The organism is Neisseria animaloris (genome assembly GCF_900637855.1).
Lineage (GTDB): Bacteria > Pseudomonadota > Gammaproteobacteria > Burkholderiales > Neisseriaceae > Neisseria > Neisseria animaloris.
The window spans coordinates 458,154-573,496 of sequence record NZ_LR134440.1 but is presented as its reverse complement, the minus strand read 5'-3'; the positions used below and the strand labels follow the sequence as shown (position 1 = coordinate 573,496).

Genomic DNA, 115,343 nt, shown 5'->3' with positions numbered 1-115,343 from the left:
ATGGCCGATATCCACCGGCGCAAGCAGCTGGGCTTGCCCGCTTTCAGCCTGCCTTATTATATGGGTACGGCATTGTCGCTGTATGTGGTATGGGTGTTGGCAACGGGAACGGGAGCGGTTGTGGGACCCGCTTTCGGGGATGTCGCGTTATTGGGTTTCGGTATGGCTTTTCCCGCCGTGTTTTTGGTGTTGCTGCGCGGTTTGTGGAAAGGATGGAAAGCGGCTGTGCCGTGGTTGGTGAGTTTGGTGGTGGCCGTATCGGTTTATCTCGGCATCGACGGTGCTTGGTATGTGCCTGCCGGAGCTTTGGCGGGTTTGCTGGCTGCTTACTGGGGAGGGCGCGGCAAATGATTTCGTGGGTGTCGTTTACTGTGGTGATGGGGATGTTGGCGGCAACTTATTCGACCCGTTTAATCGGTTTTTTTATGCTGCGTAACCGCACGCTAAGCCCGCGTGCTGCAGCAGTAATGGACGCTGCGCCGGGCTGTGTGCTGGTTGCGGTGATCGCTCCGTACTTTGCATCCAGTAAACCCCACGAACTGGTGGCTTTGGCTGTTACGATATTAGTGGCGAGCCGTTGGGGAATGCTGCCAACGGTGTTGATTGCAGTGGTATCGGCGGCTGTATTGGGACGTTGGATGAGTTAAGCACATTTTGTCTGTTGTGCAGCAATCTCAGGAATCTGATGTAGAAAGGGTGGTATGCCTTGGTTTTTCTTATCGTTGGCTATTTTGAGCGAAGTATTCGGCTCTTCCATGCTTAAGCTTAGTGAGGGCTTCAGCAAACCGTGGCCTACTGCAGCGATGGCGGTGGCTTTTCTATGTTCGTTTTATTTTTTGTCGTTGTCTTTGAAAAGCATTCCGCTCGGTACGGCATACGCGGTATGGGCGGGGGTAGGGCTGGTGCTGACGTGCATAATAAGCATAGTGTTTTTCGGACAAAAGGCAGATGTTGCGGGTATAGTAGGCATCGGGTTCATTTTAACGGGTGTGTTGATTTTGAATACTTTGTCCGGTATGGTTCGGCATTAGATACATGGGAAGCAAATGATGAGGCCGTCTGAAAATGTTTTTTCAGACGGCCTCAAGTATGATGAATCCGTTTATTCGTCGGTGGGGTTGTGTACTTCGTCGGCCAAAAAGTTTTCGCGTCCTTTATAAAGCTCAAAAACATATCTCCACATTTGGCCGGAAATCTTTTCAAAAATGGCAGATATTTTATAATTCGCAAGAACGAGAATACGAGGGGAGAGGCTGCAGTAGTTGTGATGAGTAGTCAATCAAAAATACCTTTTTAAATCAATTTATTGATTAAAAAGCCACATTGCAGATCATAGCAATGATAATGATGTTAAGAGGATGGCGCTCCACACTACCCAATCTTTATATCCTTGATATTTTTTATTTTCATTCTTCACTATTCCTGCACACCTCTACCGCTTCCTGCAAACTGCTCACGCCGAAAATCTGTAAGCCGAGAAATTCTTTCGGGTTGCGCGGCAGATTGGCTTTAGGCACGACGGCGCGTTTGAAGCCGAGTTTTTCCGCTTCCTTCAAACGCTCCTGCCCGCGTGCTACGGGGCGGACTTCGCCGCTTAAGCCGATTTCGCCGAAGGCCACCATTTTTTCGGGCAGCGGGCGGTTGCGGAAGCTGGAGAGCATGGCAAGAATGATGGCAAGGTCGGCGGCGGGTTCGTTGATTTTTACGCCGCCTACGGCGTTCAGGAATACGTCTTGGTCGAAGCAGGCGATGCCGGCATGGCGGTTCAACACGGCCAACAGCATGGCAAGGCGGTTTTGTTCGAGGCCGACGGTAAGGCGTTTGGGCGTAAAGCCGTGTGCGTCGTCAACCAATGCCTGAATTTCTACTAACAGCGGGCGGCTGCCTTCTTGCGTGACCAGCACGCACGAGCCGGGCACGTCGTCGCGGTAGCTGGCGAGAAAAATCGCCGAAGGGTTGGACACGCCTTTCAAGCCGTGTTCGGTCATGGCGAAAACGCCCAGCTCGTTGGCTGCGCCGAAACGGTTTTTGATGGCGCGTATCATGCGGTAGTTGGAATGCTGGTCGCCCTCGAAATAGAGTACGGTATCGACCATATGCTCGAGCACGCGCGGGCCGGCGATGGCACCGTCTTTAGTAACGTGGCCGACCAAAATCATGGCAATGCCCATCTGCTTGGCTATGCGGGTGAGCTGCGCGGCACACTCGCGCACTTGCGATACCGAGCCGGGTGCGGAAGTGATTTGGTCGGAATACATGGTTTGAATCGAATCAATCACCACCACGGCGGGTTCGTGTTGTTTTAAGGCCGTCTGAATGGCTTCCATGCGGATTTCCGCCAGCAGGTTCACGCCTTCGCTTTGTAAGCCCAAGCGTTGCGCCCGCAGGGCGACTTGTTGGGCGGATTCCTCGCCGGATACATACAGCACTTTGCGGTTTTTCGCCATCATCGCTATGGTTTGCAGGAGCAGCGTCGATTTGCCGATACCGGGGTCGCCGCCGAGCAGAATCACCGCGCCGCTCACCAAACCGCCGCCCAATACGCGGTCGAGTTCGCCCATGCCGGTCGGTTCGCGCGGCACTTCGGTGGCCGTTACTTTGGAAAGATCCTGCACCTGCGCGGTATCTGCCGCCCACGATTGGAAGCGCACGTTTTTCGGTTCGGGCGCGGCAAGGCTTTCCTGCAAGGTATTCCACTCGCCGCAATGCGGGCATTTGCCCTGCCATTTCGGGGTGGTACCGCCGCATTCGCTGCATTGGTAAACGGTTTTCGGTGCTTTTGCCATGAGGGTTCCTGTGTTTTAAGCGAGGGCGAAATGCCGCTTGGCCAAATCTGAGGCCGTCTGAATGTAGCGGCTGTTTGCATACGAATCCAAGCTGTGTGCCAGTGGGAGTTTCCGCAGCCATGTAAGCTGGCGCTTGGCAAGCTGACGGGTGGAGGCGATGCCTTTTTCGACAAAAGTATCGTAATCGTATGCGCCTGTCAGATAGTCCCATGCTTGCCGGTAGCCGACGCAACGCATGGAAGTCATGTCGGCGGTGAGTTCGGGATAGGCCGTCTGAAGCCGTTTTACTTCGTCGATAAAGCCGTGTTCCAGCATGGTGAGAAAGCGTTTGGCGATTTGTGCGTGCAGTTCGGCGCGGTCGGCGGGAAGCAGGGCGACGGTGCATAAGTCCAGCGGCGGAGTATAGGTTTGCCGTTCGGCAAAGTGCCGGCTTAACGGTTTGCCGGTGAGTATGAATACTTCCAATGCACGCTCGATACGCTGGCTGTCGGCAGATTCCAAGCGTGCGGCGGTTTGCGGGTCGACGGTTTGCAGACGTCGGTACAGATGCGGCAAGCCATATTCGGTTTTTTCTGCCTGTAATGCGGCGCGGATTCCGGCATCGGCTTCGGGCAGGGCATTCAGCCCTTCGGTCAGGGCATGGAAATACATCATGGTGCCGCCGACGATTAAAGGCAGCCTGCCGCGTGCGTGGATTTCATTAGTCAGGCGCACGCAATCGTTGACGAAATCTGCTGCGCTGTATGTTTCCAACGGAGAGATAATGTCTATCAGATGGTGCGGCACGGCGGCGCGTTCGGCGGCAGTGGGCTTGGCGGTGCCGATATCCATATCGCGGTAAACGAGGGCGGAATCGAGGCTGATGATTTCGACCGGCAGGGTTTCAGCGATTTTCAGAGCCAAACCGGTTTTGCCGCTGGCAGTGGGGCCGAGCAGGGCAAAGGCTTTGGGGGTGTTCATGGGTTTTCAGACGGCCTCTAAAGGATAAGGATGGAATTATAGCAAAAGGCCGTCTGAAAAAGGTTTCGGACGGCCTTTGAAGCTGCCATAATGCTCAGGTTTTGAATGTAAACGGAACCGTATCGATAAAAGCCGTCAGGCCGTCTGAAAGGAAAATAGATGAAACCCGCGAAATTTTTGAAACTGGCCGCTTCGGTGTTGCGTCGTTTGGATGCGCTGTTGCCGCCGGAGGCGGCGGAGCCGGACTGGAAAGCGTTGGCTTACCGTTGGCAGAGCATCGGTCGCCGCGGTGTGTTGGAAAGCCTGCCGCAGCCGCACACTTTCCCGTTGAACAGGCTGGCGGCGGTGGATATGCAGACGGCGCGGCTGGTGCGGAATACCGAGCAGTTTTTGGAAGGCCGTCCGGCCAATAACGTGTTGATGACCGGTGCGCGCGGTACGGGAAAATCTTCGTTGGTAAAGGCTTTGCTGCACGAATATGCGGATCGCGGCTTGCGCCTGATCGAGGTGGACAAAACCGATTTGACCAGTTTGCCTGCATTGCTGACGTTGCTGGAAAAGCGCAAAGAGAAATACATCGTTTTTTGCGACGATTTGTCGTTTGAGAGCGGCGACGATACTTACAAAGCCTTGAAAACCGCACTTGACGGCGGACTTTCGCAACGGTGCGGCAACGTGCTGGTGTACGCCACGTCCAATCGCCGCCATCTGATGCCCGAATATTCGGATGAAAATTTGGCGGTTACGGGCGGGCGCGGCGAAGTGCATCCACAAGAGGCGGTGGAAGAAAAAGTGTCGTTGTCCGACCGTTTCGGCTTGTGGTTGAGCTTTTATCCGTTCGACCAAAACGATTATCTGCAAGCGGTGGCAAACTGGTTGGACGATTACGGCCTGTCTTTTGACGAAACCGCCCGCCAAGCCGCATTGAACTGGTCGCTTTCGCGCGGCAGCCGTTCGGGGCGTGTGGCATGGCAGTTTGCCTGCGACTGGGCGGGCAGGTTGCCGGAGCAGAGGATTGTGGATTGAATGTGCCGTCAATGGTAAAAAGGCCGTCTGAAACCATATTTTCAGACGGCCTTTTTACCATTGGGGCAGGTGTAATTCAGTTTTCTTGCTGTTTCGGCCGGAATGCGGGTTTCAGCCTCACATACAGTACCCGGGTAACAATCGCTACGGTGTCTCCGTGTTTGTCGAAGATGTGCACTTTCATTTCGGGCAGATATTTATCGCCGGTTTGGGTGTGTTTGTAAATGTCTTGCAGCATTTCGTCGGTGAGCGTGCATTCGATATAAACCGCGCTACGGCCGGGTTTGATGAAATCGATGTGCGCAGATTTATCCCACACAAAATAACGCTTTCCCATCAAGCCGTTGAGCATCACCGAATAAGTAACATCGGTCATGGCGAACAGGCTGCCGCCGAATTGCGTACCGTGGGCGTTGCGCGTGCCCGGCCAGTTTTTCAGTGTGGCTTTCATATGGCGGAAGTCGGGTGAAAGCTCGGTGATGCGGATGCCGCTGAAGAGGAGCGGTGGCCACAGGTTCAATAAAAAACGGGCTTGGGCGGCATTATGGAAGCGGGAGCGGAGTCGGAGCATGGTTTTGTTCAAGGTGGTTTTCAGACAGCCTGAGGCCGTCTGAAACGGTTGGGCCGTTATTTTTGGGGTTCGGTGTTGAAAAACAGTTTTTTCTGCCGGAGCGGGTTGCCGTCGGCATCGGTTAGGACGGCTTCGGCGGCGGAAAATTTAATCACGGCCAAGCTGATGCTGCCGTTTTCGGTTAACGCGCTGTTGATAATGATGCCGGCTTCCTCGCCTTCGCTGTGAACGGCAACGCCGGCGGTTTCGAGCGAAGTGCCGGTTAAGACGGCCAAGCCGCGTTTTACTTGGCCGCGGTATTGGGCGCGGGCGATGATTTCCTGCCCGGGATAGCAACCTTTTTTGAAATGCACGCCGCCGATAGTGTGTTGGTTGAGCATTTGGGCAACGGCAGTTTCGGTAGTGGCGGCGGAAATCCACGGATAGCCGCTTTCGATTTCATGCACATTCCAATTATTTTCGGCGGAGGCATCGTATTCGGGTAGATAGCCTGCCAAACCGATATTCAGACGGCCTTGATGGGGCAATGCGAGGCTCCAGATGCCGTTACGGTTTTCGGCGGCAAAAGCCAGCGCGGGGGATTCGGCAGCTTGCGGTACGGCGGTTTCGCCCAGTTCGCAGGCTGCGGCAAAGTCAGGCAATGGTTCGAACACGACTTTGGCCCGTAAAACATACATGCGCAGGCGTTTGATAACGGGTTCGACCAAATCGGCGGCCATCGCAAGCAGCAAATCGCCGCCGCGGTTCAGCACGAGCATATTGGCGATTACGCGGCCTTTGGGGGTGTTGTAGGTGGCATAGCAGGCTTGGTTTTCTTGTAAGTTTTTGATGTCGTTGGAAAGTTGTCCGTGCAAGAAAGCGGCGCGGTCGTCGCCGCTCACGCGCACGATGCCGAAAAAGGGCAGACGGGTTTGCATGGGAATCCTTTTTTGTGCGTTAGGTGTACGGTTTATATTTTAACGCTTGGTCGGCATGGCTTAAAGGGATTTCTGGAGGCCGTCTGAAAACGGTGTCGGGGCATAAAGTGCCCGTCGATATAACGGCTTTCTGTTAGAATCCGACTTTATTATTCTGAAGCAGACGGATAACGCAAAGGCCGTTGTGTTGCGCGGATTGCTTTTTCAGACGGCCTGTTCAGGTGCATTATGTTCTCCATCCTTACCATCACTGCTCCCGTATTTATCATTATGGGCATGGGCTATTTCGCCATGCGCTTCAATTTTTTTACCCCCGTGCAGATTAACGGCATGGGTAAATTCATTATCCATATCGGTATGCCGATGCTGGTGTTTTCGGCGATTGCCACGCGTCCGATTGCCGAAGTGCTGAACCCCGTTTATATGTATGGCTATGCGCTCGCTTCGTTGTTGGCTTTTACGGCAGGTTGGCTGCTGAGTTTGAAACGTGGGCAGAATAAAGTGCTGGCAGTGCTTAACGGGGTGGGTACCGGTATGTCGAACACGGGCTTTATCGGCTACCCGTTATTGCTGATGGCTATAGGTGCGCCTGCCGGGGTATTTTTTGCCATGAATGCGTTGATTGAAAACGTGCTTGTGGTGCCTTTGATGTTTATTTTGATTGATTTTGCTAAAAGCGATAACGCACATATCGGCAGAACATTATGGCAGATATTCAAAAACTTGATGAAGAATCCGATTTTTATCGGCTTGCTGGTTGCTTTGGTGTTTGCCGTCGGCGGCATTCCCGTGCCTGCGGTGCTGGAGAAAGTCAGCTCCATGTTGGCTTCTGCGGCTTCTCCGCTGGCTCTGTTTGTGATCGGTGCGGGCTTGTACGGGTTGGAAATTCGCGGCAGTTTGAAAGATATTGTGGTGGTAACGGCGGGCAAGTTGTTGATGTTTCCGCTGCTGGTAGTGCTTTGCTTGTGGCTTTTCGGAGCGGATAGGGACACGGTTTTCACGGGAGCGTTATTGGCCAGTGCACCGATGGCAAGCATGTACGCTTTGTTTGGACATAAATACGGTTTTGAACGGCAAACCGCGGCGGCGGCATTGTTTACAACCATTGTGTCGTTCTTTTCGGTATCGTTGGTTTTGCTGCTGTGGCGTTAGCTCGAGCGGTAATATTGAGGGTCGAGAGTTTTTTGTCGTGCGTTGTCCGCTGGCTCTTCGGTTGGGTGCCGGATGATGTGTCTGCATTTTTTCTGCCGCCGAATTTTGAGTCGGATTAATATCTCAAAAAAAAAGCAACAGGCCGTCTGAAAACGATATTTCAGACGGCCTGTCGATTTTTGAGGAGTGTTCCTGAAAATAGCGGGATTTATTGTTTAATCAATTCCAATTCTATTGGAATGAATTTTTCCACGGTTTCTCCGACGATGATTTTCTTCGCCTTCGGGCTACGGGTCTCCGTGAGGGCGGCTAACGTGATTTTTTCCAAATAAACTTCTTCCGACGCCGCATGTCCGAGAGTGGCAATCAGTTTGGACAATTCTGCGTGAGGCACACTGGTTTTTTTTATGGTTTTCCTTTACATAAACTCAAAAGTGCATTGTTATGATCCATATAAATTGTTTGATAACAACATACTTGCAACATCAGGTGGTAACGTTGGTTATTTTCAGCAAGTTAGAGGAAAATATAATGGCTAATTTATTTCATTAGCTATTAATTTATAGAAATTCAATTAGTTAATTAAAATTGAATATTTTGTTATCGGTACGTTGATGTATACATGAAAAAAGGTGTTTAGCGGTTTTTTAAATTATTGATGCACTGTTTATCGCGTGTTTCAAATGCTTGCGCACCTCCGAGTAACTCGAGTTGTTCTTGTGCGCTGATTTTACTGAGTGATTGGATTTGCTTTTCGGAAAGTTTTTCCAACGGTTCGTTCCACATACAAACACAATAATCGGCGATGATTTGTTCCGATTTGTTTTCCAAACCGTTGGCTTTTAAATCGGCCTGCCATTTTTCGGAAAACGGTACGTTTTTAATGCAGGAATCGATAATCACTTGCTTGGCTTTCGGCTTGGAAAGGGCGCATTGCGACAGAAAGTAAAAACCGGCCAGCAAAGCCATTACCACCCAAAACCAGATACGGACGGTGCGGATTTTGGCTTTGGCTTTGCGGCGCTGTTCTTCGGGGGATAATTCCGGTTTATCCGTTGCTTGCATGCAGGCTCTCCATGCGGATCATCACGACCGGTTCGTAAACACAATCTAAGCATTCGATGGCTGCGATGGCTTTTTTGATGTTTTTCTCAACCGTGCTGTGCGTGAGGATAACAATTTCGGCGATTGTTTGTTTGATTACGCCTTTTTGAATTAGTGCCTCAATCGAAACATTTTCTTCCGCCAGAAGGTTGGCTATTTGGCCGAGCACGCCCGGTTCGTCTTTGGCTTGTACGCGCAGATAATAACTGCTGGTAATTTCATCCATAGACAGCATGTTTTGCGCTTTGACTTGGCTGGGTTGGAAGGCTAAATGCGGCACACGGTTGCCTGTGTCGGCGGTAATCAGGCGGCTGATGTCGACAATATCCGCCACTACCGCGCTGGCTGTCGGCAATGCGCCTGCCCCTGCCCCGTAATATAAGGTTTCTCCAACCATATCGGCATCAACACGCACGGCATTCATTACGCCGTTTACATTGGCCAGCAGGCGGCATTCGGGAATCAGGGTGGGGTGCACGCGCAATTCGATGCCTTTGTCGGTTTTGCGGGTAATGCCCAAAAGTTTTACGCGGTAGCCGAGTTCTTCGGCGTATTTGATATCGCGGCTGTCGAGTTTGCTGATGCCTTCGAGATAACAGGCTTTGAAATTCACGGGTGTGCCGAAAGCCAATGCGCTCATGATGGTAATTTTATGGCCGGCATCATGGCCTTCTATATCGAAAGTGGGGTCGGCTTCGGCATAGCCCAGCTCTTGAGCCTGTTTCAGCACATCGACAAATGCGCTGCCTTTTTCGCGCATTTCGGTTAGGATGAAGTTGCTGGTACCGTTGATGATTCCGGCGATGGATTTGATATTGTTTGCAGTTAAGCCTTCGCGCAGGGCTTTGATGATGGGGATGCCGCCGGCAACCGCCGCTTCAAATTGCACCATAACGTTTTTCTGCTCGGCCAGCGAGAAAATTTCATTGCCGTATTCCGCCAGCAGTTTTTTATTGGCGGTAACAATATGCTTGCCGTTGTTGATGGCTTCGAGCACCAGTTCTCGAGCGATTTCGGTGCCGCCGAACAGCTCCACGACAATATCGACTTCGGGATGTTTGACCACGCTGAAAGGGTCGTTGGTAACCAATGTGTGTGTGTCGCAAACCGCGCGGGCTTTTTCAGCGTCGCGGGTGGATACGATGAATACATTGACATCACGCCCTAAACGGCGGCTGATTTCTGCTGCGTTTTTACGTAAAACGCCGACAGCGCCGCTACCGACTGTTCCTAAACCTAAAATCCCGATATTGACTGGCTTCATCGTATCTCCTTAAGCCGTTGTATGTTAGTATGAAGACGTAAAATTGTTTTATAAAAAAGGATTTAATCCTAACCGAAAATGCCTGTTTCTGCATCTGAATTTTTACGGAATCCTGATTATGTTGATTGAAGAAAAAGCCACGTCCGAACAGTTCGATATTACCGGTTGTGTACCGGGAACCATAGAAATCAACGGCGAACCTTATAATGAGGCGGTTGTTTTACAAGGCAAGTTTATCGGAAAACCGTTAAAGGAAAGAGCGGTGGAGCTTAGTGCGGAAGATTTTTTTCAGACGGCCTCATCAGATGAAATGCTGCCCGAAGTGATATTAGTGGGAACAGGGGAGAAACAGGTATTTCTACATCCCAAAATAGCGGCTGCTTTGGCGGCAAAAGGTATCGGTTTGGAAAGTATGACTACTGCGTCTGCGTGCAGTACTTTTAAGATTTTACAGAGCGAAGGCCGCCGCGTCTGGGCATGGTTATGGCCCTGACCGGGGGATGGTAAGGTAAGAGGCCGCCTGAAATAAAACAAACTCAAAATGTATAAACCGAACCGATTTAAGAGGTGGGATTGAAAGCCGCTCCTGCCGGAGATAAATTGATGTGAAGGCTGCTACCAAAATTGAACTTTGCAGCAGCTTTCAACTTTCAATGATTACACCTTCATTTCCAAACGGGTTTGGGGCGGTAGCAGCAGTTGGTAAGCCGGCAAATCTAAAGCTACTGCCATTTTTTCGATATTGGAAAGAGCGATATTCCAGCGTTTGCGTTCGATGGCGGAAACATAAGTGCGATCCAAACCGCATTGACGGGCGAGCTCTTCCTGCGACCAACCTTTGTTGACACGGAAAAGGCGCATATTATAGGCCAGCACGGCACGTAAATCGTTTTCGTCCGGTAATTCGGCGGGAGCCGTCAGTTTATTGCTCATTTATATATTGCCTTGTGAATTTGCTTTAACGGATTTTACTCCACGTTTGGTTGGAGTTCAAAGGCCGTCTGAAAACAGGTTTTGTTTCAGACGGCCTTTCATACAGATACCTATGCGAAACATTTTGTTTTAAATCAGTTCAATTTCAGTTTTGCAAAAGGAAGCATTAGTTATATTTCTATAAACTTTGATAAAATGCCGAACTCAAAGTCGATTAACCCGCATTGGCTGACAGGCCGTCTGAAAATTTAGGAGTTTACATGTCTGACAAACTGATTTTGGTATTAAACTGCGGCAGCTCTTCGTTGAAAGGTGCCGTGCTGGATAACGACAGCGGCGAAGTTTTGCTGAGCTGCCTCGCTGAAAAACTGAATCTTCCCGATGCTTTTATCACGTTTAAATTCAACGGCGAAAAGCACACTACGTCTTTAGCTGCCAATCCCAATCACACCGGTGCGGTAGAAGCTTTAATGGAAGAATTGCGTGCCCATAGTCTTGACGGCCGTATCGGTGCTATCGGCCACCGCGTTGTGAGCGGTGGTGAATTGTACAGCGAATCCATTCTTATTACCGACGAAGTGGTGGAAGGCATTGAAAAATGTATTCCTTTGGCTCCGTTGCACAATCCCGCCCACTTGCTCGGTATTCGTGCCGCACAAAGCATTTTCAAAGGCTTGCCGAATGTAGCCGTATTCGATACCGCGTTCCACCAAACCATGCCGGAACATGCCTACACTTATGCCGTGCCGCGCGAGCTTTACCGCAAATACGGTTTGCGCCGTTATGGTGCACATGGTACCAGCTACCGTTTCGTTGCCGATGAAACCGCCCGCTTCCTCGGTAAAGATAAAAACAAACTGCGTATGGTTATCGCGCATTTGGGTAACGGCGCATCTATTGCCGCAGTTGCCGACGGCAAATGCCAAGACACCAGCATGGGCTTGACTCCGCTGGAAGGCTTGGTAATGGGCACACGCAGCGGCGATATCGACCCGAGCGTATTTTCTTTCTTAGCTCAAAATGCCAATATGAACATTACCCAAATCACTGATATGTTGAACAAAAAATCAGGTTTGTTGGGTGTGTCCGAGCTTTCTAACGACTGTCGTACCATTGAAGAAGAAGCAGGTAAAGGTCATGAAGGTGCGAAACTGGCGCTGGAAGTGTTCTCTTACCGTTTGGCCAAGTATATCGGCAGCATGAGCGTGGCGGCCGGCGGTTTGGATGCTTTGGTGTTTACCGGCGGTATCGGTGAAAATTCCAACTTAATCCGCAGCAAAGTATTGGCCTATTTGGGCTTTTTAGGTCTGACCGAAGATGCGGGTGCTAACGAAAAAGCACGTTTCGGTAACGCAGGTGTGATTACTACCGCCGACAGTAAAGCTGTGGCTGTGGTTATTCCGACTAATGAAGAGTTGATGATTGCACACGATACTGCACGCTTGAGCGGTTTGTAATTTAAATATCAAAAAGGCCGTCTGAAATATTTCAGACGGCCTTTTTGATATTTTGTAGATAATGGCGTTTGTTATTGAGTGGTGCGAAAGCAGAACGGCAAATATTGCGGAGTAGATTATTGCTTGCTGCTGCCGTAATGGAGCCGCTCCGGCTGTGTGCTGATCGCCGTTATTACGTTGTATTTTGTTTTCGATAGGCCGCATGGATTTCTGTATTTGCAGCCGGCCGTTGGTTTATGTTGCCGGCTGTGTTGTGTGTGGTGGTTTTATCGGTATCGCCGAGGCATCGGATAAGATAGTTTTTCTGCTGTTGTTTTTAAATATTATGCCCGTATTTACCCGCAGGCCGTCTGAAAACTAATTTTCAGACGGCCTTTTCCTTTTCTTCCTATGATTTTATACCTTAAATCCGTTTAAAACGTCCGCATATCCGATTTTGCCATCATCATGAAATTCATTTGTTATTATTGATATTAAATAAGGCAATATCACATAAGTAAGGGATAGCTTATGTTTTGAAAGCAAAAAGTGAAAAGGGACTTGTATGTTGTTTGAACTGAACCTGCCGCCATGTCCGGAGGCGAATGCGCGTGCCTCTCATTCGGTGTGGGCTGCTGCTGTGGAAAGACATAAAGGTGCATTTGGCAAATTGAAGCTGAACCAACGCATATTTTTGATGACTGCTTCGGTTTTGTTTGCTTGCATAGTTTATTGGATAAGTGCCATTTTATATAAGCATCAAGTAGATTTTCTTGTTCCTTATATCGGTTTCAGTTATGCAGCGCTTTTATTGATTTGCAACGGCTATTGGGGGTTTCACAGCATGAAGCGTCAAATATTGATGCAGCGCCATTACCGCAATAGCTGTCTGGCTCCGGCAAGCGTTTTTTTCGCCAATAACCGGGGCTTTCACCAGATGTATCAGAACGACGGCTATGAAGTCCGTTGTACTTGGAAATCCGTGTTGGAGATACGTCATCATCCGCGCACGGGGGATATTATATTGGATATGGGTACCAGTTTTATCGTGCTGCCGCCCGAAGTATTTGCAGATGAAAATGAACAACAGAAGTTTTTGAAAGCAATACGCAAATGGCAGTACATCGCACATAGAGAAAGCCGTCTGAAATAGGATATATACATGAAAACATTTAAAACTCACTTAACCATGGCTGTTTTAACGCTGGGATTGGCGTTCGGAGCAGCCGCAAACACACCTGAAGAAATCGAACAATGGCAGAAAGCCGCAAAATCAGGTGATAAAACTGCTCAGTATGAGTTGGGCTTGGCTTATGAAACAGGGGCGGGAGTGGAAAAAAATGAAGAAATTGCCGCCCAATTTTACCGCCGTGCGGCACGCAAAGGCCATGCCGATGCCCAAACCAGCTTGGGGATAATGTATAGCGAGGGCCGGGGAGTGAAAAAAAATGCGGCCCGGGCTGTAAAGCTTTATCAGAAAGCTGCCGACCAAGGTAACCGACACGCGCAAAACAATTTGGGAATGATGTATTTTTATGGTTATGGCGTGAACCAGGATTATCAAAAAGCATTTGACTTGTTCAGACAGTCTGCCGAACAAGGGGAAGACACTGCTCAAAAAAACTTGGCTTATATGTATGCCGAAGGTTCAGGTATTCAAAAAAACCTAGCTCAAGCCGCACATTGGTATGAGCAGGCAGCAAAACAAGGTTTACTGGAGGCACAAGTGGAAATCGGCACACTTTATGATGCAGGGCAAGGTGTACCGAAAAATGAAGAAAAAGCTGCGCTGTGGTATACACAAGCTGCGGAGCAGGGCAGTGCAATTGCCCAATATAATTTAGGCAATATGTATTTGTCCGGCCGGGGCGTGGTAAAAAACCTTGCTAAAGCCAAAGACTTGTTTCAACAAGCCTGTCGGAATGGTGATAAAGACGGTTGCAAATACGCTGAAATCTTGCAGTAACCGAATTCATTGAAAGTAAGGCTAAAGGCCGTCTGAAAAGTTTTTTCAGGCGGCCTTTTAAATATTTATTTAAAAAGAATCTTTTACATTTGTTGTGTAAGTTAATTTGATTTATCTCAATAAATTTATTTCTATAATCCATAAAATACCATATCTAGTAGTTATATTGTATTTTAAATACTAAATATGGTATTAAACATGCGGCCGCTCAGATTTATCACAGAAGACGTGGTGTGGCAGGAAGTGCCGGGTGAAGTGTCGCTGGCGTTTTTGTTTTCCGGTTGTCCGTTGCGCTGTAAAGGCTGCCATAGTGCCGATGCTTGGAAAACAGGCTCGGGCGCTGTATTAACCGAAGATTATCTGAAAGGCCGTCTGAAACAATATCAGGGGTTGATTACCTGCGTGCTGTTTTTGGGCGGCGAATGGCAGCCGGACGCATTGAAAACCATGTTGCAGATTGTGAATGAAGCCGGTTTGAAAACCTGCCTTTATACTGGTTTGGAACGGGAAGAGCTTTCAGACGGCCTTCTGCCTTATCTCACTTATTTGAAAACCGGCCGCTGGATTGCCGAACTTGGCGGGCTGAACAGCCCGATAACCAACCAGCGGTTTACCGATCTTCGTTCAGGTGCCGACCTGAACCACTTATTCATCAGAGGAGAAACACCATGATCAGGCTGAGTCCCGAACAGTTGGCAGGTAAGCTGAAATTTATGGACGATTATATCTCGGCACATAATGCGGCCGACGGCTCCAAAATGGATGCGAATGCCAATGTAACCCACAAAAACATCGCTACGATGGAAAGCGAGTTGATGAAAGATTTTCTGGTGCAGGTTAACCGTGCGCAGATTTGCCGGAAAATCATGGAATTGTTCGGCCGAGAATGGGCGGACGAATATATCCACCAGATTGAGGCACACGAGATTTATGTGCACGATGAAACCAGTTTGAAGCCTTATTGCGTGTCGGTAACACTGTATCCGTTTTTGCGCGACGGCCTGACCAAATTGGGCGGCGAATCGAAAGCGCCGCAACATCTGGCTTCGTTTTGCGGGTCGTTCATCAATCTGGTGTTTGCCATCAGTGCGCAATTTGCCGGTGCCGTAGCCACCGTTGAATTTCTCACCTATTTTGATTATTTTGCCCGTCGCGATTTCGGCGACGATTATTTGGAAACGCATACCGAAGACATCAGCAATCATTTGCAGCATGTGGTGTACAGCATCAACCAACCTGCGGCCGCACGCGGTTATCAGAGTGTGTTTTGGAATATTTCCGTGTATGACCGCCATTATTTCGAGGCGATGTTCGGCGATTTTGTGTTCCCTGATTTCAGCAAACCTGAATGGAAAAGCGTAGCCCGCCTGCAAAACTATTTCTTAAAATGGTTCAATCGTGAGCGCACCAAAGCCATTCTCACTTTTCCGGTTGTTACGGCCGCGATGCTTACCGAAAACGGCCGGTGCAAAGACGATGAATTTGCCCAACAAATGGCACAAGAATTGGCGGAAGGCAATTCGTTTTTCGTTTATCTTTCCGACAATCCCGATTCGCTGGCTTCCTGCTGCCGTTTGCGCAACAAAATTGAAGACCGCACCTTTTCTTACACACTCGGTGCGGGCGGGGTGGCCACCGGCTCGATTAATGTGATTACCCTCAATATGAACCGTTTGGAGCAAGACGGGCGCGATCTTGCGGAAGAAGTGGGCAAACTGCACCGCTACCAATATGCCTACCGCAAACTGATGGAAGACTATCAGGCCGCCGGCATGTTGCCCGTGTATGATGCAGGCTTTATCACGCTGGACAAACAGTTTCTTACCATCGGCATCAACGGTATGGCGGAAGCGGCGGAATCGCAAGGCATCAAGGTGGGATACAATCCGGAGTATGTTTCATTCGTACAAGGCCGTCTGAAAACCATATTCGAGGCCAATCAAGCTGCAGCCAAACAATACGGCGTGAAGTTCAATACCGAGTTTGTTCCCGCTGAAAATCTCGGTGTGAAAAACGCCATGTGGGACAAAATCGACGGCTACAAAGTACCGCGCGATTGCTACAACTCTTATTTCTATGTGGTGGAAGACCAAAGCATCAACACGCTTGATAAATTTTTGCTGCACGGCAAAGAGTTGATCGACTGGCTGGACGGCGGTTCGGCACTGCATCTGAATTTGGATGAAGCCTTAACTGCCGGGGGTTACCGCTCGTTGCTGGATATCGCGGCCAAAACCGGTTGCAATTATTTCTGCGTGAACGTGCGTATTACCATTTGCAACGATTGCGGCCATATCGACAAACGCACCCTGCATTCATGCAGTGCTTGCGGCTCGCACGATATCGATTACGGCACCCGCATCATCGGCTACCTGAAACGGGTGTCCGCTTTCAGCAGCGGGCGGCGTAAAGAGCATGCTTTGCGTTATTACCATCGGCGGGCGGCCTGAGATATCGCGTAAAACAATAATTTGATTGTGGCCGTCTGAAAAATGTTTTCAGACGGCCTTTGTTTATTTATGTTTCGGCTGATGTTTTAATCGGCAGCAGCTAAGGCTTGCTCCAAATTCGTTGCCCTGAAGATATTTTGTTATTATTGAGAGAATATGGTTATTTATATCGTGTTATCGATTATCTGGCCGAAGGATATTAGGCCGTCTGAAAAAGCTATTGAATCAAATAAAGGCAATATTTTAAAAAGGTACCTTTCATTTTGGAATTTATATTTGGATGAAGCTATAAAAAGAATTGAATGATAATCTGATGTTAAATTATTCGGCATTCAAATATCTAAGGTATATTTTATTTCTTCCGTTTCTTTTCCTTTTCCTCTTCTTTGTCATCTCCATCAGGAATGACCGCCCGCACTACTGCTCCCGTGCCTTTTACGGCCACCTTACCGACAGTCAACACCGTTGTAGCGGCCAAATCTGCGGCGGCGGCAACTACGCAGCCATTGAGTAGGGCGCATGAAATAGTAATAGATATTAATCGGATAAATAGCTTCATTTTAATAATTGCCTTTAGTGTTCATGGTTTTCATTGCAGGCAGCAAGCCAAGCATCGTCGTCGCCGTCGAACTCTTCCACTTGGTCAAACTCGCCGTTTTCCGCCAGTGCCGCCAATTCTTCCAAATCGTGCGCACCTTCCACCCAAAAACAGGGAATATCGAGCGGCGTATTCGGCGCGAGTACGGCGGCCAAGCCTTCATGCCAAGCCAACCAATAACCGTTGGCCGTCTGAACAAATTGTGCGTCGGGGTGGATGCTTTCGCCTTCGGTGTTGACCAACATGCGTTCGGCGATTTCTGCTTGAAAAGGTAGGATGTTCATTGGGTTTTCCATAAAATCAAAATCGAAATATCAGCCGCATTATAACAAAGGCCGTCTGAAAACAAGGCGCAGCGTTTCAGACGGCCTTTGTTATAATGTTATGTTTCTGTTTTCAATAGCATCAGGCCGCATCATGCAAGTCATCCAATACGAACATTCCCCCTTCAAACTCCACCAGCCTTTCCCGCCCGCCGGCGACCAGCCCACCGCCATTGCCGGCCTGCTCGAAGGGCTTTCAGACGGCCTCGCTTACCAAACCCTGCTCGGCGTAACCGGCTCGGGCAAAACCTATACCATGGCCAACGTGATTGCCCAAAGCGGCCGCCCCGCCATCATCATGGCGCACAACAAAACGCTGGCGGCGCAGCTTTATGCCGAGATGCGCGAGTTTTTCCCCGAAAACGCGGTGGAATACTTCGTTTCCTACTACGACTATTATCAGCCCGAAGCCTATGTGCCGTCGCGAGATTTATTTATCGAAAAAGATTCCGCGATTAACGAACACATCGAGCAGATGCGCCTTTCCGCCACCAAAAACCTGATGACCCGCAACGACGTGATTATCGTCGCCACCGTGTCCGCCATTTACGGTATCGGCGACCCCACCGAGTATCAGCAAATGGTGCTTTCCGTAAAAGAAGGCGACACCATCGAACAGCGCGACATCATCTCCACCCTCGTTTCCATGCAATACGAGCGCGGCGAAATGGATTTCAAACGCGGCTCCTTCCGCGTGCGCGGCGACGTAATCGACGTATATCCCGCCGAAAGCTCCGACAACGCCTTGCGCATCAGCCTGTTTGACGACGAAATCGACCGCCTCGACATCTTCGACCCGCTCACCGGCAGCAACATCCAGCGCGTCGGCCGCTACACCGTGTTCCCCTCCAGCCACTACGTTACCCCGCGCGACACCGTGCTGCGCGCCTGTGAAAGCATCAAAGAAGAATTGCGCGAACGCATTGATTTCTTTACTAAAGAAAATCGCCCCGTCGAAACCCAACGCATCGAACAGCGCACCCGCTTCGACCTCGAAATGCTCTACGAAATGGGCTTCTGCAAAGGCATCGAAAACTACTCGCGCCACTTTTCCGGCAAAAAAGAAGGCGAACCGCCGCCCACGCTGATGGATTATCTGCCCGATAACGCCATCATGTTTATCGACGAAAGCCACGTTACCGTTACCCAAATCGGCGGCATGTACAAAGGTGATGCCAGCCGCAAACAAAACCTCGTCGACTACGGCTTCCGCCTGCCTTCCGCCTGCGACAACCGCCCGCTCAAATTCCACGAATTTGAAAAAATCATGCCGCAAACCATCTTCGTTTCCGCCACCCCCGCCAAATACGAAGAAGAACACGCCGGCCAAGTGGTCGAACAAGTCGTGCGCCCCACCGGCCTGGTTGACCCGCAAATCGAAATCCGCCCCGTCGCCACCCAAGTGGACGACTTGCTCAGCGAAATCAACGACCGCATCGCAAAAGGCGAGCGCGTACTCGTTACCACCCTCACCAAACGCATGGCCGAACAGCTCACCGACTATTACAGCGAACTCGGCATCAAAGTGCGCTACCTGCACAGCGATATCGATACCGTCGAGCGCGTTGAAATCATTAGAGATTTACGCCTTGGGCTGTTTGACGTGCTTGTCGGCATCAACCTTTTGCGCGAAGGCTTGGACATCCCCGAAGTTTCACTCGTCGCCATCCTCGATGCCGACAAAGAAGGCTTCCTGCGCAGCCACCGCAGCCTGATCCAAACCATAGGCCGCGCCGCCCGCAACGTAAACGGCGTAGCGATTCTGTATGCCGACAAAATCACCGATTCCATGAAAGCCGCTATCGACGAAACCGAACGCCGCCGCGAAAAACAGATTAAATTCAACCAAGAACACGGCATCGTGCCGAAACAGATTACCAAACAAGTAAAAGACATTATCGACGGCGTGTACCACGATGATTCAGGCAGCTCCAAAGGCAAAGGCCGTCTGAAAACCAAAGTGAAAGTGGGCGAAATCCACACCGAAGAAGATGCCATTAAAGAAATCGCCAAACTCGAAAAAGCCATGCAGCAGGCGGCAAGGGATTTGCAGTTTGAAGAGGCTGCGGTGTTGAGGGATAAGATACGGGGGATTAAGGAAGGGTTGTTGTTTGGGGCGGAGTGATTTGTTCTTTACGGTTATATCAATTCCAAGTAGAATGAGTGCTGTTAAATCCAAAATTTGGAAAAAATATGATTATCACGAAATTAAAAATTAATAATCTTTACAGTTTTAATGATGTAGAGATAGATTTTACATATCCTAAAAAAAATCCAAAGTCTAATATTGAGTCGGAGTATTTGGAAGAGCGCCCGAAGTTTAATTTCAAAAGGGTGTGTATCTTAATGGGAACTAATGCAAGTGGTAAAACATCACTAGGAAAGGTGATATGTGGAATTGAAAATTTTATTCATAAAAAAACAATAGTATCTTACTTATCTCAAGGAATTTGTGATAAAGATGATGTTGCTAAGATTGAAGTAGAATTTATAACCCCTTCTAACTATCAAATTCATAGAATATTTTTAGAATTCGAGGATAGTGCTTTTCCACTTAAAGATATTGTTTATCAGTCATTGCCGTTGCTAAAAACAGATAGTAATTTGAGTATTAGAAAGAAATTAGATAAACATTTGGAAGGTGTAAAGATCCCAAGAAGTTGTTTGATAAGTGGTGAAAAGGAGTTAGTTCAGGATAAATTCAATAGATTCAAAGAAATTGATTTCCTAGATATGAGCTGGAATTTCGTTTTTTCTGAAAATCATTCAAATGATTTTAAATTAGCAAGAAATTCTTCGATATCAGAGAGCTTAATTCTAAAAATTCTTCAAACCTTTGACTCTTCAATAAAAGATGTTAAAGCATTATTTACAGAAGAAAAAGAAGGTAAGAGAACTAGAAAAAAAATAGAAGGGTATTCTGTCTATTTTAATAACGGCAATTCTATAAAAGTAAGTGATAATGGACAAGTTTTCTCAGATACTGATAAAAATAGGTTATCAAAAGGTACTTATGATGTATTGAGTATTACCGATTTTATTGCATCTATAATTGATGAAAATAAGTTTGGAGAGAATTTAATTAGTTCGACACACTTCTTAGATGAAAAGTTATCGTCTAGTCACTCGGAGCTTGAAAGATCATTATTAAACTTAATGATTCATAAGTTGCCGAAAAGGTCTCAGATGTTTTATACAACCCATAATTATGATATTTTAGAAATGAATTTGCCAACGCATAGCTATTTATTTATGTATAAAAAGTATGGTGAAACATATGTTGTGCAACCTGAAAATGAATTTTCAAAAAATGATCGAAGTTTGTTGGGTTATGTAAAAAATAACTATTTTTGTACTATCCCACAAACTAGTTTGATCGATGAATTGGTGTGGGAGTAACGATGGCTGGGTCTAAAAATTTTATGATACTAGTCGAAGGAGAGACAGAGGAGTATTTTGTAAAGGAAATATACGTTGGAAATGTGAAGAAAATTAATCTTTGGCAATCTACAGAAAAGCAAATTTCTGCCCTATTAAGACTTGTTAATGTAGATAACTCCATCGTTGTCGTTATTTTAGATATTGATGTTCAGGATAAGATTGTAAATTTAGTTAGTAATCTGAAAAGAATACGGGCACATTTAAAAAGCAATAGTAAGCTAGTTTTGTTAATACAGCAGCAAAATTTTGAAGATGAGCTCTCATATGCCTGTTCATGTAAAAAACAAATATTATTTAGGTGTTTTTCTGCGGTAGGAGAAAAAGAGTTTAAAAATAAATTCTTGAAAGAGAGAAATATTGTGAGGAAATTAAATCAGCTAAACTGTAATTTTGATATTTTTTGGACAAGAGGAAATATTTCCTTACCTGAGCAATTATCTGTTTTTTTAAATTTAATTGGTACCGCTGCTGATTTGGAAAAAAGAACTCTAAGAGCATAATCTGTATGTGTGTTCTAGATTGGGGTATAAATCCAACAGTAGCAAGCGTAGCCTGCATGTGTAGGGTGTGTGCCATCGGCACGCACGCTGTTGTTGGAATCTTTGAAACCGCCTGCGTGGCTTGCGCTATAGATCCCACCTGCAAGAAGACACCGAGGCCGTCTGAAAAGTATTTCAGACGGCCTCAAGCAATAGGTAACTTGAGTGGGTTGGATCTTCGGATCCAATCTTGCAAACTTTATAGAAATGAACCGATTTTTTCACACGGTCTGATGATAGCCGTTGGTAAAGTGCGGATGATTTTATGGTTAATAATATTATAAACCCATGAATCACTCGCCAAAATTCATTACCAAAGTTTCAGATGTTCCGCCCCAATCCGGCGGCAATAAACCATCGCGGACAAAGCGGTGGAAAGAAGAAAACGGCCAGTCTTTAACACTCGCCGTAAAACCGTGTTTTACCGGATTGAAATGCACATAATCCACGCAATACTGCAAATCCGCATTATCGCGCACGGTATGTTCATAAAAACGGCGCTGCCAAATCCCTTTTTCATGCCGCCGCTGTTTGCTGGCGGATAAAGTATTTGATGCAGAAAAATGATTGGAAAAACCGGTTTTGATTAAGCGCCAACGCAGCGAATAATCACTATCGCCGTCAGGCAAAGTCCAAATCGCATGAAGATGGTTGGGCATAACGCAAATCGCTATGGTTTCAAACGGATAGCGTTTTTGAACCGAGGCATAGGCTTCGCGAAGCAGATTGATATGTTCGACCAATAAACGCGATTTCGGGTCGGCAAGTTTCACGGTAAAGAAAAACGTGCCGCCCGCAAGATGGTTGCGGCGATAGCGAGACATTTGTTTCCCTTGTTATTATTTCGAATTTTTGAATCATAACAAAGCTGCTTGTAAAGCAGAAGGCTGTCTGAAAAATTGCTTTCAGACGGCCTTGAGTGTGAATTGCCATACCCCAAACAACGCGTGCGTGCTGATAGTATATGCCCGACCATTTAAACAATAAACGTTAAACCATCGGTAGAGTGTGTGGCGCAGCCACGCACGCGGTTTTGAATGGAACAGCGCATATCGGCTGCAAAGATTTTAAAATCACGCTACATTATTTATGCACAAAACAAAGCCGTCTGAAAAGAAAGTTTCAGACGGCATTGGAGCGGAAAACCAAACAACGCGTGCGTGCGTACCGCACACACCCTACAAATGGGATTTAGGTTTTATGCAGGCTACGGTTTGCTTGTATCCGGCGAAATCGGGATATGCTGTGATGCCAGATATATCAGAGGGATAAGTCGGATTCGAGAATCCGACCTACGGATCTAGGTTTGAAACAGCCAACGTTAAACCATCGGTAGGGTGTGTGGCGCAGCCACGCACGCGGTTTTGAATGGAACAGCGCATATCGGCTGCAAAGATTTTAAAATCACGCCACATTATTTATGTACAAAACAATGCCGTCTGAAAAGAACGTTTCAGACGGCATTGGAACAGAAGCCCGAACAACGCGTGCGTGCGTACCGCACACACCCTACGCATGGGTTTAGGTTTTATGCAGGCTACGGCTTGCTACGGCTTGCTACGGCTTGCTAGACAATGATTGGTTATGTGTATTATTCATTTCATTGATTATAGGTTCGATCGATTCTTTAAGATTAATGAAAATTTCTTTTAGTTTTTCATTATCCAGAGAGCAAATTTTTTCAGCCAATCTCTTTTTATCAAGTGTATTAATTTTGTTTGTGATTCCGTAATCATCACGAGTTTCTTTTTGTCTAGTAAAATCTATTATATCCAAGTCGTTAGGTAAAATAAGGGTGTTTTCGATACCAATTTTTATATTGCTATTATATTGTTTGTGTTTTCTTACTAATAATTTTCCAGGTATTTCTAAATTTTTTCGACAATTTTTCGAATCACAATCAAATAAAAAACACAATTTTCTATTTTTAAGTTCGTGTCTATTATTATAAAAATAATTTAATGCGGAACTTAAATTTAGATCTCCTGAGCCCTTGTTTTCCTGAGGATTGCCTATACATTTAATTTCGCAGTTACCTATTTTTAAATTAAAAACTTGGATAACTTTATTTAAATATAATTCATCGGTAACTCCCTCTACATAAATAATATTACTATAGGAGCTTTCTGAAAAAAAATTATCAGGTAATGTGAAAGCTTCATGAATTAATTTTGGCTGACTAAAACCATAAAATTCAGGATTTTCTTTAATATATAAACTCCCTTGATCACTTCTAGCTAAAATAATTACTTTATCGTCATATCTATTGAGCCCATGGAGAATAAACGGAGAATGAGTTGCTATAAATAATTGAGCAGACAAACTACCATTCTGATCCATAAATATATTTTTATAAAAATCTAAAATTTTTAATTGCCATTCAGGATGTAGGGTAAGTTCAGGTTCATCAATGCATACAATAGGATTTTCAATAATTTTCTGATTTTGTAATAGAAAAGCTCCTCTGAATATAATTTGTTTTTCTCCAGAGCTTAAATTATCTAAAGATATTTCTGAATCATTTCTAATATCTTTAAAGATAATACATTGTTCTCCATTTATAGGCTGGGCTTTAGCCATTTTTTTGAATGGGATGATTGCTTCAAAAGCATGCTGAAAACGCTTTATTTTCAAATCTAAATTACTCTCTATTTCTGAAGAAGAAAACCCTTTATAAATTGTATCTACTTGTGATAGCGCTTCTGCTTTAATTGCATTGTCATGATTGAAAATATCAATAAATAATTGTTTTATATCTGTTGAAATATTGTTAGTAGATATAAAACTATATCCATTTAAGGTATCAATATCTTTACTGGTAACAGATCGAATTATGTCGGGGGTGAAATTAATTTCAACTGTAGAAAAAATTCGCTTTAATTTTGATAAGTTAAACCTAGATGTGATGTTGTAAAAATTGTTAAAAAACATATTCCTAAAGGAAGAAGTGTACTGGTTTTTAATAAAGCTTGGGTTCGAGAGTAAGTTAATATTAAATCCTGAGTGGGAATTATCTCCTTCGTAGAAAATTTTAAATATAAAATTTATATCTTGATTCAATGAATCTTTGTCTATGTACTCTTTAAGGTATGGATTATTCTTTACTACTTCCGATATGATATTGCTTACTTCGTTTGTTGATAATTCAAATTCAAATTCTCCTTTATTAATCAGCTTACCTAGATCGCTTGTCAAAGGTAGATCGGATAATTTAAAAATCGTATCTAGTAATAATGTTTTGCCCGATCCATTTTCTCCTGCAATTAAGATAGTTTGCTTAGGATTTCCATTAGCATCAATAAATGATAATTCTAAATTTTTAAAAATATGATGTTCTTTAAATTTTATATTTCTAATCTTCATAATTTATAACCCTTATGTTTTAAATATTCTGTGCAACTATTTTATACAATCCCTTTCAAATATTTCCCTGTATAACTCCCTTCAACCTTAACCACCTCCTCTGGCGAACCCTTAGCAATAATCCTTCCTCCGCCATCGCCGCCTTCCGGCCCCAAATCCACAATATAATCAGCGGTTTTTATAACGTCAAGATTATGCTCAATAATCACAATCGAGTTGCCTTTGCCTTTCAGACGGCCTATCACTTCCAGCAGCAGGGCGATGTCGGCGAAGTGTAGGCCGGTGGTGGGTTCGTCTAGGATGTAGAGGGTGCGGCCGGTGTCGCGTTTGGAGAGTTCGAGGGCGAGTTTGACGCGTTGGGCTTCGCCGCCGGAGAGGGTGGTGGCGGATTGGCCGAGGCGGATGTAGCCTAGGCCGACATCCATCAGGGTTTGCAGTTTGCGGGATACGGTGGGCACGGCGTCGAAGAATTCGCGGGCTTCTTCTACGGTCATGTCGAGCACTTGGCTGATGTTTTTGCCTTTGTATTGCACTTCGAGGGTTTCGCGGTTGTAGCGTTTGCCGTGGCACACTTCGCAGGGTACGTATACGTCAGGCAGGAAGTGCATTTCTACTTTGATCACGCCGTCGCCTTGGCAGGCTTCGCAGCGGCCGCCTTTGACGTTGAACGAGAAGCGGCCGACGTTGTAGCCGCGTTCGCGGGCGAGGGGTACGCCGGCGAAGAGTTCGCGGATGGGGGTGAAGAGGCCGGTGTAGGTGGCGGGGTTGGAGCGGGGCGTGCGGCCGATGGGGGATTGGTCGACGTTGATGACTTTGTCGAGGTGTTCGAGGCCGGTGATTTCATCGTAGGGCGCGGGTTCTTCGTGGGCGCGGTTCAGCTCACGGGCGGTAATTTTGGCCAGCGTGTCGTTAATCAGGGTGGATTTGCCGCTGCCGGATACGCCGGTGATGCAGGTAATCAAACCCAAAGGCAGCTCGAGGGTAACGTTTTTGAGGTTGTTGCCGCGTGCGCCTTTGAGGACGAGCATTTTTTCGGGGTTGACGGGTGTTCTTTCAGACGGCACGGCGATGGCTTTTTTACCGCTGAGGTATTGGCCGGTAACGGAGTTTGTGCAGGCAGCGACTTTGTCGGGGGTGTCGGCGATGATAACGTTGCCGCCGTGTTCGCCCGCGCCGGGCCCCATGTCGATAACGAAATCGGCTTCGCGGATGGCATCTTCGTCGTGTTCGACCACGATGACGCTGTTGCCGAGGTCGCGCAGGCGTTTGAGGGTGGCGAGCAGGCGGTCGTTGTCGCGCTGGTGCAGGCCGATGGAGGGTTCGTCCAAAACGTACATCACGCCGGTTAAGCCGCTGCCGATTTGGCTGGCAAGGCGGATGCGCTGGGCTTCGCCGCCGGAAAGGGTTTCGGCGCTGCGGCTGAGGTTCAGATAGTCGAGGCCGACGTTAATCAGAAAGCCCAAGCGCTCGGTGATTTCTTTGAGGATTTTTTCGGCAATCTGTTTTTTGTTGCCTTCCAAATCAAGGGTTTCAAAGAATTGGTGCGTTTGGGTGAGCGGCCATGCAGAAATTTCGTGCAGCGGTTGTTTGCCCACATAAACATAACGCGCTTCTTTGCGCAAACGTGCGCCGCCGCAGCTCGGGCAGGCTTTATGGCTTTGATATTGCAACAATTCTTCGCGCACAGTATTGGAATCGGTTTCGCGGAAACGGCGTTCGAGATTGGGGATGATGCCTTCAAAAGCGTGGCTGCGGTTGAAGGTGGTGCCTTTTTCGGAAAGGTAGCGGAAGTCGATAACGTCTTTGCCCGAGCCGTGCAAAATCACTTTTTTTACTTTTTCAGGCAGCCCTTCAAAGGGGGTGTCGACATCGAAGCCGTAATGTGCGGCCAGCGATTGAATCATTTGAAAGTAAAACTGGTTGCGTTTGTCCCACCCTTTAATCGCACCGGCGGCCAAGGAAAGCTCGGGGTGCATCACCACGCGCTCGGGGTCGAAGAAATTCATATTGCCCAAGCCGTCGCAAGTGGGGCAGGCACCGACGGGGTTGTTGAAGGAAAACAGGCGCGGTTCGAGTTCGGGCAGGCTGTATGAACACACGGGGCAGGCGAATTGGGCGGAAAACCAATGTTCTTCGCCGCTGTCCATTTCCAGCGCCAGCGCACGTTCGCCGCCGTGGCGCAGGGCGGTTTCAAAACTTTCGGCCAGCCGCTGTTTGATGTCGGCTTTCACTTTCACGCGGTCGATGACTACGTCGATATTGTGCTTGATGTTTTTTTCTAGCTTGGGCACTTCGTCGAGCTGATAGACTTCGCCGTCCACGCGCACGCGGGCGAAGCCTTGCGCCTGCAAGTCGGCAAAGAAATCGACAAACTCGCCTTTGCGTTCGCGCACGGCGGGGGCGAGGATCATCACGCGGGTGTCTTCAGGCAGTTTTAAGACGGCATCCACCATTTGCGAAACGGTTTGGCTGCTCAAAGGCAAATCGTGTTCGGGGCAATGCGGCGTGCCGACGCGGGCATACAGAAGGCGAAGATAATCGTGGATTTCGGTTACGGTGCCGACGGTGGAGCGCGGGTTGTGGCTGGTGGACTTTTGTTCGATTGAAATCGCGGGCGACAAGCCTTCGATCAAATCGACATCGGGCTTATCCATCATCTGCAAAAACTGGCGCGCATAGGCCGAAAGACTTTCCACATAACGGCGCTGGCCTTCGGCATAAAGCGTGTCGAACGCGAGCGAGGATTTGCCGCTGCCCGACAAACCCGTTACCACCACGAGCTTGTGGCGGGGGATGTCGAGATCGACGTTTTTCAGATTATGGGTGCGTGCGCCGCGGATGCGGATGGTGTCGTTGTCGTGCTTGCTCATGATGGTGGGGCCGTCTGAAAAATAACTGTTAATTGTAACATTTTCAGGCGGGAGAAGGCAGATGTGTATATGGATTAAGGAGTTGGGGAAATCGGTTTTTCAGACGGCCTGCGGGGACAGCCGAGGTGGTTGCGGAAAAGATGATGCGTTTGTTTACATCGGGCTTGAAGAGTATAGGCTCGAAGCGAGTGTAACCAAATTCAAGAGGCCGTCTGAAAATTTCTTTTCAGACGGCCTCTTGAAGAAAATAACCCGCCGAACGAATCAGCGGGTTTTGAATTTTGGCGGAGGCGGTGAGATTCGAACTCACGGAGGGCTATCAACCCTCGACGGTTTTCAAGACCGTTGCATTAAACCGCTCTGCCACACCTCCGGTTTTTATTGGATTTCAAGATTGGCGGAAGCGGTGAGATTCGAACTCACGGAGGGCTATCAACCCTCGACGGTTTTCAAGACCGTTGCATTAAACCGCTCTGCCACGCTTCCGTTTCTTGAAAACGGAGATATTATCGGAAATCTGCCGCATTGCCAAGTGTTTTGCTTATATTGCAGATTAGTTTTTTGTTTTTATTTAATTTGTTCTTTGCGCAGGAAAACCCATTCTTTTTCGCTTGATGCGGCGGCATTGAACGCATAGCCTTCGTAATCGAAGTTTTTGAGTTGTTCCGGTTCGGTAACGGCATGCTCGGCGGCGTAGCGCACCATCAGGCCGCGGGCGCGTTTGGCGTAGAAGCTGATGATTTTGTATTGGCCGTTTTTTTCGTCTTTAAACACGGGGGTAATGATGTTGGCTTTTAAATTTTTTGTGTCGACGGCTTTGAAGTATTCCTGCGATGCGAGGTTGATCAAAGTGTCGCTGCCTTTTTCGTCAAGGATTTGATTAAGATTACCGGTGATTTTTCCGCCCCAGAATTCATAAAGGTTTTTGCCGCGCGAATTGGCGAACGGAGTGCCCATTTCCAAACGGTAGGGCTGCATCAGGTCGAGCGGGCGCAATACGCCGTATAAACCGGAAAGCAGGCACACGTGGTTTTGCAGGTAATCGACGGCGGTTTGGTTTAGCGATGCGGCATTCAAGCCTTCGTATACGTCGCCGTTAAACATATAAACCGCTTGTTTGGCGTTTTCGGGTGTGAACGGGGTGTGCCACGCGCTGTTGCGTTCGGCGTTGAGTAGGGCGATTTTGTCGGAAACGTGCATCAACTCGGCAAGCTGCTGAGGGGCGAGCAGGCGCAGTTCGGTCATCAGTTTTTCTGCTTCTCCGAGCAGAGCGGGTTGTGTGTGCCGGGTAATCGGAGCGGGGTCTTTTTCGTTGAGGTTTTTGGCGGGAGATAAAACGAAAAGCATGGTTTTCTCACAAGAGGTTTTCAGACGGCCTTAACTTTAGTGGGTTGTATGGGGTTTGGCAAGAAAGACCGACGCTTTGCGGTGTCGGCTGGCCGTCTGAAAAGGCGGGCGGGCATTCGATATAACGAAAGTGCATTTTGTTAAAACCAACCATTCTTTCCTTTTTTCGGACAGCCTGTTTAAAGTGGCGGCAATGTGTGGAAAACCGCATTCATATGTGGTTATCGCCGATAAAAAACCGAATTTGAATAAAGAGAATAAAGGAAACCCGCATGAGCCGAGCCAACCCGCTGCCACCTGAACTGCCCGCCCAATTAGCCGCGCTTTCGCCCACCCAACTGGCTTGGTTGTCGGGCTATTGTTGGGCGCAGAGCCAGTTGGGGGAAACCGCTTCCGTTCAGACGGCCTTTACTGCGCCCGAAGCTGCGGCTCCCGCTGCCGAACCGCGCCGCGTTACCGTGCTGTCTGCCTCGCAAACCGGCAACGCCCGCCGGGTGGCCGCCGATTTGCTGGTGAAGCTGGAATCGGCGGGCATCAATGCACGTTTGGTGGCGGCTGCGGATTTCAAAAGCAAAACGCTGCCCGAAGAAGACATTGTGCTGTTGGTAACGTCCACGCAGGGCGAGGGCGAGCCGCCGGAAGAAGCGGTGCCGCTGTATAAATTGCTGTTCGGCAAAAAAGCCCCCGATTTGAGCAAACTCAGCTTTGCCGTGCTCGGCTTGGGCGATTCTTCTTATCCCAAGTTTTGTCAGGCCGGTAAAGATTTCGATGCCAAACTTGCCGAATTGGGTGCAACCCGCTTAAGCGCGTTGGGTGAGTGCGATTTGGATTTTCAGACGGCCGCCAATGCTTGGGTGGAAACCGTTTCCGCCAAAGTGGCCGAACTGTGCGCCCAAGCCGCCACGTCGGTTTCAGACGGCCTCAAGCCCGTTCAAACACCCTCATCTGCCGCACAGGTTTATACGAAAGAACAGCCGTTTACCGCTTCCCTTTCCGTGCGCCAGAAAATTACCGCCCGCAATGCCGAAAAAGATGTACAGCATATCGAAATCGACTTGAGCGGCTCCGGCATCCGCTATCAAACGGGCGACGCGCTCGGCATTTGGCCGCTGAACGCCCCCGAATTGGTGGCGGAAATTCTGGCCTTAAACAACTTAAACGGCGGCGAAACCGTGCGCCTTGCCGACGGCAGCGAAACCGATATTCAGACGGCCTTAACCGAACATGCCGACATCACCCAAAACACGCCTGCTTTTGTGCAGCAATATGCCGCTTTATCGGGCAGCGAAGACTTGCAGCGCACCGTAGAAAATGCCGAAGCATTGGATACTTATCTTACCGTTACGCCGCCGGTGGGCGTGCTGGCTGATTTTCCGCATCCGTTGGATGCACAAACCCTGTTCGGGCTGTTCCGCGCCCAAACGCCGCGGCTGTATTCGATTGCTTCCGCGCAAGACGAAGTGGGCGACGAAGTGCATTTAACCGTAGGCATGGTGCGTTACGAACACCACGGCCACACCTACACCGGCGCGGCTTCGGGTTTTGTCGGCAGCACTTTGGAAGAGGGCGGCAGCGTGCGCGTGTTTGTCGAACCCAATCCGCATTTCCGCCTGCCCGAAAACGGTGATACGCCGGTAATCATGATCGGCGCAGGCACCGGCATAGCACCTTTCCGCGCCTTTATGCAGCAGCGCGAAGCCAACGGCGACGCGGGCAAAAACTGGCTGGTGTTCGGCAACCAACGGTTTACCGACGACTTTCTGTATCAGGCCGAATGGCTGCAATACCGCAAAAAAGGCCTGCTGACCCGTGCCGATTTGGCTTGGAGCAGGCAAGGCAAAGAGAAAGTGTATGTACAGCACAAATTGGCTGAAAACGCCGCCGAAGTTTGGGCATGGCTGCAACAGGGCGCACATATATATGTGTGCGGCGACGCAACCCGTATGGCGCGCGATGTGGACAATACTTTGCTGGACATCATCGCCGAACAGGGCAAACTCAGCCGCGACGATGCCGAAGAATATTTGTACGGTTTACGCGAAGACAGGCGTTACCAGCGCGATGTTTATTAACGGTTTGAATCGTTTGAATTTGGAGGCATGAGGCCGTCTGAAAAGCCGTTTTCAGACGGCCCCATCGTATGGACATCGCCGGCGCGGATGCCGTCTGAAAAGTGCAAACCAAGCTATATAACCAAAGCCGATAAACTAAGCAAAAACCGTTCCTTTGTTTTTGTTTCAGACGGCCTTACCATCAACGGCAATACTAATAAATATCAGGAATAGAGCCATGAACCATTATCCGATTTTTGCCGATTTGAAAGGCCGTGCGGTGTTGTTGGCGGGCGCAGGGCAGGTGGCGGAGCGCAAAGCCGAAAGTTTGTTGCAGGCCGGAGCGCAGGTGCGTGTGGTGGCGGATAAGCTGAATCCGCGTTTCGAGGAATGGTTGCGGCAAAACCGCATCACATGGCTGGACGGAAGTTTTCAGACGGCATTTTTAGACGATGTGTTTCTGGCGGTTGCCGCTACCGACGACCATGCCTTAAACCAAGCGGTATTCGAGGCTGCCGAAGCACAAGGCAAGTTGTGCAACACGGTTGATAATCAGGCTTTGTGTTCTTTTATCGTGCCGGCCGTGATCGACCGCAGCCCGATTCAAATCGCCGTATCCAGCGGCGGCACGTCGCCGGTGCTGGCGCGGCAGTTGCGCCAAAAAATAGAAACATGGGTGCCGCTGTACACCGGCAAAATGGCGGCGGTAGCCGGTGCGTGGCGGGCGCGTGTGAAAGCTGGCATCCGCGGTATGGCCGAACGCCGCCGTTTTTGGGAAAACCTGTTCGACAGCCGCTTTAACACGCTGGCCGCGCAAGGCCGTCTGAAAGAAGCTGAAAGCGAGTTGGCGGCGCAGTTGCAGAATTACCGTGCGGGCGGCGGCGAAGTGGTGCTGGTGGGTGCGGGGCCGGGCGATGCCGGGTTGCTTACCCTGCACGCGCTGCATGCAGTTCAAGCCGCCGATGTGGTGCTTTATGATGCGCTGGTGTCGGATGAAATCATGGCTCTGGTACGCAAAGATGCCGAAAAAATCAGCGTCGGCAAACGGGCGGGAGCCCATCATGTCCAACAGGAAGCCACCAACCGCCTGCTGGTGCAATACGCGCAGGAAGGTAAACGGGTGGTGCGGCTGAAAGGAGGAGACCCGTTTGTATTCGGGCGCGGCGGCGAGGAAGCGAAAGTGCTTAAAGACGCGGGGATTCCCTACCGCATTATTCCGGGCGTAACCGCTGCGTTAGGGGCAACTGCGTATGCAGGCATTCCGCTGACTTACCGCGATATTGCTCAAAGCGCACTTTTTATTACCGGCCATAGCTGTCACAACGGTAACGAACCCGACTGGCGTACACTGGCGTTAAGCAATCAAACGTTAGTGGTGTATATGGGCACGCTGAGGGCGGCGGATATTACCGCCAAGCTGATTGAATACGGGCGCAGTGCCGATACGCCGGTTGCCGTGGTGTCGAACGGTACTTTGCCCAACCAGAGCGTACAGACAGGCCGTCTGAAAGATTTGCCCTTGCTGGCTGAAAACGCCGAACGCCCCGCGTTGATGGTTATCGGCGAAGTGGCGGCGTTGCGGCAGGAATTGCGCTGGTTTAACGACAAGGAAGTGCAATGGCAGGAAAAGGGTTTGGCCGCCTGAACATGGCTTATTTGATTGGAAAGAGGCCGTCTGAAATTATTTTTCAGACGGCCTCTGTTTTAACTTCTGTCGGTTATCCAGCCGAACCACTTCAAATTGTTGCGATATTTCGGCAGCAGCGATTTATTGTGAGGACTGTCGAAAAAAGGTTTTAAGACGGCCTCGAACAACGGCAACTCGGCCGCGTATTTTTTCCAATCGAGATAGCGGGCGGCATAGTAATGGGCAATCAGGTCGGCCTGCTGTTCCATGTTCAAATCACTCAGACTGCGGATGGTGTCAAGCCGTGGATAAACATAAGCGCTGCGTTTGATATAGCCGCCCTTAACCGCCAAAAGCGCACCGCCGAACCAAGTGCGGTAGCCGTGTTGGTATTGCCAAACATGGGTCAGTTCGTGAATCAACCACACTTGGTAGCGGGGTTCGGTTTTGGCAAAGTCGTTCGGGCAGTCGTAACGGGGAAAGTAAATATTGCCGTTTGGGGAAACGGCTATTTTAAAAGGAGGGGCGTAAGGTATGCCGCGGTAAATTTTAACGCGGGTATAGTCGATGCCGTCTGAAAACACTTTACGGGCAACATCGATTTCGTTTTCGGTGAGAAAACGCCATTTTTGTTTGCGGTTACCTTTGTCCACGATTTTCGTTCCGTTTTTGCCAAAGGCGGGCCGTACGCAGCCGCCAAATGCCGAGTACGGCGAAATAGCCGATTACGGCCAGCACGCCGCCCAAGACGGGAATGCCGATTAAAAGCGGCTTGCCTGCGCCGATCAGCCAGTGCCATAGCTCGGAAAAAAACTGCCCGTTGCTCCATGAAGGAAAAACAAGCGCATCGGCGGCATGCACGCCCATAAAGAATGCACCGATTTTATAAGCCAGATAGTAGAGCGGCATGTAAGTCAGCGGGTTGGTGTAGAGCGTGGAAAATACGGCAACCGGCAGGTTGGTGCGCAAGAAATAGGCAACAATCAGTGCGCTCACCATCTGCGTCGGGCCGGGCATCAGGCCGCAAAACATACCCACGGCCACCGATACGGCGGCTTGGCGGCGATTGAGCGTCCAAAAGTATGGTTTGTCGAACATCGGCGCAAACGGCTTAGTCCAACGGGAAGCGAAAATCTGATCCCGTTTGGGGAGTTTGTGGCGGTAGGAAATACGGTTGGTGTCGGTCATCGGTGCGTGTTTTAAAAAAAAGTTTATTAAAATAAGGACATTATTTTTATATTGTTGCACAACCTGCGGATTTAAAGAGCAAAAATTAAAAGCCGTCCGAACCATGTTTTCAGACGGCCTCTGTAACCGTTAGGGTGCTGCAAGTTGTTTGCCATCAGGCAATATGGCGGACGGAACGCTTAATCTTAATAAGAGTTATTGGGAAGTTTATTGAGCAGCGGGAAAGCCCAATAAAAAATCCCAAACCGAAACAGTTTGGGATTAGTGTCTGGCGGAGAATGAGGGATTCGAACCCTCGATGCAGGTTTAAGCCCACATGCTCCCTTAGCAGGGGAGTGCCTTCAGCCTCTCAGCCAATTCTCCGTAAAGAGATGCGAACTATATATGACTATTTTATGGGTGTCAAGCAAGTTGGGCTGAGGATTTTGCCGTTTTGATGAGGTGGAAAAATAAGTGGCTGAATTAAATTTGAATTCATTTTTGATAGTTGATAACCGAATTATCATGCGGTGTGGCCCGGTATGATTGCGCCGGCGTATTTCGCTTTGGCAAAAAACAACCCGCACTCGGTTGGTACGGGTTGATCGGCAGAATAAAGGTTTACATACGCTCAATCATGGCTTTGCCGAATGCGGAACATGATACTTCATTGGCACCTTCCATCAAGCGGGCAAAGTCGTAGGTTACTTGTTTGTCGCCGATGGCTTTTTCCATGGATTCGATAACCAAATCAGCCGCTTCTTTCCAACCGAGATGGCGCAACATCATTTCGGCGGAGAGAATCAGAGAGCCGGGGTTTACTTTGTCTTGGCCGGCGTATTTGGGCGCAGTACCGTGAGTGGCTTCAAATACAGCGTATTTGTCGGAAATGTTGGCACCCGGAGCGATACCGATACCGCCTACTTGGGCGGCCAGTGCGTCGGAAATGTAGTCGCCGTTCAGGTTCAAAGTAGCGATGACATCATATTCGGCGGGTCGCAATACGATTTGCTGGAGGAACGCATCGGCAATCGCATCTTTTACGATGATTTCTTTGCCGGTTTTCGGGTTTTTGAATTTACACCACGGGCCGCCGTCAATCAATTCTGCGCCGAATTCTTTTTGAGCCAGTTCGTAACCCCAATCACGGAAACCGCCTTCAGTAAACTTCATGATGTTGCCTTTATGAACCAGCGTTACGCTGTCTCGGTCGTTATCGATCGCGTATTGGATGGCGGCGCGAACCAAACGGGTAGTACCTTCTTTTGAAACGGGTTTGATGCCGATGCCTGATGTTTCGGGGAAGCGGATTTTTTTCACACCCATTTCATTTTGCAGGAAGTTGATAATTTTTTTAGCATTTTCGCTTTCGGCTTCCCATTCGATACCGGCGTAGATGTCTTCGGTGTTTTCACGGAAAATCACCATGTCGGTTTTGCTGGGGTCTTTCAGCGGAGAGGGTACGCCGTTGAAGTAACGCACGGGGCGCACGCATTGGTATAAATCTAATTCTTGGCGCAAAGCTACGTTTAACGAACGGATGCCGCCGCCTACGGGAGTGGTCATCGGGCCTTTGATAGATACGGAGTATTCTTTCAGGGCTTCCAAGGTTTCTTCGGGCAGCCAAACGTTGTCGCCGTATACGCGGGTGGCTTTTTCACCGGCATAAACTTCCATCCAATGGATTTTTTTCTCACCACCATAAGCTTTTTCAACGGCAGCATCAATCACAGCTTTCATAACCGGGGTGATGTCTACACCGATACCGTCGCCCTCGATAAAGGGAATAATCGGATTGTTGGGAATGGCTTGGCCGGGAAAGATTTTTTGGCCTTCTGCGGGTACTTTGATATGACTCATGGTGTCTCCTGTTTCTATTTAGGTTCTTTTCTTCTACACGGCATTTGGGCCGCCCAATGCCCGCCGATTATGCTTGATTTTTGGTTCTTACGCTAGGGGCTTATTGTAGAATGGCATTTGCTGGAATTGAATGGACAGACAGATGAAAAATTTAATAGCTTTTAATAAACCGTATGGGGTAGTTTGCCAGTTTTCACGGCATGAAAAGCATAAATGTTTGAAAGATTATATTGATGTGCCGCAATTTTATCCGGCCGGCCGGTTGGACACCGATAGCGAAGGCTTGCTTCTGCTTACCGACGACGGCCGTTTGCAGGCGCAGATTGCCGAACCTAAATATCGGAAAGAGAAAACATATTGGGCGCAGGTGGAGGGTTTGCCCGATGAAGTAAAACTGGATATTTTGCGCAGAGGCGTGGATTTGGGGGATTTTGTGGCACAACCTGCCGAAGTACGGCTTTTAAATGCACTGGAAACGAAGAAATTGTGGCCGCGTATTCCACCAGTGCGCGAACGTAAAACCGTTGCTGATTTTTGGTTGGAAATTAAAATTAGCGAAGGGAAAAACCGTCAAGTGCGCAGGATGACGGCTAAAGCCGGATATCCCTGTTTGCGTTTAGTGCGGGTAGCGGTAGGCCGTTTGAATTTATTTGATTTGGGCTTGGGTTTGGGAGAATGGGCATTCTGCGGAAAAAAGCCCTGATGTGTTGCAGAGGCCGTCGAAAATAAATTTCAGACGGCCTCGTTACTTATCGGATGGGTTTAGGCTGGCTCATAAGTATTTGCGCATCAGCTCGCATTCTACTTTTACTTCGCGGTTTAACGGCAGTATGGCGCTGCCAAGTGATTCGTAACCGTTCAGGTTGTAGAAAGTAACCGAGTTGAGCGAAGCATAGAGTTTAATGAGGCTCAGTCCTGCGTCAATAGCCAATTCTTCGGCACGCTGCAAAAGGGCGGTGCCCAAGCCTTGATTGTGTACGAACGGGTGCACATACAAGGCATCAAGCTGTGCATCTTTAAGGTCGAGTTGGAAGAAGCCTTGGATGTTGCCGCGGTATTCGACTACCCATAAGGCTTTGTTGGGGTTCCCCATGGTGTCGAGGTAGCTGTCGGGACTGAGCAGTTTGCGCCAAGCGTTGAGGATTTGGTCGTTATAGCTGCGGGCACATGTGTATTGCACGGAATATTGATGGGCATTGTAAATATATTCGCAGTCGTGCGGAGCGGCAGGACGAAGGACGGTAATCAGGCTCATGGCTTTTTTGTTTAAGTAATTTCAGACGGCCTTTCAAATCAATAAGGCCGTCTGAAAAAATGTTGGGTTGGATGGGGGCTAAACTGGTATTTCGGGTCGTTTTTTATGATGAAGATTATTTTTTGCCGTAAAATTTTATAGAAAGATACTGTATTTATTCCGTTTTTAAAAGAGATTTAAACTAAACGTCGTTTTATTCCGCCCAGGCGGAAACCAGAGTAAATATAGTGGTTTGAAATAGTTGGAAGTTATCAATATTTTAGGGTTTCAGGTAAAGGCCGTCTGAAATGTTTCAGACGGCCTTTGAATTTTAAGGAAGCTGTTTTATAGATTCCGCCAGCTCATAGAACATCTTGTTGGCATTTACTTCAGTAACCCAGTAGGCGTTGACGGGTTTGCCCGTTGTGCCCCACCAGTCTACCGCACAAGCGCCCAAGGTTAAGTTGCTTTGGGTTTCAACTTCTACGTTGCAATCTTTACCGCTGAAAAATTCAGGGAAAACGGCGTAAGTGATGGCACATGGGTCGTGCAGAGGGCCGCCTTCCAAACCGAATTTTTGCGTATCGAAACGTTCGTAACTTTGCAGAATATCGGCCAAGCGGCGGCCGTTTACGTTGTTTTGGTTGCGTAAAACATCCATGCGCGGGGTGGTAATGCAGGCTTTGTGGGTAACGTCAAGCGGTAAAATAGTAATCGGAGCGCCGCTTTGCAGTACGATTTGTGCGGCATGGGGATCGACATAAAAATTAAATTCCGCAGACGGTGTGATGTTGCCGGCTTCAAAATAATTGCCGCCCATCAACACGATTTTTTTGATTGCACGGGTAATATCGGGGGCAAGGCTCAAGGCTTGGGCGATGTTGGTCAACGGTCCGATAGGGCACAGCGTGATGCTGGCATCATCAGCTTTGCGCAGAGTGTCGATCAGATAGGGAACGGCATGCACGGGTTGCAACGGGCACACGGGTTCATGCAGCTCTGCCCCGTCCAAACCGGTTTTCCCATGTACTTCTTCGGCCGTAACCAATTGGCGGAGAAGGGGTTTGCTTGCACCGGCATAAACGGGGAAGTCTTTTTCTCCCGCCCAATCGCAAATAATACGGGCGTTGTTGGCGGTATGATGCAGGCCGACGTTGCCGGCAACAACCGTAATGGCCATGAAATCAATCAGGCCGCGTTTGGCCAAGCCGTGCGCCATCAAAATGGCGGCGGCATCGTCCTGACCGGGGTCAGTATCGATAATCAGGCGGATTTTTTCAGACATGTTTTATTCCTTCGGAGGTGGATGACGGATGCAACTGCCCGCTTATTGTTTTTGTCCGCTTATTACTTTGATCGTTTGTTTGATTTCATTGGGTTTTTGGGCATCATGTTGGATTTGTTCTTCTTCGGTAAAACCGTTGTTGTTAAGCGGTTTTAAATTGTTGAGTGCGATTTGGTAATCGGTGCGGCTGATTTTGGTACGGCTGATGCGCCAATATCTGCGACCTTTTTCAGTAACCGGTTTGGCAGTCCATAAGCCGTCTTTATAAAAGTGTGCCAACACGATTTGGCTCAAGGCTTTCATTTCCATATTGGGATTAGAGGCTCCCAGTTGCCGGCCGACGCGGTTGTTGCGTAAATCAACGGCCAGATCGGCAGCGGAACGGCTGAAATATTCGGTTTTGCCTTCGCGTATAGACGAGCTGTGTTCGGAAGCGTTCCCCGCTTTTTCTGCGATTTCGCTGCCGAAGCGAGATGTAATGGCCGCTTGCCACAGGGCGTTGCGCACAGCATTTACTTGTGTACCTTTGCCCTTACCGTTAGCAGTATCGTTAAGGCCGGTAAGCTTGGCAAAGCGGGCAGCATTGCTGGTAAGGTTGGTGGAATCTCCGTCCTCTAAACCAATGGCTTGTGCGGCAACCGGATGTTGGGCGATAAAGCGTAAGATTTTACTGCGGCGGCTTTCATCGTCATTTATATGGCAGGCTGAGAGCAGTAGGGAGACAGCAAGTAAAGTAATCCGTTTCATGATGTTTTGGTTTGTTGAAAGTGTGTTTAGCAAATAATGGAGACGACTTGGGCTTCCAATGGTTGTTAGGGTAGCGCAGTTTGTATTTCCCGATGAAGTTTGTCTAAAAAACGGCTTTTGCGTACTTCTGCAGCCGCTTCTTCATATTGGTTATTTGAAAAGGCCGTCTGAAGTTTTTCGCACAAATTCCGTTGCTCGGTTGCAATTTCTGCGCTTAATGCAACCAAAGAGATTTCATCTTTTGCCGCTCGGGCTTCTTCCAGCATTTCCCGCCATTCCATCTGTTGCATTAAAAAATCGGGCGGGAATAGTGTGTGCTCCGGCGAATCTGCATCAATACCTTGCTGCTTCAATAAATATGCGGCCCGGTCGGTCGGATTTTTCAGGATACGGTAGGCTTCGTTAATGGTGGAAGCCATCATCATAGCCTGTTTTTGTTCGAATGCCGACGTTGCTGCAAACTTATCCGGATGGAACCGGGCAGCCAGAAGGCGGTAAGCCTGTTCCAATGTTTCGGTATCGATATCGAAGCAAGGTTTTAATCCGAACAGATCAAAGTATTGATTCATCATGTTTAAAGCAATTACTGAAGAGATATTCTTCAGAGTTTGCATATTATCCTATAAAATTAATATTAAAACAAATGCTTATGCAGGTTTAAAATCGCAGTTTTATTGGACGGTGAAAACACGCGTTCCGCTGCATCGTCGATTGGAAGCCATTGCCATGCGGTATGTTCCCGCAAATCTATTTCAACGGGGGTATTGCGGTTGATTTGTGCGGAAAATACATGCTCGGTATTTCGAGTTATTCCTTTTGGGTAGCGATGCCGCCAATGCGGGTAAATTTCATATTCGTTGCATTCGTACCAATTGTTCAGTTGGCCGTCTGAAAGCACAATGCCGGTTTCTTCCCGTACTTCGCGTAAGGCGGTTTGTTCGAGCGTTTCTCCGGGTTCTATGCTGCCGGTTACCGATTGCCAGAAACCGGCGCGGTCGGCACGTTCGATCAGCAGCACGTTTCCTTGGCCGTCATGCAGAATAACCAATACGGAAACAGGTTGCTTCAAGGGTTTGGCCGACATGTTTGTCTCTCTTTATTTTTCTTGATTGTCGAACGGCGTATCGGCACGGGTATCTTCCGCCTGTGATTTTAAAGAGGCCCGCAGAATGGCCATGTCGCTGGGAGCTTGCGCTTCATTGAGAATACGTACTTCACGTTGCGGGAAGGGGAACTCGATGCCTTGCTCGTTAAATCGTTGCCAAATATCGAGCAAAATGGTGGAAAACAATACAGCAAAACCGTTTTCGGGGTCTTTTACCCAAAAGCCGATACGCAAATCGATACCGTTTTCACCGAAATTGGTGATCACGGCTTTGGGTGCGGGGTTGCTGTCGACACGTTCTTGTGCGGCGGCCGCTTCTTCCAAAATACTCAAAGCTTTTGTCAGGTCGGTGTGGTAGGCCACTTGGATATTCAGGCTTTGCCACAGTGCCTTACTGGTGTAAGACTCGTTGATTACGGTGGACGTTACGAAAGTTTCGTTCGGAATCAATGCTTCGGAACCGGTTGCGCTTTGCAAAACCACATAGCGCGATGTAATTTTGGTTACGTAGCCAGTAAAGTTGTCTACCGTCAAGCGGTCGCCCGGGCGGATGGAGCGGTCGCCTAAGATAATGAAGCCGGAAATATAGTTGCTGGCCACTTTTTGTAGCCCGAAACCGATACCGACACCCAATGCACCGCCGAATACGGATAATATGGTCAGGTCGATGCCTACCAGCGGCAGTGCGATTAACACGGCGGCTACGATCATCAGGGTTCTGACGATTTTAGACAGCACGATGCGCAGGTTGATGTCCAGCCGCGTGCTGTCCATCAGACGGCCTTCGATGAAGCGTGCCAGCCATAAAGCGAAGACCATTATGATGGCCACCCACACCAAGCCCGTTAGAACAGTGTAGAGATTCAGTTTGGCCGAACCAATCGGCAACACCACGGATTTCAAGCCGTCGGTAATAATGGTATCGATGCCGGAAACCCAGAGCAGAAAGGCAACCCACAATGCGCCGGAGAGAAAGCGTTCCAGCCAATCGGTCATTTTGTTTTCGGGAAGGGCGGCATGGACAATCGCGAGTGTCAGGCGGATAAGAATCATCCAGCGTGCAGCCATCACCAATAATTGAAGCCAAAGGGCGTTAAATCCCGAAAGATGCCAGAACGACAGTGTGGCAATCGCTGTCGGCAGCATCAATAAAGGCCAGGCCAAACGGCGGGCGATGTGACGGAGAAAGCCTTTGTGCTGCGGGGTGTCGGGCAGGTGTTTCTTAGTCAGGTAGGCGGAGAGCCAAAAGGTCAACGCCATGACAAGCAGCGTTATGCCCAATTCCACCCAACCGATAGGCTGGTAAAAGCTGCGTTCCAATAAATGTGAGGTGAATTGTTGGCGGGCAAACAGGCCGGTAAAAAAATCGGATAAACCGGAAAGCCCGGTATTTTCTGAAATGTGTAAGTTGTCGATGGATAAGTGAGACATTCTGCTGGCTAAGGAGGGGTTGTAAAATTGAGGGGCATTATACGTGAAACAGGGCCTTCTTGCCGATACCGGAAGTAACTATTTAATCCGTAGGCCGTCTGAAAAGTTTTAAGACGGCCTGATGTTTTTTATTTGTTTTACATGTTTGCTGCCCGTCGGCTTCTATTCGGGCCGTCTGAAAACATATTTGCGCACAGGTGCAAAAATCTTTGTTTGAAATACTGTGTTACGCCAAATAAAGCCTATTTTGTGCTAAAATCCCACGTAAATTTTTTCTACAAATATCAAAATCATTATGACCGACGCAACTATCCGCAACGATCACCACTTCGCCAAAGAAACCATTCCCATCAGCTTAGAAGACGAAATGCGCCGCAGCTACCTTGATTACGCCATGAGCGTGATTGTAGGGCGTGCGCTGCCCGATGTGCGTGACGGCCTGAAGCCTGTTCACCGCCGCGTGCTGTATGCCATGCACGAGTTGAAAAACAGTTGGAACAGCGCTTATAAGAAGTCTGCCCGTATCGTCGGCGACGTGATCGGTAAATACCATCCGCACGGCGACAGCGCGGTGTACGACACTATTGTGCGTATGGCTCAAGATTTCTCGATGCGCTATGTGTTGGTCGACGGTCAGGGCAACTTCGGTTCGGTAGACGGCGACGGTGCGGCGGCCATGCGTTATACCGAAATCCGCATGGCGAAAATCGCCCATGAAATGATGGCGGATATCGAAGAAGAAACCGTTAATTTCGGCCCCAACTACGACGGCAGCGAGAGCGAACCTTTGGTTTTACCGACCCGTTTTCCTGCTTTGCTGGTTAACGGTTCTTCGGGCATTGCCGTCGGTATGGCCACCAATATTCCGCCGCACAATCTGCCCGACACCATTGATGCCTGCCTGCAATTGCTGGCTCACCCCGAAACCGGTATCGACGAGTTAATTAATATCATCAAAGCCCCCGATTTCCCTACCGGTGCAACCATTTACGGTTTGGGCGGTGTGCGCGAAGGCTATAAAACCGGCCGTGGCCGCGTGGTGATGCGCGGTAAAACGCATATCGAACCCATCGGCAAAAACGGCGAGCGCGAAGCCATCATCATCGACGAAATTCCCTATCAGGTAAATAAAGCCAAGCTGGTGGAAAAAATCGGCGAGCTGGTGCGCGATAAAGTGTTGGAAGGTATTTCCGATCTGCGCGACGAATCCGACAAATCAGGCATGCGCGTGGTTATCGAACTGAAGCGCAACGAAAACGCCGAAGTGGTATTGAACCAGCTCTATAAGCTCACGCAGTTGCAAGACAGCTTCGGCATCAATATGGTGGCATTGGTCGACGGTCAACCGCGCCTGTTGAACCTGAAACAGATTTTGAGCGAGTTTTTGCGCCACCGCCGCGAAGTGGTTACCCGCCGCACCTTGTTCCGTCTCAAAAAAGCGCGTCATGAAGGCCATATCGCTGAAGGTAAAGCCGTCGCTTTATCGAATATCGACGAAATGATTCAGCTGATTAAAGAATCTGCCGATGCCCCAGAAGCCAAAGAAAAGCTGCTCGCGCGTCCGTGGCAGTCGGGCTTGGTCGGCGAAATGTTGTCCCGCACCGATTTGGATATGCAGATGGCCCGCCCGGAAGGTTTGCCTGCCGGATTAGGTTTGCAAAGCGGCGGTTATTTCCTGAGCGAAATCCAAGCCGATGCCATTTTGCGCATGAGTCTGCGTAACCTGACCGGTCTCGACCAAGATACGATTGTCAACGACTACAAAAACATCATGGCGCAGATTATCGACTTCTTGGATATTTTGGCCAAACCCGAGCGGATTACCCAAATCATTCACGAAGAATTGGAAGAAATCAAAACCCATTTCGGTGACGAACGCCGCAGCGAAATCAATCCGTTTGGCGGCGATATTGCCGATGAAGACCTGATTCCGCCGCGTGAAATGGTGGTAACGCTGACGCACGGCGGTTATATCAAAACCCAGCCGACCACCGATTATCAAGCGCAACGTCGCGGCGGGCGCGGCAAACAGGCGGCAGCCACTAAAGACGAAGACTTTATCGAAACCCTGTTTGTTGCCAACACGCATGATTATCTGATGTGCTTTACCAATTTCGGCAAATGCCATTGGATCAAAGTGTACAAACTGCCCGAAGGTGGCCGCAACAGCCGAGGCCGTCCGATTAACAACGTGATTCAGCTTGACGAAGGCGAGAAAGTCAGCGCGATTCTGGCCGTGCGCGACTTCCCGGAAGACGAATACGTTTTCTTCGCCACCGCGCAAGGTATGGTGAAAAAAGTGCAGCTTTCCGCCTTCAAAAACGTGCGCGCGCAAGGCATTAAAGCCATTGCCCTCAAAGAAGGCGATTCACTGGTGGGGGTTGCCCGTACCTCCGGTACCAGCGATATTATGCTGTTTTCCAACTTGGGTAAGGCCATCCGTTTTAATGAATACTATGAACAGCGCAACGGCGATGCCGATGAAGCGGAAAACGAAGATTCAGACGGCCTCAATGAAGCGGAAGACAACAGCGACGAAAACGGCGAAACACCTGCCTTAAAAGGCAACGGCGTGCGCCCGAGCGGTCGCGGCAGCGGCGGCCTGCGCGGTATGCGTCTGCCTTCAGACGGCCGCATCGTCAGCCTGATTACCTTCTCACCCGAATGCGAACAAGACGAAACCCTGCAAGTGCTAACCGCCACGGCCAACGGCTACGGCAAGCGCACGCCGATTGCCGATTACAGCCGCAAAGGCAAAGGCGGGCAGGGCAATATCGCCATTAATACCGGCGAACGCAACGGCGAATTAGTAGCGGCGACATTGGTTGCCGAAACCGATGATTTGATGCTGATTACCAGCGGCGGCGTATTAATCAGAACCAAAGTCGACCAAATCCGCGAAACCGGCCGTGCCGCAGCGGGTGTGAAGCTGATTAATCTCGATGCAGGAGAAACGTTGGTTAGTCTGGAACGAGTGGCCGAACCTGAAGAAGATGAAGTAGAAACCGGTGTAGAAGGTGTGGAGAACGCCATAGAACCGGCCGATAATGGTAAAGATAACACTTAGTTTTAGCTTATGTTTATTACTAAAGGCCGTCTGAAAACATTTTTGTTTTCAGACGGCCTTTGTCATTGCTTCACCAACTGACGGTTATGAAAATTTCGTAGTGGTTGCAAAATGCGGGTCGTGTGGTTCTGAAACCCGATATTTTATCCTGAAGGTTATCTTGTTGAGGTTGGGAGAGAATGGTTTTCCCAAGAGTGGCAAGATTGCGTAACACCATAGAATAATTAGGTTTTACGGCTATATCACTTGCTTTACTTTTTAAAAGGGAATATAAGTAATAATTATTATTATTTAATGTGGTGATAGAGATGAAACTGAAAATTCTTACCTGTGCCGTTGCCTCCGTATTTGCTGTTTCCGCCACCGGTGCATATGCTGCTGAAGCTGACAGAAAGGCCGAAACTAAAATATCGACTGCAAAATTGGAAACCGTAACCGTAACCGCCGACCGAAATGCCCAAACGCTTGATAAGGCTGCGCCGAATGTGGCGGTGGTGTCGCGCAAAGAGTTGGATCAGGCGGCTGCGGCGAATTTGGATGATGTGGTGCTGTACGAGCCGGGCGTAGACGTGCCCACCGACAATAACCGCCGCGGTAATGCAGGGGTAAGTATCCGCGGTATCGGCGGCAACCGCATTCTGATGATGGTAGACGGCATCCGCATTCCCGAAGCGTATGCGGGCGGCGGTACTAATGCGGCGGTTTCCGGCCGCGATTTGGTGGAAGCCGACACATTAAAACAGGTAGATATTGTGAAAGGCCCATATTCCGCGCTGTATGGCAGCGATGCTTTGGGCGGCGTGGTCAATTTTTCCACTTATTCGCCGTCTGATTTTGTCGATGCCGAGAAACCGTTCCATTTCGGCCTGAAACACAGCTACCGCAGCCGCGACCGCAGCCACGGTGTAACGGCAACGGCGGCAGGCTACACGGAAAATGCGCAAGGTTTGCTGATGCTCACGCACCGCCAAGGCCATGAAAGCAAAAACCGCGGCGGCGTGGATACGCGCAACGGCCGCCGCACCAAACCGAACCCGCAAGATTTCCGCAGCTACAACATTTTGGCCAAAGGCGATGCGGGCAATGAAAACCACCGCGTAGAAGCCTTGTTCGAGCATTTTTACCGCAAAAAAGAGACTGATTTGCTCAATACTTTGGGAGCCGGTGCGCCGCGCGGCCCAAGCATAACCACAACGCATTCCAATATTTCAAACGACCGCGCCCGCCGCCAGCGTATCGAGCTGGGCTACCGCTACCGCGGCGATTCGGCCTTGAAAGAAGCCAATGTCCACGTTTACCGGCAGAAGCTGAAATCGGAAGACGATTCGGTTACCGATGAAAGCACGAGCATCGGCGGGCGCGTGGTGGGCGGCGGTATCCGCCATTCTGATTACGGTTTCAACCAAACCACCCAAGGCATCAATACCCGCGGCGTGTTTGAAGCCGATACAGGCCGTCTGAAACACACCATTGTGGCGGTCGCGGAATTCAAGCAAACCGACACCGAACGCCCGCGCGAAAGCACCACAGTAGGCCGCGACGGCCGCATCAGCCACATGTATGCCGGTGCGCTGTATCCGAACAAAACCTTCCCCGATTCGCGCCGCCGCACCGTCAGCGTTTATGCGCAAGACAGTTTGGCGTTTCCCAACGGCATCGTGCTGACACCGGCTTTGCGTTTCGAGCATGAAAAGCTCAAACCGCAAATCGACCAAGCCTATCTCAACAGCAAGCCCGACAGCCTGCCGAAAGACTTCAGCGACAGCTCGTTCACGCCCAGCCTGCGTTTGAGCGTGCCGTTCGGCGAGGCGTTTACCGGCTTCGCCACTTATTCGCGCGGCTTCCGCACGCCGCCGTTCGATACTGCCACAATGTCGTTCAACAACAGCCAGCACGGCTATAAAGTGATTCCGAACAACAACTTGAAATCGGAACATTCCGACAGCTTCGAGCTGGGTTTGAAATATAAAGACGAACGCACCAAAGCGCAGATCACCACCTTCTACAACCGTTACCGCGATTTCATCAACCGCACGCAGGTCAGGGTTGAACAGGGCGCAGGCGGCCGTCCGATCCGGGTGTTTAAATACGACAATCTGGATAAAGTGAAAACCTACGGCATCGAAGCCGCTACCGCCGTGAAACTTAACGACAACTGGCAGGTCGGCACCAGCATCGCTTGGATGCGCGGCAAAGACGGCGAAGGTAAACCGCTGGACACCGCCTATCCGCTCAACGGCGTGCTGAGTGTGGACTACGCACAAGAAAAATGGGGCGCAGGCACCAAATTGCGCTGGGCAACGGCGCAGAAACGCACCAGCAACCCCGCCTTTTTCAAAACACCCGGCTACGGCGTGTGGGATGCGGGCGTGTGGTACAAACCGGTTAAAAACCTTTCGCTCGGCTTAAACGTGTACAACCTCGCCAATAAGAAATACTGGCAGCACGCCGACGTGGCGGGCGTGGAAGACCTCGGCACGATGGATACCTACACCCAGCCCGGCCGCAATGTTGCCGCTTCGTTGCAGTTGAAGTTTTAAACACAATTTCAGACGGCCTCGATATGGGTTTCGGAAAGGCCGTCTGAAAAATACGGCCTTAGTGTTAAGGAATAAGCATGGAGCCCACCCTAGAACAAACCGCCGCCCAGCTCCGATGCCCGCATGGCGAGATGGGCAGGGCGTTCGGCCAAATGATGAATTTGCGTAATCTGCCGCTGATTGTGAACGCATTTTCCGCCTTGGGCTTGAACGACGGCGACCGTGTGCTCGAATTGGGCTACGGCAACGGCGGCTTGCTGGGGTATGTGTTGTCGCTGGCGGCGCGGCTGCACTATACGGGCGTGGAAACTTCGCCCTTGATGCACGAAGAAGCCGCGACATTCAACCAAGCCTTTATCAATGCGGGGCTTGCCGATTACCATCTGTATAATGGCGCGGAATTGCCGTTTGCCGACCATGCGTTTGACAAAATCATTACCATCAATACGCTTTATTTTTGGGAACATTCGGCGGCGTTAATGGAAGAAATCTGCCGCGTGCTCAAAACCGGCGGGCGTTTGTGCCTGAGTTTTTGCGAGAAAAACTTTATGCAGACGCTGCCGTTTTGCGCTTACGGGTTCACGCTGTACGAACCGCATGATGTCGCGGTGCTGACCCGCAGCCTGCCTTTGCGCCTGTGCGGGCATAACGTCAGGCAGGATAAGGCCGTGGATAAAAGCGGTAATCTGACCGACCGCATTTATATCGAAATGCTGTTTGAAAAAACGGCATAATGTCATCTTTTTCAGACAGGCGTGTTTGACGTGCGAGAGGCCGTCTGAAAAGCCGAAAGTCATAAAAGGAGCAGAACCGAATGAATCTTTGGGAGCAATACCAAGCCAACAAAGCCCGAAAACAGGGCATGTATTTCCCGCGCGAAGCCGCCGCCGATTTGGGCGTGAGCGAAGGTGCGCTGATGGCCGACGCGCCGGAAACGGTTTACCTCGGCGGCAAAAACAATATGCGTGGTATCGTGCTGAAACTACACACGCTGGGTTTGGTGCAGTGCATCGTGCGTAACAGCGTGTGCGTACACGAAAAGCAGGGCATTTATGAAAACGTGAGCATTTCGGAAACATCGGGCATCGCCGTGAACGTAGGCGGAATCGACCTGCGGATTTTTCCGGCGCGCTGGCATCATGTGCTGGCCGTTACCAACCGCGACGGCGAAAAAGTGTCCCGTTCGATTCAGTTTTACGACGAATTCGGCGTGTCGGTGCAGAAAGTGTTTATGCGTGAAGAAGGCAAAGAAGCCGAATGGCAGGCATTGCTTGATACCTTCCGCACCGAAGGCAAGCCGGCATTCCAAACCGGCGAACTGCCGCCCGCAACCGCCACGCCCGCGCTGCCGTCTGAAAAAGAAGCCGCGTTTCAAGAACGTTGGAACGAGTTGAAAGACGTGCACCACTTCGGCGGCCTGTTGGAAACATTTGAAGTCGACCGCCAAACCGCCTACCGCCATGCCCCCGAAGGCGCAACCAAACTGCTGAACCACAGCGCATGGCAGCAAGCGCTCGAAGCCGCCCGCGACCGCGGCATCGACATCATGATCTTCGCCGGCAACCGCGGCCTCGTGCAGATTCAAACGGGCAAAGTACACAACGTCGTGCGCGCCCGCGGCTACCTTAACGTACTCGACGGTAAAGAAGAAGGCTTCAGCATGCACTTGAAAGACGACGAAATCGTAGAAACTTGGGTGGTGCGCCGCCCGATACGCGACGGCTTCGTTACCTGCGTGGAAGGTTTCGACAACCGCCGCAAAACCGTGCTTCAAATTTTCGGCAAGCGCAAAGAAGGCGAACCCGAACTCGAAGCATGGCGCGAAATTACCGATAAACTGCTGGCAAGTTGATGCTCGGTAAAGTGTTCAGACAGGCATAGAGGCCGTCTGAATGAAAGTATGCCCGCCCTACCGTTAAAAAAGAGAGTAATGAAATCGTAACCGAACCTTTCAGACGGCCTCTTTCCATACAGTCCGAGGCCGTCTGAAAAGTTTTATATTCCAAAAGGAAAAACACATGAAAAAAACCATCTTCGCCGCCGCCGTATTGTGCGCCGCCCTGCAAACCGCTTACGCCCAACGCATCGTGGTGATGTCGCCCGACGTGGCCGATATCGTTGTGGCATTGGGTGCGACCAACGAAATCGTCGGCCGCGACCAAACCGTTCAAAACCCCGTATTGAAAAGCAAGCCCAGCATCGGTATCCACCGCCAATTAACCGTCGAGCCGATTATCGCCGCCAAACCCGACGTGGCAATCGGTTCATGGATGGTGCAGCCGGCCACCATTTTCGCCAACCTGAAAAAAGCCGGAGTGAATGCCGTGAACGTCGCCCCCGACGACAGCATCGCCGCCTACCCGCAAAGCATCCGCGCCGTGGGCAAACTGATTAACAAAACCGCCCAAGCCGACGCATTGGCAGGCAAATGGCAGGCCGAGATGAAACAGCAGCCGCAAAACGGCAAACGCTATCTCTTCAGCTACGACGGCCGCATCGTTGCCGGTAAAAACACCGCTGCCGACGAAATCATCAAACGCGCAGGCGGCATCAATGCGGCAGCCAACCTCGACGGCATGAAACCGCTCAACCGCGAAGCATGGATTGCCGCCAAGCCCGACGTGATCATCATCGCCGACCATCATGAAAAACTGATCGGCGGAGTCAAACAATTCACCGCCCGCCCTGAAGTCGCCGGCAGTAACGCCGCTAAAAACGGCAAGATTTATTTGTGGCAGGCCAACGATATGTTCCGCTACGGTTTGGATACGCCGGAGATTGTGAAGAAATTGAACGGGTTGGCGAAATAGAATGGCCGGTTTTCAGACGGCCCCGATCAATCGTGGAGGCCGTCTGAAAATACCCCAAGTAGTGCGGGCATCCCTGCCCGCCGCAATTCATTGTATACAAGAACCGTGTTTTGATTGACGGCATACGGCGGGCAGGGATGCCCGCACTACGGTTAATGATTCTTTCAGACGGCCTGCATGGAGTAAATAACAAGAAGCCGTCTGAAACAAACGCTTACCCACTTACTTTCCTGATTATGAAATTCCGAAATTTAATTCTCTGCCTCATCTTTACCGCCGCGCTTATTTGGTTCTGTGCCGGTATCGGTTTCGGCGGATGGCAGCCGCCGCATCAGATGGACGAAACCGTACAAAGTATACGTCTGCCGCGTGTCGCCACCGCGCTGTTGGTTGGTGCGGCTTTGGCGGCGGCGGGGGCGGCGTTGCAGGCTTTGTTTGAAAACCCGCTGGCCGACCCGAGCCTGATCGGCACTTCCGGCGGCGCGGCATTGGGGGTGATTATCGTGCTGGCGTTCGGCGTGGGGGCAATCGGCGTGCCGCTGGCCGCTTTTGCCGGAGCGTTGGCGGTGTGCCTGCTTATTCTCGCCATACACCGTTTGTTTGGCGGCGGTACGCTGGGGCTATTGGTGCTGGGCTTTGTGTTGAGCGCATTCTCGGCGGCCATCGTGAGTCTGATTCTGTTTTTATCCGACGACATGGTATTGCGCAGCGCAACCATTTGGTTGTCGGGCAGTTTGGCTGAAGCAGGATTTACTTCACCGTTGTATGCTGCGCTGGTGATGGCGGTCGGGCTGGTGCTGCTGTTTTGGGCGGGTAAGCGGCTGGATTGCCTGATGCTGGGCGAAGACACGGCGGTCAGCATGGGGATTTCGGTTAATGCGACGCGGGTACAAACCGTGGTCGGCGCGGCTTTGCTCACCGGCGCGGCGGTTTCGTTGTCGGGCGTTATCGGCTTTCTCGGCATGATGGTGCCGAACGTGCTGGCGCAAGCCGTCGGAGGACGGCGCAGCAAATTGATTCTGCTTTCGGCATGGCTGGGGGCGGTGTTTTTGCTGGCGGTGGACAGCGCGGCACGCTGGATAACCTATCCGGTCGATGTGCCGGTCGGTATCATCATCGCTTTGCTGGGCGGGCCGTTTTTTATGTGGCTGTTTGTCAAACCGATGCGGAAAGGATAAATTATGGAAAACATTTCTTTCCGAATCAGTTGTTTAAATGTGGAAGCTAAAGGAAAAACCATTCTTTCAGTGGAAGAATTATCGCTGCCGAACGATTGCTGCACCGCCATCATCGGCCCCAACGGGGCGGGCAAATCTACCTTGCTGAAAGCCTTGATACGGCAAGCGGGGAAAGGCAATGTAAGCCTGTTCGGTGCCGATGTCGCTCCGCAGCTCAAGCAGGGCAAAGTGGCTTGGGTCGGCCAGCACGGGCAATACCAGATGCCGCTTACCGTGCGCGAATACATCGAGCTGGGTCGTTATCCGCATACTTTCCGCACTAATAAAGACCGCGAGCAAACCCAACGGCAAGCCGATGAATTATTGGATTATTTCGACCTTTCCGATTTGGCGGAAAAACGCATCGGTACGCTTTCCGGCGGCGAACAGCAACGCGCCAACATCATCCGCGCACTGCTGCAAAACGCCCCGATACTGCTGCTCGACGAACCGTGCAACCATCTCGATATCCGCCACCAGCACCGTTTGATGCAATACTTAACCACACACGGCAAGCATTTCAGCACGGTAATGGTGTTGCACGATTTAAATCTTGCCGCCCGTTATGCCCGCCATATTATTTTGATGAACAAAGGCAAAATCGTTTCTACCGGCAGCGTGGACGAAGTGATGCAGTCCGAACGGCTGCAAGCCGTTTACGGCTGGGAAATCAACCGGGTTCAAGACGGCCGAGGCGTGTATTTCAGAGTTTGACCGCCGAGGCCGTCTGAAAACGGTGCCAACATGGCAAAAGCCGAGTAGAATACGCATTCTCTTTTAATATCAGGCCGTCTGAAAAGTTTTTGTGAAATTGAAACTTTTCAGACGGCCTCTGAACAACTTCTTGCAAATTATCAAAACAACATGACCGAACAAAACCGACACAACGAATCCCAAGTGCCCGAACAATACAAACGCAGCATCCGCAGTTTTGTTTTGCGCCAAGGCCATATGACCGCCGCCCAGCAAAAAGCCATCGACACTTTATGGCCGGATTTCGGTATAGATTATCAAACCGATGCCATTGATCTGAATCAGCGGTTCGGACGGGATAATCCCAAAGTGCTCGAAATCGGCTTCGGCATGGGCGTGGCCACGGTAGAAATCGCCAAACGTTTGCCTGAAAAAGACTTTTTGGCCATCGACGTGCACGGCCCCGGTGTCGGCAATATCTTGAAACTGATTGAAGAAGAGCAGGTGGGCAACATCCGCGTGATGCGTCACGATGCAGTGGAGGTGGTGGAAAATATGCTGGCGGACGGCAGTTTGGACGGCATTCATATTTTCTTTCCCGATCCGTGGCACAAAAAACGCCACAACAAACGCCGCTTGGTTCAAAGTCCGTTTATTGCCAAACTTTTGCCGAAACTGAAAACAGGCGGTTACATTCATCTGGCTACCGACTGGGAAGAATACGCCGTGCAAATGTTGGAGGTGTTGAGCGGTTTCGACAACCTGCGCAACACCGCCGAAAATTATGCGCCCACGCCCGATTACCGCCCCGAAACCAAATTCGAAGCCCGCGGTAAACGCTTGGGGCACGGCGTGTGGGATTTGGTATTTACCAAAATGGAATAAAGCGAGATAAAGGCAGCATATATAAAACTAAAAGGCCGTCTGAAAAACTTTCAGACGGCCTTTCTTTGTGTCGTTATCCAATCAAAGCGGCTGGTTGCGTTTGCCGAAATAAACGAATCCGATAATGCCGAGAACAATCATCGGCACACTCAACCATTGCCCCATCGATAGGCCCAAAGTCAGCAAGCCGAGGTAGTCGTCGGGTTGGCGGGCAAACTCGGCGATAAAGCGGAAGATGCCGTAGCCTGCAAGAAACACCATCGACACTTGCCCGACCGGACGCGGTTTTTTTGAAAACAACCATACGATAACAAACAGGCTGATGCCTTCCAACGCAAACTGGTAAAGCTGCGAAGGATGGCGGGGCAGCATGCCGTATTGCGCGAGCCACTCCGCCCATTGCGGGTTATGGGCGGCGGAAGTTAAGTCTTCATGGGCGGCTTGCGGAAAGCCCATGGCCCAGAAGGCGTTGATGTCGGTAACGCGACCCCACAACTCGCCGTTGATGAAGTTGCCGATACGCCCGGAAGCCAAGCCCAGCGGAACCAGCGGGGCGACGAAATCGGCCACGCGCCAGAAGCCGATGTTGTACCTGCGCCCGAACAGCCACATGGCGGCGAGCACGCCTAAAAAACCGCCGTGGAACGACATGCCGCCTTCCCACACTTTAATGATGTCGGCGGGATTGGCGAGGTAGTACGAAAATTTGTAAAACAGCACGTAGCCCAAGCGCCCGCCCAAAATCACGCCGAATACGCCGTAGGTGAGTAGGTCGTCGAGCATTTCTTTGGTAAAAACGGAGTTGCCTTGGCCGATGCGCCGTCTGCCGAGCAAAATAAACAGGACAAATGCCAGAATGTAGCTGAGTGCATACCAGCGCACGGCAAAGGGGCCGATGCTGAACAATTCGGGGCTGAACTGCGGGTGTATCATCATAATGATTATCGCCTTCGTGTTTTTAAGGCGGCCATTATAACAGTTGGACAAGGGCTTGGGAGTGCGCGGCTGCTTGGATGGCTTTATCGGCGGATTGGGCGGAACAGTATGCAGAAGGCCGTCTGAAAAGGCTGTTACGACAGATAAGCGGCTTTTTCAGACGGCATTTTGCTTCTTGAATAACCGTTAATCCGACGTTGTTAAACGCACGTTAACAAATATTGACTAATGTCAAAGCGTGGGTTTAAATGCCGCTACAACCGTTTTCAGGCGGCTGTGAAACAGAAAAAGAAACGTTATTGATGCCGCATCGCCTGAAGCGAGCGGTTTTTTTAAAGAGTAAGAAATTGAGGTTTATATGGGTAATTTTAATCCGATGTACGTAACCTTCGGAATTTATCTGATTGCCGTGCTGCTGATCGGCATGGCGGCCTATTATTCCACCCGCAGTTTTGACGACTATATTCTCGGCGGCCGCAGTTTGGGCAGCTTCGTAACGGCCATGTCGGCGGGTGCTTCCGACATGTCGGGCTGGCTGCTGATGGGTCTGCCCGGCGCGGTTTACGTCAGCGGTTTGAGTGAAGCATGGATTGCCATCGGTCTGACGGTGGGTGCCTATTTCAACTGGCGTTTGGTGGCGGGCCGCCTGCGTGTGCATACCGAATACAATAACAACGCCTTAACGCTTCCCGATTATTTTTTCCACCGTTTTGGTAGCAAAGGCGCGGCAATGAAAGTGATTTCTGCCGCCATCATTCTGTTTTTCTTCACGATTTATTGTGCCTCCGGCATCGTGGCGGGAGCCCGTTTGTTCCAAAGCCTGTTTGACGTTACCTATACGCAGGCCATGTGGCTGGGGGCAGGCGCAACTATTGCCTACACCTTTATCGGTGGCTTCTTGGCGGTGAGTTGGACGGATACGATTCAGGCCACTCTGATGATTTTCGCCCTGATTCTGACCCCGATAATGGTTTATCTGGCGTTGGGCGGTGCCGATGAAATGAACGCCGCCATTCAAAGCGTGGCCGTTTCCACTAGCAAAGAATACGGCAGCCTGCTGGCAGGCACCACGCTGGCGGGCATTATTTCCACCGCCGCATGGGGCTTGGGCTATTTCGGCCAGCCGCACATTCTGGCGCGGTTTATGGCGGCCGAAAACGTGAAATCGTTGGCTTCCGCCCGCCGTATCGGGATGACGTGGATGATTCTGTGTTTGGCCGGTGCCTGTGCGGTGGGCTATTTCGGCATTGCCTATTTCGGCGGCAATCCCGATCAGGCTGTTGCGATGGGCGGCAATAACGAACGTATTTTTATCGCGCTCACTACCCTGCTGTTTAACCCGTGGATTGCCGGTATCATTCTTTCGGCGATTTTGGCGGCGGTGATGTCCACCTTGTCTTGTCAACTGCTGGTGTGTTCGAGTGCGATTACCGAAGATTTCTACAAAGGCTTCCTGCGCCCCGATGCGCCGCAAAAAGAATTGGTGTGGATCGGCCGTTTGATGGTGCTGGCCGTGGCCGTGATTGCCATCATTATCGCCGCCGACCCCGAAAGCAAAGTGTTGGGCTTGGTGTCCTACGCATGGGCGGGTTTCGGCGCGGCATTCGGACCGGTGGTGATTTTATCGGTATTTTGGAAGCGTATGACTGCTCTCGGTGCGCTGGTCGGCATGATTGCCGGTGCCGCGGTTGTGGTGGCATGGAAGCCGCTAAACGGCAGCAGTCTCTATGAAATCGTGCCCGGCTTTATCGCCTGTTTTATCGCCATCGTGGTAGTGTCGCTTTTGAGCAAGGCACCGCAAGAAGTGCAGGATAAGTTTGAGGAAGCCGACAAAGCATACCGCTTGGCGAAATAGCCGGTTGGTTCCGAAGAGGCCGTCTGAAAGTTTTTCAGACGGCCTTTTGTGTATAGGTTCGGAGAAATATCGGATACGGCGTGATGGCGGTATCACAATGATATACAATACCGCATCACTCTTTTAAAACAAGGAACAACATGTTTACCGGTATTGTACAAGGCATGGGGCGGATTGTGGCCGTTCGCGAACCGTCTGCCGATTTCCGCACGCACACCGTCGAGTTGCCCGAAGAAATGGCACACAACCTGCAAATCGGTGCGTCCGTTGCCAATAACGGCTGCTGCCTGACCATTACCAAAATCAACGGCAGGGAAGTGGACTTCGATTTAATGGCGGAAACGCTCGCCAAAACCAACCTCGGCTCGCTTGAAGCCGGCAGCTTGGTAAACCTCGAACGTGCCGCCCGTTTCGGCGACGAAATCGGCGGGCATCTGATGAGCGGCCATATTATCGCCACCACCGCGATTACCCGCATCGAACAAAACGAGCACAACCGCACGATTTGGTTTGCATTGCCTGCCGCATTGAAGCCTTATATTTTAACGAAAGGTTTTGTCGGATTGGACGGTTGCAGCCTAACCATCGGCGAGGTGGGCGATACCGAATTCAACGTCCATCTGATTCCCGAAACTTTAGAACGGACTTTATTCGGCGGCCGTAAAGCGGGCGATGTGATCAATATCGAAGTGGATCCGCAAACCCAAGCGGTGGTGGATACCGTGGCGCGGGTTTTGGCAGAGCGCGGCAAGGCGGTTTGAGGAGGCTTGCCGCCCCGTATTGATCGGCTAAAACGGTTGGAAAATTTTATTTAAGCTTTTTTCTGCACTGCACCGTTCCGAAACAAACTCTAAGGCCGTCTGAAAACAAAACATAATGTTTTCAGACGGCCTTTTCAGATTGCTTATCGTTGTGTGCAATATTTACTGCCCGCGCAAAAACAACGCGTCCAATTCTTTCAAAGTGAGCTTCACCCAAGTGGGTCGGCCGTGGTTGCATTGGTTGCTGCGCGGGGTGTTTTCCATGTCGCGCAAGAGGGCGTTCATTTCGGGCAGGGTCAGCTGGCGGCCGGCGCGCACGGAGCCGTGGCAGGCCATGGTGGAGAGGATTTGGTTTTCACGCGCTTCGATGGTTTGGCTGCTGCCGTTTTGGGCGATTTCGCGCAGCATGTCGCGGGCGAGCGAGGCCACGTCGCTTTTGCCGAGCATGGCGGGCACGGCGCGCACGGCAATGGTGTTGCCGCCCATGTCGGAAAGCTCCAAGCCAAATTCGCGCAAGGCTTCGGCATGGTCGGCAAGCGCGGCGGTTTCTTCGTGGCTGGCGGCGAAGGTTACGGGAATCAGCAGGCGTTGGGTTTGCAGGCTGCCGAGGGTGTTGCGCTGGCTTTTCATTTTTTCGTAGTTGATGCGTTCGGCGGCGGCGTGCATATCGATAAGCAGCAGGCTGTCTTCGGCTTGGGCGAGGATATAGATGCCTAAAAGTTGCGCGATGGCAAAGCCTAAAGGCGGCAGTTCGGCGGCTTGGGGATCGTGCTTTTCGGTATCGGTGCTGCTTGGCTGTTCTGCTGTTTCAGGGTGAATTTCAGACGGCCTTTGGATGCCGAAACGGGCTTGCTCGAACTGGCTAAGTTCGATGTCTTCATCCGATTCGGTTTTGCGGTACAGCTCGGCATAAGTATTTAAGGCGGCACGGCTTTCGCGCAGGGAGAGGGTGCGTTGCTGCGGTGCGCGGGCGGTGGAATAGGGCGCGGGTGCGGATTTGCCGCCGAAGCCGCCGAAATGTTGTTGCTGTGGCGGCGCGGTCAGGTTAAGGCCGTCTGAAAGGTTTTCCGACGCGATCGGGTTTTCAGACGGCATGGTTACGCCCAGCATGTCGTGCAATACGCTGCCGGCGTTGCTCACACTTTCGGTTTGGTCGGCACGGGTGCCGGCCAAGGCTTTGTTGAGGGTATGGAACACCAGTTGGTGTACGGCTTGGCTGTCGCGGAAACGGATTTCGGTTTTGGTGGGATGCACGTTTACGTCCACCGCTTCGGGCGGCAGGTCGAGAAACAGCACGAAAGCGGGCGTGAGGGCGTTGTGCAACACGTCGCGGTAGGCTTGTTTTACGGCATGCAGCATCACTTTGTCGCGCACGAAACGGCGGTTGACGAAACAATACTGCTTGTCGGTTTTGCCTTTGGCAAAGGTGGGCTTGGCGATAAAGCCGTTCAGCCGCATGATGCCTTCGCCGCTGTCGATTTCCAAAGAGGCCGTCTGAAAATCATCGCCTACGATGGCGGCGATGCGTTCGTTGAGGCTTTGTGCGGGCAGTTTGAAGATGCTTTTGCCGTCGCGTTTGAGTGAAAAGGCGATGTGCGGATGCGCCAGCGCGAGGCGTTCGAGCATGGTGGCGCAGTGGGCGTATTCGGTGTTTTCGGATTTTAAAAACTTACGCCGCGCGGGGGTGTTGAAAAACAGCTCGGCCACTTCCACAGTGGTACCGACGGGGTGCGCCGCCGCGCCGCTTTCGCTGAGTTTGCCGTCTTCCGCTTTTACCTGATTGGCGTGTGCGCTGCTTTCGGTGCGGCTGGTAAGCGTGAGACGGCTCACCGATGCGATACTGGCCAAGCCTTCGCCGCGAAAGCCCATACTGGCAACGTGTTCCAAATCGGTGAGCGATTTGATTTTGCTGGTGGCGTGGCGGTGCAGGGCGAGAGAAATGTCGTCGGCGTGGATGCCGCTGCCGTTGTCGGTTACGCGTATCAACCTGATGCCGCCGCCGGCAAGCTCCACATCAACCGCCGTCGCACCCGCGTCGATGCTGTTTTCTACGATTTCTTTCAAAGCGTTGGCAGGGCGTTCCACCACTTCGCCGGCGGCGATTTGGTTGACGAGATGGTCGGGCAGGGCGGCGATACGGTTCATTGCGCTTCCTTCGGGGTAAACGGTTTCAGACGGCCTATTATAAACGTAAGGCCGTCTGAATGTTTTTCAGACGGCCTGTGCGGGAATTATCGGGAGCGTTTGCCTGCACGTTTGGCGCGGATGATTTCAATCACGCCGGGCAGCACCGAAATCACGATAATCGCGCCCAGCACCAAACCCAGATTGTTTTTCACCACCGGAATATTGGCGAAGAAATAGCCCGCGTAGGAAAACAGCACCACCCATAAAACCGCACCGATCACGTTGAAGCGGATAAAGCGGCCGTAGTGCATGTTCGCCATGCCTGCTACAAACGGGGCGAAAGTACGCACTATGGGCACGAAGCGGGCGATGATGATGGTTTTACCGCCGTATTTCTCGTAAAACTTGTGGGTTTTGTCGAGATAGCTGCGTTTGAAGATTTTGGAATCGGGGTTGGCAAACAGCTTGGCACCGAAGTATTTGCCAATCATAAAGTTCACCGCGTCGCCGATGATGGCCGAGGTAATCAGCAACGCCACCATCACATGGATATTCATTTCACCGATGGCCGCAATGCCGCCGGCGGCAAACAGCAGCGAATCGCCCGGCAGAAACGGCGTAACCACCAGCCCCGTTTCGCAGAAAATAATCAGAAACAGAATGGCGTAAATCCACGCGCCGTATTGGGCGGCCAGCTCGGTAAGGTGCTGGTCGATATGCAGGATAAAGTCGATAATGGCTGAAATAAATTCCATCGGGATGCTTCCGGTGCGGTGGTTAAAATAGGCCGTCTGAAAAGGATACAGGATAGATTTCAGACGGCCTTATGGTGAATGAAGTTCGCCATTTTAAGTGAAAACGTTAAATCCTGCCAAACGCCTGCCGCAGCTTGCTGCCGTTTGTTGAAACAACGTACAATGTGCCGTCTGAAAGCCGTCTGAAAACCTTTTCCGTGAACCAGCTCATATTCGATTTTGCCGCCCGCGATTACCCTTCGTTCGATAAATTTTTGGGCACTTCCAACGCCGAACTTCTGCACGTTTTGCAACAGCAGCACGGGCAGTTTATTTACGTTTGGGGGCAGCAGGGTTCCGGCAAAAGCCATCTTTTGCAGGCTTGGGTGGCACAGGCATTGCAGGCGGGGCACAACGCCGTTTATATCGATGCCGCCCGCATGCCGCTGACCGACCAAGTGCTCGAAGCCGACTATCTGGCGGTGGATCAGGTTGACAAACTCAACGACGGCGAGCAGGCGGTATTGTTTGAAGCCTTCAACCGCTTTCGCAACAGCAAACACGGCTTTCTGCTGCTGAGTGCCGACGTGCCGCCGCCGCAACTGGTGATTCGCGAAGACTTGCGCACACGCATGGGCTATTGTTTGGTTTACGATGTCAAGCCTTTAACCGACCAAGAAAAAATCAACGCATTAATCAGCATGGCGGCAGCGCGGCAATTAACCGTAGAACCGGAAATCTTCCAATACCTGCTCAACCACTGGCGGCGCGATATGGACAGCTTGATGCAGATGCTCGACACGCTCGACAACTACGCCGTGATGATGGGCAAACGCATCACCCTGCCGCTGCTGCGCCAACTCTTAAAACAACAGGAAACAGAATGAAAAACCTCGCCATTTTCGATTTGGACAACACCTTGATCAACACCGATTCCGACCATTCTTGGCCGCAATACTTAATGAAAAAAGGCGTGGTCGATGTCGAATACACCCGTGCCCAAAACGACAAGTTTTACCGCGACTACCAAAACGGCTGTTTGGACATCGACGAATTTCTTAAATTCCATCTCGAACCTTTAAGCCGCTTCAGCAAAGAAGAGCTGGCTGAAATGCACCGCGAATTTACCGCCGAATTTATCGCCCCGCACATCTCGCCGATGGCCAAAATGCTGGTGCAGAGCCACCGCAACGCAGGCGACGAGCTGCTGGTCATCTCTTCCACCAACGAATTCATCATCACCCCGATTTGCCATATCTTCGGCATTGAAAACATTATCGGCACGCAGCTCGAAACCGGTTCGGACGGCCGCTATACGGGTAATTACGTCGGCACGCCCAGCTTGAAAGAAGGCAAAATCACCCGCCTGAACGAATGGCTGGCCGCACGCGGCGAAACGCTCGAAAGCTACGGCAAAACCTATTTTTACAGCGATTCCAAAAACGACCTGCCGCTGCTGCGTTTGGTGAGTGACCCCGTAGCCGTCAACCCCGATGAAACCTTGCAGCAGGAAGCCGAAGAAAAAGGCTGGCCTGTGCTGAATTTTCGATAAGGCCGTCTGAAATGCCCCAATTCAAACCTTTTGTCGTCGTAACCACTGCGCCCAACCGCGAAGAAGCCGAACGCATCGGCGGCCTGCTGCTGGAAAACCGTCTCGCCGCCTGCGTGCAATACGAAACCATCCGCAGCCAATATGTGTGGGACGGCGAATTGTGCAATGACGAAGAAATCCGCATCGTGATTAAAACCGCCCGCTGCCACTATAAAGCGGTAGAAAAAACCATCGTGCAAAACCACAGCTACGATTGCCCGCAAATTCTGATGCAGCCGGTAAGCAGAGGCTTTGTGCCGTATCTGCGCTGGATGCGGGAGCAGTTGGGTTTGTAGCAGTTAAGACGGCGGATAAAGCCTTCGATCCCAACATCAAATATTAAAGAGGCCGTCTGAAAAAGCCGTAAAACAGCTTTTTCAGACGGCCTCTTGTTTTCCTATTTACCTATCGTTAGCGGGCCGAGTTTAAAACACGTTTGATGAAAATCAGCACGCCGGCGGCAAATGCGGCCAATCCGAGCAGAGAGGCGGCGGTTTCCCAGTTTTCCAAACCCAGTGCCAACGGTGCGTCGGAACCGCCGCTGGTAACGGATGCGGCAATGATGAAGGCCAAAATCACGCCGATCAAGCTCTCGCCGACAATCAAACCAGCGGCAAACAGCGTGCCGGTGCGCTCGGCATAGCGCTGGCGGCGTTCGTTGTTATCGCTATAGCGCGAACGGATGGTGTATTTGAGGAAGGCGGCAACCAAAGCACCGATAAAAATCGGCATGTTGACGGAAGGAGGCAGGTAGATACCCATGCCCACCGCCAGCACGGGCAGGCTCAGTTTGTGTGCCGAGCTTTTCTTCAGCACCAAGTCGGTGATGATCAGGACGATACCGATGACAACACCCGTGAAAATGTATGTCCATTGCAGGTTGTGTGCAAAAATACCTTGGGCGATGGTGGTCATCAACGTGGCTTGCGGGGCGGCGAGTGCTTGGGATGCGTCCATATTCGGGCGCGGCAATGCGCCGGTAAAGCCGTAAGCCTGATAAAGGATTTCCAACACGGGTGCGATAACCAGCGAGCCGACCACGCAGCCGATAATCAGTGCAACCTGTTGCCGCCACGGTGTCGCTTTAACCAGATAGCCGGTTTTCAAATCTTGGAGGTTGTCGTTGGAAATCGAAGCCACAGAAATCACCGCCGAACCGCAGAATAAGGTAAGCGCAAGCATAAATTGGCGGCTGCCTTCGTCGGCAAACAGGCCGGACGAATCGCCGATCAGCAGCAATACCAATGAAATGGCCAAAATGGAAATAATGCCGATACCGGAAATCGGGCTGGATGAAGAGCCGACCAAACCGGCCATATAACCGCAGGCGGCGGCGACTAAAAAGCCGATAGAAGAAGTGAGCAGCGTACACACGATAACCAGCAGCCAAGCCAAGCCGGCGGGAATGGCGGCCGCTTCGATAAAGTGGTAAAAGCTGAACGCCAATACCAACATCATGCCTAAAGTCCATAAAATCATGGCTTTGGGCGACAAATCCTGCTCGATGCGTTCGGTAGAGGCGTGCGTGCCGCTACGGAATGCGCGGAACGAGAGGCGCATGCCTTCCATCATCGGCTTGAACAGCGTAATCAGTGTCCAAATGGCGGCAATACCGATGGTGCCTGCGCCGATAAAGCGCACTTTTTCTTTCCAAAGTTGCAAGGCGTAAGCGGCCATTTCCATATCGGCTGGTTGCGGAACCGAAGACGAGAAATAAGGTACGGCCACGCCCCATGCGATAAAGATGCCGAACAAGATGGCGATGCCGCCGGTCAGCCCCACCAGATAACCCGCACCGAGCAAGGCGAGCGAAAAGCCCATCGGCAGTTGGAAAATGGCATTGCCCGATTTGAACCAATAGCCGGCGCTGTCGGCAATCACGCGCAGGCCGTTGCTGAGAAAGCTCATCAAACCGGCCAGCACGCTGCCCGCAGCAATTTCTTTAATGCCGCTGTCGCCGTTTCGGGGCGTTCTGCCTCCCGCTGCACCGTCTTCCTGTTCGCCGCTGCCTACTTTCAGAATCTCTGCGGCTGCAACTCCTTCGGGGTAGGGCAGGTTGCTTTTAACCACCATGGCATAACGCAAAGGAATGGTAAAAATAACCCCCATAATACCGCCTGCCATGCACAGCAGGGAAGTTTGCCAAAATGGAAAGCCGCTCCAGTAACCGGCCATTAATAAGCCGGGAAGAACAAAAATAATGGTGGAAAGCGTGCCCGCAGCCGAAGCCTGCGTTTGTACCATATTGTTTTCAAGAATATTGCTGCCTTTGGCGAATTTTAAAACCGCCATTGAAATGACTGCGGCAGGAATGGAAGAAGCAAAAGTGAGGCCGACTTTTAAGCCGAGATAGACGTTGGAAGCTGTAAAAACAACGGTAATCAACGCACCTAAAATCATGCCGCGTAAGGTTAGCTCGCGGTATCCCGCGTAGGGGTCATGATGGTGTGATTGTTGGGACATAATTTCACTCTCCTGATTGGAAGGCCTTATATTGTTTCGGAAAACAAAAGCTGTCAAGAAATGTTAGAGTTGTTAACTAACGTAAATATTAATATGTTATGTTTATTTTTTTACAAAGGCCGTCTGAAAAGCTATTTAAAGTTTTTCAGACGGCCTTTTGCTTCTTTGGCCGGAGCCGATCTTATGCCTTGTTATTTAACTGTTTTGTTGCCTTCGACAATTTTCAGGCCGGCGGAAACCAAGCCGCCGATGTCGGCCACGTTGGCGGGCATAATCAGCGTGTTGTTTTCTTTGGCCAGTTTGCCGAAGGCTTCTATGTATTGCTCGGCCACCTTCAGGTTCACGGCCTCGTTGCCGCCCGGAGTTTGCAGGGCATCGGCAACGGCGCGGATGGCATCGGCGTTGGCTTCGGCCACGAGGCGCAAGGCTTCGGCTTCACCTTGGGCACGGTTGATTTTGGCGATTTTTTGGCCGTTCGATTCGTTGATGGCGGCTTGCATTTCGCCTTCGGACTGTTGGATTTCAGCTTCGCGCTGACCGCTGGCAAGGTTGATCTGCTCGATTTTGCGGCCTTCCGATTCGGCGATACGGGCACGTTTTTCACGTTCGGCAGTGATTTGCGCCTGCATTGCGCGCAGGATTTCTTGCGGCGGCACCAAATCTTTGATTTCGTAGCGCAACACTTTCACGCCCCACGAGATGGCGGCTTCGTCGAGCGCGGAAACGACAATGCTGTTGATTTCGTCGCGTTCTTCAAAGGTTTTGTCCAATTCCATGCGGCCGATAACCGAACGCAGCGTGGTTTGGGCAAGCTGGGTAATCGCCATGATGTAGTTGCTCGAGCCGTATGAAGCGAGTTTCGGGTCGGTTACTTGGAAATAGATGATGCCGTCGACGGTAAGCTGGGTGTTGTCGCGGGTAATACACACTTGGCTCGGCACGTCGAGCGGGATTTCTTTCAACGTGTGCTTGTAGGCGATGCGGTCGATAAACGGAATCAGAATGTTCAGGCCGGGATTAAGGATTTTATAGAAGCGGCCCAAGCGTTCGACTACATAGGCTTCCTGTTGCGGCACAACGGTAAACGATTTGAAGCCGAATACGACAACGGCAATAAGAATCAGGATGGGAAAGCTGAGAAACAGGCTGAAATCCATGGTTTTTCCTTAGTTTGATGATGAATGCAGATGAATAAGCAGAATATTGCCGTTTTTGCCGGTGATAACGGCAGTTTGTCCGGCAGCGTGATCGGCACCATTGTCGGCCTGAGCATGCCACACGGTGCCGCGGTAATGCACTTCATACAGATTGCCGTGCAGGTGGCGGTTGATTTGCACGGTTTGCCCGATGTCCAAATCGTTGCGGGCGGATTCTTCCACGGGCGGGCGGCGGTGTTTTTTAATCCAGCCGTGCGCCCACCAGATGCCCACGGCAGAAAGCGCGGCAGCCGTGACGATGCTGATGCTAAGGCTGTCGAACAGCCATGCGGCAATGCCGGCACCGAACAGGGCGGCGCTGACCACCAGCAGGTAAATCGTGCCGACGAACAGTTCTAAAATCAGCACCAATATGGCGGCGATAAACCAAGCGATCATGAGTTGCCCCCCTTTGTTGTTTCAATCAGGTAAATGATAAAGGCTATCGGCGAAAATTCAATGTTTTCGGCGGGAACGGTAAAAAGGCCGTCTGAAACGGTTTCCGCAAGGAATTTTCAGACGGCCTTTTAAACGGAAACGGTTTATTTCTCGGCGCTCAACACCCGTTGGCGGCGGGTTTCGCTCAACACCATGCCCGCCGTTACCGATACGTTCATGCTTTCCACCGTGCCGAACATGGGCACGGAAACGAGCATGTCACAATGTTCGCGGGTGAGGCGGCGCATGCCTTCGCCTTCGTTGCCCATCACCCATGCGATACTTTCGGGCAGTTTGGCGTGGTAGAGATCGGACTCGCCGCCCATGTCGGTGCCGACCACCCAGATGCCGTATTCTTTCAATTCGCGCAGGGTGCGGGCGAGGTTGGTTACGGTGATGTAGGGCACGGTTTCGGCCGCGCCGCAGGCTACTTTGCTCACGGTGGCGTTCAGCCCCGCGCTTTTGTCTTTCGGTGCAATCACGGCGTGAACGCCCATCGCGTCGGCGGTACGCAGGCACGCGCCGAGGTTGTGCGGGTCGGTGATGCCGTCGAGCACCAGCAGCAGCGCCGGTTCGCGCAGGTTTTCCAACACGTCTTCAAGGTGGACGTGGTTTTTGGATGCGTCGATAAAGCCGACCACCCCTTGATGGCGCGCGCCTTTGCTGATGGTGTTTAAGCGTTCGGCGGCGGCAAAATGCACGCGCACGTTTTCGGCGGCGGCTTTTTCCAGCACTTCGCGGGTGCGGGTATCGTGTTTGCCTTCTTGGACATACAGCTCGGTAATGCTTTTCGGGTTTTGCCACAAACGGGCGTTAACGGCGTGAAAGCCGTAGATAAGTCGTTGGTTTGCCATGTTTTGCTTTGTTGTAAAGGTTTCAGACGGCATTATACAGGGTTTATACGAAGGCCGTCTGAAAAGCAGGGTGGTGCGGTTTGCTATACAATCACACAATATTTTTTCAGACGGCCTTTTTATCATGCAGATTTACTTAGTCGGCGGAGCCGTGCGCGATGCTTTGTTAAACCTGCCCGTTACCGACCGCGATTGGGTGGTGGTGGGGGCGGACGCGGCCGATATGTTGGCGGCAGGCTTTCAGCCGGTAGGCAAAGATTTTCCGGTGTTTCTCCATCCTGAAAGCCACGAAGAATATGCGCTGGCGCGTACCGAACGCAAAACCGCCAAAGGTTATGCCGGCTTTGCGTTTTACGCTGCCAAAGACGTAACGCTGGAGCAGGATTTGCTCCGCCGCGACTTAACCATCAACGCCATGGCGCAGGATTCGGACGGCCTCGTTATCGATCCTTTCGGCGGGCGGCGGGATTTGCAGCATAAAATCCTGCGCCACGTTTCCCCTGCTTTTGCCGAAGACCCCGTGCGGATTTTGCGTACCGCCCGTTTTGCCGCCCGCTACGGATTTGACGTTGCGCCGGAAACGATGGAACTGATGAAGCGGATGGTGGAAAACGGCGAAGCGGACGCGCTGGTGGCCGAGCGGGTATGGCAGGAGTTGGCGAAAGGGCTGATGGAAAAGCAGCCGCGTCGTATGTTTGAAATTTTACGCGAATGCGGCGCGTTGGAAATATTGCTGCCCGAAGTCGATGCGCTTTTCGGCGTGCCGCAGCGTGCCGATTACCATCCGGAAGTAGACAGCGGCATCCACACCATGATGGTGCTGCAATGTGCCGCCGATATGGATTTGAGCTTGCCTGAACGTTATGCCGCGCTGCTGCACGATTTGGGCAAAGCGCGAACGCCTGCCGACATTCTGCCCAAACACCACGGGCACGACCTTGCCGGTGTCGAACCTGTCCGCGCCGTCAATGCGCGCTGGAAAGTGCCCAAACATTGCGCCGAACTTGCCGAACTGGTTTGCCGCTGGCACATCATGTTGCACAGCGTCGGCGAATTCAGGCCGGCTACCGTGTTAAATACTTTGAAAAAAGTAGACGCGCTGCGCCGCCCCGAACGTTTTCAGACGGCCTTGAACGTATGCGTGGCCGATACCAGAGGCCGTCTGAACCGTGAAAACTCGCCGTATCCGCAACGCGAACATTGGCTGGATTTGCTGGCGGCGGCAAACGATATCGACACCGCTGCCATTGCCGCCGCCCATGCCGGAACGCCGCAGAAAATCGCCGAGGCGATCGACAAAGCGCGTTTGGAAAAAATCAGGCCGGTTCAAGAGGCCTACAAAGCACGGGTGCAAAGCGGGCATCGGTAAACCGGCAAAGTTTCAAGTTGAGTGTTTTTTAAACGTTTGAGGCTGTCTGAAAACCTTATTTATCCATGCTCACGCCGAAGTGCAGGTAGCTGCGTTCGGTAGCCATGCGCCCGCGCGGGGTGCGTTGCAGGAAGCCTTGTTGGATTAAATACGGTTCGATAACGTCTTCGATGGTGTCGGTGGATTCGCCGATGGCGGCGGCAATGTTTTCCAATCCGACCGGGCCGCCGCTGAATTTGTAGATGACGGCTTCGAGGAATTTCCTGTCCATCACGTCCAAGCCCACCGCATCGACATCGAGCATGCTTAAGGCGGCATCGGCGGTTTCGGCGTTAATCAATCCCTGATTTTTCACTTCGGCGTAATCGCGCACGCGGCGCAGCAAACGGTTGGCGATGCGGGGCGTGCCGCGGCTGCGGCGGGCGATTTCCATTGCGCCTTCTTCGCCCATGTTCAACTGCAAAAGCTGGGCGGAACGGGCGACGATGGTGGCCAAGTCGTTGTGTTCGTAAAATTCCAAACGGGAAACGATGCCGAAACGGTCGCGCAGCGGGTTGGTGAGCATGCCGGCGCGGGTGGTTGCGCCCACCAGCGTGAACGGCGGCAGGTCGATTTTCACCGAGCGGGCGGCGGGGCCTTCGCCGATCATGATGTCGAGTTGGTAGTCTTCGAGTGCGGGGTAGAGGATTTCTTCCACCACGGGACTGAGGCGGTGGATTTCGTCGATAAACAATACGTCGTGAGGCTCGAGGTTGGTCAGCAGGGCGGCCAAGTCACCGGCACGTTCGAGTACGGGGCCGCTGGTTTGGCGCAGGTTTACCCCCAATTCTTTGGCGATGATGTGTGCCAGCGTGGTTTTGCCCAATCCGGGCGGGCCGAACAGCAGGGTGTGGTCGAGTGCTTCGCCACGTTTTTTGGCGGCTTCGATGAAGATGGCGAGCTGTTCTTTGGCTTTGTGCTGGCCGATATAGTCGCCCAATGATTTGGGGCGCAGGGCGCGTTCGAGCAGCTCTTCTTGGGCGGAGATACTTTGGGCGGTGATGATGCGTTGCGGTTGGGCAGAACTGAGATTGTCGGTTTGCAGCATGGTATACGGCTCGTGTAGTAAAAGGTTTCGAGGCCGTCTGAAAACCGTGCTTTCAGACGACCTCTCGAATTATCGGTTTTAAGCCCTGTCGCGGGTTTGCCGCCAGACCAGATAATCCCGCAGCGGCGGCATGGGCGGGTTGATGCAGTGCGGGCATACGCCGGTGATGTCTTCGTCATCGTCTTCGATATGCAGGGCGTTGGGGTCGAACCTAGCCTGCTGCATCACGGCTTGCGCCAATGCCTGCTCTTGCACGACATCGAATTCGAAACCGCTGAGGATTTCGCCCAGCAATTCGTGTTCCGCCGTGCTGAAGTTTTCGCTGTTGATGGTAATCAGGCGCAGATAGTCGCTGTTGCTGATTTTTCGGTGCAGTAACTCAATATTCATTATTCGGGCCGTTTGAAACGGTTGGAGGCAGAAGTTTTATTTAACGGATGGATTATAGCGTGTTTCAGACGGCCTCTGAATGAAACCGCCTGTAAAACTTTTATCGCGGCATCAAGTAAATTGGCGTATTCTTGGCGTTTTGCATATTCTTGGACGAGAAATGGAAACATTGGCCAAATTCAGCCGCTTGGTCGGCCAAACTTTTGCGTTGTGGGCCGCTTTGTTTGCCGCAATTGCATTTATCGCGCCCGATACGTTTAAGTGGGTGCTGCCGTATATTCCCATGCTGCTGGGCATCATTATGTTCGGCATGGGGTTGACGCTTTCACCGCGTGATTTCAGGATTTTGGGCGAACATCCCAAAGCAGTGTTAATCGGCGTGGCGGCACAGTTTGTGATTATGCCGCTGACGGCCTATGCGTTGGCATTGGGGTTGAATCTGCCTGCCGAAATTGCCGTGGGCGTGATTCTGGTGGGTTCCTGTCCGGGCGGTACGGCATCGAATGTGATTACTTATCTCGCACGCGGCAATGTAGCGCTTTCGGTGGCGGTAACGTCGGTTTCCACCTTGATCGCACCGGTGCTCACGCCGGCGGTTTTCTATCTGTTGGCGAATCAATGGCTCGATATTTCGGCTTCGGCGATGTTTGTGTCGATTTTAAAAATTGTGCTGTTGCCGATAGTGCTGGGCGTGGTGGCGCATACTTTGTTCAGAAAGCAGACGGAAGCTGCCGTCGATGTGCTGCCGTTGGTATCGGTGGCGGCGATTGTGCTGATTATCGGTTCAGTGGTCGGAGCGAGCAAACCGAAAATCCTCGAAAGCGGCATGCTGATTTTAGTGGTGGTGATGCTGCATAACGCCGTCGGTTATTTGCTCGGCTTTTTCACAGCAAAGTTGTTCAGGTTGCCTTATGATGTGCAAAAAACCTTGTCCATCGAAGTGGGCATGCAAAATTCGGGTTTAGGTGCCGCTTTGGCCGCCGCTTATTTCACCCCGCTTGCCGCCGTGCCCAGCGCGATTTTCAGCGTATGGCACAATATTTCCGGTTCACTGCTGGCTTCTTATTGGGCTTCGAAAAAACGACAGGAAGCAGAAGATTAAATCAATCAATAAGGCCGTCTGAAATGGTTTTCAGACGGCCTTTTTATTTACTCAAACCAAATTACTCTTCCGGCTTTTCGCCGTCGGTATCGTCTAATGTGCCTTCGGTAATTTGGACATTTACGCCCACTTTGGCACGGATTTTGGCGTCGATTTCGTTGGCCACTTCGGGGTTTTCTTTCAGCCACACGCGCACGTTGTCTTTGCCTTGGCCGATTTTAGCTCCGTTATAGCTGTACCATGCACCTGATTTTTCAACGATGTCGTATTTCACGCCCAAATCGACCAGTTCGCCTTCCCAGCTGATGCCTTCGCCGTAGAGAATGTCGAATTCGGCTTGGCGGAAAGGCGGGGCGACTTTGTTTTTGATGACTTTGACTTTGGTTTCGTTACCCAAAACGTCGTCGCCTTTTTTGATGGAACCGGTGCGGCGGATGTCGAGACGCACCGAGGCGTAGAATTTCAGCGCGTTACCGCCGGTGGTGGTTTCGGGGCTGCCGAACATCACGCCGATTTTCATGCGGATTTGGTTGATGAATACGACTAAGGTGTTGGTTTTTTTGATGTGGCCGGTGAGTTTGCGCAAGGCTTGGCTCATCAGTCGGGCTTGCAGGCCGACGTGGCTGTCGCCCATTTCGCCTTCGATTTCGGCTTTGGGTACAAGCGCGGCTACGGAATCGACCACGACCATATCCACGCCGCCGGAGCGTACCAGCATGTCGCAGATTTCAAGCGCCTGCTCGCCGGTGTCGGGTTGGGAAACGAGCAGATCTTCTACTTTCACGCCGAGTTTGCGGGCGTAGATGGGGTCGAAAGCGTTTTCGGCATCGATAAAGGCGCAGGTGCCGCCGTTTTTCTGGCATTGGGCGATGGCTTCCAAGCACAGGGTGGTTTTACCGGATGATTCGGGGCCGAAGATTTCGACGATACGGCCGCGCGGCAGGCCGCCTACGCCGAGTGCCAAGTCCAAACCGAGTGAACCGGTGGAGATGACTTCTAAATTTTCGTCTTTATGGCTGCCGTCCATTTTCATGATGGAGCCTTTGCCGAAGTTTTTTTCGATTTGCGCGAGCGCGGCGGCTAATGCTTTGCTTTTTTCGTCTGACATGATGTTTCCGTGTGGAATGATGGTAAGGATTTCGGCGCAGATTATCGCATAAATCGCTGCTTTTCGAAAAAGTTTTCATCGGGTTTTCAGACGGCCTTAGGTTGTGTATGAGGCCGTCTGAAAACATCGCAAGCCTTTTCATAACGGCATAACCATATTAAGATAAGCCTTGAAGCGTTTTTCTTATCTTGACCAATATTCAAGGAACACAGAATGAAAGTATTACTGCTTGGCGCGCCGGGTGCGGGTAAAGGCACACAGGCTCAATTTATTACGGCGGCTTTCGGCATTCCGCAGATTTCCACCGGTGATATGCTGCGTGCGGCGATTAAGGCCGGCACGCCGTTGGGTTTGGAGGCGAAAAAAATCATTGATGAAGGCGGTTTGGTACGCGACGACATCATCATCGGCATGGTTAAAGAGCGGATCGCGCAGGACGACTGCAAAAACGGCTTTTTGTTCGACGGCTTCCCACGCACATTGGCGCAAGCCGAGGCGATGGTTGAGGCCGGTGTGAATTTGGATGCGGTGGTTGAAATCGACGTGCCGGATGCGGTAATTGTCGACCGTATGAGCGGCCGCCGCGTGCATCTGGCTTCGGGCCGTACTTACCATGTTTCTTACAATCCGCCGAAAGTGGAGGGTAAAGACGACGTTACCGGTGAAGACTTGATTCAGCGCGATGACGACAAAGAAGAAACGGTGAAAAAGCGCCTTGAGGTTTATCACGACCAAACGGCGGTGTTGATTGGTTTTTACAGTAAATTAACCGGCGAACACGCACCGAAATATATCAAGGTAGACGGCACGCAGGCCGTTGATGCCGTTAAAGCCGAAGTGTTGGCTGCTTTGGGCGGATAGTTTTTTTATTAATACCGCAGCTTTGATAAGCAGGCCGTCTGAAATCTTTCAGACGGCCTGTTTTTTGCGCCTGCTTTCTTTAGGTGCAGTAAGCGGAATCAAGTTTGGCGTGCAAAGACAACTCATTGTCATGATGAACAAGAGATAAGCGGGGTGTTTAGCAGTATATTGGGTTCGAAAGCAAAACATACCGTTAGTTTAGTTAGGAGAAAGAAATGCCAGGCTATCCACAAGATATTTTGAAAAACCGTTCAGTAGTCAAACATGGAAATTATGCATTCATTACGCCGGAAGGCCGTGTAATCAATGTGATTCCGGGAATCGAAGATTGTTTGATGACCATTCTGGCCACGCCGAAAATGGGTGCGAGCTTTGTGCAATTGATCGGCCAGTTGGGAGAGAACGCAAAAACTACACTGGCTTATGGTGCGAAAGACCATGAAGAAGCCTTTATCTATCTGCTCGACGGTGAAGCGGAGTTGAAAGTAACCGTCGGCGACGAAAGCCGCACGCTGACCCAAGGAGGCTATGCGTATTCTCCTCCGGGGGTAGGTATCCAGTTTGAAAACGCCAACCACAAAGCAGGTCGTATCCTGCTGTACAAACAACGTTATATCGAACATCCGGCCGGTTTGAAACCTTATACCGTGTTTGGCAATGTCAATGATATCGAATGGACGGATTATGACGGCATGGCCAACGTCCATATTAAAGATTTGCTGCCGGTAGAGCAAAACTTCGATATGAACATGCATGTTTTAAGTTTCGACCCGGGAGCCAGTCACAACATCATCGAAACCCATGTGCAAGAACACGGTGCCTATGTATATGAGGGACAAGGTTGCTACCTGTTGGACGAAAATTGGTATTTGATTAAAGAGGAGGACTTTATTTGGTTCGGCCCATATTGCAAACAAGCATCTTATGCCGTAGGACGCGGGCCATTCAGCTACATTTATTCTAAAGACTGCCACCGCGATGTGGAAATCTGATGTTTTCGTATCAATAATTCAATTTAGTGAAGGAATTTAATCATGGCTTTAGATAAAAATTTCAGACCCCTTGATATCCGTGAAACTTTGGCAGCCACCAATATGCGCGGCAAAAACATTACGTTTTTGGATGAATTCAAACGCGAAGAAATTTTGGCTTTGTTTGAAGCGGCGAAAATGTTGGAACCCTATATGCGCACCGGCTTGAAACTGCTGGACGGCAAAGTGCTGTACACCCTGTTTTTCCAACCTTCCACCCGCACCCGTTGCAGCCATGAAAACGCCATGCTGCGTTTGGGCGGCCAAGTGATTACCGAGTCCGACCCCACGCACAATGCGGCGGTAGCAAAAAACGAAAGCCTATACGACACCTTGCGCGTTACTTCCGAATATGCCGACGTAATCGTGATGCGCCACCCTGACGATCAGGAATGTTTGGGTGCGCTGGACGAACTGGGCGGATATGTTTCGCCGGTGATTTCAGGCGGCTACGGCCACGTTACCCACCCGACGCAAGGTTTGTTGGACAGCTACACTTGCTGGCGTGCGTTCGGTGATTTGAGCAACGCCACCGTTGCCATCGCCACCCCCGACTTATCCCGCGCACGTTCGGGCCAATCGTTCGCTTTGGCGTTGGCATCCATGGGCGCAAAAATCATCTATACCGGCACCAGCGAATTGCGTACGCCCGAAGTGGTGCGTAACAAGCTGACTGCAATGGGTGCACGTTTTGAAGAACATTTCGACCTGACGGAAAAACAAAACGAAGAACTCTATGCGGAAAACGGTGTCGACTTGATTTATCTGCCGGGCAGCTCTCTGAAAAAAGACGACCCGAACCGTGAAGACTTCATGAAGAAAATGATGAACTACTACATTTCCCTGGATATGCTCAAACGCATTAAAGAGAAAAGCGGTAAGGTTGTGGGTGTGCACCATTCGCTGCCGCGCAACGCAGGCGAATTCGATTTCGGCATCGACAATACCGAGCACCAATTATATTTCCGTGCTATCGGTTTCTCAGTAGCGGTGAGGATGGCACTGTTAAGTGCTGTTGTCGGTGTGAATTAACCGGTTTGTTAAAAAGCAACGGCTGCCGCTGCCGGTGCAGGGGCAGCCTTTTATATTTAAAACGTCAAGATTTCAGGAGTTGTGTCATGAGTACGCAAAAACCTAAAAAGTCTTTCAAGATGCCCGATATTTATATCGTGCTGGCCATATTTATCCTTGTGGCTGCTGCGTTTACCTACATTATTCCGGCAGGTGAATACAACCGCGAGATGGTAGAAACCTCTCACGGTGTACAGAAACTGGTGGTGGCCGGAACCTACCATACCGTCGAACAACAACCTGTCGGCTTCATGGATGTGGTAACGGCGATTTCCGACGGCTTGAAACGTGCGGCCGGTATCGTGTTCCTCACTTTCATGGTAGGCGGCTGTATGGGTTTGATTAAACGCGCAGGCCTGATTGACATGGGCGTGCAGAAATTAAGCACTGCCGTGGGTAATAAAGATATTCTGGTGATTCCGATTCTGATCAGTATTTTTGCAGGATTGGCCGCTTTTATCGGCGTACCTGAGCTTTCATTGGCTTACCTGCCGGTGCTGCTGCCGTTGTTTTACCGCTTGGGTTACGACGGCATGACTGCGACGGCCGTAGCTTTGCTGGGTCCGTGTATGGGCTTTACTTTCGGTTTGACCATTCCGGGTTCCGTGGGTGTAGGCCAACAAATCGCCCAGTTGCCGATGTTCTCCGGTTCGCCGTTCCGCGCCGTGATTCTGGTGGCCGTGGTAGTGATCGCGATTCTTTATGTGATGCGTTATGCACTTAAAGTAAAACATAATCCGCAAGCCAGCCTGACATACGAAAGCGATAATGAAATCCGTGCCAAATTTGCCGAAGAAGAGGCTGAAAAAGGCGATGTGGTGTTTACTGCACGTCAAAAATATGCCGGTATTGCCTGCATGGTGCTGTTCCCGATTGCCATCGCCATGATTCTGAAAAACAACTTGGGTTTCGAAGCCATCGGCGGTTTGTTCCTTTTTATCGGTATTGCCGCTGCCGCTATTTCAGGCAAGTCTGCCCAACAGATTTGTGATGATGTGAACGCCGGTATGCGCGATATGATGGTTGCTGCGCTGCTGTGCGGAGTGGCTTCTGCGATTGCCGTGGTGATGGATAAAGGCGTGATTACCGATACTCTGGTGTTTTGGTTGGAAAGCATGATGCGCTCCGTGCCGCCCGAACTCACCGCCATTGCGATTTTCTGGGAGCAATCTCTGTTTAACTTCCTGATTCCGGGTGCTACCGCATTAACCGTGTTGACCATGCCGATTATTTCACCTTTGGCCAGCCTGCTCGATATTTCCCAACAGGCAGTGGTTTCGGCGAATGCTTGGGGCGGACAGCTTACCGATATTTTCTTCCCGACTTCAGGTTTCTTCGTTGCTACCTTGGTGATTGCCAAAGTCGAATACGGTAAATGGTTGCGTTTTTACACTCCGCTGATGCTTATGCTCGGAATCCTTGCCAGCATTGCCCTTTATTTTATGCAATCTGCCGGTGTAGGTGCCTTATAACAAAAATTTGACAGTTCGGATTTTCAGACGGCCTAAGTGAAGTAACGGCAGGCCGTCTGAAAAAAAGGAGGTTTAAAATGTACGATTTATTGATTAAAAACGGTTTGTTGGTTTTGCCCGACCAGATGCTGCATGGAGACATTGCAGTGAAAGACGGCAAAATCGCCGCCATTGCCCCGCAAATCGAAGATGAGGCTGAGAAAACCGTTGATGCCGGCCATAAGTATGTTTTACCCGGCATGGTGGACGTGCATATGCATATTTCGGAACCCGGCCGTACCGAATGGGAAGGCTATTGGACCGGAACACAGGCTATGGCGGCCGGCGGTACCACCTCTTATGTTGAAATGCCGCTGAACACTATTCCCGCTACAATCGACTTGGAAAGCTTGGAAATCAAACGTCAGGCTGCGGAAGGGCAAAACCATGTCGATTATACGTTTTTCGGCGGCTTGGTGCCGCACAACCTGAACGACCTGAAAGCGCTTTCCCAAGCAGGCGTGGGCGCGTTCAAAGCCTTCGTAGCCACTTGCGGTTCGGGCAAGCCGGGCGACTTTAAAAACGTAACCGACTACGAACTGTATGTCGGTATGCAGACTTTGGCGGAAACGGGTGATTTGCTGGTGGTGCATTGCGAAAACGCCACGATTACCGACGAACTGGGCCGCAAAGCTAAAGCGGAAGGCAAAACTTCGGTATCCGACTATGTTGCCAGCCGCCCGATATTTACCGAGGTGGAGGCGGTACGCCGTGTGCTGTATATCGCCGGGCAAACCGGTTGCCGCATACACATTGCACATTGCAGTTGCCATGAAGCCGTCGAAGCGGTGTTGGAAGCCCAAGCACGCGGTGTGGATGCCAGCTTTGAGAGCTGCCCGCATTATTTCTTGCTGGCAACCGAAGATTTGGATGCCATCGGTGCCAAAGCCAAATGTTCGCCGCCTATACGCGATAAAGCACACCAGCAAAAAATGTGGGAATTGTTGGCAGGCGGCATCATCGACATCATCGGCTCCGACCACTCGCCGTGTACGCCCGATTTGAAATCCAGCCCGAACGCATTTGAAGCATGGGGCGGTATCAGCGGCTGCCAAAACAGCGTGGATGCCATGTTTGATGCGGCGGTGAAAAAACGCAATATCAGTCCGGTTACGCTGATGAATGCGCTGGCCACCCAACCGGCCAACCGCTTCGGTTTAATCGACAAAGGCGCGCTGAGTTTGGGTAAAGATGCCGACATCGTCATTCTCGATCCCAACCGGTCTTATACCATTACCGCCGATAAACTACTGTATAAAAACAAAATCAGCGCATACGAAGGTTTTGAAGTGGGTTGCCGCATCACGCATACTTTTCTGCGCGGCAATGAGGTTTACACGCTCGAAGAAGGTATCAAAGGCAAACCCCAAGGCCGTGCGGCAAGGCTGTGCAATAAGGCCGTCTGAAACAGGTTTTTGAAAAACGGGCATGTTTTCAGGCATGCCCATCTAAGCGAATATAAAAGGAAATCATCATGAGAATAGTTGTAGCCTTGGGCGGCAACGCCCTTTTGAAACGCGGCGAGCCGCTGACTTCCGAAAACCAACGTGCCAATGTGCGCATTGCTTGCGAACAGATTGCCAAAGTTTATGATGGCAACCAATTGATCATTACCCACGGCAACGGCCCCCAAGTCGGCCTGATGGCTTTGCAAAGCAATGCTTACAAAGAAGTGCCGATGTATCCGTTGGACGTATTGGGTGCGGAATCGGTCGGCATGATCGGTTATATGATCCAACAGGAAATGGCCAATTTCGTGCCGAAAGACGTATCATTGGCCACCGTAATCACCCAAACCGAAGTCGATCCCAAAGACCCGGCTTTCCAAAAACCGAGCAAACCCGTCGGCCCCGTATACAGCAAGGAAGAAGCCGATGCGATTGCCGCCGAAAAAGGTTGGACTATGGCTCAGGATAACGACAAATACCGCCGCGTTGTGCCCAGCCCGCTGCCCACCCGCATTTTTGGCTTGAAACCTTTGAAAACATTAATCGAAAACAACTACATCTTAATTTGCGGCGGCGGTGGCGGCATTCCGACTTATTACGACGAGTCGGGTAGGTTGTGCGGTGCCGAAGCCGTTATCGACAAGGACCTTGCCACGGCCTTGTTGGCCTCTTCGATTGATGCGGATTTGCTGATTATCGCCACCGATGTTGACGGCGTGTATCTCAATTGGGGCACCGACCAACAAAAAGCCGTGCGTGCGGCGCATCCCGACGAAATCGAAAAAATCGGTTTCGCCAGCGGTTCGATGGGGCCGAAAGTTCAGGCGGCAGTCAACTTTGCCCGCAACACCGGAAAAACGGCGGTTATCGGCGAACTGAGCGATATCGAACGCATTGTGGCGGGAGAAGCGGGCACCCGCATCAGCAAAGATACGCAAGGTATCGAGTACCGTTAAACAGATGTAAACGATGTTTGGAAGCGGGCTGCGGTTTTATCTGCCGTAGCCCGCTTTAACGGTTTTCGGGAGTTTTCAGACGGCCTGAACCTCAATCGGCGGCCTGAATATTATGAAGTGCTTGGCGGTGTGGACGCAGGTATCCGTTTTCGCGACCGTGCCGCCGTCGTTTTAATTACAGCATCCATGCCATGATTAAGGCCGATACACTGATAAGGGCGGCAAACCCGTAGCACAGCCATTTGGCGGCAGGCAGATGCAGTTTCAAATCATGCAGGCCGTGATGGATGCGGTGCATGCCGCACCACACGGGCAGGCTTACGGTAAGAAAAAGAAAAATCCGCCCCAACGGGCTGCCGGCGAGAGAGAGGGCGTGTTCGTAATCTAAAACGCCGTCGGGCAGCAGGCCGAGCGGCAGTAAAATGCCTACGAGCAATATCATTACCGGCGCGAAAACCGCACTCCACATGCCGCCGGCACCGAATATGCCCCAGAATATCGGTTCGTTTGAGCGTTTATCGGATTTCATTATTTTTCTCCTATTTCAGAAAAACAATCAGCAGCAAAACGACACTTGCGGCAACAGCGGCAGCCCATAAGGTTTTAATCACCGGAGCAGGCTTGAGTTTTTCGCCTTTGATAATCACGGTAGCGGCTTTAGGTGCGAGTTCGAACCATGTTTTGCTGTGGAGCAAAGAAGCGGCGAGGGCGATCAGATTAGCGCAGAAAACCAAGGGCTGTTGTAGGAAAACGATGAAACCGGCCCATGCGTCGGCTCCTGCAATCAAAGCATACATGCCGCGCAGCAATACGATGCCGAACCATACGGCAGGCAGGGAGGTGGCTTCGCGCAGCATATAAAAACGGTAGAAAGCCGACTTTTTCCACCAACTGCCGTTTACCGGTCGGATATAGGGTTTGCGGGCGGAACTCATAACGTGCTCCTTTTGGATTGGCGCAGCATGGAAAAGAAAAAATCGGTGCTGCTGGCCACTTTGCCTTGTTGGATGGCTTCGGCGGGGTCGACGTTTTGCGGGCAGACTTCCGAACAATAGCCGACAAACGTACAGCACCACACGCCGTTATCGCTATTCAAGGGCGGCATGCGCTCGGCTTGGCCGCGGTCGCGGCTGTCAAGGTTGTAGCGTTGTGCCAGAGCGATGGCGGCAGGGCCGATGAATTCGGGATTGAGGTTGAATTGCGGGCAGGCGGCGTAGCAGAGGCCGCAGTTGATGCAGTCGGCAAATTGTTTGTATTTGGCCGTTTGCGCCGGCGTTTGAGTGTTGGGGCCGTCTGAAATCGTGCGCCGGTTGCCGATGATATAGGGTTTGACCGCCTGTATGCCGTCCATCAGCGGGGTCATGTCCACCACCAAGTCGCGTTCGACCGGCAGATGCGACAATGCCTCCACCGTGATGGTTTTGTCTGCATATTCGCGCACGAAAGTTTTGCAGGCCAGTGTCGGCCGGTTATCCACCATCACGCCGCACGAGCCGCAAACCGCCATGCGGCACGACCAACGGTAAGACAAATCGGGCGCGAGTTTTTCTTTGATATAGCCCAGCGCGTCCAGCAGCGAAGTTTGCTCGTCGTAAGGCACGTGATAATCGTCATAACGGGGCTCGCGGTCGTGTTCGGGGTTGTAGCGCATCACTTTGATATGGATGGTGCGTGGCTCACTCATGGGCGGGCTCCTTTTGTTGTTCTGCGGCGGCTCCGTACACGCGTTCGACCGGCGGGAGTTTGGTGATTCTCACCGGGCTGTGGCCGATTTCCGGCGCGCTTCCCGCCCGATAAAACGCCAGCGAATGTTTGAGGAAATCCGCATCGTTGCGTTCGGTACAGCCTTCGTCCAAACGTTGGTGTGCCCCGCGCGATTCCCTGCGGCCAAGGGCGGAATGCACCATCGCTTCGGCCACGTCCAAACCGAAGCCCAGTTCCAACGCGTACAGCAAATCGGTGTTGTACACTTTGGATTGGTCGGCAATACGGATACGGCGGTAGCGTTCTTGCAGCTCGGCCAGTTTGTCGATGGTTTTCTGCATCGATGCGGCAGTGCGGTAAATACCGCAGCCTTCTTCCATCGCCAAACCCATTTCGTTGCGGACGGTTGCCCAGCTTTCATTGCCTTGTTGTTGCATAAAATCTTTCAAACGGCCTGCCGTGTCGCGGGCTTGGGCATTGGCAAAGCGGTTATCGGGTTGTGGTGCGGCGGCTGCACGGCGTGCAGCCGCTTCTCCAGCCACGCGCCCGAATACCAAAATTTCCGACAAAGAGTTCGACCCCAAGCGGTTGGCTCCGTGCAGCCCGACCGACGAGCATTCGCCCACGGCAAACAAGCCGTTGATGCGGGTTTCGCATTCTGAATCGGTTTCGATGCCGCCCATCGTATAGTGTGCGGTGGGGCGCACCGGAATCGGCTCTTCGGCAGGGTTCACGCCGATATAGGCTTTGGAAAGTTCGCAAATCAGCGGCAGCCGCTCTTGCAGTTTTTTCTCCCCTAAATGACGCAAATCTAAATGCACCACGTCGCCGTGGGGCGTGGCAATCGTGCGTCCCTGCCGCCATTCGTGCCAAAACGCCTGCGACAGTTTGTCGCGCGGGCCGAGCTCCATGTATTTGTTTTGCGGTTGCCCGACCGGTGTTTCCGGGCCGAGGCCGTAGTCTTGCAGATAGCGGTAGCCGTCTTTGTTGAGCAGAATGCCGCCTTCGCCGCGGCTGCCTTCGGTAATCAGAATGCCCGAACCGGGCAGGCCGGTGGGGTGGTACTGCACGAATTCCATGTCGCGCAAAGGCACGCCGCGGCGGAAGGCCATGCCCATGCCGTCGCCGGTAACGATACCGGCGTTGGTGTTGTAGCGGTAAACCCGTCCGGCACCGCCGGTGGCCAGAATCACCGCTTTGGCGCGGATTTGCACCAAGCTGCCTTCCATCAGGTTTAAGGCGGCCACGCCGCAGGCTTTGCCGTCGTCGGCCAGAATATCCAGTACGAAGTATTCGTCGAAACGTTTGATTTGCGGGTATTTCAACGAAGTTTGGAATAAGGTGTGCAGAATATGGAAGCCGGTTTTGTCGGCGGCAAACCAAGTGCGTTCGTTTTTCATGCCGCCGAACCGCCGCATATTTACCGAGCCGTCTGCTTTGCGGCTCCACGGGCAACCCCATTGCTCGAGCCGGATCAATTCGTGCGGGCAGTGTTTCACAAAATATTCCGCCACTTCCTGATCGCACAGCCAGTCGCCGCCCGCCACCGTATCGTGAAAATGCGCATCGAAAGAATCGTGCGGCAGAATCACCCCGGCCGCTCCGCCTTCCGCCGCTACGGTATGGCTGCGCACGGGGTAAACCTTGGATACCAACGCAATATTCAGGTCGGGATTGCTTTCCGCCGCCGCAATCGCCGCCCGCAAACCTGCGCCGCCTGCGCCGACGATTACCATATCGGCCTGAATTGTAGACATGTAAGCCTCGCAATTTTTGAAAGTAAATCGGCAACAAGATAATCCATTTTGCCGGAGCCGGTATTTATTTGAATCAAGCTTTGCGGCTTTAAGCCTCTCGGAAACATACCGTGCGGCATGAAAAAGGCCGTCTGAAAAACGGGTTTTCAGACGGCCTCAGGTCTTTCAAGATGTCGGATTAATGTTTCTTGCTGGATTTGCTGCCGGCTTTTTCAGGCATCAGGGAAGAGTGGTGGGAGGTAATCATCCACTGGTTGCCGTTCCAGCCGTAAGTAAACGTATAGCGGCCGGCGGCTTTCGTACCGTCGGCGAAGGTAAAGGTGTATAAGCCGTTATCCAACGCGACATTACAGCCGATTTGAATGTGGCTCATATCGATTTTACCCGTCGGCTTTGTCTCCAAGAAGTGTTTGAAATAATCTTCTTTTTCAGCCGGAGTCAAACGCGGTTTGTTGGAAAGGGTCGGCAGCAGAATACTGTCGGCAGAGTAGTTTGCCACCACTTGTTTGGGATCGCCGGTTTGCAGGGAATTGTTCCAGCGGTCAAACAAAGCGGCAATTTCCTGTTTGTTAGTTGCTTTGCAACTATCGACTTGCGGCGCTTGCAGGCTTCTGTCGTTGCTGGCACACGCAGCCAATGTCAGGAACGTTGCCAAAACAGCCAAAAGACGTAGTTTCATTCTTCATTCCTTTCTCGGTTGAACAAATGGTTATGTAAATATTTGTTTTTACAAGAAACTTTTTATTTTATGCCGTTTAGAGTGGTAAGGAATAGTTTTGTTCCTGATTGTTAAGAAAACATTGCAATTCCGTTGGTAATCTTAAATAACACAGGCCATTTGAAATATTTTTTCAGACGGCCTCTTGCTGTTTCGTACAAAAACGGTTCAGTCTTTGCAATCCAGCATATCTTTACGGATATCGCGTAGTACAAACGCAGAAGTGTTTTCATCTTCGGTTTGAATCCACACAAACAGCTTGGCGATAATTTTACCGAGAAACACTTTTTCCAGTGCGTCGGCATCGCCCAGCCGGTATTGCGTTAAGAAAGCGGCAATGTCTTCGGGTAGGACGGTACGTGCGGTTTGGCGGATCTCGCTAAAGCGTTTGTCCGATTGCAGACGTTCCAGCAGGGTTTGGTTTTTGTCGGGTTTGATGCCTTGCTCTTTCTCTTCGATGGTGGCGCGGGTGAATTGGTCGTAAATTTCCGCATAGAGCATATCGTTCGGACCCTCGAAGATGGTAAAGGGGCGGATGTCGATGGCAATGTTGCTGGCGGGATGGCCGTGTTCGAAGCCTTTGGCACCAAGCAGTTTTTGCAGGATTTGCGCTGCGCCGTAGGTGTATTCCGTAGCCAAAGTTTTGATGATATTGGCTTCCATCAATTGGTGGGCGACGGGGGCATCGGGGGATACGCGGTTGCAGGTAAAGCGGTAGAGCACTTGCGAGATGCCGTAGCGTTGCATGATTTCGCGGCATTCACGGGCAACGAATTTGATGTCTTGCTGAACGAAGCGGCGCATGTTTTCGATGATGTATTCCATGATACCGTGGGTCATGCCTACCAATTGCAGACGGCTGCGGATGAAAATGTTTTGGAATGCGCGCAAGCCGGCAGCATCGTTTTCGGAAAGTTTCATCACGCAATCGGCGGGGATGTTGGCATCAATATGGTTGACTGCGTAGCGCACGGCGAGCAAGCCTTCCGAATTGAGGGTCTCGCAGCGGATGTATTGTTTGGGCACCAGCAGCAGATTGATGGTTTTCGAGAGTTTGCCGTTTTTGCGTTCTTTGGCTGCAACCAGCAGAAATTCGCTGGTGGAATTGCCTTGCCAGTATTTGGTTGCGTTGACGTAAACGGTTTGGTCGCCGGTATACTCGTAATACGATTGCATTTCGCGGGCAATCGCGGCACCTGAGGTTTCCGGCTCAGTGATGGCCAAGCCGCCTCCTTCGCCGTTGAAAATGAAATCGAGGCCGGTACGGATTTGGGCTTCGTTGCCGAATTCGACCAACGGCTGCAAAACCAGTGCGCCTTCGATACCGGTACGCAGGGTAACGGGTACGCCGTAATGGCCGGCGATGCGCAATACTTCCTGAATTTCAAACTGGCTGCTTTTTCTGCCGCCATGCTTTTCGGCTAGAAAAGGCAATAGCAGGCCGGCTTTTTTCAGCTCCAACCATTTGTTTTCGGGAAGGTATTGCATCAGATTGATTCCGTTTGGAAAGATGCGTTTGAATGCAGATTCGATATGTTGTAGGAAATCAGCGGTGTTCATTTGAATGAGCTGTGTTTCCAAAATACCTGATGCCATGATTTTTTGTGTTTCCGTTTTAGAGTAAGATTCCTATTTTATATCATATTTTTTGAATTTTGATAATCATCGGCAAAAGCGGTTTTTTATTTAGGAAAGAAAATTTAACAGTTTTTATTTCCTGCATATATTTTTATGCGCAGGTTTGTTCATGCATGTATGCTTTACGTAAACCGTCAGGCCGTCTGAAAACAATTTTTCAGACGGCCTGTTGTTATGCAGCAAACAGATTAAGGCTGTTTGATTCTCGGCAGCACTTTCACGCTCAAGGGCAGATGGTCGGAGAGCAGCTGCCATTGTTTTTCTTTGTGGATTTGCGAATCGAGCACTTCGAGGTTGCGGGTGTAGATGCGGTCGAGGCTCAATACGGGCATGCGCGAGGGAAAGGTTTTCGGGCGTTTGCCGTTGGCATCCACAAACACTTCTTCGAGATTCAAGGCTTTGCCCAATGCGGCGGCAGACTTGGAACGCCAGTCGTTGAAGTCGCCGGCGATAATCAGCGGGCTGTGCGGGTCAACCTGTTGGGAAACGTATTCGAAAATCGCCTGATACTGTTTCATGCGGTCGGGTTCGCGCAGGTTGAGATGGGCGCACAGGCATACGAGCGGGTGTTCCCAATATTCGGGCTGAATCTCGCAATGCAGCACGCCGCGCTGTTCGAGTTTGTTGACCGTGATATTGAGATTGTGGCGGGTGTCGATGGGCATGTGGCTGAGAATCGCATTGCCGTGGTGCCGTTCGGGGTAAACGGCGTTTTTGCCGTAGCTGCTGTTGAACGACAGGTGCTCGCTGAGAATGTCGTAATGCGGGCGGTGCGGGAAGTCGGGCATTTTGGAACGGCGGATTTGGTGTTCGCCTTGCACTTCTTGTAAAAATAAAATGTCTGAATTCAGCTTTTGCAGGGCTTCGGCCATGTTGCCTACCTGCACTTTGCGGTTGAGTGCCGACATGCCTTTGTGCATGTTGTAAGAAGTAACGGTAACGGGTACGGGGGTCATAATGTGCTCGGTATTTGTTATTGTGTATTTTTTGATTATATATCAACAGGCCGTCTGAAAAACCAGATTTTACATAAACATAGCTTTGTAAAAAGGCCGTCTGAATATTGGTTTCAGACGGCCGCGTTTATCGGTGTCGGTTTATTTTTGCAACGAAGCAAACACTTCGAAATAGGTGGGAAAGGTTTTGTGGGTGCATTTGGGGTCGTTGATGACCACGGGCACGCCGAGCAGCGAAACCAATGAAAAGCACATGGCCATGCGGTGGTCGTCGTAGGTGTCGATTTCGGCATCGGGAGTGAGTGCGGCAGGCGGAACGATGTGGATGGCTTCCGGCTCTTCGGTAACGGTTGCGCCGACTTTGCGCAGTTCCGCCGCCATCGCTGCGATGCGGTCGGTTTCTTTCACGCGCCAACTGCCGATGTTGCGCAGGGTGCACGGTGCGCCGGCGGCAAGGGCGACAACAGCTAAGGTCATGGCGGCATCGGGAATGTGGTTGGCATCCAAATCAAAGGCTTGGATGGTGCGATCGGCAGGGCGGGAGACTTCGATAAAATGGTCGCCCCACGTGACATCGGCACCGATTTTTTCCAACTCGCGCGCAAATGCCACATCGCCCTGAATGCTGTGGGTGCCGATGCCGGTAACGCGCACGGGTTCGCCGGAAAGCAGGCCGGCGGCGAGGAAATAAGACGCGCTCGAAGCGTCGCCTTCCACATACAGATTTTCCGGCGCATGGTAACGCGCATTTGCGGGCAGCTTGAACAGGCGGTAGTTTTGGTTTTCGACGTGAACGCCGAATTGCGCCATCAGTTTCAGTGTGATGTCAATATAGGGTTTGGAAATCAGTTCGCCGACCATTTCGATTTCAAACGCTTGGCCGGTCAGCGGCAACGCTATCAAGAGCGCGGTCAGAAATTGGCTGGATACGTTGCCTTTAATCGGAATCGTGCGCACGCCGTTGTCGGTGCGTTCGCGGATGCGCAGCGGCGGGTAATGTTCGTTGCCGAGGTATTGCACATCGGCTCCGGCCGTGCGCAGGGCATCGACCAAATCGCCGATGGGCCGTTCGTGCATACGCGGCACGCCGTGCAGGTGGTAGTTGCCGCCCAGCACCGCCAAAGCTGCGGTAAGCGGGCGGAACGCCGTGCCCGCGTTGCCGAGAAACAAATCCGCTTCACGATTGGGAAAACGCCCGCCCGTGCCGTGCACTTTCAGACGGCCTTCCGAGATAAATTCCAGTTCGACACCGAGTTTTTCCAAGGCTTCGAGCATGCGGTCGGTGTCGTCGGATTTTAATAAAGAATGGATTTCGCACACATTGTCCGACAATGCCGCCAAGAGCAGCGTGCGGTTGCTGATACTTTTCGAGCCGGGCAGGGCGATGGTGGAAGGTTTGAGTGTGGCGGCGGGCAGGCGGACGGATTCGGTCATTGTTTTTCTTTCCGTGAATGAGAAAAAAAGGGAAGCGGTATTATGCCAATAATAATAAGGTGTTTCAAAATATATCGAGGCCGTCTGAAAACTTATTTTCAGACGGCCTCGGTCTTATTCGTTTTACAGGTTACATGCGTCCCAATTCGCGTTGCAAAGCTTGGATATTTTGCTGGCGGTCGAGTACATTGCCTTGCAGCTGGCTGATCAATTGTTGGTTGATGGTGCCGTTTTGGGCGGCTCGGGCATCGGCAAGGGATTGTTGCGCGTCGGAAAGGGCTTTGCGCTCGTTGTTCAGTTCTTGCTCAAGGATACTGCGGCGGCTGTTGTTGGCGGAAAGTTTGGGTGCATAGGCGGGAGCGGGCCGTGCGGGTGCGGTGGCCTGCTGGCTCGGTTTGGTAAGTTTGCTTTTTACATAGGCTTTGCGGGATTCTTGCGGCGACTCTCTTTCTACGCGTGCCGGTTGCGGTTCGTTGTAACGGCTGTTGCTGTAACGCCCGATGGCAGGCAGATCGGCACGGTTGCAGTTGCCGGACGGGCGGGATGTATAAGTTACTTCGCCGTTAATCACGCAAGTATAGATTTTGGAGGCATAGGCAGTCTGAATGCTTGCTGCGCTTAATAAAATAAAGGTGCTTACCCCGAATAGTTTTTTCATGATTTTCTACGGTCTTGAAAAGCGGCAAAACCGCCGCGGTTTTAAAAATTGGTTGATTAAAAAAACGACAGCTCTCTATGTAAAGCTTAAGAAGCCTGCGCTATGCCGAATTCGGCTTCGATTTCCGATAAAATCCGCTCCAGCTCTTCTTGCCATTCCAACCAGCTTTCTTCCAATTTACTTAATTTTACTTTAGTTTCTGCCAGTTCGGCGAGTGTCTCTTGCAGTTTTACTTTATTTGTTTCCGAATAGGCATCTTCTTGTGCCAAAAATGTTTCACAGGCCGTCTGAATATCGTTTAAGACGGCCATTTCCTTCTCAGCCTTGTCGATTTTCTGCTGTATGGGCTTGGTACGTTTGGCTTTTTCCTGCCGTATCTGCGCTTCGAGGCGTTTGGTGTCTTTGCGGCTTTGGGTTTGTGCCGAAGCGGCGGGAGCGGCAGCCGCATTTTCCTGTGCCAAACGCCATTGGCGGTAATCGTTCAAATCGCCGTCGAAGTTTTTCAGACAGCCTTTATCAATCAATAAAAAGCTGTCGGTGGTGGCTTCGAGCAAACTGCGGTCGTGCGACACCACAATCAACGCGCCTTGAAAACTCTGCAAAGCCACGGTAAGCGCGTGGCGCATATCCAAATCGAGGTGGTTGGTCGGTTCGTCGAGCAGCAGCAGATTGGGCTTTTGCCACACAATCATCGCCAATGCCAGCCTCGCTTTTTCGCCGCCGGAAAAAGGTTCGATTTTCTGCAAAGCCATATCGCCGACAAAGTTGAAGCCGCCGAGAAAATTGCGGATTTCCTGCTCGCGCACATCGGGAGAAAGCTGCTGGATGTGCCAAACGGGGCTTTGGTCGTCGCGCAGGGTATCGAGCTGGTGCTGGGCGAAATAGCCGATATTGAGTTTTTCGGATTTCACCATTTGGCCGGACAATAAAGCCAATTCTCCGGCCAAGGCTTTGATAAAGGTAGATTTTCCGCTGCCGTTCACACCCAGCAATCCGTAGCGCGCGCCGCTTTCCAGCGATAAGGTGATGTTGTGCAGCACGACCGTACTGCCGTAACCCAAATCGGCTTTGTCCATTTTCAGCAAAGGGTTGGGCAAATGTGCGGGAGTTTCAAATTCAAATGAAAATTCGCTGTCGAGATGCGCGGGGGCGATGCGCTCCAGTTTGGCCAACGCTTTCATGCGGCTTTGCGCCTGCGTGGCTTTGGTGGCTTTGGCTTTGAAGCGGTCGATAAACGATTGCAAATGCTTGATCTGCGTTTGCTGTTTTACATACGCGGCCTGCTGTTGCGCCAAACGTTGGGCGCGTTCGGTTTGGTAAAAATCGTAGTTGCCGCCGTATTGGGTGAGCTTCTGATTCGATAATTCAACGGTTTGCGTGGTGGTGGCATTCAGAAAATCGCGGTCGTGCGAAATGATGATTTGGGTGCACGGCAGGCTGGCGAGATGGTTTTCCAGCCACAGCACGGTTTCCAAATCCAAGTGGTTGGTCGGTTCGTCGAGCAGCAATAAATCCGCGCGGCACATCAAGGCTTGAGCGAGATTCAAACGCATACGCCAGCCGCCTGAAAAAGCTTTCACGGGCTTGCTGTGTTCTTCCTGAGCGAAACCCAGTCCGCTTAACAATTTAGCGGCGCGGGCGGGTGCAGTGTAGGCATCTATTTCTTCGAGCTTGGCGTGCCATTCGGCGATTTTGATGCCGTCGTTGTGTGCTTCGGCTTCTGCTAAGGCCGTCTGAAATTGCTGCAATTCGGCATCGCCCTGCAAAACATAATCTAAAGCCGACGTATCCAACGCGGGCGTTTCCTGCGCTACCGCTGCCGTTTTCCAATGTTTGGGAATCAGCACATCGCCCGCGTCATGTGTGATTTCCCCTTTGATTAGAGCAAACAGGCTCGATTTGCCGGTGCCGTTTTTGCCGATTAAGCCGATGCGTTGGTTGGGGTTGACGGTGAGGTTGGCTTGGTTGAGCAACACTTTCAGGCCGCGCTGGAGGGTGAGGTTTTTGAGTTCGATCATGGGAAAAGGCGTAGGGTCGGGCAAAAGGACGTTATTTTACCTTTTCTGCCCGGAATAAAACAGGCCGGTAATTTCGGAGATTACAACAGAAACCGAATCGGGCGGATGAATCGGCAAGTTTGCAGGCCGTCTGAAAAAGAATCGGTAAGGTTTTGTATTGAAAACATGATTTCCATGCAATTTTATCGGAGGTGTGTTTGAACGGTGTTTTCAGACGGCCTTATGCTTTTCTATTATAAAGAATAGAAGTAATCGTTCTTTGTATTGTGTTTTTGATTATCGTACAATGCGCGTTTCTTATATATTAATTAACGCTTTACTGGAATGATTATGTTGGAGAAATTTGTACTCGGCGGCATAGCTGCTTTTGTATTGGCCGCTTGCGGCGGCGGTTCTTCTGCGTCCGCACCGGCTTCTTCCGCGCCCGAAACGCAGGTTGCAGGTTCGCTGCTGGAGCGTATCAACAACAAAGGTACGATTACCGTAGGCACTGAAGGTACTTATGCTCCCTTCACTTATCATGATGAAAGCGGCAAGCTGACCGGTTACGATGTAGAAGTTACCCGTGCCGTAGCAGAAAAACTCGGTGTAAAAGTCGAATTCAAAGAAACCCAATGGGATGCCATGCTGGCCGGTTTGAAAGCGGAACGTTTCGATTTGGTGGCCAACCAAGTGAGCCTGACCACGCCCGAACGCCGCGCAACTTTCGACAAATCCGCCGAATACAGCTATTCCGGCCCGATGGCGGTTGACCGCAAAGACGACAACCGCATCAAAACACTGGCAGACGTGAAAGGCTTGTCTGCCGCACAAACCCTGAGCAGCAACTATGGCGAAATGGCGCAAAAAGCCGAAGCCAAAATCATTCCGGTCGACGGCATGGCGCAGGCTTTGGCTTTAGTGCAGCAAAAGCGTGCCGATTTTACGTTTAACGATTCCCTTGCTTTGCTTGACTATCTCAAGAAAAACCCGAATTCCGGCTTAAAAACCGCATGGACAGCCCCTGCGGAAGAAAAATTGGGTTCGGGATTCATTTTGAACAAAAACAATGATGAAGCATTGGCAAAAATCAGCGGTGCTGTAGAAGACCTGCGTGCAGACGGCACGCTGAAAAAATTAGGTGAACAATTCTTTGGCGTAGATGTAAGTGTTAAGTGATCTTTTAAGCGCATTGCCGTTTATGACCGAGGCCCGTGCGGCTTTGGTCATAAACGCATTTTGGCCGATGGTTAAAGCGGGGTTTCTTTACTCTATTCCGCTGGCTGTCGTTTCTTTTATTTTCGGCATCTTGATTGCATTGGCCGTAGCATTGGTGCGTGTGATACCGGTTACGGGCATCTTCCACCGCGTACTGCTCGGTATGGTGAAATTTTATGTTTCCGCCATCCGCGGCACACCGATGCTGGTACAGTTGATGGTGGTATTTTACGGCTTGCCGGCCATCGGCATCACTCTCGACCCGCTGCCCACTGCGGTTATCGGCTTTTCGCTGAATATTGGTGCATATGCCTCGGAGACCATCCGCGCAGCGATTTTATCGGTACCCAAAGGCCAGTGGGAAGCAGGCTTCTCCATCGGCATGACCTATATGCAGACCTTCCGCCGCATCATCATGCCGCAAGCGTTCCGTGTATCCGTTCCTCCTTTAAGCAATACTTTTATCAGTCTGTTTAAAGAAACTTCACTGGCTTCGGTAGTAACCATTACTGAGCTTTTCCGTGTGGCGCAGCAGATTGCCAACGCCAGCTACGACTTCCTGCCCGTGTATATCGAGGCCGGCTTGATATATTGGGTATTCTGCTTCTTCCTGTTTATCGTACAGGCAAAACTCGAAAAACGGCTCGACCGCTACGTTGCCAAGTGAGCATAAACCATGATTAAAATCCGCAATATCCATAAAGCATTCGGCAATAATTCGATTCTTAACGGCATTGATTTGGACGTAGCCAAAGGCAGCGTAGTCGTTATTCTCGGCCCTTCCGGTTCGGGGAAGACCACGTTTTTACGCTGTTTGAACGCCTTGGAAATGCCGCAGCAAGGCTGCATCCAATTTGATGGCGACAAACCTCTGCATATTGATTTTGCTATCCATCCTTCAAAAAAAGACATTCTTGCCCTGCGCCGTAAATCGGGGATGGTATTTCAGCAATATAATCTTTTCCCGCACAAAACTGCGTTGGAAAACGTGATGGAAGGGCCTGTTGCCGTTCGAGGTATTCCTGTTGCTGATGCGCGTCGGAAGGCTTTGGCTTTGCTGGAGAAAGTAGGTTTGGCCAGCAAAGTTGATTTGTATCCTTTCCAGCTTTCAGGTGGCCAGCAGCAGCGTGTCGGTATCGCCCGTGCGCTTGCCATCCAACCGGATTTGATGTTGTTTGACGAACCGACCTCGGCGCTTGATCCCGAATTAGTGCAAGATGTATTGAACACGATGAAAGAACTGGCGAAAGAGGGCTGGACAATGATCGTAGTAACTCATGAAATCAAATTTGCTATGGAAGTGGCCGATTTGGTGGTTGTGATGGATGGCGGCGTTATTGTGGAGCAGGGGATGCCTGAAGCACTGTTTCATAATCCGAAACATGAACGTACCAAGCGTTTCTTGAAGCAGATTCGCGCAGAAGCATAAAGTATTTATTTTTAATTTGAGGCCGTCTGAAAACATTTCAGACGGCCTCAATGTTATGGGTTGAGGATTTAGATAATGAGGTATTGGCTATTTGCAAAGAATAAAGCGTTGCAGCTTCATATCGAAAATTATCGATTATAAATGCTCGCTAAGATTGAGTATTGAAATATGATTTTTAGATGATTATTTTGTTGGTTAATAGAATTTTTATGATGTTTTTTTTAATGATTATAAAAAGAACGATTATTTTAAACTAAGCATAAAATGTTATATATTGTTAATATAGTTAATGATTTTATCTAAAATTTATGTTATTTTTAAATAAAATTGCAGGTTTCGGATTTACCCGGGTGTTTGGTAGTTTGTAGAACCAACTGTGTTTTATTACATAGAAATATGCCGGAAGAGAGAGTCTCATGACGGGAGTAAGTAATGTAGCAAACACTAAAGTGCTTGGGCACAGTGTGCTGGTTAGCTGGGTTTCTTCTATTTGTCAGACTGCGCGAGGGTATGGCGTTGATCCGCTTCCTTTGCTGGAAGAAGCAGGTTTGGATTTAAGGTTATTGCATATTCCCGATGCCCGTTACCAGTTGGATGGTGTACGCCGTTTTTGGGAGTTGCTGATTCAGGCTACGGACGATCCTTTGTTCGGGTTGAAAGTGGGGCAGGAAATTCAGGCATCCGCTTTGCAGGGTTTGGGATTGGCGATTATTTCTTGCGGTTCGTTGGCCGATTTGATGATGATTATGGTGCGGTATTGCAAAATCATTTCCACCACGATGAGGATAAGTTTCGACCATACACCTGAGTTGAAAGGCACTAAGCTGGTATTGCGTACCGATCACGGCTCGGAGCCGATGAATGCGGCGCGGTTGGCGGTATTGGCCTTTATTTACCGGCAGGCTTGCAGTTTGTCGCAACATCATGTGCAGCCTATTTCGGTTACTTTGTCTATGCCCGAATGCGGCAATACCGAGCGGTTGGACGATTATTTCCAAGTGCCTGTCAATTTGGGTTGTGAAAAAGATTCCATTACGTTTGCTTACGAAGACACGATCGAACCGTATGCGGGAGCAAACCATCAACTGATGCATATGAATGAAGCGGTAGTAGGGCAATATCTTAACCGTTTGAATAACATGAATATTTCTTCACGGGTAAGTACGTTGATCCGAGACGAGCTGAAAAACAGCGAACCGCGTTTGTGCGATATTGCATCAAAACTCAATCTTTCGCCGCGGACATTGCAGCGCAGGCTGCGTGACGAAGGGCATTCTTTCAATAGTCTGTTGGACGATATCCGTCAAGAAATCGCACATGATTTGTTAATGCACAGTAACCAGAGCATTACGGAAATCGGTTTCCAACTCGGATTTTCCGATTTGAGCAATTTTATCCGTGCCAGCCATCGCTGGTTTGGGTGCACGCCGTTACAGCACAGAGAAAATAGTTTATTGATTAGCATTTGATTTTAATAATAAAAATTTGAAAATCTTATCTGAGACGATTATATCTGGTTTTGTGTGGGGGAGGCCGTCTGAAAAGATGTTCCTCACTCCTTGCTGTGCCACACATTGACATAAAATGGTTTTACATTTGGCATGGCGTAAGATAACAGGTGGTTGTCGCGATATGACAGGTTGCAGTAGCTGCGCTTTTATATAGTGTGGGTGAAAACGCATCATCAATAGCATTGGTGGCTGGATGTTTTGAGGCCGTCTGAATTTCTTTTGCGTTGCTTACTCTTGAGGAGCTTGTATGCCTGCCTATATCAAGAAGTTGAAACGAATCAAGCCGTCCAATCCGCGTTTGACAAACGACGATTTGCTACCTGCCAAGCAAACTTGGAACTGGTACAACATCTTTGCATTTTGGATGTCCGATGTGCACAGTGTCGGGGGTTATATTTTCGCCGGTACGTTGTTTGCTCTCGGCCTGACCTCTTGGCAGATTTTTATTACATTGATTCTCGGGATTTCCATTGTGATGGTGATGGCCAATTTGTTGGCTAAACCGAGCCAATTGGCCGGCGTGCCTTACCCCGTTATCGCCCGTATGTCGTTCGGTGTTTACGGTGCCAATATTCCGGCTTTGCTGCGGGGTATTATTGCGATTGTTTGGTACGGCATTCAAACGTATCTGGCTTCTATTGCGCTCACTATTATTCTGCTTAAATTTTTTCCTTCCCTTATTTCTTGGAACGAGACTGCATTTTTAGGCTTGTCTTATTTGGGCTGGATAAGTTTTTTCATCATGTGGTCGATGCAGACCCTACTGTTTTTGATGAAAATGGAAGCCATCAAAGTGTTTTTGGATTATTCCGGCCCGGCGGTTTATATCGTGATGTTTTTGTTGATGATATGGATTGTTTACCATGCAGGCTGGGAAAACATCAGTTTTTCGCTTTCTACCGAACAATTGAATTTTTGGCAGACCATCGGCGCAATGCTGGTAGGTATGTCGCTGATTGTGAATTATTTTGCAGGCCCCACGCTGAATTTCGGTGATTTTTCGCGGTTTTGCCGTTCGATGAAAGATGTGAAAGTGGGCAATTTTTGGGGGCTGCCGGTAAACTTTACCGCATTTGCGCTGACCGCCATCATTACCATTACCGGTACGCCGGTGATTTTCGGCCGAATGATTATGGATCCTTTGGGCATCGTGGCCAAAATCGACAATATCGGCATTGTGCTGCTGCTGTCGTTCACTTTCGTTACCGCTACGGTGGGCACCAATATCGTGGCAAACTTCGTTTCCGCCGCCAACGATATTTCCAACCTTTATCCCGGCCGTATCAGTTGGCGTTTCGGTGGCATGATTGCGGCGGTGCTGTCGGTGGTTATCCTGCCGTGGAACTTATACAATTCTCCGCAGGTTATCCACCATACTATCGATCTTTTGGCCGGTACGCTGGGGCCGATGTACGGCATTATCTTGGTAGACTACTACCGTTTGCGCAAACGTGTGATACAGGTCGACGATTTGTTTGACGATACGCCCGAAGGTGTTTATTGGTATCAAAACGGCTACAACCGTGCCGCCATCAAAGCGCTTGTTCCGGCTTCTGCACTCAGTATTGCCATTGTGCTGCTTTCCGATATGAACGTAGATAATGCGTTTTTCAAAATAATTGACCATCTGGCTCCGTTTTCTTTGGTGATCAGTATGGTTGTGGGCGGATTGCTGTATTACCGTTTTGCTAAAGGCAATATTAAGATTTAATTGTCGGGCCGTCTGAAAACGGTTTTTCAGACGGCCTTTAAAATTATGAAGTGCTGCTGTTTCCCATACACCGGATACGGTACAATACCCGCTTCAGGCCGTCTGAAAAACCGTTTTCAGACGGCCTGCGCAAATTATCGATACCTCAGCTTTAAACCTTTTCTGCATTTATTACCGTATCTGCCGGTTAAGTGTTGAAAAGCATTCGGGCTGATTTTACGAAAGCACATATGAAACCCGATTCCAGAAAGCAGCAGGCTTTGCTGCAGGTTCAAAATAAACTCGGCTACATCTTCGAACAACCCGCCTTGCTTGAAAGGGCGCTCACGCACCGCAGTTTTTCCTCCCGCAATAACGAACGCTTTGAGTTTGTGGGCGATGCCATTCTCAATTACACCGTTGCCCGAATGCTGTTTGATACTTTTCCGGATTTGCCCGAAGGCAGGTTGTCGCGTATGCGGGCAAACTTGGTTAATCAGGATGTGCTGGCGGAAATCGCTGCTGAATTGAATATCGGCGATGCTTTATTTTTAGGGCAGGGCGAATTGAAAAGCGGCGGTTTCAGACGGCCTTCCATTCTTGCTGACGCAGTAGAAGCCGCCTTTGCCGCCATCAGTTTTGATGCCGATTTTGCTACTGCCGAAAATGCCGTACGCCGCTTGTTTACCGTGCGTGTTCAAAAAGCCGAGAGCGAGCATCAGGGCAAAGACCCGAAAACTTTATTGCAAGAAGCGCTTCAGGCACGCCGTTTTGGGTTGCCGAAATACCGCATCGAGCAACAGGTCGGAGAAGGCAATGAAGCCGAATTTACCGTTGCCTGTGATTTGGGCGAGCTGGGCTGCATCACCCTTGCCAAAGCCAATAGCCGCCGCCAAGCCGAGCAATATGCGGCCAAAGAAGCATTTGCTTGGCTGGAACAGAAGCATCCCCTGAAAGTTAAAAAATAAAATCAGATAGTGTTTGAGGCCGTCTGAAAATGCCCGAACCGGCGCACCACGGTTCGGCAAACCGAAAGAAAGAAAATATGGATATTGAAAACGTAACCGCCATACCCGATGCCAACGGCTACCACTGCGGCTTTGTGGCGATTGTCGGCCGCCCGAATGTGGGTAAATCGACGCTGATGAACCATCTTATCGGCCAGAAAATCAGCATCACCAGTAAAAAAGCGCAAACTACACGCCACAAGGTTACGGGTATTTATACCGATGACACGGCGCAGTTTGTGTTTGTCGACACCCCGGGTTTCCAAACCGACCACCGCAACGCCCTTAACGACCGTTTGAATTTAAACGTAACCGAAGCCATAAGCGGCGTGGATGTGGTTGTGTTTGTTATCGAAGCGATGCGTTTTACCGAAGCCGACCGCACGGTGATGAAACAGCTTCCCAAGCATACGCCGGTGGTTTTGGTGGTAAACAAAATCGATAAAGACAAGGCTAAAGACAAATTGGCTTTGGACGCATTTATCGCCGGCGTACGCAGCGAGTTTGATTTTGCCGATGCGGAAGTAGTGAGCGCGAAACACGGCTTACGGATTGCCAACCTGCTGGAAAAACTCAAACCGTATTTGCCCGAGAGCATTCCGATGTATCCCGAAGATATGGTTACCGATAAATCCAGCCGTTTTTTGGCGATGGAGATCGTGCGTGAAAAATTATTCCGCTATCTGGGCGAAGAGCTGCCGTATGCCATGAATGTGGAAGTGGAACAGTTTAAAGAAGAAAACGGCATGTATCACATCTATATCGCCGTGTTGGTGGACAAAGAAAACCAAAAACCGATTGTGATCGGTAAAGGCGGCGAGAAATTGAAGAAAATTTCTACCGAAGCACGGTTGGATATGGAAAAACTCTTTGATATTAAGGTGTTTTTGAAAGTGTGGGTTAAAGTGAAATCCGGTTGGGCCGATGATATCCGTTTTTTACAGGAATTGGGCTTGTAGAAAAAATGAAGTAACTGTTTTAAAAAAAGGCCGTCTGAAAGTTTTTTCAGACGGCCTTTTTCAGATCAGCATTTCGCCTCAGCACCCTTGCGGGCGTAGAACCACCAGTTCAGCAACACGCAGACGGCGTAGAAGATGATGAAGCCGATTAATGCGCCGTTCACGCTGCCGGTCAAGGCGATGGAAGTGCCGTAGCTTTTCGGAATAAAGAAACCGCCGTAAGCCGCGAATGCGGCGGTAAAGCCGATAACGGCCGCGCCTTCTTTATTCGCATCCAATAACGCCTGTTCTTTCGATACCAAACCTTGATCGGCAAATTTCTGGTGCATGTTTAGAAAGATAACCGGTACTTGCATGAAAGTGGAGCCGTTGCCGAGGCCGGTGAGGGCGAAGAGGGCAATGAAGCAGGCGAAAAAGCCCCAGAAGCTGCCTCCTTGTCCGTTTGAAGGCAGGAAGGAAATCACACCGAACACGGCGATTATCATGCCGATAAACACGATTTGGGTGATAAGTGCGCCGCTCTTGATTTTATCGGACAGCCAACCGCCTAAGGGCCGTACCAGCGCACCGACCAACGGGCCTAAAAACGCATATTTAACGGGGTCTACATCGGGGAATTGGCTCTTAATCAGCAGTGGAAAACCTGCCGAAAAACCGATAAACGAACCGAATGTGCCTAGATACAGAATGCACATAATCCAGTTGTGCTTGCGGGTGAAAATAACGGCTTGGTCTTTAAAGCTGGCTTTGGCGGAAGCCAGATCGTTCATGCCGAACCATGCGGCCAGCGTGGAAAGAATGATGAACGGCACCCAGATAAAGCCGGCGTTTTGCAGCCAGATTTGCTTGGTAACATCGTCTTTCACCCAAGTTTGCGCCTCGCCGCCCAACGCGCCGAACACGCCTGCGGTGATGATCAGCGGCACCACGAATTGCACCACGGATACACCGAGGTTGCCCAAACCTGCATTCAGGCCGAGAGCCGTGCCTTTTTCCGCTTTAGGGAAGAAAAAGCTGATATTGGCCATGCTGGAAGAGAAGTTACCGCCGCCAAAGCCGCACAACAGCGCCAGAACCATCATGGTGATGTAGCCGGTGTCGGGATTTTGCACGGCAAAACCCAAACCTACCGCTGGCAACAGCAGGCTGGCGGTGGAAATGGCCGTCCATTTGCGACCGCCGAACACCGGCACCATAAACGAATAGAAAATCCGCAATGTCGCCCCCGATAAAGCGGGCAGAGCGGCCAGCCAGAAAAGCTGGTTTGGCGAATATTTGAAGCCGATGTTGGGCAGGTTGACTACCGCCACGCTCCATACCTGCCAGATGGCGAAAGCCAGTAATAAGGCGGGAATCGAAATCCATAAATTGCGGCGTGCAATCGGTCGGCCTGTGTTTTGCCAGAAATCTTTTTCTTCCGGCCGCCAATCTTGAATAATGTGGGACATAGTGCTCTCTCTTTTTTTGAAAGGCCGTCTGAAAAGGTATCCGAATTCTTCAGACGGCCTTCGGGGTTAAGCTTTTTCTAACTCGCGGCGTTTGGCTTTAAACGAAAAGTGCATCCAGATTAGTGATATGCATACCGTGCCGTAGAGCAGCATGAAGCTGGTGGAGCGTATGCCGGTCAAATCTTCCAATGCACCGAACATTATCGGCAGCAGGAAACCGCCCAAACCGCCGGCCAAACCGACGATGCCGGATACAGCACCGATGTTGGTCGGGTAATCGTCAGCCACGAATTTGAATACAGAGGCTTTGCCTACTGCCATGGCCACGCCTACGGTAAACATCAGAATGGTGAACACCACTACGTTCAGGCCGATGTGCATGCTCACGGAACCGCCGTGGGTGGTTTTAATCATCAGTTCGGTTTGCGGATAAGACAAAATAAAGAAGCATACCCAGCAAACCCACATCACCGCCCAAGTAACTTTATACGCACCGAATTTGTCGGAAAGATAACCGCCGAATGCGCGTAACACACCGCCGGGCAACGAGAAGCAGGCAGCTAAAAACGCAGCCGTTTGTAGGTTCAGGCCGTATTCGCCCACATAGTATTTAGTCATCCACAAAGCCAGTGCCACATAACCGCCGAATACCACAGAATAGTATTGGCTGTAACGCAATACGCCCGGGTCTTTCAAAAGGGCGAGCTGTTGACCGAGGGTAACTGAAGATGAAACCTTATGGCTGTCATCGCTGTAAGAGAAAAACCAGAAAAGAATAGCCGTGCCAAGCATAATGGCCGCATACACGGTAGGTACCAGATGCCAAGTTCCGTAAGCAATCAGCGCGGGGGCCAAGAATTTATTTAAAGCGGAACCTGCGTTACCCGCACCAAATACTCCCATCGCCAAACCTTGCTGTTCTTTCGGAAACCAGCGTGCCACATACGGCGTGCCCACCGAAAACGAACCGCCGGCCAAACCCATCACTAAACCGATAACCAAAAATTGCCAGAAATGGTCGGCATACTGCATCAGGAATACCGCAGGCACGCATGCAAGCATCAGTAGGAAAAGCACGATGCGGCCGCCGTAGCGGTCGGTCCAGATACCCAGCGGCACACGCACCAGCGAACCGGAAAGCACGGGAGTGGCCGCCAAAATACCGAATTCGGTTTCGCTCAAACCCAACTCGTTTTTAACGGGAATACCGACCACCGCCAACATCATCCAAATCATGAAGCAGACGGTAAACGACCATGTACTGGAAGCAAGCACGGCATAACGTTTGTATTTCAGAGAAGACATTATGGAAGCCCTTTCGACAGCACCACCATACAAAAATTAACGGTTGGTGCGAACTAAAGTAAATAATTTTTTACAGTGCAACCTTACGCCTCTATCTGTCTACTGAATATCGGCAGAAAGCACGGTGCGTTCCAAACATCGGTATAGAAAAGATTAGTCCGAAAGAGTAACGAACTAAGCCGTAAGGATTAGAAGCATTTTTTCAGACGGCCTGATATAAAGATTTTTCCAATGGGTGTACAATAACAGCCTTTTCAGACGGCCTTACCGCTTTTCCGCTTCACATTAAAAAAGAAAGAAAACCATGTTCCGTACCATGCTCGGCGGCAAAATCCACCGCGCCACCGTTACCGAAGCCGATCTCAACTATGTCGGCAGCATTACCATTGATCAGGATTTACTCGATGCAGCAGGCATCTGCGTGAATGAGAAAGTACAAATTGTCAACAACAACAACGGTGCACGCCTCGAAACCTACACCATTTCCGGTGAACGCGGCAGCGGAGTGATCTGCCTGAACGGTGCTGCGGCACGCTTGGTGCAGAAAGGCGATATCGTAATCATTATGTCGTATGTGATGATGAGTAACGAAGAAGCCGCCAAACACGAGCCGAAAGTCGTGTTGGTAAACGAGCAAAACAAAATCCGCGGCATCATTCACTACGAGCCGCCGCATACCGTTTTATAAGCAAACATCGAGGCCGTCTGAAAACAGTAGTGCACTGCAAAACCGTTTTCAGACGGCCTTCACAAACAAGCGAGGCCATATCATGAATGTAGCAATCAATCGTATCACCGTCGGCAACGACTTGCCGTTTACCCTGTTCGGCGGCATCAACGTGCTGGAAGATTTGGATTCCACCCTTAAAGCCTGCGAACATTACGTTAAAGTTACCGAAAAACTCGGTATTCCGTATGCGTTCAAAGCATCGTTCGATAAGGCCAACCGTTCTTCTATCCATTCCTACCGCGGAGTCGGCCTCGACGAAGGCATGAAAATTTTTGCCGCCGTGAAAAAAGAATTCGATGTGCCCGTGATTACCGATGTGCACGAGCCGTACCAATGTCAGCCCGTTGCCGAAGTATGCGACGTAATCCAACTGCCTGCATTCTTGGCACGCCAAACCGATTTGGTAGTAGCGATGGCGAAAACCGGCAATGTAATCAATGTGAAGAAGCCGCAGTTTTTAAGCCCTTCACAAATGAAAAACATTGTTGAAAAGTTTAAAGAAGCCGGCAACGAACAAGTGATTTTGTGCGAACGTGGCGCACAGTTCGGCTACGATAATTTGGTGGTTGATATGCTTGGTTTCGGCGTGATGAAGAAAACCTGCGGCAATCTGCCGGTAATTTTCGATGTTACTCACTCGCTGCAACAGCGCGAATCGGGTGCCGCCGCATCGGGCGGCCGCCGCAGCCAGGTGCTCGATTTGGCTCTGGCAGGCATGGGTACGCGCTTGGCAGGTTTGTTTTTGGAATCGCACGCGAATCCCGATGAAGCAAAATGTGACGGTCCGAGTGCGCTGCCGTTGGCGAAATTAGAAGATTTTCTGGTGCGTGTGAAAGCGGTTGATGATGTGGTGAAATCGTTTCCGGTGCTGGCGATAGACTGATTTTGTAAAATTTGATTTTAGGCCGTCTGAAATTTTCAGACGGCCTTTTGCTATACGGCAACGGCTGCCTAGATTGGAATAATCAAAATGAGCGGAAAGAAATCGAATGATGTCGTGTTCGATTTCTTTCCGCTCGTTTTTATTGTATCAAACAGCAATGAGTCGTACCCGGCTGAATCACAACTCCTTCAAAGCTTGAGAGGCTTGCTCGTCTGCGTGGTAACTGCTGCGTACCATTGCACCGATAGCTGCATTGGTAAAGCCCATAGCGTAGGCTTCTTTTTCAAATTCTTTGAATTGTGTCGGAGTTACGTAGCGCAGTACGGGCAAGTGGCCGTCTGAAGGTTGCAGGTATTGGCCGACGGTAATCATTTCGATATTGTGCTCTCGCATATCACGCATGATTTCGCGTACTTCTTCATCGGTTTCACCCAAGCCGACCATAATGCCGGATTTGGTGGGGATGCCGGGCTGCATTTCCTTATAACGGCGCAGCAGTTCAAGCGAGTGTTTGTAGTCGGAACCCGGGCGTGCCTGTTTGTAGAGGCGCGGATGGGTTTCGAGATTGTGGTTCATCACATCGGGCGGTGTGCGTGAGAGGATGTCGAGGGCGATATCCAAACGTCCGCGGAAATCGGGAACAAGGATTTCGATTTTGGTATGCGGGCTTCTTTCGCGAATGGCGGCAATGCAATCGGCAAAGTGTTGTGCCCCGCCGTCGCGCAAGTCGTCGCGGTCAACCGAAGTGATCACAACGTAGCGCAGATTCATAGCTGCTACGGAGTCGGCGAGGTTTTTGGGTTCGTCGGGATCAAGCGGATTGGGTCTGCCATGACCTACGTCGCAGAAAGGGCAGCGGCGGGTGCAGATGTCGCCCATAATCATGAAGGTGGCGGTACCTTTACTGAAGCATTCGCCGATATTGGGACAACTGGCTTCTTCGCAGACGGTATGCATTTTTTGATCGCGAAGGATGTTTTTGATTTCAAAAAACTTCTTGCCGGAAGGTAGTTTGGCGCGAATCCATTCGGGTTTTTTGAGTTTTTCTTCAAGCGGAACGATTTTGATTGGAATACGGGCTGTTTTCGCTGCGCCTTTGTGTTTTACGCCTTGGCTGTTGTCTAATTTATTTTCACTCATGATACGGTGTCTTTCGGGGCGAGTTGTTTGATGAGGTGTGTGGTAAGTTTTTCTGCTACTTCGGCAATTGAAGGGCACGGGTTGAGAAAATCGGCCATCTGAACCATTTCCATACCCGCATATCCGCAGGGGTTGATGTGGGTGAACGGGCTTAAATCCATGTTTACATTGAGTGCAAGGCCGTGATAAACCGAACCGTTTTTGATGCGTAGACCGAGTGATGCAATTTTGCATCCTTTTACATATACTCCAGGGCGGGCGGGATCGGCCTCCGCTTCAATACCGTATTCCTCCAATGTGGCAATAATGCTGTTTTCAAGCGCGGATACAATATGGCGGACGCTGGTTTTGCGGCGTTTAAAGTCAATCAGCGTATAAACAACCAATTGGCCCGGGCCGTGATAAGTAATTTGCCCGCCGCGATCGATTTGCACTACGGGAATATCGTCCCGTATCAGCAGATGTTCCGGTTTTCCCGCCAGCCCTTGCGTGAATACGGGAGGATGTTCCACCACCCATAATTCATCTTCGGTATTGTCGGTGCGCGAGGCATTGAATGCTTTCATCGCCTCAAAAACGGGTTGGTACTCGGCCAGCCCCAGTTGCACGATTTTCATGGTTACAGCACCACTTTCACCAAAGCGTGCGAAGTTAAGGCGCGATAGATGTTGTCGAGCTGTGTTTGGTTGGTTACATAAACTTGTACGGTTGCGCCCAAATAATTGCCTTTGCTGCTGGGGCGTACGTTAATATCATGGGGTTGCGTATCGGGTGCGTGCAGGCGTACGGTCTCCAAAATCGCCGATTCGAAATCAGGATGTTGCGCTCCCATTACTTTTAAAGGGAAAGTACAGGGAAATTCAATCAATGTTTTGGTCTCTTCAGACATAATACTTCCTTAATTGAGGCCGTCTGAAAAGGTTTCAGACGGCCTTTAAGCGATATAATCAATATTTAGATTTAAGCAATATTTTAACGCAAACATTATGGCGTTGCATCTGGTGTCAACATGCATCTGCCGAACCGATTTTTCAAGACTTGAAATAAAGCCGTTCAGCCCAACTTAGGCCGCAACTGAATTATTAACCGACTAGAGATGAAAAATGGCAACAGACAAACATTCTGAGGAATACATTGCACTGGCTACCTTACCGCTGCGTGATGTAGTGGTGTATCCGCACATGGTGCTGCCCTTGTTTGTGGGCAGACCGAAATCTATTGCCGCACTCGATATGGCAATGGAAAAAGACGAGCCGGTATTTTTGCTCGCCCAACGTGATCCTAACGATGAAGAGCCGGATCCGAAAGATTTGCACAAAATGGGTACCGTCGCCCAAGTTTTACAAGTATTGAAACTACCTGACGGAACGGTAAAAGTATTGGTGGAAGGTATCCGACGCGGACAGGCGCTTACCGTTGAGGATGCGGGTGAATTTTTTCTTGCCCATGTTGAAATGGCAGACGATATTGATGTCGACGGTACCGATATGGAAGCGTTGCGTCGCACACTGCTTTCGCAGTTCGATCAGTTCGCCAAATTGAACAAAAAAATTCCGGCCGAAGTGATCAGTACTATTCACGGCATTACCGATAACAGCCGTTTGGTTGATACCGTTGCAGCACATTTGCAGTTGAAATTGGAACAACGTCAGGAAGTATTGAATACGGTCAGTGTTGCCGAACGCATGGAGTATCTGCTGGGCCAACTTGAAGCGGAACTCGACATCATGCAGGTCGAGAAACGCATCCGGGGCCGCGTGAAGCGTCAAATGGAAAAATCGCAGCGCGAATACTATTTGAACGAGCAGGTTAAAGCCATTCAGCGTGAATTGGGCGAAGAAGACGAACGCGGCGAGCTGGAGGCGTTGGAGAAGCAGATTAAAGAAGCCGGTATGACCAAAGAAGCCGAAGAAAAGTGCTTGTCCGAGCTTAAAAAACTGAAAATGATGCCGCCGATGTCGGCCGAATCTACCGTCGTGCGCAACTACATCGACACCTTGCTTGAACTGCCGTGGAAGAAAAAATCACGCGTAAGCAAAGATTTGGCCAAAGCAGATTTGATATTGAATGCCGATCATTACGGCTTGGAAAAAGTCAAAGAACGCATTTTGGAATATTTAGCCGTGCAAAAACGCATGGATAAAATCAAAGGCCCGATTTTGTGCTTAGTAGGTCCGCCGGGGGTAGGTAAAACCTCGTTGGGTGAGTCTATCGCCAAAGCAACAGGCCGCAAATATGTGCGTATGGCTTTGGGAGGAGTGCGCGATGAAAGCGAAATCCGTGGACACCGGCGCACTTATATCGGTTCTATGCCGGGTAAAATCCTGCAAAATATGGCAAAGGCCGGTGTGAAAAATCCGCTTTTTTTATTAGACGAAATCGATAAGTTAGGCAGTGATTTTCGTGGCGACCCCGCCAGTGCACTTTTAGAGGTTTTGGATCCGGAGCAAAACAATAAGTTTGCGGACCATTATGCTGAAGTTGATTATGATTTGAGCGACGTGATGTTTATTGCAACATCAAACAGCTTAAACATTCCTCCCGCATTGCTTGACCGTATGGAAATCATCCGCTTGTCCGGCTATACCGAAGATGAGAAGATCAATATCGCGATGCAGTACCTTGTTCCTAAGCAAATGAAACGTAACGGCGTGAAAGACGGGGAATTGATTATTGATGAAAGTGCGGTGCGCGACATCATACGTTATTACACCCGAGAGGCAGGCGTACGTTCGCTTGACCGCGAAATCGCTAAAATCTGCCGTAAAGTAGTGATGAAAATCACTTTGACAGAAGATAAAAAAGCTGTGAAAACAACACGTAGTTCAAAACCGAAAGCCGTAAAGGTTAACAAGGAAAATCTACATGACTATTTAGGTGTCAGCCGTTTTGATTATGGTGTTGCAGAAGATGAAAATCGCGTAGGCCAAGTAACCGGTTTGGCATGGACCGAAGTTGGTGGCGAGCTGCTTACTATTGAAGCGGTGGCTTTGCCGGGTAAAGGTAATATTTTGCGTACCGGCCAATTGGGTGATGTGATGAAAGAGTCGGTATCGGCAGCTTGGAGTGTCGTACGTTCACGTGCCGAAGCAGTCGGGCTTTCTCCTGATTTTTACGAGAAAAAAGACATCCATGTCCATGTGCCCGAAGGAGCTACGCCGAAAGATGGTCCGAGTGCCGGCATTGCGATGACTTTGGCTATGGTATCTGCTTTTACACAGATTCCGGTACGCGCAGATGTGGCCATGACCGGAGAAATCACTTTGCGCGGTGAAGTATTACCGATTGGCGGATTAAAAGAAAAGCTGTTGGCTGCGCTTCGCGGAGGCATCAAGCATGTGCTGATTCCGAAAGACAATGTCAAAGATTTGGAAGAAATTCCCGATAATGTTAAAGACGGGCTGACGATTCATCCTGTTAAATGGATAGAAGAAGTATTGGCTTTCGGATTGGAACGCCAGCCGGAACCTTGGAAAAATGAAGGAACCACCGAGGATTCTACACTGTCCAAATCACGTAACAAGTCAAGCGTAAAGGCCACCAAGCATTAAATTTATATGTGGGTGTTGTAAAAGATGCGGTGATTGATAAAAATTCTTTGCAAATCTTCAAGATTCCGCATCTTTTAGCTTGACACGGCGATTTTAGGCTTGTTATAAAGTCGTAGACGTACAAGATTTGTACCTTAAACGCCCGATAGTTGGGGCTTTCATTATTTCAAACGATAGAAAGGGACTTATTGTGAACAAGTCTGAATTGATTGAAGCCATTGCTCAAGAAGCTGATATTTCTAAAGCTGCCGCAGCCAAAGCTTTGGACGGTATGATGAATGCCGTTACCAATGCACTGAAAAAAGGCGACACCGTAACTTTGGTCGGTTTCGGCACTTTCTACGTTGGTGAGCGTGCTGAGCGTCAAGGCCGTAATCCTAAAACCGGTGCTCCTTTGACTATCGCAGCCGCTAAAACTCCGAAATTCCGTGCTGGTAAAGCATTGAAAGACGCGCTGTAATATTTGGATTTTAGATAATGTGTTTTCAAAAAAGCAGACATATCCGTCTGCTTTTTTTGTTTATTGTTTTCAGATGGCCTGAGAAAACGTTAAGAAGAAAAATATGGAAGATTAATTGAATCAAGTCATCATTTCAAATAAAGGTCCTTATAGCACGGCAATGCAAAGAAAGTAGGGTTCGAATGATTAAATATATCGGCTAAATGTATCGGCGATACTCTGATAGGGTAGTTCAATTTTCCGGCATTTAAATATGCAGTCTTTCTGCAAAAATGCACAGTATTCACGAAACACTGTTACAATGCGGTTTTACTTTTCCACTCTATTTTCAGACTATGTTTGTTACCGTAGAAAAATACAGCGGCCCGGCGAAAATTTTGCTGGGATTAATAGCACTTACATTTATCGGTTTCGGTGTTAGTACCGTAGCTTCGCCCGGTTCGGATTACATTGTTAAAGTTGGCGATCAAAAAGTAAGCGAACATGACTTAAACAACGCTATGCAAAATGTGCAGGCAACAGGTGGCAATGAATCACGTGATGCTATTTTCGAAGTTTTGGTACAGCGTGCGTTGTTAACCGAAGGTGCGAAGCAGATGGGCATTACTGTTTCACCGGAACAGTTAAAACAGATTATTGTAGATGATCCTAGTTTTCATGATGCCGAAGGCAAGTTCAGCCAAGCTTTGTTGAATCAGTATTTGAGTCAGCGTTACCTTACCGAAGACCAGTTTGTTGAAGAAATACGCGCTCAGTTTGCTTTGCAAAATCTGATGAATTTGGTACAAAACGGCACATTGGTCAGCGATGCTCAAGCCAAACAGTTAATTGGGTTGACGCAGTCTGAACGTACCGTACGCACAGTTTCTTTCAACCCGCAAGAGTTTGCTTCACAAGTCAAAATTGATGATGCGGCACTGAAAAAATATTACGAAGCCAATAAAAAAGATTATGTGATTCCCCAGGCAGTAAAACTGGAATATGTGGCATTGGATGCTAAAGATTTAGCTGCAAAACAGGTGGTAAGTGAAGAAGAATTGCGTGCGGAATTTGAAAAAAACAGTAAAGCAATCAAACCCAAGCGAGAAATAGCTCATATACTTTTCCCTGTGGAGCAGGATGCTCCCGATAATGTACGCATGGCTGCTAAGGCTGAAGCTGAAAAGGTATTGGCTCAAATTAAAGCAAAACCGTCAAAATTTGCTTCTCTTGCCAAACAACATTCACGTGATATTGCTTCTGCTGAAAATGGAGGAAATCTCGGCTATCTGGCGAAAGACGGCGGTTTGTTGAAAGAATTTGAAGACAGCGCATTTTCGTTGAAGAAAGGCGAAATCAGTGATTTGGTTCAGACGGCCGCAGGCTATCACATTATTACTATTTTAAATATTCAAGACACCCCTTCATTCGACCAGGAAAAAGGCCGAATCGAAGCCGAATTGAAACAAAAGAAAGCAGTATCTGCATTTAACGAAGCTAAAGAAAAATTGGCAGAGGAAGCTTTTAACCATCCGGAAAGTTTGATTGAAACGGCTAAAAAAACCGGTCTGAAATTGGAAGCACCTGAAGATTGGTTGACTAAAGAAAACGGTAAAGCAGCCGGAATGCCTGATAATCTGATTAATGCGGTATTCAGTGAAGATGTGATTAAGAAAAAACACAATTCTGAACCGATAACTGTAGGCGAAGGGCTGATATGGGTTGTTCGTGCCAAAGAGGTACGAGAGGAAGTCACCCAGCCTTTTGAGCAGGCTAAAGAATATGTGAGGGCAGATTATCTGCGCACAGAAACTGCCAGGCTCGCAGATACTCAAGCTAAACATGCTTTAGCCGAATTACAGAAAGGCGGCAAACCTGATTTGAAATGGTCTCCCGTATCCCAGCTGACTGCTGAGCAGGCTCGCCAATCTATGCCTCCCGGGGCATACGGTCAATTAATAAAAGCACGGCCGGCTAAAGATAAACCGGCCTATGTGTTGTTGTCTGATTTGCCTGCGCCAGTATTGGTGGAAGTGCAGGCTATTACGCCTCCTCAACGTGTTGACGAACAGCTCGTTCCGGCTAAACAGGCATTAACCGAAATCCAAACAAAAAATGCGTATAACAGTTTGTTGACTTATTTACGCGGTAATATTAAGCAGCAGCAGGGTGCTCAAAAAGTGAATAACAGCGCAACAGAATAGTATTCGCTTTAAGATGATAAAAGCGGAACCGTAAAATAACGGTTCCGTTTTTGTTTTTAAAAATAATAAAATCTTTTGAAAAGGACAAGGTTATCTCATCATGAAATCCATATGGATTTGCGGGTTAAGCAGTCAAAGGTTTCAACTGTAACTTAAGGTTTTCTGCTTGCACTTTAAATAGCAGATCAATATTAGGATGTTTGCCCGGGTTGGCTTGAGCATCGGTTACATGCTCGGCAAACCATATTAAGCCGCGTTTGGCTGTCTCTGCATTTAACTCATGATTAAATTCTTGTGCCAATGCATTGTAAAGTTTGAGCGAGCCGAGCTTACCCGGCGCGGCAGGAATATGGTGAACAACTTGCCCATCGGAGTCGCAAACATCTAATCCGCTCAAATGGTCGATAGCAGGCATGGCGGCAAGGTTTTCTTGAAAATTCATAAGTGCTTTCTTTGTTCGATGGAAGGCCGTCTGAAGCTTTTCAGACGGCCTTCCGTGATTAAGGGCAAAGATATTTAACGGGTGCCGAAAATTTTATCGCCGGCATCGCCCAAGCCGGGCATGATATAGCCGTGTTCGTTTAAGTGGCTATCGAGTGCGGCGGTGTATATCGTAACATCAGGGTGGGCTTCGTTAACCAGTTTCACGCCTTCCGGAGCGGCAACCAGCACGAGGGCTTTGATGTTGTGGCAGCCTTTTTGTTTCAAGAGATCGATGGTGGCAACCATAGAACCGCCTGTGGCAAGCATGGGATCGATAATCAGGGCAGGGCGTTCTTCCATGCTGTCAACGAATTTTTCAAAATAGGAAACAGGCTTCAGTGTTTCCTCATCGCGTTGCAGGCCTACTACGCTGATTTTGGCAGTGGGAATCAAGTCGAGTACGCCGTCAAGCATGCCGAGGCCGGCGCGTAGAATCGGTACGACGGTCAACGTTTTGCCTTTGATGCGCTCGCCTTCTATTTCACCGCACCAGCCGTCGATAATGTATTTTTCAGTATCGAAATCACGGCTGGCTTCGTAAGCCATCAATCGGGCGAGTTCGGTGGTTAAGGTGCGGAATTTATAAGTGCTGCATTCGGCTTCGCGCATCAAGGTTAATTTATGTTTAACCAACGGATGGTCAATGATGGTAACTTTCATGGTGTATCTTTCTCGGCATTCTTCGCGGCGTTATTATAGAACGTTGGCAGGTACGATAAAAGCGGTATTGTCAGGTTAATGGGACAAAAGCATATAAACAGATGTTTTGATTCTATGTGTATTTGCTAAATTATTTGTAAGGAACGGGTGAAATCTTTATTTAAGCGATATTCGGAATGCAAATGCTGTTAAAAGCACGGTAAGTGTGTAGGCATAGATATATTCATTTATAGCGTAAGATTGATAGATACCATGAAAAGATTTCAGGCCGTCTGAAAAGTGCGGTTTGGCCGGCTGTGTTTGTAAGCTCACTCCGCTTCCTTTATTATCTTGCCTTTGTCTTGCTTCAGGCCGTCTGAAAACAAGGAATTTTATGGAAAAATCGTTTGATTTAAATGCCGCTATCGGTATCGGTACACACGATGTCCCGTTTTTGCATGCCGACTGGCCGGCACCAACTCATGTGAAAACACTTATTACTACCCGCAACGGCGGAGTGAGCGAAGGAGTGTTTACAAGTTTGAATTTAGGGGCGCATGTCGGCGACAATCCGCTTCACGTAGCCCGAAATCGTGAAATCGTGCAGCAGCAGGTCGGTTTGCCGGTGGTATATCTGAATCAGATTCACGGCATAAGTGTCGTGAATGCGGCAGAACATATCGGCAATGTGCCCGACGCAGATGCAGCGGTAGACAGCAGCGGCAAAGTAGCTTGTGCCAGCATGACGGCAGACTGTTTGCCCGTGTTGTTCTGCGATAAAGCAGGCACGGTAGTGGCGGCGGCACATGCGGGATGGCGCGGTTTGGCCGGCGGGGTGCTGCAGAATACCATTGCGGAGATGAACGTGCCGCCGGTTGAAATTATGGCCTATCTCGGCCCGGCCATCGGCCCAGATGCTTTTGAAGTGGGGCAGGACGTGTTCGATGCTTTTTACGCCCGCATGCACGAGGCGGAAAATGCATTCGAACCTATCGGCAACGGTAAATATTTGGCCGATATTTACACGCTGGCCCGCATCACGTTGCGGCGGGAGGGTGTGAGTATGATTTACGGCGGCCATCATTGTACCGTGCTGGAGCGCGATACCTTTTTTTCTTACCGCCGCAACGGAAAAACCGGCCGCATGGCCAGTATTATTTGGTTGGAAAAGGCCGTCTGAAACTGCTTATCTGAAATTCAGACCAGCAGGATGGTGGTATTTATCGCTTTTATGATTGTGTTGTGCAAACAATATCGGCTTTTTTTGAATTTTGACCAAATGATGCTTGATTCTCGGTTCAAAAATCAAAAAAATGCCTGTATTTATTCAAATATTGAGAGATTGTTTTTATATTTTGCAGAAGTATCAGTTTTTTCAGGATTTCTGCTATATTCTGCCAATTCACACGTTTTTACAATGAGTGATGATTTTTAAATTTCAGTAATAAAGAAAGAAAAAGGTGTTTGTATGAGTACCCCAAACGCACATACGAAAGCAACGTTCGTGGCCACCGGCCTGATGCTGTTCGCTTTGTTTTTTGGTGCGGGTAACCTGATTTTCCCGGCTTTGCTGGGCCAGCAGGCCGGCAGTAATATTTTCAGCTCGGTTACAGGCTTTTTGCTGACAGGCGTGGGATTGCCGTTGTTGGGTGTGATTGCTATCGGCTATTCCGGCTCCCGCGATGTGCAGGATTTGGCTTCGCGCGTTACACCGTGGTACGGTATTTTATTTGCTTCGTTGCTTTATTTGTCTATCGGCCCGCTGTTTGCCACGCCGCGCACGGCAACGGTGTCTTTTGAAGTCGGTGTTGTACCGTTTCTCGGAGAAGAAAATAAAACGGTTGCACTGGCAGTTTTCAGTATTTTATTTTTTGCTGTTTCTTACTGGCTGGCGATGTCACCCGGCAAGCTGGTCGACCGTATCGGTAAAGTGCTAACGCCGATTTTGTTAATTGCCATTGTGATTCTGGTCGGTTATGCGGCCATGAACCCGATGGGTGAATTACAGACAGCTCAAGGCGAATATGCTTTGCAGCCGTTGGCAAAAGGTATGATTGAAGGTTACGGTACCATGGATGCACTGGCTTCTTTGGTATTTGCCATCATTGTAATTGATGCCGTGCGTGCAATGGGCGTAAGCAACAACCGCCAAGTGCTGGGGCTTACCGCCGGAGCGGGTTTGATTGCCGCTGCTTGTTTGGCCGTGGTTTATGTGTTTATCGCTTATATGGGCGCAACCAGCGTAGCGGGGTTGGGCTTGCAGGAAAACGGAGCTGCCGTATTATCGAAGAGTGCGCAATTTTATTTTGGCGATGCCGGTAATATATTGCTTGCCGTGATTGTATTTTTGGCTTGTTTGACCACTTCCGTCGGTTTGATTACTTCGTGCTCCGAATATTTTAACCGTTTGGTTCCAAGTGTTTCATATAAAACATTTGCTGTTATTTTCACATTGGTTTCCTGCGGTTTGGCCAATAAAGGTTTGGCAGGCATCATTAGTTTTTCGATTCCGATGCTGTTGCTGCTGTATCCGCTTACCGTAGTGATCATTTTATTGGCGTTTTTAGATAAATTTTTCAACGGCAGCCGTTTGGTTTACATATGCACCATCTTCTCTACGCTGATCGTGGGTTTGTTGGACGCGTATAAAACAGCATTCGGCTTCAGCCCCGAAACTGCCAAAGCCATTAACAATACATTACCTTTCTACGATATCGGCTTAGGCTGGATTGTGCCCGCTTCCGCCGGTTTTATTTTGGGCTGTATCTTAAATCTGGCCATTAAGAAAAAAGCCTGACGGCAGAATGATTGCCAAAGGCCGTCTGAAACCGGTTTCAGACGGCCTTTTTGTCGGCAGGTCATATCCTAAAGCCTGTTGAAATCGGCTATAATTCCACTTTTTCGAGCAACGAAACATATCATGAAACACATACACATTATCGGTATCGGTGGCACATTTATGGGCGGCGTTGCCGCTATTGCCAAAGAGGCGGGTTTTAAAGTAACCGGTTGCGATACGAAGATATACCCGCCGATGAGCACACAGCTTGAAGCCCTCGGTATCGGTGTTCACGAAGGATTCGATGCCGCACAGCTCGATATTTTCAACGCAGATGTGTATGTGATCGGTAATGTGGCCAAACGCGGCATGGAAGTGGTGGAGGCCGTCTTAAATCGCGGCTTACCTTATATTTCAGGCCCCCAATGGTTGGCTGAAAACGTGCTGCACAGCCGTTGGGTGCTGGCCGTAGCCGGCACGCACGGTAAAACCACCACTGCATCCATGTTGGCATGGGTACTCGAATATGCAGGATTGGCTCCGGGCTTTTTGATAGGTGGCGTGCCGCAAAATTTCAGCGTATCGGCCCGTCTGCCGCAGGCTCCGCGCCAAGACCCACAGGGACAGTCGCCGTTTTTCGTGATTGAGGCCGACGAATACGATACGGCGTTTTTCGACAAACGCTCTAAATTCGTTCACTACCGCCCACGCACCTGCATTCTGAACAATCTAGAATTCGACCATGCCGATATTTTTGCGGATTTGGCTGCGATTCAAACCCAATTCCATCATCTCGTCCGTACTGTGCCGTCTGAAGGGCTGATTGCCTGCAACGGCACCGAACAAAGTTTGCGCGACACCTTAGATAAAGGCTGCTGGACCCCCGTAGCATTTTTCGGCAGTGAAAACGGTTGGCAGGTAGCGAATGTGGGCGAAGACGGTTCATTTGATGTGTTGCTGGAAGGCAAGCGGGTAGGGCATGTGGCTTGGGACATTATCGGCGGACACAACCGTATGAATGCACTGGCCGTTATTGCGGCTGCCCGCCATGCCGGTGTGGATATTCAGACGGTCTGTGAAGCGTTGGCAGAATTTAAAAACGTAAAACGCCGTATGGAAATCAAAGGCACGGTGAAAGGCGTTACGGTTTATGACGATTTTGCCCACCATCCCACCGCAATCACCACTACTGTGGCGGGTTTACGGCAGAAGGTAGGCAAATCCCGTATTCTCGCCGTGTTGGAGCCACGCTCGAACACCATGAAACTCGGCACGATGAAAGCCGCATTGCCGGAAAGTTTGGCGGAAGCCGATTTGGTATTTTGCTATGCGGGCGGTGTGGATTGGGATGTTGCCGGCGCTCTTGCGCCGCTTGGCGGCAAATTGTACACAGGCAAGGATTTTGATGCATTTGTGGCGGAAATTGTGAAGCACGCTCGAGAAGGAGATCATATTTTGGTAATGAGCAACGGAGGTTTCGGCGGTATTCACGATAAACTGCTTACTGCTTTGCAGGTCTGATAGGAAAGTAATCATGAATAAAAAGGCCGTCTGAAAAGTATTTTCAGACGGCCTTTTGTTGCTGTGAGGCAAACTATATATTAAGCACGTTTGCGGAATTCGCCGGTGCGGGTGTCGATTTCGACTTTGTCGCCGTTTTCGATGTAGGCCATTACTTGGATTTCGGTACCGCCGACCAAACGTGCGGTTTTCATCACTTTGCCTGAAGTGTCGCCTTTAACGGCAGGCTCGGTGTATTCCACTTCGCGCACGATGATAGTAGGCAGTTCTACGGAGATCGGGTTGCCTTCGTAGAAAGTTACTTCGCATACGTCTTCCATGCCGTCTACGATGAATTTCAGTGCGTCGCCGATGTTTTCGGCTTCGATTTCGTATTGGTTGAACTCTTCGTCCATGAATACGTACATGGGGTCGGCAAAGTAGCTGTAAGTACAGTTTTTGCGGGCCAGAATCACGACGTCGAATTTGTCGTCGGCTTTGTAGATGGTTTCGGTGGCTGCGCCGGTCAGCAGGTTTTTCAGTTTCATGCTGACTTTGGCAGAGCTGCGGCCGCCTTTGATGTATTCGGTTTTTTGTACCACCATCGGGTCGTTGCCGACCATAAATACGTTACCTGCGCGCAGTTCTTGTGCGGTTTTCATGTTGTGTTTCCAATCTGTGATTCGGTAAAAATAAACGCGTTATTTTAGCGGCGTTCGATAAATTTGGCTAGTTTTTCGATGGCAGACGGCTGTTCGAAAAGTGTGTTTTTCCAATCCGCGACACTTTGCCGCCATTCGTTGGCATGCCGCTGCAAGGCTTGCCATGCTTCGAGGCGTTGCGCGGGTGTTAGGGAGCGTGCGCCGTTGAGTTCGTCCGACAGGGTTTGATGTGCCGTCTGAATATTATCGGGGTAGTGCGCATAGGCTTTGTGCCAAAAGGCGTGCAGTTTGTCGATATGCACGGATTCTTCCTGCGGGTAGATGTGCCAGAAAAAGGGTTTGGCGGCGAATTGGGCGCGCACGAAGCTGTCTTCGCCGCGGATGATAAGGCCGTCTGAAAGGTGCAGCAGGCGGTCGAAATCGCTTTGCGGAATAAACGGAATCTTAACCAGCTGAACCGAGGCCGTCTGAAAAATGCTGCCGCTTTCGGTTAAGGCATTTTGCGGTATGGCTCCGGCGGTTTTCAAGCTGTCGATAATCTGACCGCCCGCCAACAGCAGGGTAATCGGCTGCCCGGCTTGCTGCCACATGGCCAGCCATTCGGCCCAAACGGGGCTGTGATAGCCGAACAGCAGCCATTCGGGGGCGGTTTTCGCGGGGAGTTGCAGGGTTTCGCGGAACGTATGTCCGTTAAAAAGGCAGCGTGTTTCGTAGTCTTGTTCGCGTAACAGGCCGCCGCTCCGTTCGCCGAAGCCCATAAACCAAAAATATTTTTGCAGGCCGTCGGCTTGGGGCGAGGGTAGGGCGTGGAGTTTTTCGTTGCTGTCTTCGGCGCTGAGGTATTCCCAGTTGAGCCATAAGGGACGGTGTCGGCGGATAACTGCCGAAACATCGGGCGGTAAATCGCAGGCGAAAGTTTCGATAACGATGTGCGGCGGCGGGGCGTTATCCAAGCCGTCGGCACGCTCTGCCTGCCATGTTCGCACGGTGATGTGTTGATGGGTGCAGGGCGTAGCGGGCAAATCGGGGCAAAGGGCGCGCAGGGCGGCGGTATCGTCCATCCATAAATGCACCTGCCAGCCCAGTTCGAGGGTGAGCATTTGTGCCAGCCGCCACGACACGCCGATATCGCCGAAGTTATCGATAACATTACAAAACAACCAGCAAATTTGAGGGAATTTTTTTTCAGACGGCATAATGATCAGGCTTAAATATTGGTCGGATAAGGGTTTATGTTGATCCTGGGTTTG

General features: G+C 50.3%; 105 protein-coding genes and 3 tRNA genes (1 of these 108 only partly in view). 53 read left to right on the top strand and 55 right to left on the bottom strand.

Annotation, left to right across the window (positions count from 1 at the left end; all coding sequences use genetic code 11):
* The 3 genes in view from EL216_RS02755 to EL216_RS02745 are tightly spaced (at most 54 nt apart) and all read left to right on the top strand, a layout consistent with a single transcriptional unit that may run on beyond the window.
* Positions 1-351: the final stretch of an AzlC family ABC transporter permease gene (locus tag EL216_RS02755; protein ID WP_085391312.1), read on the top strand. Its footprint begins 360 nt before the window's first position; only the last 351 of its 711 coding nucleotides appear in the window; its start codon lies beyond the left edge, outside the window; it ends in the stop codon at positions 349-351.
* A complete protein-coding gene (locus EL216_RS02750; protein WP_085391297.1) occupies positions 348-647 on the top strand; it encodes an AzlD family protein in 300 nt (99 codons plus the stop codon). The genes EL216_RS02755 and EL216_RS02750 overlap by 4 nt, the downstream gene beginning before the upstream one ends.
* A 54-nt stretch (positions 648-701) precedes the next feature.
* A complete protein-coding gene (locus EL216_RS02745) occupies positions 702-1,031 on the top strand; it encodes a DMT family transporter (RefSeq protein ID WP_085391296.1) in 330 nt (109 codons plus the stop codon).
* Between the two features lie 375 nt (positions 1,032-1,406).
* On the opposite strand, the gene radA is transcribed toward EL216_RS02745, so the two are convergent.
* Both radA and miaA read right to left on the bottom strand, forming a co-directional pair.
* Positions 1,407-2,786 (bottom strand): DNA repair protein RadA, encoded by a 1,380-nt coding sequence (gene radA / locus EL216_RS02740; protein ID WP_085391295.1) that lies wholly within the window; start codon positions 2,784-2,786, stop codon positions 1,407-1,409.
* Between the two features lie 15 nt (positions 2,787-2,801).
* On the bottom strand, positions 2,802-3,746 hold the full coding sequence (gene miaA, locus EL216_RS02735) for a tRNA (adenosine(37)-N6)-dimethylallyltransferase MiaA (RefSeq protein WP_085391294.1): 945 nt from the start codon (positions 3,744-3,746) through the stop codon (positions 2,802-2,804).
* A 159-nt stretch (positions 3,747-3,905) separates the two neighbouring features.
* Between miaA and EL216_RS02730 the strand changes: the two genes are divergently transcribed.
* Complete coding sequence (locus tag EL216_RS02730; RefSeq protein WP_085391293.1) at positions 3,906-4,772, top strand: ATP-binding protein; 867 nt, start codon at positions 3,906-3,908, stop codon at positions 4,770-4,772.
* A gap of 76 nt (positions 4,773-4,848) precedes the next feature.
* Here EL216_RS02730 and EL216_RS02725 read toward each other — a convergent pair whose 3' ends face one another.
* The gene (locus EL216_RS02725) at positions 4,849-5,343 is read right to left on the bottom strand and encodes a DUF4442 domain-containing protein (RefSeq protein ID WP_085391311.1); all 495 of its coding nucleotides are present in this window, start codon (positions 5,341-5,343) and stop codon (positions 4,849-4,851) included.
* A 56-nt stretch (positions 5,344-5,399) separates the two neighbouring features.
* On the bottom strand, positions 5,400-6,260 hold the full coding sequence (gene ygfZ / locus EL216_RS02720) for a CAF17-like 4Fe-4S cluster assembly/insertion protein YgfZ (protein WP_085391292.1): 861 nt from the start codon (positions 6,258-6,260) through the stop codon (positions 5,400-5,402).
* A 228-nt stretch (positions 6,261-6,488) separates the two neighbouring features.
* Here ygfZ and EL216_RS02715 point away from each other — a divergent pair, with 228 nt between their 5' ends.
* Positions 6,489-7,412, top strand: coding sequence for an AEC family transporter (locus EL216_RS02715; RefSeq protein WP_085391291.1), 924 nt, complete (start codon positions 6,489-6,491; stop codon positions 7,410-7,412).
* Positions 7,413-7,620: 208 nt separating this feature from the next.
* Here the strand turns inward: EL216_RS02715 and EL216_RS02710 are convergent, their stop codons facing one another.
* The 3 genes from EL216_RS02710 to EL216_RS02700 all read right to left on the bottom strand — a co-directional run bounded on the left by EL216_RS02710 (position 7,621) and on the right by EL216_RS02700 (position 9,780).
* Positions 7,621-7,806 (bottom strand): hypothetical protein, encoded by a 186-nt coding sequence (locus tag EL216_RS02710; RefSeq protein WP_085391290.1) that lies wholly within the window; start codon positions 7,804-7,806, stop codon positions 7,621-7,623.
* Between the two features lie 242 nt (positions 7,807-8,048).
* Positions 8,049-8,477: a hypothetical protein gene (locus EL216_RS02705; RefSeq protein WP_085391289.1), complete on the bottom strand. Its 429-nt coding sequence runs from the start codon at positions 8,475-8,477 to the stop codon at positions 8,049-8,051.
* Positions 8,461-9,780 carry a homoserine dehydrogenase gene (locus EL216_RS02700; RefSeq protein WP_085391288.1) on the bottom strand — a complete coding sequence of 440 codons (1,320 nt, stop codon included), beginning with the start codon at positions 9,778-9,780 and terminating at the stop codon, positions 8,461-8,463. The genes EL216_RS02705 and EL216_RS02700 overlap by 17 nt, the downstream gene beginning before the upstream one ends.
* Positions 9,781-9,898: 118 nt before the next feature.
* Here EL216_RS02700 and EL216_RS02695 point away from each other — a divergent pair, with 118 nt between their 5' ends.
* Complete coding sequence (locus tag EL216_RS02695) at positions 9,899-10,273, top strand: Mth938-like domain-containing protein (protein WP_085391287.1); 375 nt, start codon at positions 9,899-9,901, stop codon at positions 10,271-10,273.
* Between the two features lie 164 nt (positions 10,274-10,437).
* Here the strand turns inward: EL216_RS02695 and EL216_RS02690 are convergent, their stop codons facing one another.
* Positions 10,438-10,713 (bottom strand): helix-turn-helix domain-containing protein, encoded by a 276-nt coding sequence (locus tag EL216_RS02690; protein WP_085391286.1) that lies wholly within the window; start codon positions 10,711-10,713, stop codon positions 10,438-10,440.
* Positions 10,714-10,973: 260 nt separating this feature from the next.
* On the opposite strand from EL216_RS02690, the gene EL216_RS02685 reads away from it, so the two are divergent.
* The 5 genes from EL216_RS02685 to nrdD all read left to right on the top strand — a co-directional run bounded on the left by EL216_RS02685 (position 10,974) and on the right by nrdD (position 16,565).
* Entirely contained in the window at positions 10,974-12,170 is a 1,197-nt protein-coding gene (locus tag EL216_RS02685; RefSeq protein ID WP_085391285.1) for an acetate kinase, read from the top strand.
* A gap of 544 nt (positions 12,171-12,714) precedes the next feature.
* Complete coding sequence (locus tag EL216_RS02680; protein WP_085391283.1) at positions 12,715-13,302, top strand: hypothetical protein; 588 nt, start codon at positions 12,715-12,717, stop codon at positions 13,300-13,302.
* A gap of 9 nt (positions 13,303-13,311) precedes the next feature.
* A complete protein-coding gene (locus EL216_RS02675; RefSeq protein WP_085391282.1) occupies positions 13,312-14,115 on the top strand; it encodes a tetratricopeptide repeat protein in 804 nt (267 codons plus the stop codon).
* Positions 14,116-14,313: 198 nt separating this feature from the next.
* Positions 14,314-14,787 carry an anaerobic ribonucleoside-triphosphate reductase activating protein gene (gene nrdG / locus EL216_RS02670; RefSeq protein ID WP_085391281.1) on the top strand — a complete coding sequence of 158 codons (474 nt, stop codon included), beginning with the start codon at positions 14,314-14,316 and terminating at the stop codon, positions 14,785-14,787.
* Positions 14,784-16,565, top strand: coding sequence for an anaerobic ribonucleoside-triphosphate reductase (gene nrdD / locus EL216_RS02665; protein WP_085391280.1), 1,782 nt, complete (start codon positions 14,784-14,786; stop codon positions 16,563-16,565). The genes nrdG and nrdD overlap by 4 nt, the downstream gene beginning before the upstream one ends.
* 352 nt (positions 16,566-16,917) lie before the next feature.
* On the opposite strand, the gene EL216_RS02660 is transcribed toward nrdD, so the two are convergent.
* Positions 16,918-17,124, bottom strand: a complete 207-nt coding sequence (locus EL216_RS02660; protein ID WP_085391279.1) for an NF038104 family lipoprotein — start codon at positions 17,122-17,124, stop codon at positions 16,918-16,920.
* A 14-nt stretch (positions 17,125-17,138) separates the two neighbouring features.
* Complete coding sequence (locus EL216_RS02655; RefSeq protein ID WP_085391278.1) at positions 17,139-17,447, bottom strand: general secretion pathway protein GspG; 309 nt, start codon at positions 17,445-17,447, stop codon at positions 17,139-17,141.
* A 133-nt stretch (positions 17,448-17,580) separates the two neighbouring features.
* On the opposite strand from EL216_RS02655, the gene uvrB reads away from it, so the two are divergent.
* From uvrB to EL216_RS02640, 3 genes are all read left to right on the top strand, one after another.
* The gene (gene uvrB, locus EL216_RS02650) at positions 17,581-19,611 is read left to right on the top strand and encodes an excinuclease ABC subunit UvrB (RefSeq protein ID WP_197720440.1); all 2,031 of its coding nucleotides are present in this window, start codon (positions 17,581-17,583) and stop codon (positions 19,609-19,611) included.
* A gap of 68 nt (positions 19,612-19,679) precedes the next feature.
* Positions 19,680-20,885 carry an AAA family ATPase gene (locus EL216_RS02645; RefSeq protein ID WP_085391277.1) on the top strand — a complete coding sequence of 402 codons (1,206 nt, stop codon included), beginning with the start codon at positions 19,680-19,682 and terminating at the stop codon, positions 20,883-20,885.
* The gene (locus EL216_RS02640; protein ID WP_126300829.1) at positions 20,876-21,427 is read left to right on the top strand and encodes a hypothetical protein; all 552 of its coding nucleotides are present in this window, start codon (positions 20,876-20,878) and stop codon (positions 21,425-21,427) included. The genes EL216_RS02645 and EL216_RS02640 overlap by 10 nt, the downstream gene beginning before the upstream one ends.
* Positions 21,428-21,759: 332 nt before the next feature.
* Here EL216_RS02640 and EL216_RS02635 read toward each other — a convergent pair whose 3' ends face one another.
* The 6 genes from EL216_RS02635 to yaaA form a co-directional block, all read right to left on the bottom strand.
* Positions 21,760-22,290: an REP-associated tyrosine transposase gene (locus tag EL216_RS02635; RefSeq protein WP_085391275.1), complete on the bottom strand. Its 531-nt coding sequence runs from the start codon at positions 22,288-22,290 to the stop codon at positions 21,760-21,762.
* A gap of 733 nt (positions 22,291-23,023) precedes the next feature.
* Positions 23,024-24,829: an AAA family ATPase gene (locus tag EL216_RS02630; RefSeq protein ID WP_126300828.1), complete on the bottom strand. Its 1,806-nt coding sequence runs from the start codon at positions 24,827-24,829 to the stop codon at positions 23,024-23,026.
* Between the two features lie 41 nt (positions 24,830-24,870).
* Complete coding sequence (gene uvrA, locus EL216_RS02625; RefSeq protein ID WP_085389908.1) at positions 24,871-27,699, bottom strand: excinuclease ABC subunit UvrA; 2,829 nt, start codon at positions 27,697-27,699, stop codon at positions 24,871-24,873.
* 282 nt (positions 27,700-27,981) lie between these two features.
* Positions 27,982-28,072 (bottom strand) — tRNA-Ser (locus EL216_RS02620).
* A gap of 22 nt (positions 28,073-28,094) precedes the next feature.
* Positions 28,095-28,185 (bottom strand) — tRNA-Ser (locus tag EL216_RS02615).
* Between the two features lie 81 nt (positions 28,186-28,266).
* The gene (gene yaaA / locus EL216_RS02610; RefSeq protein ID WP_085389907.1) at positions 28,267-29,046 is read right to left on the bottom strand and encodes a peroxide stress protein YaaA; all 780 of its coding nucleotides are present in this window, start codon (positions 29,044-29,046) and stop codon (positions 28,267-28,269) included.
* A 272-nt stretch (positions 29,047-29,318) separates the two neighbouring features.
* Between yaaA and EL216_RS02605 the strand changes: the two genes are divergently transcribed.
* Both EL216_RS02605 and cysG read left to right on the top strand, forming a co-directional pair.
* Positions 29,319-31,118 carry an assimilatory sulfite reductase (NADPH) flavoprotein subunit gene (locus EL216_RS02605; protein WP_085389906.1) on the top strand — a complete coding sequence of 600 codons (1,800 nt, stop codon included), beginning with the start codon at positions 29,319-29,321 and terminating at the stop codon, positions 31,116-31,118.
* A gap of 217 nt (positions 31,119-31,335) precedes the next feature.
* Positions 31,336-32,742, top strand: a complete 1,407-nt coding sequence (gene cysG / locus EL216_RS02595; RefSeq protein ID WP_085389905.1) for a siroheme synthase CysG — start codon at positions 31,336-31,338, stop codon at positions 32,740-32,742.
* Positions 32,743-32,801: 59 nt separating this feature from the next.
* Here cysG and EL216_RS02590 read toward each other — a convergent pair whose 3' ends face one another.
* The 4 genes from EL216_RS02590 to icd all read right to left on the bottom strand — a co-directional run bounded on the left by EL216_RS02590 (position 32,802) and on the right by icd (position 35,751).
* Positions 32,802-33,377, bottom strand: a complete 576-nt coding sequence (locus EL216_RS02590; protein WP_085389904.1) for a type IV secretion protein Rhs — start codon at positions 33,375-33,377, stop codon at positions 32,802-32,804.
* Positions 33,364-33,912, bottom strand: a complete 549-nt coding sequence (locus EL216_RS02585; protein WP_085389942.1) for a DUF2062 domain-containing protein — start codon at positions 33,910-33,912, stop codon at positions 33,364-33,366. The genes EL216_RS02590 and EL216_RS02585 overlap by 14 nt, the downstream gene beginning before the upstream one ends.
* Before the next feature lie 269 nt (positions 33,913-34,181).
* Positions 34,182-34,275 (bottom strand) — tRNA-Ser (locus tag EL216_RS02580).
* Positions 34,276-34,512: 237 nt separating this feature from the next.
* Positions 34,513-35,751 (bottom strand): NADP-dependent isocitrate dehydrogenase, encoded by a 1,239-nt coding sequence (gene icd / locus EL216_RS02575; protein WP_085389903.1) that lies wholly within the window; start codon positions 35,749-35,751, stop codon positions 34,513-34,515.
* Between the two features lie 142 nt (positions 35,752-35,893).
* On the opposite strand from icd, the gene EL216_RS02570 reads away from it, so the two are divergent.
* Positions 35,894-36,454 carry a pseudouridine synthase gene (locus EL216_RS02570; RefSeq protein WP_085389902.1) on the top strand — a complete coding sequence of 187 codons (561 nt, stop codon included), beginning with the start codon at positions 35,894-35,896 and terminating at the stop codon, positions 36,452-36,454.
* A gap of 69 nt (positions 36,455-36,523) precedes the next feature.
* Here EL216_RS02570 and EL216_RS02565 read toward each other — a convergent pair whose 3' ends face one another.
* The 6 genes from EL216_RS02565 to EL216_RS02540 all read right to left on the bottom strand — a co-directional run bounded on the left by EL216_RS02565 (position 36,524) and on the right by EL216_RS02540 (position 41,382).
* Positions 36,524-37,006, bottom strand: a complete 483-nt coding sequence (locus EL216_RS02565; RefSeq protein ID WP_085389901.1) for a GNAT family N-acetyltransferase — start codon at positions 37,004-37,006, stop codon at positions 36,524-36,526.
* Positions 37,007-37,316: 310 nt separating this feature from the next.
* Entirely contained in the window at positions 37,317-38,270 is a 954-nt protein-coding gene (locus EL216_RS02560; RefSeq protein WP_085389900.1) for a nucleoside hydrolase, read from the bottom strand.
* Positions 38,271-38,312: 42 nt separating this feature from the next.
* Entirely contained in the window at positions 38,313-39,017 is a 705-nt protein-coding gene (locus tag EL216_RS02555; RefSeq protein WP_085389899.1) for a DUF6973 domain-containing protein, read from the bottom strand.
* A gap of 65 nt (positions 39,018-39,082) precedes the next feature.
* A complete protein-coding gene (gene hscB, locus EL216_RS02550; protein ID WP_085389941.1) occupies positions 39,083-39,586 on the bottom strand; it encodes a Fe-S protein assembly co-chaperone HscB in 504 nt (167 codons plus the stop codon).
* 65 nt (positions 39,587-39,651) lie between these two features.
* Positions 39,652-40,101 (bottom strand): dihydroneopterin triphosphate diphosphatase, encoded by a 450-nt coding sequence (nudB, locus tag EL216_RS02545; protein WP_085389898.1) that lies wholly within the window; start codon positions 40,099-40,101, stop codon positions 39,652-39,654.
* 12 nt (positions 40,102-40,113) lie between these two features.
* Positions 40,114-41,382, bottom strand: coding sequence for a mechanosensitive ion channel family protein (locus EL216_RS02540; RefSeq protein ID WP_085389940.1), 1,269 nt, complete (start codon positions 41,380-41,382; stop codon positions 40,114-40,116).
* 466 nt (positions 41,383-41,848) lie between these two features.
* Here EL216_RS02540 and gyrA point away from each other — a divergent pair, with 466 nt between their 5' ends.
* From gyrA to trmB, 8 genes are all read left to right on the top strand, one after another.
* Complete coding sequence (gene gyrA / locus EL216_RS02535) at positions 41,849-44,620, top strand: DNA gyrase subunit A (RefSeq protein ID WP_085389897.1); 2,772 nt, start codon at positions 41,849-41,851, stop codon at positions 44,618-44,620.
* A gap of 308 nt (positions 44,621-44,928) precedes the next feature.
* The gene (locus tag EL216_RS02530; RefSeq protein ID WP_085389896.1) at positions 44,929-47,160 is read left to right on the top strand and encodes a TonB-dependent hemoglobin/transferrin/lactoferrin family receptor; all 2,232 of its coding nucleotides are present in this window, start codon (positions 44,929-44,931) and stop codon (positions 47,158-47,160) included.
* Between the two features lie 77 nt (positions 47,161-47,237).
* Entirely contained in the window at positions 47,238-47,894 is a 657-nt protein-coding gene (locus tag EL216_RS02525) for a class I SAM-dependent methyltransferase (RefSeq protein WP_085389895.1), read from the top strand.
* An 80-nt stretch (positions 47,895-47,974) separates the two neighbouring features.
* A complete protein-coding gene (locus EL216_RS02520) occupies positions 47,975-49,012 on the top strand; it encodes a ChuX/HutX family heme-like substrate-binding protein (protein ID WP_085389894.1) in 1,038 nt (345 codons plus the stop codon).
* A 166-nt stretch (positions 49,013-49,178) separates the two neighbouring features.
* Complete coding sequence (locus EL216_RS02515; protein WP_085389893.1) at positions 49,179-49,970, top strand: heme/hemin ABC transporter substrate-binding protein; 792 nt, start codon at positions 49,179-49,181, stop codon at positions 49,968-49,970.
* 236 nt (positions 49,971-50,206) lie between these two features.
* Positions 50,207-51,148, top strand: coding sequence for a FecCD family ABC transporter permease (locus EL216_RS02510; RefSeq protein ID WP_085389892.1), 942 nt, complete (start codon positions 50,207-50,209; stop codon positions 51,146-51,148).
* Positions 51,149-51,151: 3 nt separating this feature from the next.
* Positions 51,152-51,901, top strand: a complete 750-nt coding sequence (locus EL216_RS02505) for an ABC transporter ATP-binding protein (RefSeq protein ID WP_085389891.1) — start codon at positions 51,152-51,154, stop codon at positions 51,899-51,901.
* A 150-nt stretch (positions 51,902-52,051) separates the two neighbouring features.
* Positions 52,052-52,765, top strand: coding sequence for a tRNA (guanosine(46)-N7)-methyltransferase TrmB (trmB, locus tag EL216_RS02500; protein WP_085389890.1), 714 nt, complete (start codon positions 52,052-52,054; stop codon positions 52,763-52,765).
* 81 nt (positions 52,766-52,846) lie between these two features.
* Here trmB and lgt read toward each other — a convergent pair whose 3' ends face one another.
* Complete coding sequence (gene lgt, locus EL216_RS02495) at positions 52,847-53,701, bottom strand: prolipoprotein diacylglyceryl transferase (RefSeq protein ID WP_085389889.1); 855 nt, start codon at positions 53,699-53,701, stop codon at positions 52,847-52,849.
* Positions 53,702-54,059: 358 nt separating this feature from the next.
* On the opposite strand from lgt, the gene putP reads away from it, so the two are divergent.
* Positions 54,060-55,556 carry a sodium/proline symporter PutP gene (putP, locus tag EL216_RS02490; RefSeq protein ID WP_085389888.1) on the top strand — a complete coding sequence of 499 codons (1,497 nt, stop codon included), beginning with the start codon at positions 54,060-54,062 and terminating at the stop codon, positions 55,554-55,556.
* A 140-nt stretch (positions 55,557-55,696) separates the two neighbouring features.
* Entirely contained in the window at positions 55,697-56,317 is a 621-nt protein-coding gene (locus EL216_RS02485) for a riboflavin synthase subunit alpha (RefSeq protein ID WP_085389887.1), read from the top strand.
* Between the two features lie 162 nt (positions 56,318-56,479).
* Here the strand turns inward: EL216_RS02485 and mutL are convergent, their stop codons facing one another.
* Both mutL and EL216_RS02475 read right to left on the bottom strand, forming a co-directional pair.
* Complete coding sequence (gene mutL, locus EL216_RS02480; RefSeq protein ID WP_085389886.1) at positions 56,480-58,462, bottom strand: DNA mismatch repair endonuclease MutL; 1,983 nt, start codon at positions 58,460-58,462, stop codon at positions 56,480-56,482.
* 86 nt (positions 58,463-58,548) lie between these two features.
* Positions 58,549-59,199: a DedA family protein gene (locus EL216_RS02475; RefSeq protein WP_085389885.1), complete on the bottom strand. Its 651-nt coding sequence runs from the start codon at positions 59,197-59,199 to the stop codon at positions 58,549-58,551.
* Between the two features lie 197 nt (positions 59,200-59,396).
* On the opposite strand from EL216_RS02475, the gene hda reads away from it, so the two are divergent.
* Genes hda through cutA form a run of 3 tightly spaced genes read left to right on the top strand, consistent with a single transcriptional unit; the run spans position 59,397 to position 61,065 of the window.
* Positions 59,397-60,065 carry a DnaA regulatory inactivator Hda gene (hda, locus tag EL216_RS02470; RefSeq protein WP_085389939.1) on the top strand — a complete coding sequence of 223 codons (669 nt, stop codon included), beginning with the start codon at positions 59,397-59,399 and terminating at the stop codon, positions 60,063-60,065.
* Positions 60,062-60,730 (top strand): histidinol-phosphatase, encoded by a 669-nt coding sequence (locus EL216_RS02465; protein ID WP_085389884.1) that lies wholly within the window; start codon positions 60,062-60,064, stop codon positions 60,728-60,730. The genes hda and EL216_RS02465 overlap by 4 nt, the downstream gene beginning before the upstream one ends.
* An 11-nt stretch (positions 60,731-60,741) precedes the next feature.
* Positions 60,742-61,065: a divalent-cation tolerance protein CutA gene (gene cutA / locus EL216_RS02460; RefSeq protein ID WP_085389883.1), complete on the top strand. Its 324-nt coding sequence runs from the start codon at positions 60,742-60,744 to the stop codon at positions 61,063-61,065.
* Between the two features lie 115 nt (positions 61,066-61,180).
* Here cutA and EL216_RS02455 read toward each other — a convergent pair whose 3' ends face one another.
* From EL216_RS02455 to rlmB, 4 genes are all read right to left on the bottom strand, one after another.
* Positions 61,181-63,232, bottom strand: coding sequence for an OPT family oligopeptide transporter (locus EL216_RS02455; protein ID WP_085389882.1), 2,052 nt, complete (start codon positions 63,230-63,232; stop codon positions 61,181-61,183).
* A gap of 191 nt (positions 63,233-63,423) precedes the next feature.
* On the bottom strand, positions 63,424-64,389 hold the full coding sequence (locus tag EL216_RS02450) for an SPFH domain-containing protein (protein WP_085389881.1): 966 nt from the start codon (positions 64,387-64,389) through the stop codon (positions 63,424-63,426).
* A gap of 9 nt (positions 64,390-64,398) precedes the next feature.
* Positions 64,399-64,827: an NfeD family protein gene (locus tag EL216_RS02445; RefSeq protein WP_085389880.1), complete on the bottom strand. Its 429-nt coding sequence runs from the start codon at positions 64,825-64,827 to the stop codon at positions 64,399-64,401.
* Positions 64,828-64,970: 143 nt separating this feature from the next.
* Complete coding sequence (rlmB, locus tag EL216_RS02440) at positions 64,971-65,720, bottom strand: 23S rRNA (guanosine(2251)-2'-O)-methyltransferase RlmB (protein WP_085389879.1); 750 nt, start codon at positions 65,718-65,720, stop codon at positions 64,971-64,973.
* A gap of 124 nt (positions 65,721-65,844) precedes the next feature.
* Between rlmB and EL216_RS02435 the strand changes: the two genes are divergently transcribed.
* Positions 65,845-67,089, top strand: a complete 1,245-nt coding sequence (locus tag EL216_RS02435) for a multifunctional CCA addition/repair protein (RefSeq protein ID WP_085389938.1) — start codon at positions 65,845-65,847, stop codon at positions 67,087-67,089.
* 55 nt (positions 67,090-67,144) lie between these two features.
* On the opposite strand, the gene ruvB is transcribed toward EL216_RS02435, so the two are convergent.
* On the bottom strand, positions 67,145-68,176 hold the full coding sequence (ruvB, locus tag EL216_RS02430) for a Holliday junction branch migration DNA helicase RuvB (RefSeq protein ID WP_085389878.1): 1,032 nt from the start codon (positions 68,174-68,176) through the stop codon (positions 67,145-67,147).
* Between the two features lie 78 nt (positions 68,177-68,254).
* On the bottom strand, positions 68,255-68,566 hold the full coding sequence (locus EL216_RS02425; RefSeq protein ID WP_085389877.1) for a hypothetical protein: 312 nt from the start codon (positions 68,564-68,566) through the stop codon (positions 68,255-68,257).
* 160 nt (positions 68,567-68,726) lie between these two features.
* Here EL216_RS02425 and EL216_RS02420 point away from each other — a divergent pair, with 160 nt between their 5' ends.
* The gene (locus EL216_RS02420; RefSeq protein WP_085389937.1) at positions 68,727-69,668 is read left to right on the top strand and encodes a bile acid:sodium symporter family protein; all 942 of its coding nucleotides are present in this window, start codon (positions 68,727-68,729) and stop codon (positions 69,666-69,668) included.
* A gap of 61 nt (positions 69,669-69,729) precedes the next feature.
* On the opposite strand, the gene recA is transcribed toward EL216_RS02420, so the two are convergent.
* A complete protein-coding gene (gene recA, locus EL216_RS02415; protein ID WP_085389876.1) occupies positions 69,730-70,776 on the bottom strand; it encodes a recombinase RecA in 1,047 nt (348 codons plus the stop codon).
* 213 nt (positions 70,777-70,989) lie between these two features.
* On the opposite strand from recA, the gene adk reads away from it, so the two are divergent.
* The 6 genes from adk to arcC all read left to right on the top strand — a co-directional run bounded on the left by adk (position 70,990) and on the right by arcC (position 77,654).
* On the top strand, positions 70,990-71,637 hold the full coding sequence (gene adk / locus EL216_RS02410; RefSeq protein ID WP_085389875.1) for an adenylate kinase: 648 nt from the start codon (positions 70,990-70,992) through the stop codon (positions 71,635-71,637).
* 215 nt (positions 71,638-71,852) lie between these two features.
* Positions 71,853-72,629, top strand: a complete 777-nt coding sequence (gene allE, locus EL216_RS02405) for a (S)-ureidoglycine aminohydrolase (protein WP_085389874.1) — start codon at positions 71,853-71,855, stop codon at positions 72,627-72,629.
* A gap of 42 nt (positions 72,630-72,671) precedes the next feature.
* Positions 72,672-73,700 (top strand): aspartate/ornithine carbamoyltransferase family protein, encoded by a 1,029-nt coding sequence (locus EL216_RS02400; RefSeq protein ID WP_085389873.1) that lies wholly within the window; start codon positions 72,672-72,674, stop codon positions 73,698-73,700.
* An 86-nt stretch (positions 73,701-73,786) separates the two neighbouring features.
* The gene (locus EL216_RS02395) at positions 73,787-75,211 is read left to right on the top strand and encodes a YfcC family protein (RefSeq protein WP_085389872.1); all 1,425 of its coding nucleotides are present in this window, start codon (positions 73,787-73,789) and stop codon (positions 75,209-75,211) included.
* A gap of 77 nt (positions 75,212-75,288) precedes the next feature.
* The gene (allB, locus tag EL216_RS02390) at positions 75,289-76,656 is read left to right on the top strand and encodes an allantoinase AllB (RefSeq protein WP_085389871.1); all 1,368 of its coding nucleotides are present in this window, start codon (positions 75,289-75,291) and stop codon (positions 76,654-76,656) included.
* A 68-nt stretch (positions 76,657-76,724) separates the two neighbouring features.
* On the top strand, positions 76,725-77,654 hold the full coding sequence (arcC, locus tag EL216_RS02385) for a carbamate kinase (protein ID WP_085389870.1): 930 nt from the start codon (positions 76,725-76,727) through the stop codon (positions 77,652-77,654).
* A 175-nt stretch (positions 77,655-77,829) separates the two neighbouring features.
* On the opposite strand, the gene frdD is transcribed toward arcC, so the two are convergent.
* The 10 genes from frdD to EL216_RS02335 all read right to left on the bottom strand — a co-directional run bounded on the left by frdD (position 77,830) and on the right by EL216_RS02335 (position 88,537).
* Positions 77,830-78,183 (bottom strand): fumarate reductase subunit FrdD, encoded by a 354-nt coding sequence (gene frdD / locus EL216_RS02380; protein WP_085389869.1) that lies wholly within the window; start codon positions 78,181-78,183, stop codon positions 77,830-77,832.
* Positions 78,184-78,193: 10 nt separating this feature from the next.
* Positions 78,194-78,589 carry a fumarate reductase subunit FrdC gene (gene frdC, locus EL216_RS02375; protein ID WP_085389868.1) on the bottom strand — a complete coding sequence of 132 codons (396 nt, stop codon included), beginning with the start codon at positions 78,587-78,589 and terminating at the stop codon, positions 78,194-78,196.
* Entirely contained in the window at positions 78,586-79,338 is a 753-nt protein-coding gene (locus EL216_RS02370; protein ID WP_085389867.1) for a succinate dehydrogenase/fumarate reductase iron-sulfur subunit, read from the bottom strand. Before EL216_RS02370 ends, frdC begins: the two co-directional genes overlap by 4 nt.
* Positions 79,331-81,115, bottom strand: a complete 1,785-nt coding sequence (gene frdA / locus EL216_RS02365; RefSeq protein WP_085389866.1) for a fumarate reductase (quinol) flavoprotein subunit — start codon at positions 81,113-81,115, stop codon at positions 79,331-79,333. Before frdA ends, EL216_RS02370 begins: the two co-directional genes overlap by 8 nt.
* Positions 81,116-81,293: 178 nt before the next feature.
* Positions 81,294-81,794, bottom strand: a complete 501-nt coding sequence (locus EL216_RS02360) for an SgcJ/EcaC family oxidoreductase (protein WP_085389865.1) — start codon at positions 81,792-81,794, stop codon at positions 81,294-81,296.
* Positions 81,795-82,001: 207 nt separating this feature from the next.
* A complete protein-coding gene (locus EL216_RS02355; RefSeq protein ID WP_408633979.1) occupies positions 82,002-83,429 on the bottom strand; it encodes an acyl-CoA dehydrogenase family protein in 1,428 nt (475 codons plus the stop codon).
* A gap of 230 nt (positions 83,430-83,659) precedes the next feature.
* Entirely contained in the window at positions 83,660-84,427 is a 768-nt protein-coding gene (locus EL216_RS02350) for an endonuclease/exonuclease/phosphatase family protein (protein ID WP_085389864.1), read from the bottom strand.
* Positions 84,428-84,568: 141 nt separating this feature from the next.
* Positions 84,569-85,861: a 3-phosphoshikimate 1-carboxyvinyltransferase gene (gene aroA / locus EL216_RS02345; RefSeq protein WP_085389863.1), complete on the bottom strand. Its 1,293-nt coding sequence runs from the start codon at positions 85,859-85,861 to the stop codon at positions 84,569-84,571.
* Positions 85,862-85,991: 130 nt separating this feature from the next.
* Complete coding sequence (locus EL216_RS02340) at positions 85,992-86,519, bottom strand: hypothetical protein (protein WP_085389862.1); 528 nt, start codon at positions 86,517-86,519, stop codon at positions 85,992-85,994.
* 86 nt (positions 86,520-86,605) lie between these two features.
* Positions 86,606-88,537 (bottom strand): ATP-binding cassette domain-containing protein, encoded by a 1,932-nt coding sequence (locus EL216_RS02335; protein ID WP_085389861.1) that lies wholly within the window; start codon positions 88,535-88,537, stop codon positions 86,606-86,608.
* A gap of 330 nt (positions 88,538-88,867) precedes the next feature.
* Between EL216_RS02335 and EL216_RS02330 the strand changes: the two genes are divergently transcribed.
* The 7 genes from EL216_RS02330 (at position 88,868) to era (ending at position 96,330) form a co-directional block, all read left to right on the top strand.
* Positions 88,868-89,695 (top strand): amino acid ABC transporter substrate-binding protein, encoded by an 828-nt coding sequence (locus tag EL216_RS02330; RefSeq protein ID WP_085389935.1) that lies wholly within the window; start codon positions 88,868-88,870, stop codon positions 89,693-89,695.
* A gap of 22 nt (positions 89,696-89,717) precedes the next feature.
* Positions 89,718-90,401, top strand: coding sequence for an amino acid ABC transporter permease (locus EL216_RS02325; protein ID WP_172594890.1), 684 nt, complete (start codon positions 89,718-89,720; stop codon positions 90,399-90,401).
* Positions 90,402-90,410: 9 nt separating this feature from the next.
* Positions 90,411-91,163: an amino acid ABC transporter ATP-binding protein gene (locus tag EL216_RS02320; RefSeq protein WP_085389859.1), complete on the top strand. Its 753-nt coding sequence runs from the start codon at positions 90,411-90,413 to the stop codon at positions 91,161-91,163.
* 416 nt (positions 91,164-91,579) lie between these two features.
* Positions 91,580-92,632, top strand: coding sequence for an AraC family transcriptional regulator (locus EL216_RS02315; RefSeq protein ID WP_085389858.1), 1,053 nt, complete (start codon positions 91,580-91,582; stop codon positions 92,630-92,632).
* A 289-nt stretch (positions 92,633-92,921) separates the two neighbouring features.
* Positions 92,922-94,385: an NCS1 family nucleobase:cation symporter-1 gene (locus tag EL216_RS02310; RefSeq protein ID WP_085389857.1), complete on the top strand. Its 1,464-nt coding sequence runs from the start codon at positions 92,922-92,924 to the stop codon at positions 94,383-94,385.
* A 230-nt stretch (positions 94,386-94,615) separates the two neighbouring features.
* The gene (gene rnc, locus EL216_RS02305) at positions 94,616-95,332 is read left to right on the top strand and encodes a ribonuclease III (RefSeq protein ID WP_085389856.1); all 717 of its coding nucleotides are present in this window, start codon (positions 94,616-94,618) and stop codon (positions 95,330-95,332) included.
* A 77-nt stretch (positions 95,333-95,409) separates the two neighbouring features.
* Positions 95,410-96,330, top strand: coding sequence for a GTPase Era (gene era, locus EL216_RS02300; protein WP_085389934.1), 921 nt, complete (start codon positions 95,410-95,412; stop codon positions 96,328-96,330).
* A gap of 65 nt (positions 96,331-96,395) precedes the next feature.
* Here era and EL216_RS02295 read toward each other — a convergent pair whose 3' ends face one another.
* A complete protein-coding gene (locus EL216_RS02295) occupies positions 96,396-97,778 on the bottom strand; it encodes a NarK family nitrate/nitrite MFS transporter (protein WP_085389855.1) in 1,383 nt (460 codons plus the stop codon).
* 66 nt (positions 97,779-97,844) lie between these two features.
* Positions 97,845-99,083: an MFS transporter gene (locus EL216_RS02290; protein ID WP_085389854.1), complete on the bottom strand. Its 1,239-nt coding sequence runs from the start codon at positions 99,081-99,083 to the stop codon at positions 97,845-97,847.
* Positions 99,084-99,387: 304 nt separating this feature from the next.
* On the opposite strand from EL216_RS02290, the gene panD reads away from it, so the two are divergent.
* Complete coding sequence (panD, locus tag EL216_RS02285) at positions 99,388-99,771, top strand: aspartate 1-decarboxylase (RefSeq protein WP_085389853.1); 384 nt, start codon at positions 99,388-99,390, stop codon at positions 99,769-99,771.
* Between the two features lie 82 nt (positions 99,772-99,853).
* Positions 99,854-100,696 (top strand): 3-deoxy-8-phosphooctulonate synthase, encoded by an 843-nt coding sequence (gene kdsA / locus EL216_RS02280; protein WP_085389852.1) that lies wholly within the window; start codon positions 99,854-99,856, stop codon positions 100,694-100,696.
* 177 nt (positions 100,697-100,873) lie between these two features.
* Here the strand turns inward: kdsA and lipA are convergent, their stop codons facing one another.
* The 3 genes from lipA to EL216_RS02265 are packed head-to-tail and all read right to left on the bottom strand — an operon-like array spanning position 100,874 to position 102,725.
* A complete protein-coding gene (lipA, locus tag EL216_RS02275; protein WP_085389851.1) occupies positions 100,874-101,836 on the bottom strand; it encodes a lipoyl synthase in 963 nt (320 codons plus the stop codon).
* Positions 101,833-102,453, bottom strand: a complete 621-nt coding sequence (gene lipB / locus EL216_RS02270; protein WP_085389850.1) for a lipoyl(octanoyl) transferase LipB — start codon at positions 102,451-102,453, stop codon at positions 101,833-101,835. The genes lipA and lipB overlap by 4 nt, the downstream gene beginning before the upstream one ends.
* Positions 102,454-102,455: 2 nt before the next feature.
* The gene (locus EL216_RS02265) at positions 102,456-102,725 is read right to left on the bottom strand and encodes an HP0495 family protein (protein ID WP_085389849.1); all 270 of its coding nucleotides are present in this window, start codon (positions 102,723-102,725) and stop codon (positions 102,456-102,458) included.
* 214 nt (positions 102,726-102,939) lie between these two features.
* Here EL216_RS02265 and lon point away from each other — a divergent pair, with 214 nt between their 5' ends.
* The 3 genes from lon to EL216_RS02250 all read left to right on the top strand — a co-directional run bounded on the left by lon (position 102,940) and on the right by EL216_RS02250 (position 108,030).
* Positions 102,940-105,387: an endopeptidase La gene (lon, locus tag EL216_RS02260; protein ID WP_085389848.1), complete on the top strand. Its 2,448-nt coding sequence runs from the start codon at positions 102,940-102,942 to the stop codon at positions 105,385-105,387.
* 190 nt (positions 105,388-105,577) lie between these two features.
* A complete protein-coding gene (locus tag EL216_RS02255) occupies positions 105,578-105,847 on the top strand; it encodes an HU family DNA-binding protein (protein ID WP_085389847.1) in 270 nt (89 codons plus the stop codon).
* 335 nt (positions 105,848-106,182) lie between these two features.
* Entirely contained in the window at positions 106,183-108,030 is a 1,848-nt protein-coding gene (locus tag EL216_RS02250) for a SurA N-terminal domain-containing protein (protein ID WP_085389933.1), read from the top strand.
* Positions 108,031-108,154: 124 nt separating this feature from the next.
* Here the strand turns inward: EL216_RS02250 and EL216_RS02245 are convergent, their stop codons facing one another.
* Both EL216_RS02245 and upp read right to left on the bottom strand, forming a co-directional pair.
* Positions 108,155-108,472: a DUF2322 family protein gene (locus tag EL216_RS02245; protein WP_085389846.1), complete on the bottom strand. Its 318-nt coding sequence runs from the start codon at positions 108,470-108,472 to the stop codon at positions 108,155-108,157.
* Between the two features lie 74 nt (positions 108,473-108,546).
* The gene (upp, locus tag EL216_RS02240) at positions 108,547-109,173 is read right to left on the bottom strand and encodes a uracil phosphoribosyltransferase (RefSeq protein WP_085389845.1); all 627 of its coding nucleotides are present in this window, start codon (positions 109,171-109,173) and stop codon (positions 108,547-108,549) included.
* A 373-nt stretch (positions 109,174-109,546) separates the two neighbouring features.
* Here upp and pgeF point away from each other — a divergent pair, with 373 nt between their 5' ends.
* The 3 genes from pgeF to mpl all read left to right on the top strand — a co-directional run bounded on the left by pgeF (position 109,547) and on the right by mpl (position 113,452).
* Complete coding sequence (gene pgeF / locus EL216_RS02235; protein ID WP_085389844.1) at positions 109,547-110,332, top strand: peptidoglycan editing factor PgeF; 786 nt, start codon at positions 109,547-109,549, stop codon at positions 110,330-110,332.
* A 288-nt stretch (positions 110,333-110,620) separates the two neighbouring features.
* A complete protein-coding gene (gene brnQ, locus EL216_RS02230; protein WP_085389842.1) occupies positions 110,621-111,949 on the top strand; it encodes a branched-chain amino acid transport system II carrier protein in 1,329 nt (442 codons plus the stop codon).
* Between the two features lie 123 nt (positions 111,950-112,072).
* Positions 112,073-113,452: a UDP-N-acetylmuramate:L-alanyl-gamma-D-glutamyl-meso-diaminopimelate ligase gene (gene mpl / locus EL216_RS02225; protein WP_085389841.1), complete on the top strand. Its 1,380-nt coding sequence runs from the start codon at positions 112,073-112,075 to the stop codon at positions 113,450-113,452.
* 80 nt (positions 113,453-113,532) lie between these two features.
* Here mpl and efp read toward each other — a convergent pair whose 3' ends face one another.
* Both efp and earP read right to left on the bottom strand, forming a co-directional pair.
* Positions 113,533-114,093, bottom strand: coding sequence for an elongation factor P (gene efp, locus EL216_RS02220; RefSeq protein WP_085359345.1), 561 nt, complete (start codon positions 114,091-114,093; stop codon positions 113,533-113,535).
* 44 nt (positions 114,094-114,137) lie between these two features.
* Positions 114,138-115,289: an elongation factor P maturation arginine rhamnosyltransferase EarP gene (gene earP, locus EL216_RS02215; protein WP_085389840.1), complete on the bottom strand. Its 1,152-nt coding sequence runs from the start codon at positions 115,287-115,289 to the stop codon at positions 114,138-114,140.
* Between the last annotated feature and the right edge of the window lie 54 nt (positions 115,290-115,343).

Bases quoted from the DNA above. Each gene is read 5' to 3' on its own strand.
- pgeF (WP_085389844.1), top strand. From the start codon at position 109,547: ATGGAAAAATCGTTTGATTTAAATGCCGCTATCGGTATCGGTACACAC.
- efp (WP_085359345.1), bottom strand. From the start codon at position 114,093: ATGAAAACCGCACAAGAACTGCGCGCAGGTAACGTATTTATGGTCGGC.
- EL216_RS02570 (WP_085389902.1), top strand. From the start codon at position 35,894: ATGAAAAATTTAATAGCTTTTAATAAACCGTATGGGGTAGTTTGCCAG.
- aroA (WP_085389863.1), bottom strand. From the start codon at position 85,861: ATGACCGAATCCGTCCGCCTGCCCGCCGCCACACTCAAACCTTCCACC.
- miaA (WP_085391294.1), bottom strand. From the start codon at position 3,746: ATGAACACCCCCAAAGCCTTTGCCCTGCTCGGCCCCACTGCCAGCGGC.
- EL216_RS02515 (WP_085389893.1), top strand. From the start codon at position 49,179: ATGAAAAAAACCATCTTCGCCGCCGCCGTATTGTGCGCCGCCCTGCAA.
- EL216_RS02530 (WP_085389896.1), top strand. From the start codon at position 44,929: ATGAAACTGAAAATTCTTACCTGTGCCGTTGCCTCCGTATTTGCTGTT.
- EL216_RS02585 (WP_085389942.1), bottom strand. From the start codon at position 33,912: ATGACCGACACCAACCGTATTTCCTACCGCCACAAACTCCCCAAACGG.
- lipB (WP_085389850.1), bottom strand. From the start codon at position 102,453: ATGAAAATCGTGCAACTGGGGCTGGCCGAGTACCAACCCGTTTTTGAG.
- EL216_RS02360 (WP_085389865.1), bottom strand. From the start codon at position 81,794: ATGAAACTACGTCTTTTGGCTGTTTTGGCAACGTTCCTGACATTGGCT.
- earP (WP_085389840.1), bottom strand. From the start codon at position 115,289: ATGCCGTCTGAAAAAAAATTCCCTCAAATTTGCTGGTTGTTTTGTAAT.
- EL216_RS02605 (WP_085389906.1), top strand. From the start codon at position 29,319: ATGAGCCGAGCCAACCCGCTGCCACCTGAACTGCCCGCCCAATTAGCC.
- EL216_RS02555 (WP_085389899.1), bottom strand. From the start codon at position 39,017: ATGAAACGGATTACTTTACTTGCTGTCTCCCTACTGCTCTCAGCCTGC.
- EL216_RS02520 (WP_085389894.1), top strand. From the start codon at position 47,975: ATGAATCTTTGGGAGCAATACCAAGCCAACAAAGCCCGAAAACAGGGC.
- EL216_RS02290 (WP_085389854.1), bottom strand. From the start codon at position 99,083: ATGTCTTCTCTGAAATACAAACGTTATGCCGTGCTTGCTTCCAGTACA.
- EL216_RS02455 (WP_085389882.1), bottom strand. From the start codon at position 63,232: ATGTCCCAACAATCACACCATCATGACCCCTACGCGGGATACCGCGAG.
- era (WP_085389934.1), top strand. From the start codon at position 95,410: ATGGATATTGAAAACGTAACCGCCATACCCGATGCCAACGGCTACCAC.
- EL216_RS02560 (WP_085389900.1), bottom strand. From the start codon at position 38,270: ATGTCTGAAAAAATCCGCCTGATTATCGATACTGACCCCGGTCAGGAC.
- EL216_RS02340 (WP_085389862.1), bottom strand. From the start codon at position 86,519: ATGAAAAAACTATTCGGGGTAAGCACCTTTATTTTATTAAGCGCAGCA.
- nrdG (WP_085391281.1), top strand. From the start codon at position 14,314: ATGCGGCCGCTCAGATTTATCACAGAAGACGTGGTGTGGCAGGAAGTG.
- panD (WP_085389853.1), top strand. From the start codon at position 99,388: ATGTTCCGTACCATGCTCGGCGGCAAAATCCACCGCGCCACCGTTACC.
- EL216_RS02745 (WP_085391296.1), top strand. From the start codon at position 702: ATGCCTTGGTTTTTCTTATCGTTGGCTATTTTGAGCGAAGTATTCGGC.
- EL216_RS02250 (WP_085389933.1), top strand. From the start codon at position 106,183: ATGTTTGTTACCGTAGAAAAATACAGCGGCCCGGCGAAAATTTTGCTG.
- EL216_RS02330 (WP_085389935.1), top strand. From the start codon at position 88,868: ATGTTGGAGAAATTTGTACTCGGCGGCATAGCTGCTTTTGTATTGGCC.
- recA (WP_085389876.1), bottom strand. From the start codon at position 70,776: ATGTCAGACGAAAAAAGCAAAGCATTAGCCGCCGCGCTCGCGCAAATC.
- trmB (WP_085389890.1), top strand. From the start codon at position 52,052: ATGACCGAACAAAACCGACACAACGAATCCCAAGTGCCCGAACAATAC.
- allE (WP_085389874.1), top strand. From the start codon at position 71,853: ATGCCAGGCTATCCACAAGATATTTTGAAAAACCGTTCAGTAGTCAAA.
- lgt (WP_085389889.1), bottom strand. From the start codon at position 53,701: ATGATGATACACCCGCAGTTCAGCCCCGAATTGTTCAGCATCGGCCCC.
- EL216_RS02395 (WP_085389872.1), top strand. From the start codon at position 73,787: ATGAGTACGCAAAAACCTAAAAAGTCTTTCAAGATGCCCGATATTTAT.
- EL216_RS02315 (WP_085389858.1), top strand. From the start codon at position 91,580: ATGACGGGAGTAAGTAATGTAGCAAACACTAAAGTGCTTGGGCACAGT.
- icd (WP_085389903.1), bottom strand. From the start codon at position 35,751: ATGAGTCATATCAAAGTACCCGCAGAAGGCCAAAAAATCTTTCCCGGC.
- EL216_RS02245 (WP_085389846.1), bottom strand. From the start codon at position 108,472: ATGAATTTTCAAGAAAACCTTGCCGCCATGCCTGCTATCGACCATTTG.
- EL216_RS02485 (WP_085389887.1), top strand. From the start codon at position 55,697: ATGTTTACCGGTATTGTACAAGGCATGGGGCGGATTGTGGCCGTTCGC.
- EL216_RS02660 (WP_085391279.1), bottom strand. From the start codon at position 17,124: ATGAAGCTATTTATCCGATTAATATCTATTACTATTTCATGCGCCCTA.
- mutL (WP_085389886.1), bottom strand. From the start codon at position 58,462: ATGAACCGTATCGCCGCCCTGCCCGACCATCTCGTCAACCAAATCGCC.
- EL216_RS02505 (WP_085389891.1), top strand. From the start codon at position 51,152: ATGGAAAACATTTCTTTCCGAATCAGTTGTTTAAATGTGGAAGCTAAA.
- EL216_RS02630 (WP_126300828.1), bottom strand. From the start codon at position 24,829: ATGAAGATTAGAAATATAAAATTTAAAGAACATCATATTTTTAAAAAT.
- adk (WP_085389875.1), top strand. From the start codon at position 70,990: ATGAAAGTATTACTGCTTGGCGCGCCGGGTGCGGGTAAAGGCACACAG.
- EL216_RS02335 (WP_085389861.1), bottom strand. From the start codon at position 88,537: ATGATCGAACTCAAAAACCTCACCCTCCAGCGCGGCCTGAAAGTGTTG.
- rlmB (WP_085389879.1), bottom strand. From the start codon at position 65,720: ATGGCAAACCAACGACTTATCTACGGCTTTCACGCCGTTAACGCCCGT.
- EL216_RS02465 (WP_085389884.1), top strand. From the start codon at position 60,062: ATGAAAAACCTCGCCATTTTCGATTTGGACAACACCTTGATCAACACC.
- mpl (WP_085389841.1), top strand. From the start codon at position 112,073: ATGAAACACATACACATTATCGGTATCGGTGGCACATTTATGGGCGGC.
- EL216_RS02510 (WP_085389892.1), top strand. From the start codon at position 50,207: ATGAAATTCCGAAATTTAATTCTCTGCCTCATCTTTACCGCCGCGCTT.
- EL216_RS02355 (WP_408633979.1), bottom strand. From the start codon at position 83,429: ATGGCATCAGGTATTTTGGAAACACAGCTCATTCAAATGAACACCGCT.
- rnc (WP_085389856.1), top strand. From the start codon at position 94,616: ATGAAACCCGATTCCAGAAAGCAGCAGGCTTTGCTGCAGGTTCAAAAT.
- frdD (WP_085389869.1), bottom strand. From the start codon at position 78,183: ATGAAATCCGATAAACGCTCAAACGAACCGATATTCTGGGGCATATTC.
- allB (WP_085389871.1), top strand. From the start codon at position 75,289: ATGTACGATTTATTGATTAAAAACGGTTTGTTGGTTTTGCCCGACCAG.
- EL216_RS02350 (WP_085389864.1), bottom strand. From the start codon at position 84,427: ATGACCCCCGTACCCGTTACCGTTACTTCTTACAACATGCACAAAGGC.
- nrdD (WP_085391280.1), top strand. From the start codon at position 14,784: ATGATCAGGCTGAGTCCCGAACAGTTGGCAGGTAAGCTGAAATTTATG.
- cutA (WP_085389883.1), top strand. From the start codon at position 60,742: ATGCCCCAATTCAAACCTTTTGTCGTCGTAACCACTGCGCCCAACCGC.
- EL216_RS02695 (WP_085391287.1), top strand. From the start codon at position 9,899: ATGTTGATTGAAGAAAAAGCCACGTCCGAACAGTTCGATATTACCGGT.
- yaaA (WP_085389907.1), bottom strand. From the start codon at position 29,046: ATGCTTTTCGTTTTATCTCCCGCCAAAAACCTCAACGAAAAAGACCCC.
- brnQ (WP_085389842.1), top strand. From the start codon at position 110,621: ATGAGTACCCCAAACGCACATACGAAAGCAACGTTCGTGGCCACCGGC.
- frdA (WP_085389866.1), bottom strand. From the start codon at position 81,115: ATGTCTACAATTCAGGCCGATATGGTAATCGTCGGCGCAGGCGGCGCA.
- EL216_RS02750 (WP_085391297.1), top strand. From the start codon at position 348: ATGATTTCGTGGGTGTCGTTTACTGTGGTGATGGGGATGTTGGCGGCA.
- EL216_RS02370 (WP_085389867.1), bottom strand. From the start codon at position 79,338: ATGAGTGAGCCACGCACCATCCATATCAAAGTGATGCGCTACAACCCC.
- kdsA (WP_085389852.1), top strand. From the start codon at position 99,854: ATGAATGTAGCAATCAATCGTATCACCGTCGGCAACGACTTGCCGTTT.
- EL216_RS02715 (WP_085391291.1), top strand. From the start codon at position 6,489: ATGTTCTCCATCCTTACCATCACTGCTCCCGTATTTATCATTATGGGC.
- gyrA (WP_085389897.1), top strand. From the start codon at position 41,849: ATGACCGACGCAACTATCCGCAACGATCACCACTTCGCCAAAGAAACC.
- ygfZ (WP_085391292.1), bottom strand. From the start codon at position 6,260: ATGCAAACCCGTCTGCCCTTTTTCGGCATCGTGCGCGTGAGCGGCGAC.
- EL216_RS02540 (WP_085389940.1), bottom strand. From the start codon at position 41,382: ATGGCGTTGACCTTTTGGCTCTCCGCCTACCTGACTAAGAAACACCTG.
- EL216_RS02325 (WP_172594890.1), top strand. From the start codon at position 89,718: ATGACCGAGGCCCGTGCGGCTTTGGTCATAAACGCATTTTGGCCGATG.
- EL216_RS02685 (WP_085391285.1), top strand. From the start codon at position 10,974: ATGTCTGACAAACTGATTTTGGTATTAAACTGCGGCAGCTCTTCGTTG.
- arcC (WP_085389870.1), top strand. From the start codon at position 76,725: ATGAGAATAGTTGTAGCCTTGGGCGGCAACGCCCTTTTGAAACGCGGC.
- EL216_RS02690 (WP_085391286.1), bottom strand. From the start codon at position 10,713: ATGAGCAATAAACTGACGGCTCCCGCCGAATTACCGGACGAAAACGAT.
- EL216_RS02700 (WP_085391288.1), bottom strand. From the start codon at position 9,780: ATGAAGCCAGTCAATATCGGGATTTTAGGTTTAGGAACAGTCGGTAGC.
- EL216_RS02310 (WP_085389857.1), top strand. From the start codon at position 92,922: ATGCCTGCCTATATCAAGAAGTTGAAACGAATCAAGCCGTCCAATCCG.
- EL216_RS02435 (WP_085389938.1), top strand. From the start codon at position 65,845: ATGCAGATTTACTTAGTCGGCGGAGCCGTGCGCGATGCTTTGTTAAAC.
- EL216_RS02635 (WP_085391275.1), bottom strand. From the start codon at position 22,290: ATGTCTCGCTATCGCCGCAACCATCTTGCGGGCGGCACGTTTTTCTTT.
- cysG (WP_085389905.1), top strand. From the start codon at position 31,336: ATGAACCATTATCCGATTTTTGCCGATTTGAAAGGCCGTGCGGTGTTG.
- EL216_RS02445 (WP_085389880.1), bottom strand. From the start codon at position 64,827: ATGATCGCTTGGTTTATCGCCGCCATATTGGTGCTGATTTTAGAACTG.
- EL216_RS02725 (WP_085391311.1), bottom strand. From the start codon at position 5,343: ATGCTCCGACTCCGCTCCCGCTTCCATAATGCCGCCCAAGCCCGTTTT.
- uvrA (WP_085389908.1), bottom strand. From the start codon at position 27,699: ATGAGCAAGCACGACAACGACACCATCCGCATCCGCGGCGCACGCACC.
- EL216_RS02565 (WP_085389901.1), bottom strand. From the start codon at position 37,006: ATGAGCCTGATTACCGTCCTTCGTCCTGCCGCTCCGCACGACTGCGAA.
- EL216_RS02400 (WP_085389873.1), top strand. From the start codon at position 72,672: ATGGCTTTAGATAAAAATTTCAGACCCCTTGATATCCGTGAAACTTTG.
- EL216_RS02475 (WP_085389885.1), bottom strand. From the start codon at position 59,199: ATGGAATTTATTTCAGCCATTATCGACTTTATCCTGCATATCGACCAG.
- EL216_RS02320 (WP_085389859.1), top strand. From the start codon at position 90,411: ATGATTAAAATCCGCAATATCCATAAAGCATTCGGCAATAATTCGATT.
- EL216_RS02730 (WP_085391293.1), top strand. From the start codon at position 3,906: ATGAAACCCGCGAAATTTTTGAAACTGGCCGCTTCGGTGTTGCGTCGT.
- EL216_RS02655 (WP_085391278.1), bottom strand. From the start codon at position 17,447: ATGAACATCCTACCTTTTCAAGCAGAAATCGCCGAACGCATGTTGGTC.
- EL216_RS02680 (WP_085391283.1), top strand. From the start codon at position 12,715: ATGTTGTTTGAACTGAACCTGCCGCCATGTCCGGAGGCGAATGCGCGT.
- EL216_RS02420 (WP_085389937.1), top strand. From the start codon at position 68,727: ATGGAAACATTGGCCAAATTCAGCCGCTTGGTCGGCCAAACTTTTGCG.
- upp (WP_085389845.1), bottom strand. From the start codon at position 109,173: ATGAAAGTTACCATCATTGACCATCCGTTGGTTAAACATAAATTAACC.
- lon (WP_085389848.1), top strand. From the start codon at position 102,940: ATGGCAACAGACAAACATTCTGAGGAATACATTGCACTGGCTACCTTA.
- EL216_RS02265 (WP_085389849.1), bottom strand. From the start codon at position 102,725: ATGTCTGAAGAGACCAAAACATTGATTGAATTTCCCTGTACTTTCCCT.
- lipA (WP_085389851.1), bottom strand. From the start codon at position 101,836: ATGAGTGAAAATAAATTAGACAACAGCCAAGGCGTAAAACACAAAGGC.
- EL216_RS02675 (WP_085391282.1), top strand. From the start codon at position 13,312: ATGAAAACATTTAAAACTCACTTAACCATGGCTGTTTTAACGCTGGGA.
- EL216_RS02425 (WP_085389877.1), bottom strand. From the start codon at position 68,566: ATGAATATTGAGTTACTGCACCGAAAAATCAGCAACAGCGACTATCTG.
- EL216_RS02450 (WP_085389881.1), bottom strand. From the start codon at position 64,389: ATGGATTTCAGCCTGTTTCTCAGCTTTCCCATCCTGATTCTTATTGCC.
- radA (WP_085391295.1), bottom strand. From the start codon at position 2,786: ATGGCAAAAGCACCGAAAACCGTTTACCAATGCAGCGAATGCGGCGGT.
- nudB (WP_085389898.1), bottom strand. From the start codon at position 40,101: ATGTCGGCCAAACCCTTGAAGCAACCTGTTTCCGTATTGGTTATTCTG.
- frdC (WP_085389868.1), bottom strand. From the start codon at position 78,589: ATGAGTTCCGCCCGCAAACCCTATATCCGACCGGTAAACGGCAGTTGG.
- EL216_RS02525 (WP_085389895.1), top strand. From the start codon at position 47,238: ATGGAGCCCACCCTAGAACAAACCGCCGCCCAGCTCCGATGCCCGCAT.
- hscB (WP_085389941.1), bottom strand. From the start codon at position 39,586: ATGAATCAATACTTTGATCTGTTCGGATTAAAACCTTGCTTCGATATC.
- putP (WP_085389888.1), top strand. From the start codon at position 54,060: ATGGGTAATTTTAATCCGATGTACGTAACCTTCGGAATTTATCTGATT.
- EL216_RS02705 (WP_085391289.1), bottom strand. From the start codon at position 8,477: ATGCAAGCAACGGATAAACCGGAATTATCCCCCGAAGAACAGCGCCGC.
- EL216_RS02645 (WP_085391277.1), top strand. From the start codon at position 19,680: ATGATTATCACGAAATTAAAAATTAATAATCTTTACAGTTTTAATGAT.
- uvrB (WP_197720440.1), top strand. From the start codon at position 17,581: ATGCAAGTCATCCAATACGAACATTCCCCCTTCAAACTCCACCAGCCT.
- ruvB (WP_085389878.1), bottom strand. From the start codon at position 68,176: ATGCTGCAAACCGACAATCTCAGTTCTGCCCAACCGCAACGCATCATC.
- EL216_RS02295 (WP_085389855.1), bottom strand. From the start codon at position 97,778: ATGTCCCACATTATTCAAGATTGGCGGCCGGAAGAAAAAGATTTCTGG.